The 113,650-nt window shown below is 41.6% G+C and carries 121 protein-coding genes, 7 tRNA genes, 6 pseudogenes and 1 riboswitch (2 of these 135 running past the window's edge); of the genes and pseudogenes, 38 read left to right on the top strand and 96 right to left on the bottom strand.

The window, feature by feature from the left end; genetic code table 11:
• Both NST79_RS03115 and NST79_RS03110 read right to left on the bottom strand, forming a co-directional pair.
• On the bottom strand, positions 1-513 hold the 5' portion of the coding sequence (locus NST79_RS03115; RefSeq protein WP_033883506.1) for a ring-cleaving dioxygenase. 426 nt of this gene lie to the left of the window's left edge; only the first 513 of its 939 coding nucleotides appear in the window; its start codon is at positions 511-513; its stop codon lies beyond the left edge, outside the window.
• Between the two features lie 15 nt (positions 514-528).
• Positions 529-1,149, bottom strand: coding sequence for a nitroreductase family protein (locus NST79_RS03110; protein ID WP_122895065.1), 621 nt, complete (start codon positions 1,147-1,149; stop codon positions 529-531).
• A 476-nt stretch (positions 1,150-1,625) separates the two neighbouring features.
• On the opposite strand from NST79_RS03110, the gene mneP reads away from it, so the two are divergent.
• The 4 genes from mneP (at position 1,626) to NST79_RS03090 (ending at position 5,327) form a co-directional block, all read left to right on the top strand.
• Complete coding sequence (gene mneP, locus NST79_RS03105; RefSeq protein WP_015252717.1) at positions 1,626-2,519, top strand: manganese transporter MneP; 894 nt, start codon at positions 1,626-1,628, stop codon at positions 2,517-2,519.
• Between the two features lie 111 nt (positions 2,520-2,630).
• A complete protein-coding gene (locus NST79_RS03100) occupies positions 2,631-3,443 on the top strand; it encodes a MerR family transcriptional regulator (RefSeq protein ID WP_003234177.1) in 813 nt (270 codons plus the stop codon).
• Between the two features lie 89 nt (positions 3,444-3,532).
• Positions 3,533-4,222 (top strand): DUF554 domain-containing protein, encoded by a 690-nt coding sequence (locus NST79_RS03095; protein WP_015252719.1) that lies wholly within the window; start codon positions 3,533-3,535, stop codon positions 4,220-4,222.
• Between the two features lie 202 nt (positions 4,223-4,424).
• Positions 4,425-5,327, top strand: a complete 903-nt coding sequence (locus NST79_RS03090) for a carboxylesterase (protein ID WP_015715308.1) — start codon at positions 4,425-4,427, stop codon at positions 5,325-5,327.
• A 412-nt stretch (positions 5,328-5,739) separates the two neighbouring features.
• Here NST79_RS03090 and NST79_RS03085 read toward each other — a convergent pair whose 3' ends face one another.
• The 3 genes from NST79_RS03085 to ydfH all read right to left on the bottom strand — a co-directional run bounded on the left by NST79_RS03085 (position 5,740) and on the right by ydfH (position 9,887).
• The gene (locus NST79_RS03085) at positions 5,740-7,914 is read right to left on the bottom strand and encodes an MMPL family transporter (protein WP_212059785.1); all 2,175 of its coding nucleotides are present in this window, start codon (positions 7,912-7,914) and stop codon (positions 5,740-5,742) included.
• 115 nt (positions 7,915-8,029) lie between these two features.
• Entirely contained in the window at positions 8,030-8,671 is a 642-nt protein-coding gene (gene ydfI / locus NST79_RS03080; protein ID WP_212059783.1) for a response regulator transcription factor, read from the bottom strand.
• A complete protein-coding gene (gene ydfH, locus NST79_RS03075; RefSeq protein WP_080481242.1) occupies positions 8,664-9,887 on the bottom strand; it encodes a two-component system sensor histidine kinase YdfH in 1,224 nt (407 codons plus the stop codon). Before ydfH ends, ydfI begins: the two co-directional genes overlap by 8 nt.
• A gap of 267 nt (positions 9,888-10,154) precedes the next feature.
• Between ydfH and NST79_RS03070 the strand changes: the two genes are divergently transcribed.
• The 3 genes from NST79_RS03070 (at position 10,155) to NST79_RS03060 (ending at position 11,003) form a co-directional block, all read left to right on the top strand.
• A complete protein-coding gene (locus NST79_RS03070) occupies positions 10,155-10,298 on the top strand; it encodes a hypothetical protein (protein WP_212059781.1) in 144 nt (47 codons plus the stop codon).
• Positions 10,295-10,474: a hypothetical protein gene (locus NST79_RS03065; protein WP_212059779.1), complete on the top strand. Its 180-nt coding sequence runs from the start codon at positions 10,295-10,297 to the stop codon at positions 10,472-10,474. Before NST79_RS03070 ends, NST79_RS03065 begins: the two co-directional genes overlap by 4 nt.
• 85 nt (positions 10,475-10,559) lie before the next feature.
• The gene (locus NST79_RS03060) at positions 10,560-11,003 is read left to right on the top strand and encodes a carboxymuconolactone decarboxylase family protein (protein WP_014475936.1); all 444 of its coding nucleotides are present in this window, start codon (positions 10,560-10,562) and stop codon (positions 11,001-11,003) included.
• Between the two features lie 79 nt (positions 11,004-11,082).
• On the opposite strand, the gene NST79_RS03055 is transcribed toward NST79_RS03060, so the two are convergent.
• Positions 11,083-11,763, bottom strand: a complete 681-nt coding sequence (locus NST79_RS03055) for a winged helix-turn-helix domain-containing protein (RefSeq protein WP_003244115.1) — start codon at positions 11,761-11,763, stop codon at positions 11,083-11,085.
• A gap of 88 nt (positions 11,764-11,851) precedes the next feature.
• Here NST79_RS03055 and NST79_RS03050 point away from each other — a divergent pair, with 88 nt between their 5' ends.
• A complete protein-coding gene (locus tag NST79_RS03050; RefSeq protein WP_015252724.1) occupies positions 11,852-12,475 on the top strand; it encodes a flavin reductase family protein in 624 nt (207 codons plus the stop codon).
• Between the two features lie 117 nt (positions 12,476-12,592).
• On the opposite strand, the gene NST79_RS03045 is transcribed toward NST79_RS03050, so the two are convergent.
• Positions 12,593-14,041 carry a PLP-dependent aminotransferase family protein gene (locus NST79_RS03045; protein ID WP_128422547.1) on the bottom strand — a complete coding sequence of 483 codons (1,449 nt, stop codon included), beginning with the start codon at positions 14,039-14,041 and terminating at the stop codon, positions 12,593-12,595.
• Between the two features lie 132 nt (positions 14,042-14,173).
• Here NST79_RS03045 and NST79_RS03040 point away from each other — a divergent pair, with 132 nt between their 5' ends.
• Positions 14,174-15,094, top strand: a complete 921-nt coding sequence (locus NST79_RS03040; RefSeq protein ID WP_029317356.1) for an EamA family transporter — start codon at positions 14,174-14,176, stop codon at positions 15,092-15,094.
• Between the two features lie 56 nt (positions 15,095-15,150).
• On the opposite strand, the gene NST79_RS03035 is transcribed toward NST79_RS03040, so the two are convergent.
• From NST79_RS03035 to NST79_RS03015, 5 genes and pseudogenes are all read right to left on the bottom strand, one after another.
• Entirely contained in the window at positions 15,151-15,936 is a 786-nt protein-coding gene (locus NST79_RS03035) for a GNAT family N-acetyltransferase (protein ID WP_015252727.1), read from the bottom strand.
• A gap of 193 nt (positions 15,937-16,129) precedes the next feature.
• A pseudogene (locus NST79_RS03030) lies at positions 16,130-16,376 on the bottom strand (hypothetical protein).
• A 58-nt stretch (positions 16,377-16,434) separates the two neighbouring features.
• Complete coding sequence (locus NST79_RS03025) at positions 16,435-17,742, bottom strand: arsenical efflux pump membrane protein ArsB (RefSeq protein WP_014478962.1); 1,308 nt, start codon at positions 17,740-17,742, stop codon at positions 16,435-16,437.
• Positions 17,743-17,754: 12 nt separating this feature from the next.
• A complete protein-coding gene (gene aseR / locus NST79_RS03020; RefSeq protein ID WP_015482851.1) occupies positions 17,755-18,090 on the bottom strand; it encodes a metal-responsive transcriptional regulator AseR in 336 nt (111 codons plus the stop codon).
• A gap of 631 nt (positions 18,091-18,721) precedes the next feature.
• Entirely contained in the window at positions 18,722-19,318 is a 597-nt protein-coding gene (locus NST79_RS03015; protein ID WP_080348090.1) for a TetR/AcrR family transcriptional regulator, read from the bottom strand.
• Positions 19,319-19,523: 205 nt separating this feature from the next.
• On the opposite strand from NST79_RS03015, the gene NST79_RS03010 reads away from it, so the two are divergent.
• Positions 19,524-20,711: an MFS transporter gene (locus tag NST79_RS03010; protein WP_212059777.1), complete on the top strand. Its 1,188-nt coding sequence runs from the start codon at positions 19,524-19,526 to the stop codon at positions 20,709-20,711.
• Positions 20,712-20,854: 143 nt separating this feature from the next.
• Here the strand turns inward: NST79_RS03010 and NST79_RS03005 are convergent, their stop codons facing one another.
• A complete protein-coding gene (locus NST79_RS03005; RefSeq protein ID WP_015252732.1) occupies positions 20,855-21,448 on the bottom strand; it encodes an NAD(P)H-dependent oxidoreductase in 594 nt (197 codons plus the stop codon).
• 110 nt (positions 21,449-21,558) lie between these two features.
• Between NST79_RS03005 and NST79_RS03000 the strand changes: the two genes are divergently transcribed.
• Positions 21,559-21,945, top strand: a complete 387-nt coding sequence (locus tag NST79_RS03000; protein ID WP_003242640.1) for a winged helix-turn-helix transcriptional regulator — start codon at positions 21,559-21,561, stop codon at positions 21,943-21,945.
• A gap of 148 nt (positions 21,946-22,093) precedes the next feature.
• Here NST79_RS03000 and NST79_RS02995 read toward each other — a convergent pair whose 3' ends face one another.
• On the bottom strand, positions 22,094-22,966 hold the full coding sequence (locus tag NST79_RS02995) for a YitT family protein (RefSeq protein WP_021481667.1): 873 nt from the start codon (positions 22,964-22,966) through the stop codon (positions 22,094-22,096).
• 252 nt (positions 22,967-23,218) lie between these two features.
• Between NST79_RS02995 and NST79_RS02990 the strand changes: the two genes are divergently transcribed.
• Together NST79_RS02990 and NST79_RS02985 are read left to right on the top strand one after the other, a co-directional pair.
• On the top strand, positions 23,219-23,548 hold the full coding sequence (locus NST79_RS02990; RefSeq protein ID WP_024572356.1) for a winged helix-turn-helix transcriptional regulator: 330 nt from the start codon (positions 23,219-23,221) through the stop codon (positions 23,546-23,548).
• Positions 23,549-23,630: 82 nt separating this feature from the next.
• Entirely contained in the window at positions 23,631-24,203 is a 573-nt protein-coding gene (locus NST79_RS02985) for an alpha/beta hydrolase (protein ID WP_116316441.1), read from the top strand.
• 52 nt (positions 24,204-24,255) lie between these two features.
• Here NST79_RS02985 and NST79_RS02980 read toward each other — a convergent pair whose 3' ends face one another.
• Both NST79_RS02980 and NST79_RS02975 read right to left on the bottom strand, forming a co-directional pair.
• Entirely contained in the window at positions 24,256-24,681 is a 426-nt protein-coding gene (locus tag NST79_RS02980; RefSeq protein ID WP_024572354.1) for a MaoC family dehydratase, read from the bottom strand.
• A 193-nt stretch (positions 24,682-24,874) separates the two neighbouring features.
• The gene (locus NST79_RS02975; RefSeq protein WP_212059813.1) at positions 24,875-26,266 is read right to left on the bottom strand and encodes a PLP-dependent aminotransferase family protein; all 1,392 of its coding nucleotides are present in this window, start codon (positions 26,264-26,266) and stop codon (positions 24,875-24,877) included.
• Positions 26,267-26,420: 154 nt separating this feature from the next.
• Between NST79_RS02975 and NST79_RS02970 the strand changes: the two genes are divergently transcribed.
• Positions 26,421-27,284, top strand: a complete 864-nt coding sequence (locus tag NST79_RS02970) for a DMT family transporter (protein WP_003234225.1) — start codon at positions 26,421-26,423, stop codon at positions 27,282-27,284.
• 129 nt (positions 27,285-27,413) lie between these two features.
• On the opposite strand, the gene NST79_RS02965 is transcribed toward NST79_RS02970, so the two are convergent.
• Positions 27,414-27,959: a TetR/AcrR family transcriptional regulator gene (locus tag NST79_RS02965; protein ID WP_015252737.1), complete on the bottom strand. Its 546-nt coding sequence runs from the start codon at positions 27,957-27,959 to the stop codon at positions 27,414-27,416.
• A 332-nt stretch (positions 27,960-28,291) separates the two neighbouring features.
• On the opposite strand from NST79_RS02965, the gene NST79_RS02960 reads away from it, so the two are divergent.
• On the top strand, positions 28,292-28,567 hold the full coding sequence (locus tag NST79_RS02960; RefSeq protein ID WP_014478952.1) for an HPr family phosphocarrier protein: 276 nt from the start codon (positions 28,292-28,294) through the stop codon (positions 28,565-28,567).
• A 277-nt stretch (positions 28,568-28,844) separates the two neighbouring features.
• Here NST79_RS02960 and NST79_RS02955 read toward each other — a convergent pair whose 3' ends face one another.
• On the bottom strand, positions 28,845-29,168 hold the full coding sequence (locus NST79_RS02955) for a hypothetical protein (protein WP_019712429.1): 324 nt from the start codon (positions 29,166-29,168) through the stop codon (positions 28,845-28,847).
• 190 nt (positions 29,169-29,358) lie between these two features.
• Here NST79_RS02955 and NST79_RS02950 point away from each other — a divergent pair, with 190 nt between their 5' ends.
• Positions 29,359-30,018: a hypothetical protein gene (locus NST79_RS02950; protein ID WP_106074094.1), complete on the top strand. Its 660-nt coding sequence runs from the start codon at positions 29,359-29,361 to the stop codon at positions 30,016-30,018.
• Positions 30,019-30,371: 353 nt separating this feature from the next.
• On the opposite strand, the gene NST79_RS02945 is transcribed toward NST79_RS02950, so the two are convergent.
• The 4 genes from NST79_RS02945 to NST79_RS02930 form a co-directional block, all read right to left on the bottom strand.
• Entirely contained in the window at positions 30,372-30,965 is a 594-nt protein-coding gene (locus NST79_RS02945) for a YdeI family protein (protein ID WP_019712427.1), read from the bottom strand.
• Positions 30,966-31,203: 238 nt separating this feature from the next.
• Positions 31,204-31,578 (bottom strand): hypothetical protein, encoded by a 375-nt coding sequence (locus tag NST79_RS02940; protein ID WP_032722936.1) that lies wholly within the window; start codon positions 31,576-31,578, stop codon positions 31,204-31,206.
• Between the two features lie 230 nt (positions 31,579-31,808).
• Positions 31,809-33,101 (bottom strand): MFS transporter, encoded by a 1,293-nt coding sequence (locus NST79_RS02935; protein WP_029317372.1) that lies wholly within the window; start codon positions 33,099-33,101, stop codon positions 31,809-31,811.
• A gap of 109 nt (positions 33,102-33,210) precedes the next feature.
• A complete protein-coding gene (locus NST79_RS02930) occupies positions 33,211-34,599 on the bottom strand; it encodes a PLP-dependent aminotransferase family protein (RefSeq protein WP_029317373.1) in 1,389 nt (462 codons plus the stop codon).
• A gap of 226 nt (positions 34,600-34,825) precedes the next feature.
• On the opposite strand from NST79_RS02930, the gene NST79_RS02925 reads away from it, so the two are divergent.
• Positions 34,826-35,704: an AraC family transcriptional regulator gene (locus NST79_RS02925; RefSeq protein WP_069322392.1), complete on the top strand. Its 879-nt coding sequence runs from the start codon at positions 34,826-34,828 to the stop codon at positions 35,702-35,704.
• Positions 35,705-35,826: 122 nt separating this feature from the next.
• On the opposite strand, the gene NST79_RS02920 is transcribed toward NST79_RS02925, so the two are convergent.
• Complete coding sequence (locus NST79_RS02920; RefSeq protein ID WP_015252746.1) at positions 35,827-36,786, bottom strand: DMT family transporter; 960 nt, start codon at positions 36,784-36,786, stop codon at positions 35,827-35,829.
• Positions 36,787-36,898: 112 nt separating this feature from the next.
• On the opposite strand from NST79_RS02920, the gene NST79_RS02915 reads away from it, so the two are divergent.
• The 3 genes from NST79_RS02915 to NST79_RS02905 all read left to right on the top strand — a co-directional run bounded on the left by NST79_RS02915 (position 36,899) and on the right by NST79_RS02905 (position 39,914).
• Entirely contained in the window at positions 36,899-37,774 is an 876-nt protein-coding gene (locus NST79_RS02915) for an AraC family transcriptional regulator (protein WP_029317375.1), read from the top strand.
• 230 nt (positions 37,775-38,004) lie between these two features.
• A complete protein-coding gene (locus NST79_RS02910; protein ID WP_029317376.1) occupies positions 38,005-38,889 on the top strand; it encodes a DMT family transporter in 885 nt (294 codons plus the stop codon).
• 563 nt (positions 38,890-39,452) lie between these two features.
• The gene (locus NST79_RS02905; RefSeq protein WP_212059776.1) at positions 39,453-39,914 is read left to right on the top strand and encodes a CarD family transcriptional regulator; all 462 of its coding nucleotides are present in this window, start codon (positions 39,453-39,455) and stop codon (positions 39,912-39,914) included.
• 685 nt (positions 39,915-40,599) lie between these two features.
• On the opposite strand, the gene cspC is transcribed toward NST79_RS02905, so the two are convergent.
• Positions 40,600-40,800 carry a cold shock protein CspC gene (gene cspC / locus NST79_RS02900; protein ID WP_003234247.1) on the bottom strand — a complete coding sequence of 67 codons (201 nt, stop codon included), beginning with the start codon at positions 40,798-40,800 and terminating at the stop codon, positions 40,600-40,602.
• Between the two features lie 698 nt (positions 40,801-41,498).
• Between cspC and NST79_RS02895 the strand changes: the two genes are divergently transcribed.
• The gene (locus NST79_RS02895) at positions 41,499-42,527 is read left to right on the top strand and encodes a fatty acid desaturase (RefSeq protein WP_212059814.1); all 1,029 of its coding nucleotides are present in this window, start codon (positions 41,499-41,501) and stop codon (positions 42,525-42,527) included.
• Between the two features lie 423 nt (positions 42,528-42,950).
• Here NST79_RS02895 and NST79_RS02890 read toward each other — a convergent pair whose 3' ends face one another.
• Positions 42,951-43,304 (bottom strand): hypothetical protein, encoded by a 354-nt coding sequence (locus NST79_RS02890; RefSeq protein WP_029317379.1) that lies wholly within the window; start codon positions 43,302-43,304, stop codon positions 42,951-42,953.
• Positions 43,301-43,534 carry a helix-turn-helix transcriptional regulator gene (locus NST79_RS02885; RefSeq protein ID WP_003240464.1) on the bottom strand — a complete coding sequence of 78 codons (234 nt, stop codon included), beginning with the start codon at positions 43,532-43,534 and terminating at the stop codon, positions 43,301-43,303. Before NST79_RS02885 ends, NST79_RS02890 begins: the two co-directional genes overlap by 4 nt.
• 245 nt (positions 43,535-43,779) lie before the next feature.
• Here NST79_RS02885 and NST79_RS02880 point away from each other — a divergent pair.
• A pseudogene (locus tag NST79_RS02880) lies at positions 43,780-43,943 on the top strand (VOC family protein); the annotation flags it as partial.
• A gap of 190 nt (positions 43,944-44,133) precedes the next feature.
• On the opposite strand, the pseudogene NST79_RS02875 reads toward NST79_RS02880, so the two are convergent.
• From NST79_RS02875 to NST79_RS02830, 10 genes and pseudogenes are all read right to left on the bottom strand, one after another.
• Positions 44,134-44,451: pseudogene (locus tag NST79_RS02875) on the bottom strand (sortase); the annotation flags it as partial.
• A gap of 247 nt (positions 44,452-44,698) precedes the next feature.
• The gene (locus tag NST79_RS02870) at positions 44,699-45,073 is read right to left on the bottom strand and encodes a hypothetical protein (protein ID WP_029317380.1); all 375 of its coding nucleotides are present in this window, start codon (positions 45,071-45,073) and stop codon (positions 44,699-44,701) included.
• 322 nt (positions 45,074-45,395) lie between these two features.
• A complete protein-coding gene (locus tag NST79_RS02865) occupies positions 45,396-47,129 on the bottom strand; it encodes an ABC transporter ATP-binding protein (protein WP_029317381.1) in 1,734 nt (577 codons plus the stop codon).
• Positions 47,130-47,218: 89 nt separating this feature from the next.
• Positions 47,219-49,777, bottom strand: coding sequence for a class III lanthionine synthetase LanKC (gene lanKC / locus NST79_RS02860; protein ID WP_029317382.1), 2,559 nt, complete (start codon positions 49,775-49,777; stop codon positions 47,219-47,221).
• Positions 49,778-49,798: 21 nt separating this feature from the next.
• A complete protein-coding gene (locus tag NST79_RS02855; RefSeq protein ID WP_029317383.1) occupies positions 49,799-49,981 on the bottom strand; it encodes a hypothetical protein in 183 nt (60 codons plus the stop codon).
• A gap of 116 nt (positions 49,982-50,097) precedes the next feature.
• Positions 50,098-50,226 (bottom strand): class III lanthipeptide, encoded by a 129-nt coding sequence (locus NST79_RS02850; protein WP_187290712.1) that lies wholly within the window; start codon positions 50,224-50,226, stop codon positions 50,098-50,100.
• 37 nt (positions 50,227-50,263) lie between these two features.
• Positions 50,264-50,392, bottom strand: a complete 129-nt coding sequence (locus tag NST79_RS02845) for a class III lanthipeptide (protein WP_187290710.1) — start codon at positions 50,390-50,392, stop codon at positions 50,264-50,266.
• A gap of 36 nt (positions 50,393-50,428) precedes the next feature.
• A complete protein-coding gene (locus NST79_RS02840; protein ID WP_187290712.1) occupies positions 50,429-50,557 on the bottom strand; it encodes a class III lanthipeptide in 129 nt (42 codons plus the stop codon).
• A complete protein-coding gene (lanKC, locus tag NST79_RS02835) occupies positions 50,520-53,207 on the bottom strand; it encodes a class III lanthionine synthetase LanKC (RefSeq protein ID WP_212059880.1) in 2,688 nt (895 codons plus the stop codon). Before lanKC (NST79_RS02835) ends, NST79_RS02840 begins: the two co-directional genes overlap by 38 nt.
• Positions 53,208-53,221: 14 nt before the next feature.
• A complete protein-coding gene (locus NST79_RS02830; protein ID WP_236822440.1) occupies positions 53,222-53,836 on the bottom strand; it encodes a trypsin-like serine protease in 615 nt (204 codons plus the stop codon).
• 191 nt (positions 53,837-54,027) lie between these two features.
• Between NST79_RS02830 and NST79_RS02825 the strand changes: the two genes are divergently transcribed.
• Both NST79_RS02825 and NST79_RS02820 read left to right on the top strand, forming a co-directional pair.
• On the top strand, positions 54,028-54,177 hold the full coding sequence (locus NST79_RS02825) for a hypothetical protein (RefSeq protein ID WP_153801663.1): 150 nt from the start codon (positions 54,028-54,030) through the stop codon (positions 54,175-54,177).
• Between the two features lie 998 nt (positions 54,178-55,175).
• Positions 55,176-55,336 (top strand): annotated as a pseudogene (locus NST79_RS02820) (site-specific integrase); the annotation flags it as partial.
• An 83-nt stretch (positions 55,337-55,419) separates the two neighbouring features.
• Here NST79_RS02820 and NST79_RS02815 read toward each other — a convergent pair.
• From NST79_RS02815 to NST79_RS02780, 8 genes are all read right to left on the bottom strand, one after another.
• Positions 55,420-55,503, bottom strand: a tRNA-Leu gene (locus tag NST79_RS02815).
• Positions 55,504-55,583: 80 nt separating this feature from the next.
• Positions 55,584-55,665 (bottom strand) — tRNA-Leu (locus NST79_RS02810).
• Positions 55,666-55,676: 11 nt separating this feature from the next.
• A tRNA-Lys gene (locus NST79_RS02805) sits at positions 55,677-55,752 on the bottom strand.
• 27 nt (positions 55,753-55,779) lie between these two features.
• Positions 55,780-55,854, bottom strand: a tRNA-Gln gene (locus NST79_RS02800).
• Positions 55,855-55,865: 11 nt separating this feature from the next.
• Positions 55,866-55,937 (bottom strand) — tRNA-Glu (locus NST79_RS02795).
• A 29-nt stretch (positions 55,938-55,966) separates the two neighbouring features.
• Positions 55,967-56,057: transfer RNA gene (locus NST79_RS02790), tRNA-Ser, on the bottom strand.
• A 4-nt stretch (positions 56,058-56,061) separates the two neighbouring features.
• Positions 56,062-56,136 (bottom strand) — tRNA-Asn (locus NST79_RS02785).
• Between the two features lie 122 nt (positions 56,137-56,258).
• Positions 56,259-56,711: a SprT family protein gene (locus NST79_RS02780; protein ID WP_003234309.1), complete on the bottom strand. Its 453-nt coding sequence runs from the start codon at positions 56,709-56,711 to the stop codon at positions 56,259-56,261.
• Between the two features lie 103 nt (positions 56,712-56,814).
• Here NST79_RS02780 and cmpA point away from each other — a divergent pair, with 103 nt between their 5' ends.
• Entirely contained in the window at positions 56,815-56,928 is a 114-nt protein-coding gene (gene cmpA / locus NST79_RS02775) for a cortex morphogenetic protein CmpA (protein WP_003225207.1), read from the top strand.
• 9 nt (positions 56,929-56,937) lie between these two features.
• On the opposite strand, the gene NST79_RS02770 is transcribed toward cmpA, so the two are convergent.
• The 19 genes from NST79_RS02770 to acpS all read right to left on the bottom strand — a co-directional run bounded on the left by NST79_RS02770 (position 56,938) and on the right by acpS (position 69,133).
• Positions 56,938-59,097 (bottom strand): Tex family protein, encoded by a 2,160-nt coding sequence (locus NST79_RS02770; protein ID WP_212060428.1) that lies wholly within the window; start codon positions 59,095-59,097, stop codon positions 56,938-56,940.
• A 93-nt stretch (positions 59,098-59,190) separates the two neighbouring features.
• On the bottom strand, positions 59,191-59,634 hold the full coding sequence (locus tag NST79_RS02765; RefSeq protein ID WP_212060426.1) for a MarR family transcriptional regulator: 444 nt from the start codon (positions 59,632-59,634) through the stop codon (positions 59,191-59,193).
• Entirely contained in the window at positions 59,618-60,058 is a 441-nt protein-coding gene (locus NST79_RS02760; RefSeq protein WP_003246529.1) for an EVE domain-containing protein, read from the bottom strand. The genes NST79_RS02765 and NST79_RS02760 overlap by 17 nt, the downstream gene beginning before the upstream one ends.
• Positions 60,055-60,291, bottom strand: a complete 237-nt coding sequence (locus NST79_RS02755) for a hypothetical protein (RefSeq protein ID WP_147797771.1) — start codon at positions 60,289-60,291, stop codon at positions 60,055-60,057. Before NST79_RS02755 ends, NST79_RS02760 begins: the two co-directional genes overlap by 4 nt.
• A complete protein-coding gene (locus NST79_RS02750) occupies positions 60,242-60,403 on the bottom strand; it encodes a hypothetical protein (protein ID WP_003246653.1) in 162 nt (53 codons plus the stop codon). Before NST79_RS02750 ends, NST79_RS02755 begins: the two co-directional genes overlap by 50 nt.
• Positions 60,364-60,480 (bottom strand): hypothetical protein, encoded by a 117-nt coding sequence (locus NST79_RS02745; RefSeq protein ID WP_003246539.1) that lies wholly within the window; start codon positions 60,478-60,480, stop codon positions 60,364-60,366. Before NST79_RS02745 ends, NST79_RS02750 begins: the two co-directional genes overlap by 40 nt.
• Before the next feature lie 113 nt (positions 60,481-60,593).
• Positions 60,594-61,193: a phosphoserine phosphatase RsbX gene (rsbX, locus tag NST79_RS02740; protein ID WP_003246608.1), complete on the bottom strand. Its 600-nt coding sequence runs from the start codon at positions 61,191-61,193 to the stop codon at positions 60,594-60,596.
• Complete coding sequence (sigB, locus tag NST79_RS02735; protein WP_044052630.1) at positions 61,193-61,981, bottom strand: RNA polymerase sigma factor SigB; 789 nt, start codon at positions 61,979-61,981, stop codon at positions 61,193-61,195. Before sigB ends, rsbX begins: the two co-directional genes overlap by 1 nt.
• A complete protein-coding gene (gene rsbW / locus NST79_RS02730; protein WP_003234299.1) occupies positions 61,947-62,429 on the bottom strand; it encodes an anti-sigma B factor RsbW in 483 nt (160 codons plus the stop codon). The genes sigB and rsbW overlap by 35 nt, the downstream gene beginning before the upstream one ends.
• Positions 62,426-62,755, bottom strand: coding sequence for an anti-sigma factor antagonist RsbV (gene rsbV, locus NST79_RS02725; protein ID WP_003234298.1), 330 nt, complete (start codon positions 62,753-62,755; stop codon positions 62,426-62,428). Before rsbV ends, rsbW begins: the two co-directional genes overlap by 4 nt.
• A 61-nt stretch (positions 62,756-62,816) precedes the next feature.
• The gene (rsbU, locus tag NST79_RS02720) at positions 62,817-63,824 is read right to left on the bottom strand and encodes a phosphoserine phosphatase RsbU (protein ID WP_003234295.1); all 1,008 of its coding nucleotides are present in this window, start codon (positions 63,822-63,824) and stop codon (positions 62,817-62,819) included.
• An 11-nt stretch (positions 63,825-63,835) separates the two neighbouring features.
• Complete coding sequence (rsbT, locus tag NST79_RS02715; protein WP_003246640.1) at positions 63,836-64,237, bottom strand: serine/threonine-protein kinase RsbT; 402 nt, start codon at positions 64,235-64,237, stop codon at positions 63,836-63,838.
• A 3-nt stretch (positions 64,238-64,240) separates the two neighbouring features.
• Positions 64,241-64,606 (bottom strand): RsbT antagonist protein RsbS, encoded by a 366-nt coding sequence (gene rsbS / locus NST79_RS02710; protein WP_003225190.1) that lies wholly within the window; start codon positions 64,604-64,606, stop codon positions 64,241-64,243.
• Between the two features lie 4 nt (positions 64,607-64,610).
• The gene (gene rsbRA / locus NST79_RS02705) at positions 64,611-65,435 is read right to left on the bottom strand and encodes an RsbT co-antagonist protein RsbRA (RefSeq protein ID WP_009966610.1); all 825 of its coding nucleotides are present in this window, start codon (positions 65,433-65,435) and stop codon (positions 64,611-64,613) included.
• Positions 65,436-65,549: 114 nt separating this feature from the next.
• On the bottom strand, positions 65,550-65,900 hold the full coding sequence (gene ndoA / locus NST79_RS02700; protein ID WP_003156187.1) for a type II toxin-antitoxin system endoribonuclease NdoA: 351 nt from the start codon (positions 65,898-65,900) through the stop codon (positions 65,550-65,552).
• 4 nt (positions 65,901-65,904) lie between these two features.
• A complete protein-coding gene (gene endB, locus NST79_RS02695; RefSeq protein WP_003225183.1) occupies positions 65,905-66,186 on the bottom strand; it encodes a type II toxin-antitoxin system antitoxin EndoAI in 282 nt (93 codons plus the stop codon).
• 115 nt (positions 66,187-66,301) lie between these two features.
• Positions 66,302-67,471, bottom strand: coding sequence for an alanine racemase (gene alr, locus NST79_RS02690; protein ID WP_212060424.1), 1,170 nt, complete (start codon positions 67,469-67,471; stop codon positions 66,302-66,304).
• Positions 67,472-67,585: 114 nt separating this feature from the next.
• Entirely contained in the window at positions 67,586-68,602 is a 1,017-nt protein-coding gene (locus NST79_RS02685; protein WP_003234282.1) for an outer membrane lipoprotein carrier protein LolA, read from the bottom strand.
• A gap of 165 nt (positions 68,603-68,767) precedes the next feature.
• Positions 68,768-69,133, bottom strand: a complete 366-nt coding sequence (gene acpS / locus NST79_RS02680; protein WP_015252768.1) for a holo-ACP synthase — start codon at positions 69,131-69,133, stop codon at positions 68,768-68,770.
• A gap of 94 nt (positions 69,134-69,227) precedes the next feature.
• Here acpS and NST79_RS02675 point away from each other — a divergent pair, with 94 nt between their 5' ends.
• Positions 69,228-69,827: a rhomboid family intramembrane serine protease gene (locus NST79_RS02675; protein ID WP_212060422.1), complete on the top strand. Its 600-nt coding sequence runs from the start codon at positions 69,228-69,230 to the stop codon at positions 69,825-69,827.
• Positions 69,828-70,023: 196 nt separating this feature from the next.
• Here NST79_RS02675 and NST79_RS02670 read toward each other — a convergent pair whose 3' ends face one another.
• The 5 genes from NST79_RS02670 to NST79_RS02650 all read right to left on the bottom strand — a co-directional run bounded on the left by NST79_RS02670 (position 70,024) and on the right by NST79_RS02650 (position 76,561).
• Positions 70,024-71,505: a PH domain-containing protein gene (locus NST79_RS02670; RefSeq protein ID WP_212060420.1), complete on the bottom strand. Its 1,482-nt coding sequence runs from the start codon at positions 71,503-71,505 to the stop codon at positions 70,024-70,026.
• A complete protein-coding gene (locus NST79_RS02665) occupies positions 71,495-71,974 on the bottom strand; it encodes a PH domain-containing protein (RefSeq protein ID WP_087614318.1) in 480 nt (159 codons plus the stop codon). The genes NST79_RS02670 and NST79_RS02665 overlap by 11 nt, the downstream gene beginning before the upstream one ends.
• A 172-nt stretch (positions 71,975-72,146) precedes the next feature.
• Positions 72,147-73,631: an ATP-dependent RNA helicase CshA gene (gene cshA, locus NST79_RS02660; protein ID WP_003246685.1), complete on the bottom strand. Its 1,485-nt coding sequence runs from the start codon at positions 73,629-73,631 to the stop codon at positions 72,147-72,149.
• A 399-nt stretch (positions 73,632-74,030) separates the two neighbouring features.
• The gene (murF, locus tag NST79_RS02655) at positions 74,031-75,404 is read right to left on the bottom strand and encodes a UDP-N-acetylmuramoyl-tripeptide--D-alanyl-D-alanine ligase (protein ID WP_212060418.1); all 1,374 of its coding nucleotides are present in this window, start codon (positions 75,402-75,404) and stop codon (positions 74,031-74,033) included.
• 71 nt (positions 75,405-75,475) lie between these two features.
• Positions 75,476-76,561 carry a D-alanine--D-alanine ligase gene (locus NST79_RS02650; protein ID WP_014475870.1) on the bottom strand — a complete coding sequence of 362 codons (1,086 nt, stop codon included), beginning with the start codon at positions 76,559-76,561 and terminating at the stop codon, positions 75,476-75,478.
• A gap of 153 nt (positions 76,562-76,714) precedes the next feature.
• Between NST79_RS02650 and NST79_RS02645 the strand changes: the two genes are divergently transcribed.
• Complete coding sequence (locus NST79_RS02645) at positions 76,715-77,035, top strand: thioredoxin family protein (protein WP_003234326.1); 321 nt, start codon at positions 76,715-76,717, stop codon at positions 77,033-77,035.
• A gap of 14 nt (positions 77,036-77,049) precedes the next feature.
• Here NST79_RS02645 and NST79_RS02640 read toward each other — a convergent pair whose 3' ends face one another.
• Entirely contained in the window at positions 77,050-77,922 is an 873-nt protein-coding gene (locus NST79_RS02640) for a cation diffusion facilitator family transporter (RefSeq protein WP_014475869.1), read from the bottom strand.
• 247 nt (positions 77,923-78,169) lie between these two features.
• Here NST79_RS02640 and NST79_RS02635 point away from each other — a divergent pair, with 247 nt between their 5' ends.
• Positions 78,170-78,334: a Fur-regulated basic protein FbpA gene (locus tag NST79_RS02635; protein ID WP_003225157.1), complete on the top strand. Its 165-nt coding sequence runs from the start codon at positions 78,170-78,172 to the stop codon at positions 78,332-78,334.
• On the top strand, positions 78,288-78,467 hold the full coding sequence (gene fbpB / locus NST79_RS02630; RefSeq protein WP_010886410.1) for a Fur-regulated basic protein FbpB: 180 nt from the start codon (positions 78,288-78,290) through the stop codon (positions 78,465-78,467). Before NST79_RS02635 ends, fbpB begins: the two co-directional genes overlap by 47 nt.
• A gap of 23 nt (positions 78,468-78,490) precedes the next feature.
• On the opposite strand, the gene NST79_RS02625 is transcribed toward fbpB, so the two are convergent.
• From NST79_RS02625 to dctS, 8 genes are all read right to left on the bottom strand, one after another.
• The gene (locus tag NST79_RS02625) at positions 78,491-79,636 is read right to left on the bottom strand and encodes an acyl-CoA dehydrogenase family protein (protein ID WP_003234334.1); all 1,146 of its coding nucleotides are present in this window, start codon (positions 79,634-79,636) and stop codon (positions 78,491-78,493) included.
• A gap of 129 nt (positions 79,637-79,765) precedes the next feature.
• Entirely contained in the window at positions 79,766-80,101 is a 336-nt protein-coding gene (locus NST79_RS02620; RefSeq protein ID WP_003225151.1) for a hypothetical protein, read from the bottom strand.
• 94 nt (positions 80,102-80,195) lie between these two features.
• Entirely contained in the window at positions 80,196-80,963 is a 768-nt protein-coding gene (locus NST79_RS02615; protein ID WP_015715273.1) for an ABC transporter permease, read from the bottom strand.
• A complete protein-coding gene (locus NST79_RS02610) occupies positions 80,956-81,882 on the bottom strand; it encodes an ABC transporter ATP-binding protein (protein ID WP_212060416.1) in 927 nt (308 codons plus the stop codon). The genes NST79_RS02615 and NST79_RS02610 overlap by 8 nt, the downstream gene beginning before the upstream one ends.
• Positions 81,883-82,158: 276 nt before the next feature.
• Positions 82,159-83,211 carry an AI-2E family transporter gene (locus NST79_RS02605; protein WP_015252777.1) on the bottom strand — a complete coding sequence of 351 codons (1,053 nt, stop codon included), beginning with the start codon at positions 83,209-83,211 and terminating at the stop codon, positions 82,159-82,161.
• 148 nt (positions 83,212-83,359) lie between these two features.
• Positions 83,360-84,625, bottom strand: a complete 1,266-nt coding sequence (dctP, locus tag NST79_RS02600; RefSeq protein ID WP_014475862.1) for a C4-dicarboxylate transporter DctP — start codon at positions 84,623-84,625, stop codon at positions 83,360-83,362.
• Between the two features lie 120 nt (positions 84,626-84,745).
• On the bottom strand, positions 84,746-85,426 hold the full coding sequence (gene dctR / locus NST79_RS02595) for a two-component system response regulator DctR (protein WP_003234347.1): 681 nt from the start codon (positions 85,424-85,426) through the stop codon (positions 84,746-84,748).
• Positions 85,416-87,023, bottom strand: a complete 1,608-nt coding sequence (dctS, locus tag NST79_RS02590) for a sensor histidine kinase (RefSeq protein ID WP_212060414.1) — start codon at positions 87,021-87,023, stop codon at positions 85,416-85,418. The genes dctR and dctS overlap by 11 nt, the downstream gene beginning before the upstream one ends.
• A 69-nt stretch (positions 87,024-87,092) precedes the next feature.
• Here dctS and dctB point away from each other — a divergent pair, with 69 nt between their 5' ends.
• Positions 87,093-88,145, top strand: a complete 1,053-nt coding sequence (gene dctB, locus NST79_RS02585; protein WP_003234350.1) for a C4-dicarboxylate TRAP transporter substrate-binding protein DctB — start codon at positions 87,093-87,095, stop codon at positions 88,143-88,145.
• 84 nt (positions 88,146-88,229) lie between these two features.
• Positions 88,230-89,051, top strand: coding sequence for a manganese catalase family protein (locus NST79_RS02580; protein WP_015715268.1), 822 nt, complete (start codon positions 88,230-88,232; stop codon positions 89,049-89,051).
• Positions 89,052-89,087: 36 nt separating this feature from the next.
• Here the strand turns inward: NST79_RS02580 and NST79_RS02575 are convergent, their stop codons facing one another.
• The 4 genes from NST79_RS02575 to NST79_RS02560 form a co-directional block, all read right to left on the bottom strand.
• Complete coding sequence (locus NST79_RS02575; protein WP_212060413.1) at positions 89,088-89,444, bottom strand: YdbC family protein; 357 nt, start codon at positions 89,442-89,444, stop codon at positions 89,088-89,090.
• A complete protein-coding gene (locus tag NST79_RS02570) occupies positions 89,438-89,779 on the bottom strand; it encodes a cupin domain-containing protein (protein ID WP_003246564.1) in 342 nt (113 codons plus the stop codon). The genes NST79_RS02575 and NST79_RS02570 overlap by 7 nt, the downstream gene beginning before the upstream one ends.
• 131 nt (positions 89,780-89,910) lie before the next feature.
• Entirely contained in the window at positions 89,911-90,282 is a 372-nt protein-coding gene (gene gsiB / locus NST79_RS02565) for a glucose starvation-inducible protein GsiB (protein WP_003246542.1), read from the bottom strand.
• Between the two features lie 128 nt (positions 90,283-90,410).
• Entirely contained in the window at positions 90,411-91,229 is an 819-nt protein-coding gene (locus NST79_RS02560) for an EcsC family protein (RefSeq protein ID WP_003234359.1), read from the bottom strand.
• 117 nt (positions 91,230-91,346) lie between these two features.
• Between NST79_RS02560 and NST79_RS02555 the strand changes: the two genes are divergently transcribed.
• From NST79_RS02555 to NST79_RS02535, 5 genes are all read left to right on the top strand, one after another.
• A complete protein-coding gene (locus tag NST79_RS02555; RefSeq protein WP_003246574.1) occupies positions 91,347-91,799 on the top strand; it encodes a DUF2188 domain-containing protein in 453 nt (150 codons plus the stop codon).
• A 77-nt stretch (positions 91,800-91,876) separates the two neighbouring features.
• The gene (locus NST79_RS02550; RefSeq protein ID WP_003246519.1) at positions 91,877-92,134 is read left to right on the top strand and encodes a GlsB/YeaQ/YmgE family stress response membrane protein; all 258 of its coding nucleotides are present in this window, start codon (positions 91,877-91,879) and stop codon (positions 92,132-92,134) included.
• Positions 92,135-92,363: 229 nt separating this feature from the next.
• The gene (locus tag NST79_RS02545) at positions 92,364-93,641 is read left to right on the top strand and encodes an Nramp family divalent metal transporter (protein ID WP_212060404.1); all 1,278 of its coding nucleotides are present in this window, start codon (positions 92,364-92,366) and stop codon (positions 93,639-93,641) included.
• Between the two features lie 103 nt (positions 93,642-93,744).
• The gene (locus NST79_RS02540; RefSeq protein WP_021481716.1) at positions 93,745-94,011 is read left to right on the top strand and encodes a hypothetical protein; all 267 of its coding nucleotides are present in this window, start codon (positions 93,745-93,747) and stop codon (positions 94,009-94,011) included.
• 28 nt (positions 94,012-94,039) lie between these two features.
• Positions 94,040-94,177: a hypothetical protein gene (locus NST79_RS02535; RefSeq protein ID WP_134155746.1), complete on the top strand. Its 138-nt coding sequence runs from the start codon at positions 94,040-94,042 to the stop codon at positions 94,175-94,177.
• A 16-nt stretch (positions 94,178-94,193) separates the two neighbouring features.
• On the opposite strand, the gene NST79_RS02530 is transcribed toward NST79_RS02535, so the two are convergent.
• The 10 genes and pseudogenes from NST79_RS02530 to lrpC all read right to left on the bottom strand — a co-directional run bounded on the left by NST79_RS02530 (position 94,194) and on the right by lrpC (position 108,680).
• Positions 94,194-95,918 (bottom strand): pyruvate oxidase, encoded by a 1,725-nt coding sequence (locus tag NST79_RS02530; protein ID WP_015252787.1) that lies wholly within the window; start codon positions 95,916-95,918, stop codon positions 94,194-94,196.
• A gap of 66 nt (positions 95,919-95,984) precedes the next feature.
• Positions 95,985-96,432 (bottom strand): annotated as a pseudogene (mutT, locus tag NST79_RS02525) (8-oxo-dGTP diphosphatase MutT).
• 58 nt (positions 96,433-96,490) lie between these two features.
• Complete coding sequence (kimA, locus tag NST79_RS02520) at positions 96,491-98,314, bottom strand: APC family permease (RefSeq protein ID WP_212060402.1); 1,824 nt, start codon at positions 98,312-98,314, stop codon at positions 96,491-96,493.
• A 192-nt stretch (positions 98,315-98,506) separates the two neighbouring features.
• Positions 98,507-98,650: riboswitch (cyclic di-AMP (ydaO/yuaA leader) on the bottom strand.
• Between the two features lie 134 nt (positions 98,651-98,784).
• Positions 98,785-100,895: pseudogene (locus tag NST79_RS02515) on the bottom strand (cellulose biosynthesis cyclic di-GMP-binding regulatory protein BcsB).
• Positions 100,896-100,900: 5 nt separating this feature from the next.
• Positions 100,901-102,163 (bottom strand): glycosyltransferase family 2 protein, encoded by a 1,263-nt coding sequence (locus NST79_RS02510; RefSeq protein WP_014475851.1) that lies wholly within the window; start codon positions 102,161-102,163, stop codon positions 100,901-100,903.
• Entirely contained in the window at positions 102,156-103,865 is a 1,710-nt protein-coding gene (locus NST79_RS02505) for a DUF2334 domain-containing protein (protein WP_212060430.1), read from the bottom strand. The genes NST79_RS02510 and NST79_RS02505 overlap by 8 nt, the downstream gene beginning before the upstream one ends.
• Before the next feature lie 10 nt (positions 103,866-103,875).
• The gene (gene epsK, locus NST79_RS02500; protein ID WP_033883717.1) at positions 103,876-104,727 is read right to left on the bottom strand and encodes a cyclic-di-GMP receptor EpsK; all 852 of its coding nucleotides are present in this window, start codon (positions 104,725-104,727) and stop codon (positions 103,876-103,878) included.
• Positions 104,708-105,796, bottom strand: a complete 1,089-nt coding sequence (locus NST79_RS02495; RefSeq protein WP_015252792.1) for a hypothetical protein — start codon at positions 105,794-105,796, stop codon at positions 104,708-104,710. Before NST79_RS02495 ends, epsK begins: the two co-directional genes overlap by 20 nt.
• A gap of 201 nt (positions 105,797-105,997) precedes the next feature.
• On the bottom strand, positions 105,998-108,181 hold the full coding sequence (locus tag NST79_RS02490; protein WP_029317313.1) for a DNA topoisomerase III: 2,184 nt from the start codon (positions 108,179-108,181) through the stop codon (positions 105,998-106,000).
• A 64-nt stretch (positions 108,182-108,245) separates the two neighbouring features.
• Entirely contained in the window at positions 108,246-108,680 is a 435-nt protein-coding gene (gene lrpC / locus NST79_RS02485; protein WP_003246585.1) for a transcriptional regulator LrpC, read from the bottom strand.
• A gap of 184 nt (positions 108,681-108,864) precedes the next feature.
• Between lrpC and NST79_RS02480 the strand changes: the two genes are divergently transcribed.
• On the top strand, positions 108,865-109,155 hold the full coding sequence (locus NST79_RS02480; RefSeq protein WP_015252794.1) for a DUF3817 domain-containing protein: 291 nt from the start codon (positions 108,865-108,867) through the stop codon (positions 109,153-109,155).
• Between the two features lie 44 nt (positions 109,156-109,199).
• On the opposite strand, the gene amj is transcribed toward NST79_RS02480, so the two are convergent.
• The 5 genes from amj to NST79_RS02455 all read right to left on the bottom strand — a co-directional run bounded on the left by amj (position 109,200) and on the right by NST79_RS02455 (position 113,031).
• On the bottom strand, positions 109,200-110,009 hold the full coding sequence (gene amj / locus NST79_RS02475) for a lipid II flippase Amj (protein ID WP_032722918.1): 810 nt from the start codon (positions 110,007-110,009) through the stop codon (positions 109,200-109,202).
• 505 nt (positions 110,010-110,514) lie between these two features.
• Entirely contained in the window at positions 110,515-110,937 is a 423-nt protein-coding gene (locus tag NST79_RS02470) for a pyridoxamine 5'-phosphate oxidase family protein (RefSeq protein ID WP_003234396.1), read from the bottom strand.
• 77 nt (positions 110,938-111,014) lie between these two features.
• Positions 111,015-111,566, bottom strand: coding sequence for a GNAT family protein (locus NST79_RS02465; protein WP_003246691.1), 552 nt, complete (start codon positions 111,564-111,566; stop codon positions 111,015-111,017).
• Positions 111,567-111,651: 85 nt separating this feature from the next.
• Entirely contained in the window at positions 111,652-112,155 is a 504-nt protein-coding gene (lyxE, locus tag NST79_RS02460; RefSeq protein ID WP_212060400.1) for a D-lyxose ketol-isomerase, read from the bottom strand.
• Between the two features lie 15 nt (positions 112,156-112,170).
• Positions 112,171-113,031 carry an SDR family oxidoreductase gene (locus tag NST79_RS02455; RefSeq protein ID WP_003246648.1) on the bottom strand — a complete coding sequence of 287 codons (861 nt, stop codon included), beginning with the start codon at positions 113,029-113,031 and terminating at the stop codon, positions 112,171-112,173.
• Between the two features lie 154 nt (positions 113,032-113,185).
• On the opposite strand from NST79_RS02455, the gene NST79_RS02450 reads away from it, so the two are divergent.
• Positions 113,186-113,650, top strand: the 5' portion of a protein-coding gene (locus NST79_RS02450) for a class I SAM-dependent methyltransferase (RefSeq protein ID WP_212060398.1). 132 nt of this gene lie beyond the right edge of the window; only the first 465 of its 597 coding nucleotides appear in the window; the start codon lies at positions 113,186-113,188; its stop codon lies beyond the right edge, outside the window.

Here is a 113,650-nt window from a genome sequence, read left to right as displayed (position 1 = left end):
TTCTAAAAGGTCAGCGGTTTTGTCAGGCTGCGCTGATAATAGGGTTGCACCCCCAAAACCTTTAATGGCAACATCGGGCGTTACATCTCCGAAAGTCCACGTATTAGCCTCTCCTTCTTCTCTTTCCACGATTTCTAAGTGCAGTCCATGAGGATCATCAAATTCTACATATTGTTCCCCAAAGCGCTCGATTTTGGTGTATGGAACGTTGAACTTTTCTAGTCTCTTTTCCCAAAATGCCATAGCCCCTTTCGGCACAACATACGAAGTCACGCCAACTTGACCGTCACCAATGACGCCTTGGCGGGCTCCGGCCCACGGAAAGAAGGTAATGATTGTTCCCGGCTTCCCGCCTTCATTCCCAAAATAAAGATGATACGTACCTGGGTCATCAAAATTGACAGTTTGCTTGACCAAACGAAGCCCAAGCACTCCTGCGTAGAAATCTGTGTTCTCTTGAGGGTGACCGACAATCGCTGTAATATGATGAATTCCCATCGTTTTTTTAGCCATTTTTATCCGCTCCTTTTACATATACTCAACAAACTCATTCACAGGCTTCCGGTAGCCGCGCGGTCTTCTGCTCTCTGTTTTTTCTTTTCCAATCGTAATCATCATGACAACCTCAAATTGGTCGTCTATGTTCAAAATCCGTTTTACGGCTTCCGCATCAAAGCCGATCATCGGGCAGGTATCCCAGCCTTTTTCCTTAGCACTCAGCATAAACATCATCGCAGAAAGTGAAGCATTCCTTATCGCCTCATCTCTCTTAAATTGTTCTCCCCTGTTTTCATAAAACGAAACGGTGTCGTGCACCATGTGGTCATACTCTTGCTTATTTAATATCCCCAATACCTTTAAACCTTCATAGATATCAGCCGCTTGTTGATATGCCTGCTTATCCCCTAATACCAAGAGAACCGCAGAAGAGCTAACCACTTTAAATTGTCCGTTTGCGGCCTGCTTCAGTTTTTCTTTTACGTCCTGGTCAAGAACCGTCACATATTTTGTATGCTGCAAATTAAAAGCCGATGGCGCCAATGCAACCAATTCAAACATTTCATTGAGGTCTTCTTTTGTGATTGGATGACCTGAAAGAAAATTGCTTGCAGATCGTCTTTCATTGACTAACTGTATAAATTCAGCCATTATGATACACTCCCTTTTATCTCGAATTCGAGATATTATATTATAAAAAATCCATATTGAATATTGTGTAAAAGAAATGACAACGAGTGAACACTTAGAGTTGCGCTTGATCACTGATCTTTTCAATCAAATATCTCGAATTAAAATATCTTGAATATGAGATAATAATAAAATACAGATCTTCTCATGTCAATAGGTTTTTAACAATCAGGTGGAAATTTTTCACTGACGGCAGTATTTAATGGCGAATCATCACTGTTGTTACATAAGAACTCATTTGTTTGCTGTATGACCTTTTTAGCACAGCTCCAACTTTTTTTCTGTCACCTTATTTATTAGTAAACAGGAAACAACGTTGCTATAGACCCACTCGAAATTGAATTGGTATGATAAGCAAAGTGATTACACAGGAAAGGATACGGAGAGCGTATATAGAGCACTCCTATTTTTTTTGTGCAGTTTTATAGGAGGAAAAAATGGCAAGTGAAAGAGAACAAATAAGCAGAAAAGTTGCTTTGATTGCATTGATCGCCAATCTGATCTTAATGGCAGGAAAGGTCTTTTTTGGGCTGGTAGGCGATAGTGAAGCCGTGTTTGCAGACGGAATACATTCCGCGGCAGATGTCGTTGCTTCGATTGCAGTCTTGGCAGTGATCGGAATTTCCAATAAACCGCCCGATCAAGACCATCCTTTTGGTCACGGAAAAGCTGAAGTCATTAGTGAGGCGATTGTAGGAATTATCTTAGTGATCGTATCCGTTTATATCCTCATAGAAGCGATTCTGTCCTTTGTTAAAGGGCCAAGCGTTCCCCAATACAGCGCATTGTTTGCGGCTCTGATTTCGTACGTGGCTAAGGAAATCTTATATCGTTATTCTATAAAGCAAGGGGAAAAATGGAACAGCAAAGCGATTATAGCGATTGCGTACGATCATAAAGGCGATATCGTTGCCTCTCTTGCCGCTTTTATCGGCGTTCTGTTGGCTATCATCGGAAACACCCGCGGATGGTCCTATCTGTTGTACGCCGATGCCATTGCCAGTGCAATCGTTGCTTACCTCATTTTTAAGATTTCAATGGAATTAATCAGGCCGTCTGTTGATGTGCTCATGGAAAAGAGTGTTGATCCCGAGCTGATAGAGGAATATAAAGCTGTTATTTTTCAATGTGATCAAGTAAAACGAATTGATAGAATCCGCGCGCGAGAACATGGCCACTATAAATTGCTTGATGTCCGTTTATCTTTGGATCATGATTTGACAATTAAGCAGGGACACGATATTGCCCGCGAAATTCGAAATGAAATCAAAAGACAGTTTTCAGATGTAGAAGAAGTGCTCATCCATGTAAATCCTTATTTCGAAGAGTGAAAAGCTCCTTTTTAGAAGGAGCTTTTTCTTTATGATGCAAACTTTACCTTTAGAACTCGCCGTACTATATAATGTGTGTATATCAATCATAGGCACAGAAAGGTTGTTAGAATGAAGGAATTTTTTTCGATTGGAGAAGTGTCAAAGTTATTCAATGTGAAAATCTCTGCTCTTCGGTATTATGATGAAATCGGCCTTTTGAAACCGGAATATAAAGATGAGCAAACGAACTATAGATATTATTCTACCCAACAGTTTGAGCGGCTTGATACCATCAAGTATTTGAGGGCCCTAGGCCTGCCAATCAATAAGCTTCTTGATTTTTATAACTCTCAAAATACAAACACTCTTCTTCATTTACTAAAAAGCCAGCAGGCTGAAATTGATCGCAAAAAGAAAGAATTGGAACGCATCGAACGAAAGATCTCCCGACGCATCACACATATAGAAGATGCCGTTAACATGCCGTTACATCAAATTTCAAAAATCAAACTTCCCGCAATGCGTGTGGCTTACTTGCAGCATGAATATGTTCTCGGCCATGATATCGAACATTCGTTAGCTGAATTGAGAACCCACCTGAATGTAAACGAAGATATATTCATAGGCAAGATCGGTTTATCCATTTCTGCAGCAAATGTGAAAGCAAAACAGTTTGACAAATATTCCAGTATATTTATGATTCTTGAAGATGAAAATGAAAAAACTTCTTCAGAAATCATCTTTCCTTCAAGAGAATATCTGCAAATTAGGTTTAAAGGGTCACATCCAGAAGCCGAACCATACTACAAAAAATTACTGGCATATATGAAAGAACATCATTATGAAGTAGCAGGGGACTCAATCGAAATCACACTCATTGATTATGGCATTACGAATAACCTAGATAATTACGTGACTGAAATCCTGCTGCCCATCAAATAATCTCATGAATATGTTTTGATCTCCCTTGACTCTCTACTAACTAGAGGGTTTATTTTTTATGCAGGAATGATTTTTGGAGGAGAAAGCTTATGTTTGGAACGATTTTTAACACAGTGATGATCATTGCAGGAAGCATAATCGGGGGGATATTCAAAAAAGGCATTAAAGATGAATACCAGGATATTTTGATGCAGGCAATGGGATTCGCTGCAGTCGCGCTGGGGATCAACGCCATTACACAGCATTTGCCTGATAGTAAATATCCCATTCTATTCATCGTGAGTTTAGCCATTGGAGGTTTGCTAGGCCAGATCATCAATTTAGAATTACGATTCAACAAGCTGGTGAACAAATTTTCTAAAAGTAATTTAGCAGAGGGCTTATCTACTGCGGTCTTATTATTTTGTATAGGTTCGCTGTCAATATTGGGCCCTGTTGAAGCCGCTTTGCATGGAGATTATACATACCTCCTGACAAACGGGATGTTAGATGGGATCACCTCCATTGTGCTCGCTTCAACTTTTGGTTTTGGAATAGCGGCTGCAGCCATTGTATTATTTGCCTGGCAAGGCTCCATCTATTTATTTGCTAAAGTAATGGAGAGCGCAATCAATACAGACCTTATTAATGAAATCACAATTGTGGGAGGCATACTCATCCTCAGTTCAGGTCTAAGCATTCTTGGAATCAAGAAGTTCAAAACATTGAATTTGCTGCCTTCCCTCTTGATCCCTCCTGTTGTGATTTTTGTGATTCATGCATTTGGATTGCGGTTTTAATGAAGCGGCTCCACAAAGGAGGTAAATATTCTGTTATATTGATTTTCAATAATCTGTTCCAATCGTTTTATTTCCTTTTCATCTTGGATTTGACGTCTAACAACAACTGTATTATATTGTAAATAAAGTCTGTTATATCAAAATCAGATTCCCCATCACGAAACGGCACATTCATTTAAACAATGTTGGGAGGGGCATTTGTATGTCAAACCATTCATCTAGTATTCCCGAATTAAGTGACAACGGTATCCGCTATTATCAAACTTATAATGAAAGCCTTAGTCTTTGGCCGGTCCGTTGCAAATCATTCTATATATCTACTCGTTTTGGTCAAACACATGTGATTGCAAGCGGCCCAGAGGATGCCCCGCCGCTTGTATTACTCCACGGAGCATTATTCAGCTCGACGATGTGGTATCCCAACATCGCCGATTGGAGCAGCAAATACAGAACTTATGCAGTTGATATCATAGGTGATAAAAACAAGAGTATTCCTGAGAATTTAAGCGGTACAAGAACGGATTACGCCAATTGGCTTCTTGATGTGTTTGACAATCTGGGGATCGAAAAGTCCCACATGATCGGACTTTCGCTTGGCGGTCTCCATACGATGAATTTCCTTTTACGTATGCCTGAGAGAGTAAAAAGCGCAGCTATACTGAGTCCGGCAGAAACGTTTTTGCCATTTCATCACGATTTCTACAAATACGCTCTTGGCCTTACAGCGTCAAATGGAGTTGAAACATTCTTAAATTGGATGATGAATGATCAGAATGTGCTGCACCCGATTTTTGTGAAGCAGTTTCAGGCAGGGGTAATGTGGCAGGATGGATCAAGAAATCCAAATCCTAAAGCAGACGGATTTCCGTATGTTTTTACCGATGAGGAATTACGTTCAGCAAGAGTTCCTATCCTATTATTACTTGGTGAACATGAAGTCATCTATGATCCCCACTCAGCCCTGCACCGAGCCTCTTCATTCGTTCCTGATATTGAGGCGGAAGTCATTAAAAATGCCGGACATGTTTTATCGATGGAACAACCCGCTTACGTAAATGAACGTGTAATGCGTTTTTTCAATGCAGAAACAGGCATTTCACGGTAAGGGCTTATAAGATAGTGTTTTGCATTCATAAAGACCTGCAATATACTTCTAGCCGGGCATTTCAAAAAATAGAGTCTCTCTCATGGACTCTATTTTTCTTGGACAAAACCCGCAGCTGGTTTTGTGTGCTTGTTTCTTTAGGTTTCTTATATGATCAGTTGTAAAATCCTTTATTTTCAAGAAGGATTCTCAAGATCCTTGGCATCAAGTAGTGAATGCAAAGTCAAAAAATCATGTCACTTCTCCTGGGATGCCTGCTAGTATGATGCAGCTTCTGCCAATATGAAACAAAGTTCCATCCATATCGAAAATGAGTGATGGCGCCATAAGTGTCTCCTTTTAACTGCCGACTTCATCTTCTAAATACTACCATATGCAAAAAAAGCAGATCATTAAAGATCTGCTTTTTCTATTACACACTGATTTGTTTCTTTTGTTCATGATCTATTTCTGGCTGTATTTCCTTTGTCAGTTGATGCCCTTCTATATCCACATTCGGAATCATCTTGTCTAACCATTTCGGCAAATACCAGGCTGCATTCCCCATCAGCTTCATGACACTTGGAATCAGTGTCATTCTTACAATAAAGGCATCAAAGAGCACACCAAAGGAAAGAGCTAATCCGTTGGCTTTAATAGAAGCTTCGCCTGCAAAGATAAATCCTGCAAAAACGAAGATCATGATCAAGCCGGCTGCTGTAACAACAGGACCACTGTGTTTTAATCCAGCCTGAATGGCTTGTACTGGATTCTTTGTTTTTACATATTCCTCACGCATTCTGCTGACAAGAAATACTTGATAATCCATAGCTAAACCGAACAGAATCCCAATCGATAAAATCGGCAGGAAGGCGAGTATCGGTCCTTTTTCAGGTATTTTGAAAAAATCGATGAGATTGCCGTCTTGTAAGACAAATACACAGATCCCAAGAGTGGCTGTCATCGTTAAAATGAAACCTGCAACAGCAACAAGCGGCACAAGCAGCGAACGGAAAACGATGGTCAGCAATACAAACGCAAAGCCCACAATAAGTACAGCAAACACCGGTATCGCATCATTCAATCGATCTGAAATGTCAATATTCACTGCAGTCGATCCAGTAACAAGCAAATCTACTCCGTTTTTATCTGACAAACTGCGTACATCGTGTACCAAATCTTTCGTTGTGACATCATTTGGACCTGTTTCAGGAACGACCGTAATGATGGCAAAGTTCCCTTCTTTATTAGGCATTGCAGGGGTGACACTTGCTACATGGTCTAAATCCTTTATTTCTTTCGCTGCATCTGCGAAAGCCTCCGCCTTATTTTCTGTAGCATTTGTGGCATCCGCTACGATTGTTAATTGGCCATTAAATCCTTCTCCAAAGCCTTCGGCAAGCAAGTCATATGCCCGGCGATCCGGATTATCCTTAGCTTTCATCCCAGCATCAGGCAAGCCCAGTTCCAAATGCATAGATGGGATACTAATGACGATCAAAATCAGAATGCTGCATACACTTAGCATGATAGGATTTTTGGTGACAAAGCGTCCCCAGACATTTGTTTCAGTGCTTTGTTTTTCTATTTTCTTGTTTGATTTCGGAATCATCCGCTTCCCTGCAATCGATAAGACCGCAGGCACAAGTGTAATGGAAGCCAAAACAGCCATCAGTACACTAAGCCCTGCTGTCAGCCCCATCGCAGACATAAAAGGAATGTTAACAACAGTCAATCCGCAAAGTGCAACGATAACAGTAAGTCCGGCAAAAACGACTGCGCTTCCCGCTGTTCCCACGGCTCTCGCAATTGATTCATTCTTTTGTATGCCCTCGCCTAAAAACTGGCGGTGTTTCATAAAAATAAATAAAGCATAATCAATACCAACAGCAAGGCCAATCATTCCGGCTAATGAAAGACTGACGGAAGCAATATCAAATACTTGTGTCCCAATCAAAACCAGTCCAATACTTACACCTAAACCAATCAGTGCAGTTAAAATCGGCAAACCTGCTATTAATAAAGAACCGAATGTAATAGCTAAAACGACAAAAGCCAAGATAATGCCGACAATTTCAGAGACACCGCCTATCTCCATCTCGGCTCCCGGTACATCTCCGCTTAGCTCAGTTTGCAATCCTTCATCATCAGCCATTTTCAAACTGTCTTTTAAGTGTTTGATAGAGTAATCCTTTATATCATCTGCTGATGATTTATACTTGATATCAGCATAGGCAACTGTGCCATCTTTCGCGATTGTCCCTGTCACAAAAGGACTTGCAATCGAGTCAACAGAATCATCTTTACTGATTTCTTTGAGCGTATCTTCTATTGCTTTTTTTGCTGGCTTCCCAGTAAGTTTCTCCCCATCACCAGCACCGAAAATAACCCGTATGCTCCCTTTATCAGGACCGTGAGGAAATTCTTTTTGAATCACATCCATCGCTTTTTCCGAAGGTGTGTCAGGTATGGACATATCCTCAGAAAAACTTGGTTTCAAGGTGACTGCAAGGCCTATCGAAGCAACTAACACAACGATCCACGCACATATTGCTTTTATGCGATTGCGAGCAATCCATCCTCCTAATGTATATAACATTTTTGACATGATAATCTCCTTTCAACACATTGCTTGATCACATTCTTTCTCATTGTAGTTGACAATGAAATGAAAAAAACGTACATTCGGGCATGTACGTTTGGGCAATTTTCAAATATGCAGTTTAGTTGTCTATTGTCAGAATACCTTTTTGCATGGCAATCGTTACTGCCTCAGTTCTTGAATTCGCGCCTAATTTATTGTAAATGGACGTTAATCTGGACTTTACTGTTCGCTCAGAGACGCCCAAATCAAAGGCAATCGCTTTGCTTTTAAGACCTTTAGCAATTGCTTTTAGAACAATGACTTCCTTTTCTGTAAGCTGCGTCTCATTGCGCTGCTTTTTCATCCGCTCAAATTGGATTTCTTGCAGACGTTTGAGGATATCAGGCTGCAACAGCACATTTCCTCTGATCGCTGCATCCATTGTGTGAAAAAGGGTTTCTGAACTCGTATCCTTTAACAGATATCCTTTCGCTCCTAATTCAATCCCCTCGATCATTAAGTGATCTTCATTATATGTAGTCAAAATAATGATGGGGGTATCGTGTTTTTCTTTTATTTGTTTAATGGCCTCTAACCCGCTCATCTCCGGCATATACAAATCCATCAGAATGATATCCGGTTCTAATTCATCTGCAAGACGGACTGCGACTTTTCCATTTTCCGCCTCTCCTATAATGATGTATTGATCATTCGTTTCAATTAAAAGCTTCAGACCTTCCCTCACGACAAGATGGTCATCAACGATTAAAACCTTATTCATCTTGCATCTCTCCCTGAATTGGTACAGTGATCTCAATTTGTGTTCCTTTCAATTTTGTACTCTTGATATTGAATTGGCCATTTATTGCCCTGACGCGTTCTTGTATGCCAAGAAGCCCATAATGTCCTCTCTTTTTCTTTCCTTTTTCAACATCAAATCCCTTGCCGTTATCCTTAACTGTTAAATGGAGCCTTCCCTTTTCATCATCCCAAATGGATATCCAGATTGTTTTCGCCTCAGCATGCTTTGCCGCATTCGTCATGCATTCTCCAATGATGTAATAACAGTTTTCAGCTGTACGCACATCCAGCACCTGGTGCAATCTGTAATCTAATAAACAAGCCATGCCTGTCGACTCTATAAAATGATCCATTAGCGAGGTAATTCTTTCTTTTAAAACACCGATTTCTTCTGATTTGCTGCGGAGATCGTCAATAGCTGAACGTGCATCAGCTAATGTGCTTTTCACTCTTTTCATCGATTGTTGTATGATTTCCTTCGCTCTCTCTGTGTTGCCTTTGGCGAGATGAACATGAATCGCATCCAGCTGCATATTTAAACTGACAAGACCTTGAGCAAGCGTATCGTGTAAGTCTCGGGCCATCCGCTGTCTTTCGTTCTGCAGCGTCAGCTGTTCTACCTGCTGATGAGCCAGCTCCAGCCTTTCAAGAGTCAATTGAGCTTTTATTTTTTCATCGACTTGGGCAAAAAATGTTGCAGCATAAGTGATGATGACAATCATGATTGGACCAGCAATAACAATAAAATGCAAAACTTCACCTTTATGAAGGTGAAACGCCGAATTTATGACCAGCAGCAGCAATAGATAAAGAATGAGAAAAGTCCTTCTTCTGTCTGCCATTCCTATGATTTGTCCAATTAAAAATGCATAAAGGCCGATAATCACAAGTATAAAGAAGCCAGTCATGAGATTAGCAAGTGTAAAGGTGATCAAACCTTGTATCACAAAATACAGAACCACCCTTTTCTTAACCCAGCGATATGAGTGCCAATGAAGCAAAGCAAAAATGGCGATTAATATGGTAAACGCATAAAGCAATAAAATGGACCAGCCCTCAGAAACAAATTGCAGCACGATAGAGGCTATATAGATCATGAGAATAAAAGCCAAGCCCGGCACTCTGAGTGCAAGCATGTTTAATGCCCGCCTATCATGTGAGTAATATTTATCTTTGAAAGGATTCCTTATAAGCAAACCTTATCCACTTCCTTTACCTGTTTCACCGAATAGAGATTCATGACAATCGAACCCATATTTCAACGTGCAAACATACATGTATCCAATCATTTTATAGGAAGAGAAGGAACACAACAATATCAGGTGCAGGGAAACATTAGAGTTTCCAATAAGTGATCATTGCCCAAACGTACATGAACGTTCTGCCTCTATGTACGTTTTATCTTTTCAAATTTACCTTTAAAATCATAAGGAACTTACTATTCATTGAAGGAATGATCATCATTGAAATCGATTGATCTCACAATTTTATCATTAAAGAGAAAAGGAATCCGGACTGAGAAGGTATTAAAAAATAAGAACCCTGATCGATTAAGCCATATGACAGACAAAAATGCGCAACCAAAAAGCAAGGAAAAAGAGGATTGAACATGTATTGGTTTCTAGGTGCTTTATTATATTTTCTGATCGGTACTTATATATTCATTAGAGTCACTAGAGACAGCCAATCAGGCCCATGGATACTGCTTGCATTAGCAGCTCCACTCATCATTGCTGGCTACCCTTATTTTTATTCAAAGAAACTTCTTTCCAAAAGACGGTGAAACAGCTGTCATTCAAACCGCACATTGGTAAAATGATCAATACCGGGATACAATCTAGGTATTCTATGTAAAGGAGTCTTGCCTTATGAGTCAAAGAGTGTCCTACTATGAGATTGCACCTGAAGGTATGAAAATCATGATGGATATGGAGAAATACACGAAACAATCCTCAATTAACCGAACGACGAGAGAACTAATCAAAATCAGAGTCTCTCAAATGAACGGCTGTGCCTTCTGCATAGATATGCATACGTCCGATGCCCGCAAAATGGGAGAAACTGAACAGCGAATTTACTGTTTACATGCTTGGAATGAATGTGATTTTTACTCACCTGAAGAGAAAGCGGCTCTCGAACTATCTGAACACATCACGCTCATTCCATCTAAAAGGGTTCCTGATGAGCTATATCATCGGGTGCGGGAACATTATGATGAAAAACAATATGTTGACCTTGTTCTGATCATTAATCAAATAAACAGTTGGAACCGCATCTCGATTGCAATGGGGAATCGAGCTGCTTCAAAATAAGAAGAAGGAGTAAGATTAGAACAAATCTTACTCCTCCTAGATATCGTGCCTCATCATCTGATGTTTCCGCTTCAAAATCCTAAATCTTCACGTTTAGGTGCTTTTCAAACGCGATTTTCCCGCTTTGTGTAATCCTAATCGCTCTCGTTTTAGGCATACGAACGATCCATTCTTCTTCTAACATGCGCACCAATAGGGCGTTTCCTAATGCTCCTGCAATATGATGCTGCCGTTCACTCCAATCCAAACAGCAGCGGGCAAAGGCTCTCCTCTTATTCCGTTGTTGCTCTTCATTGATGCCTAACTTCGAAAAGAATAAAGCACCCTCTGAAGTCACCTCAAAGTTTAAATCAACTTTTTTTAACATCCCCTGCTCAACTAGTGAATGTGCCATTTGCACGCCCACATAACCTGCCAAATGATCATAACAGGTCCGGGCGAAATGCAAGTCCTTTTTCTCTTTTGACTCTTTTAAAGATTTGACTTTTGCTTTAGGCGCAATATGAAGCAATTGTTCGATCACATTTGCAGCATCTGAGTCAGCCAATCTGTAATACCGATGTCTCCCATGCTTCTCTACGCTAATCAGCTTTGCTTCAAGCAATTTATTCAGGTGAAAACTGGCGGTTTGAGGTTTAATGTTAGCGAGATATGCAAGCTCTCCCGCAGGGTGTATCCTGCCATCCATCAGACTGAGAAGAATGGAAGAACGCGAGGGATCTGATAGCAACGAAGAGATTTTTGCAATATTAGGATTCATGATTTTCCTCCTTACACTCATATTTCGATGATAGTTGAAATGTTAATCCTTTACAATATAAATGTAAGCGTGAAAGGAGGAAAAAACGTTGGACATCAAAAAACAAGACACTCGTCGATTTAAGGAAATCAAACCCAAGATCATGTATTATGGTACCTCGACATTTCTTCTAACCACATTGAATGAGGATGGAACCACTAATATTAGTCCTATGTCTTCTTCTTGGGCTCTTGGACATTATATAATCCTTGGAGTAGGACTGGGAGGAAAAGCCATCGACAATTTGGAAAGACACAAAGAGTGTGTCATAAACTTGCCTGGCCCGGAATTATGGGAAAACGTTGAAAGAATTTCATCTTATAGCGGAAAAAAAAGCATACCGCCTTTAAAGAAGCAGCTCGGATTTACATATAAAAAAGAAAAATACGAGGCAGCAGGGTTAACGCCTTTACAATCAAAAACAGTATCACCAACACGAATCAAAGAATGTCCTATTCAAATAGAAGCCGAAGTGAAACACATTCGGCTTCCAGAATATGAATCGTCATTCGCAATTGTAGAGACGCAGGCACTACATTTTCATGCCGAGGAAAGTATCATTCTGGACGAAAACCATATCAACCCTTCCAAATGGAGCCCGCTTATCTATAATTTCAGACACTACTTTGGTTTAGGAAGAGAAGTCGGAAAGACTTTTCGTTCAGAGACATGATCATTTTAAGACCGAACCATGATTTGGTCTATTCTATTAACCCTTGTTATTATCAGATCAAGCGATCATTAGGCTTGATCTCTTTTTTAGTGAAACATCCATTTAAGGATATAAAAGTTACTTACTTGCCAGTTCTTTTATCATTAAACCCAACTCATAAATCCCCTTTTGAAGGTCTTCAAGAGATGCATAAGCATATGATAAGCGAATATAATTCCCTTTTTCCTGAGCATAGATACTGCCGAGATTGATCAGAATCCCTTTTGATAAGGCTTTAGTATAAAGTAATTTCATTGATATGGAAGGCAATATTTTTATCCAGACAAAAAACCCTCCTTTTGGGATATTCCATGTCGCCACATCTTTCAAATGAGTTTCTAAAGCACTCAAGGCCAATTCTCTTCTCACCTTTAATTGCTGCCTAACCTTTTCTACATGCTGCTGGTAGTGGCCGGAAGTAAACCACTCTGCCGCTACTCTCTGGGATAGCGAACTGGATCCGTAATCTGTTTGCATTTTAATGTCAGATAAACGTTCAATCACCGGTTCCGGTCCGACGATCCATCCAATCCTCAAACCTGGGCTTAATGTTTTCGATAAACTTCCTATGTACAGTACGTGTCCATTTTTATCAATTGTTTTAATAGGATATGGCGGAATTTCATCGATCCATAACTCACGATAAATGTCATCTTCAATAATAGGAAGCTGTGTATTCTCACTTACTGCTAGGATTTCTTCCCGTCGCTTTTTAGACATAAGAATACCAGTCGGATTGTGAAAACATGGATTTGTATATAAGATAGCCCTTCCCCGCTCTCCTCTTGTTAAATGAACATTTTCAGGCAAAAGTCCTTCATTATCCATAGGAAGTCCAGTCAGCTTCATACCAGCTGATTGAAATACGTGTAATGAATAAAGGTAGGAGGGCTGATCAAGATAAACGGTTGATCCTCTTTGTAACAGCCCCATTGATATCAGCTGCAAGGCTTGCAACGCTCCTGAGACAATCAGAATGGAAGAAGATGAGACGTTGATTCCAATGGTTTTTAAATAGTTGCTTAATGCCTCCCTCAAAGGTAAGTAACCTTTTGGTTCTTCATATCCGAATGCCTCCATGTGTTGAGATACCTTCCCCATCATCTCTTTCATAACAGCCAAAGGAAAAATCTCAGCTGAAAGTTCACCTTTACTGAGCTGTATAAGGTCTGTATTTGATTCTGATTGATTTATCTCTTGAACGATTTTTCGGCTTGGCATCTGAATGCCAGAGGTGACATATTGATCCCAATCGGGAGCAGAATTCTTAGCCATCAGTGTCCATGTGTTGTTGATAACAACTGTGCCTTTCCCCATTGTGCCTTCTATTAGCCCATCGGCCATCAATTCCTCTAACGCTGTAATCACTGTGCTCCGATTTACCTGAAAATCTTTTGCAAGCGTGCGCTGGCTTGGAATCTTGCTTCCAATCGGCCACTCTCCATTTCCTATTTTCTCTTTAATAAAATGAACGATTTGTCTGTACTTAGGGAGCTTTTTCATCTTTTTTTCTTCTGGAAAGCTCATAGAATCGGTCTCCTTAAAATAAATTGGTTGGGTCAAAATCCGTTTAACTGGTTGAAGCCATATCACCAAATCTTTATTAATATAAAAACACATTAAATAACTGGTTGGTTTTTGTAAAGAGGAGTGGGAAATATGCAAAAGAAAACAGTTCAATTGATAACCTCAAACAGTCTGATGATCTGTTTATGGGCATCTGCTTTTCCGGGAATTCGCGCAGGACTAGAAGGGTACACACCAGAACACCTTGCTTTATGTCGTTTGTTAATCGGCTCTATGGCATTATTGCTTTTTGCTGTTTTGACTCAGATGCGCCTACCCGACTTGAAAGACATTCCTGCCATTTTTCTTTTAGGGTTTTTAGGATTTGCGCTCTATCACATTTTGCTGAACATCGGTGAAAAAACAGTTAGTGCCGGAGTTGCAAGCTTACTCGTTACTACGGCACCGATCTTCTCAGCCATGCTATCCCGCCTGTTTTATAAAGAGCATTTTGGATTTACGAAATGGCTTGGCTCTATGATCAGTTTATTGGGTGTATTATTGATTGCATTTGGGGCGGGAGACTTTACATATTCAATGAGCGGTATCTTGGTCATCCTGCTGGCAGCATTTTCGGAGAGTATTTATTTCGTTTTTCAAGCCCGCTATATAAAAAAATATGGTTTTATTCCATTTGTTACATTTACAATTTGGGGCGGAACAGTACCTATGCTTATTTTTTTGCCTGGCTTAGGCTCGGAGGTGATAGACGCACCTTTGAACGCTACATTGTCGATTGTTTATTTAGGTTTATTGCCAACAGTTGTACCATACTTTGCCCTTGCATATGTCACTTCACTCGTCGGTGCTTCAGAAGCAACCCTTTCACTTTATGTTACACCGGCTTTAGCCTTGATCATATCTTGGATCTGGATCGGCGAAATACCCACACTGCTCTCTCTGCTAGGCGGAGTGGTTACAGTTGGCGGGGTATGTTTTACCTACCTAAAAGTAAATAAAATGAATAAGATTTTCATCACCCATTTTTCTGCTAAAAGGGTAAAAAAACTCTAAAACAAAAAAGATACCAACATCGGTTGGTATCTCCTTTTAAGGTTCTTTCATTAAGGTTAGCCAGTGTAGTAAATAGTGTATTCCGTTACCGTCTTAAACCCTAGTTTAGCTGCTAATGCAATGGACGAATTGTTGCAGATATCACAATCCCAGCTAGGAACAATCCCATTTTCAATACAAAACGCTATAAACCTATTTGCTACGCAATAAGCTAACCCCAGTCCTCTATATTCCTCAAGTGTATAGATATCCACTTCCGCTCGATTATGCCCTAAAAATATAGAAGTACACTCACTTACTACATGATTGCCATGTAATACGGCAAATCCAAAACCTTTTGAAGCAAACTGTGAGACAGAATCCCAATACTCCTCATAATACGCGCTGTTAAACGCTGTGCTGTGTGAAATGATGTCTTCGTCTATTCTTTTCAATACAAGACCCTTTGGCAGTTGCAAAGTCTTTTTGAAAGATTTTGGTTGATAAGAAAATGCAGCTCTTCTCATTTGGTTCAAGTCATCTTTCAGTATGGGTTTCATTACGCTATCCCATGTATCACTGGAAGAAAACAAGGTAAATCGTTTTGATGATTTCACTTGTTCTTCATAATATCCTGCAATGAAATCATGAAAATCCCGATTCCCTTGGTCTCCCGCAATAAAATAAATGCCTGATTCAGTTCCTATAAAAAACGATTTAGGAAAGGTTTGATCATCTGCATAAACAGCTCCCGGAATGGTTTGGTCTAATATTGAATAGACAAATGTGGGACAATATTTGTCATCAAACATTGTTTTTAAGCTACTGTATTTTTCTTTTGTTAATTCCTGCAAAACAGACAACTCCTTTAAAACACCGTCTCCTTCATGATTCTGTTCACAAATCAATTTTCCTCTGTCACCAGCTAAATAACTTCCCTGTTACGAATCTCAGACAAATAAAAACAAAAACAGGTGTCTGCACTCAGCTCGCAGACACCTGTTGAACAACACATTGCATTATATAACCCAAGGAAACGCTGAATATATCGATTCTTTATTCCCCAGTTACAGCAAACTGTTTTAAACGGTCACCAATTTCATCACGGACCCTTTGGAAACACTTCTTCTGTTCCGTGTGCTTTTGCCGGATCATCAAATTTATCCGATGTTTGATTTGAAATATCAATCCCTGCTTCTTTCATAGCTTTGACAGCTTTCAGATGTCATCCATGACATTCGATTTCAGCGCTATACTCATTCCACTTGTCCCCAAGATATTTTCTCCCCCACCCTTCAGCCATTTGGCTGCGGCAAGAGTTACCAGTGCATTGTTTTCCTTGATATAGTGACCTTGTCCTTTTAGAAACAAGAATGGATTATCAGCAGCCAAATATACAGGCCGACAAGTGTGATCAATAAAGTGGGTATCGTGAGGATAATTCCTGTTTTAAAATACGTGCCCCAGGAAATCTTCATACCTTTGTGCGAAAGAACATGAAGCCATAATAATGTCGCCAAGGAACCAATCGGTGTTATTTTAGGCCCTAAATCTGAACCGATCACATTTGCATAAATAAGCGCTTCTCTCATCATCCCATGTGTATCTGTACCGGCAATCGCCAATGCGTCAATCATAACAGTCGGCAAGTTATTCATAATGGAAGAAAGAATCGCCGCAATAAAGCCCATTCCAATTGTCCCAGCAAACAATCCTTGATCAGCTGCGGCTTGAATCACATCTGAAAGGACATCCGTTAATCCGGCATTTCGGACACCATACACAACAACGTACATGCCAATTGAAAAGAATACGATAGCCCATGGCGCCTCTTTCACCACTTTCTTTGTATGGACGGCCGGACTCTTTTGCGCAGCGATTAAGAAAATGATCGCAATGCTACCCGCTACCACTGATACAGGGATAGAAAAAAATTCACTTGCAAAATATCCAATTAACAGCAGCCCTAAGATATACCATGACAGTCTGAACATGTTTTGATCTTTAATTGCTTCAACAGGTTTTTTAACCTCAGTCAGATCATAGCGTTTTGGTATGCTTTTTCTAAAGAAAAGGTAAAGTACAATGATGCTCGCCAGCAGCGAAAACAAGTACGGGACAACCATTCTGGATGCATAATCAATAAACGTAATATGAAAATAGTCCGCTGAAACAATGTTGACCAAATTGCTCACTACTAAAGGAAGCGAAGTGGTATCCGCAATAAATCCGCTGGCAATAATAAAAGGAAAAACTAATTTTTCATTAAAATGTAACGCTCTGACCATCGCTAATACGATTGGTGTCAATATAAGAGCTGCACCGTCATTTGCAAATAACGCGGCGACGATAGCCCCTAATAGAGATACATAAACGAACATCCGCACACCGTTTCCTTTTGCAGCCTTAGCCATATGAAGCGCTGCCCATTCAAAGAAACCGATATTATCAAGAATTAACGATATCAGTATGATGGCCACAAAAGCCAAGGTCGCATTCCAAACAATCCCTGTCACAGTTAACACATCATGAAAATTGACAACACCTGCTATTAGAGCTAAAACTGCGCCTCCACAGGCTGACCACCCTATAGATAAATTTTTCGGCTGCCATATGACCAATACTAGAGTTAATAAAAAGATGAATACTGCCAAAATCATTGATGTCAATCTAATGCCTCCTTACTGGCAACACGCTTGAGTTTTCTTTTGTTTGATATGGTTTAACAATTCATCCTCCTGATCAATTTGATGTAAGATCAATTGCAATGTATCAAACTCAGGACAGGAACCATTTATTGAATAATAACGCCATTGGCCTCTTCTGTCCTCATTCACAAAACCTGCGTTTTTTAATTTCCGCAAATGCTGGCTTATGGCGGGCTGGCTCATTTCGAACATATCAACCAATTGACAGACACAATATTCTTTTTCAAGAAATAATCTCATCATTATAAGCCTAGTTTGATCACTAAGTGTTTTCAAACAACGAGTCATCGCCGCAACATCAATCGTCATATGAGCTCCTCCTTCCCAAATCAATATATAAGCAAATCGTTATATACACGCCAAATGATTATACATTCCCCTTTACGTTTCCATATGTAGCGCTCCGTATATCTTAAGGATCAAAACTTCGAAAACGAAAACCTGAGTCGCTCCCCGCGTTTCCTTAGCGCCCACGTCATTATATAAACTTTTATTTATATAAACAATCCCTTATATTTGGAACATCAAATATTCCGGTATAAATATTAGACTATTTCAGTTATGGGAGTAGTCATAGAGCCCAAGCTGAAACTAGACAATCATCTGGATATTAAAAAACAGGTCTCTTTAGAGGCCTGTTTACATTGCAAGTATTTTTTCCATTGCCATGACACCTACATAATGGCCATCGATTTTCCCCTGTTCTTTAAATACTCCAACTTTGCGATATTCCATTGAAGTATAGAACCCTTGTTCCAATCGATGAAAAGGAATGTAATAATATGATGTTATGTATTCACGATTGAATGACTTCTTTTTCGACATCCGATAAGAGAACTTTTCCCTCGATTCCGCTCAGCAACAAAAATCTTATCTTTCACTGTGCGATTAGAGAGAACCAATTTGTCATATAAACCGTAGCTTTTGCAGTTCTTATCAGCTACATACTCTCTGTAGCAGAGGTAGCTTGAACTCCCTTAAACGCGTTCATCACCAAATCATGCACATAGGAATCATTCACCTCATCCCCTGTTATAAGCAGACGATAGAAAATTGGTCCGTAAATGAGATCTATGCTTACTTCAATATCAAGATTCTCTCTCAATTCACCTTTCTGAATTCCCTTTTCTAGAAGGCCTTTCGCTTGGAGGCGGCGAGGCTGGAAAAATCGCATGCGATATTCTTCTGCCAATTTTTCATCCAACTGCCCTGCACCTATTAATTCCTTAATAACGGTTCCTTCCCGGCTTGTCAAAAACCTAGCTAAATTCGTGGCGTGGGTTACTATATCTTGTACTGACGACCCTGTATCAGGCACAGGCAGCCTGTCCGTCGCTGTCGAAAGAAAGCTGTCCATGATAACGGCAGCTTTGTTAGACCACCATTTATAAATCGTTGCTTTACTCACTTTCGCACGCTCTGCAATTTTATCGACTGTCACCGCATCGAAGCCTTTTTCCAGCAATAGGCCATAGGCTGCAGATAGAATCGCCTTATGCGTTCCTTCATCACGCGGCCGCCCTCGTTTACTCTGCACATGAATCATTCCTTCCCGAAATATAAACTATACGTTCAGTATACTTAACCTAAATAAAAAAGAAAACAGAAATCCATTTACAAAACTGAACGTTTAGTATATTATTTTCATTAATCAACAAAACTGAACGTTCAGTTTATAAAATCACTTGTGTTGAGAAGTCATGATTATACTCAAAAAACCACTTAAAAAGGAGTTCATTCTTATGGCTAATGGAAACAAACAAGCAAGTCAGAGGATTTCCCCCAGTTTAACCCTTCTTCTCGCAACTGCATGCGGTATCATTGTTGCTAATCTTTACTATGCACAACCCTTGGTCGGATTAATTAGTAAGGCAATTGGACTTTCTCCAGGCAGTGCTGGATTGATCGTCACACTCACCCAAATCGGATACGTTGCCGGCTTACTATTCCTTGTCCCTTTAGGAGATATTATCGAAAACAAAAAACTTGTCGTTGCATCGCTCCTTCTAAGCGCAGCAGCTTTGACACTAACAGCATTTGTGAAGCATGGAACACTGTTTTTAGCAGCTGCGTTTTTCGTCGGATTGGGATCAATCGCAGCCCAAGTGCTTGTTCCATTTGCATCATACCTTGCATCAGACGCTGCACGCGGCCGGGTTGTTGGCAATGTCATGAGCGGCTTATTACTCGGTATTATGCTTTCCCGTCCGATATCTAGTCTAGTCGCTGATATCTGGGGTTGGAATGCAATATTCGCTTTGTCCGCCGTGGTAAGTGTTGTCCTGGCCATCGTATTATCAAAAGTGCTTCCTGCCAGAAAACCAACAGCAAATACAAACTATACTGCCTTACTCGGTTCAATGTGGAAGCTGCTGCGCACGACTCCAGTCTTACGCCGCCGTGCCATCTATCATGCGTTTGTATTTGGAGCTTTCAGCTTGTTCTGGACTACCGTTCCTTTATTATTGTCGGGTCCTGATTTTCATTTTTCTCAGAAGGCAATAGCACTCTACGCATTGGTGGGCATTGCGGGTGCAGTCGCTGCACCAATAGGCGGCCGCCTGGCTGATCGAGGCTTGACCCGGCTTGCCACTGGAATCGCTCTCGGTGTTGTCGTTGTCTCTTTATTACTGCCGCTCATGATTCAGAGCAGATCCCCCGTCGGTATAACAGTTCTAGTGGCCGCAGCTATTCTGTTAGATATGGGTGTATCTGCAAACCTCGTGCTCAGTCAACGTGCTATTTTTTCGTTGGCGCCTGAAATTCGCAGTCGATTAAACGGATTATTCATGGCGATCTTCTTTCTAGGCGGTGCGATAGGGTCATCAATTGGAGGATGGGCATATGCCTCAGGGGGATGGAGTACAGCATTATGGATTGGAATCGCTTTTCCGGTCATCGCTTTGCTTTATTTCATCACAGAGAAATAAGTCTTTCACCAAAAATAAGCAGTCAGGACCAAGCAAATAGCTTATTTTTGGTGGCTTCTTCTTTTTTCGCTATATGTTAAAATCCCTCTGCTGAACAAGAAAAAATCCTGCTTGGTGAGTACAGGATTTTCCAAAATCAATCTTTATGTTAAATCGACACCCTCCAGCTGTTTCAAATATCTTTGCAGGCGAACCTTCGGGTTTAATTCTATATTTGTAATATGCTTTACATACCGATTCGCACTTTCGGCAATTTCTTGGTCACTGATTGTATTGGCGCGATATTCGGCAAAGGAAGGCAGATAGGTCATGCCTACTAAATGGGCAGATGCTTGGAACGGTTTTGTCAGCTCGCTTATTGAAAACAAGTTATATCCGCCGGCTTGATAAGAGTGTTCAGGTGAACCGATGGACATGGCAGTTACCCACTCTTTCCCCTTCAATTTATTTCCGCCGGGACCATGAGCCCAGCCAAACGTAAACACTTCATCAAACCACTGTTTTAAAAGCGGTGGACTGCTGTACCAGTATAATGGAAACTGAAAAACGATACGGTCATGGGCCAGGAGCTGCTGTTGTTCAAATTCCACATCAATTGGTTGATCGCGATATTTTTCATAAAGATCATGGACAGTTACATCCGGTTCACTTAAAACGGCTTCTTTCCACTTTTTATTGATACGAGAGGATTCTATATTCGGATGTACAACGAGTACGAGTGTTTTCATATGATCCATTCCTTTCATTCCTTAGATGTGACATCATTATATGATGTATATTAAAATATAAAAAGTACGCACATTGAATGTATATAGTATCAAAAAGTATACTATTAGGAGTGAACAGCTTGAGAAATCGTAAACTCGGCATTGATTATTCTTCTGATGACTTTGAAGGATGTCCGGTGGAGACAACATTAGATATCATCGGAGGTAAGTGGAAAGGCATTCTTCTTTATCATCTCATTGACGGTAAAAAGAGGTTTAATGAGTTTCGAAAACTATACCCAAAAATTACCCAGCGTATGCTCACGCTACAATTAAGAGAATTGGAACGGGATGGCGTGATTCACCGCGAGGTTTATAAACAGGTCCCTCCAAAAGTCGAATACTCTTTAACTGAGTTTGGAAGAACATTAGAACCTGTTATCCTGCACATGAAGGACTGGGGAGAAAAATATAAAGACAGGATTGATAAGCTCGAAGCAGCACGTAAAGCTGAAGATAAAATCTAATAACCAGAAAAAATACCAAGGGTTTTGATTCCCTTGGTATTTTTATGATTCAGACCTTCACTGGTGACACCCACAAGCCCTCAAAAAAGTGTTTTTGATTAAATTACCCGCGGCATGTCAGTTACGGTTAAAAAGGTCATTCTATTTTTTAGTGATGATTAAGATTTCTAAAATTGCTGCCCTTCACTTCAGCTACGTCATATACGGTGACAAAGGCGGATTTATCAATATCATTAATAATTTCCTTTAGTTTGGTTTCTTCTAAACGGTTGATGACACATGTGATTTCTTTAAATTTCTCGTGGGAAAAACCCCCGTAAGCTTCTTTATATGTGGCGCTTCGGCCTAATTGATCACGTATTGTCTCTACCATTAATTCAGGTTGGGTTGTAATAATTTGAAAGGTTTTAGAGCCGCTTAAGCCTTCCTCCACAACATGAATCACTTTGGATGCAATGTAGTAAGCAATGACTGAAAGCAATGCCCCTTGTAAGCCAAATACTGTGGAAACAAAAATAAACACGAAAAGGTTTAAGAATAGAATGAGATCGCTCGTTCCGAATGGCAGTTTTCGGGATAGCAGCACAGCAAGCATGTCAATTCCATCTAATGCGCCGCCATTACGCAGCGCCAGCCCCATTCCGAATCCAAGGATAATCCCGCCGACAACGGTAATTAACAGGGTATCTCCTTCTATGATGGCGGGTGTGTGGTGGAAAAAGCTTGTCCCCGCGGCAAGCGATACGATTCCGATAATTGATAATAATGCAAAGCTTTTCCCTATTTGCTTATATCCTAACCAGACAAATGGAATGTTGATCACTGCAATCAAAATCCCCAGCGGCAAGTTGAATAGCTGTGAACCAACGATGCTAAGACCCGTCACCCCTCCATCAGATACACTGTTTGGAATGAGCACTGTTTCTAGTCCATACGCAGCTATGATTCCTCCAATGATAACCATGATGATTTGGAAAATCATTTTCGCTTTAAATTTCTTATGTTTTTTGGTTGTATTCATACCATTCCTCATTTCTCAAATATTTCGTTATATTTAAATATACCATAATAGATATTTTCAGCTAAAAACATGCGTTTTTTTAAATAAAGTAATTAACAGTAAGGTAACCCTCTTTGACTTAGAACATTCATGTACCGTGCCGCCTGTTGAGCAAGCGTTCCTTTCAGTTCAGATCGCGAATCGCCCTCAAACTTCAACACCGAAAATACTGAATTATTCTGATATGATACCTTAAAAAGGAGGTTCGATTACATGGATAGCCTGTGCCGCAGTAAACAAGCCCCATTTGAATACACCTTGTCTCTTATAGGGGGCAAATGGAAAATGAGAATACTCTATGAGTTAGGGTGTGAAAAAACGATGAGATACGGCGAGCTGAAAAGGGCTATGCCCTTCATCACCCATAAAATGTTAAGCGCACAGCTTAAGGAATTGCAAACTGACGGCCTTATTCATCGGTCTGAGGTTTCTCAAACCCCACTGAAAGTAGAGTATTCGTTATCTGACAGAGGGCGATCTTTGTACCCCCTCATAGATGAAATGTGTAAGTGGGGAATGGCACAAGGAATGCCTCATATGTAAAGCTACTTACAAAAAAGTGCGTACTTGTTTCCCAATGAGAGGAATTTTATACTGAATGAAAATACTTCGTTTGGAGAAAAAAATGAAAAAACAGGTCTATATCATTCATGGCTACAGAGCTTCCTCAACAAATCATTGGTTCCCTTGGCTGAAAAAACGTCTGCTCGCAGATGGGGTCCAAGCAGACATTTTAAACATGCCTAATCCGCTCCAGCCAAGACTTGAGGATTGGCTGGAGACACTCTCTTTTTATCAACATACTTTACATGAAAATACGTATTTGGTTGCTCACAGCTTAGGGTGCCCCGCCATTTTGAGATTTTTGGAACATATTCAATTGCGAAAACAGCTTGGCGGAATCATTCTTGTTTCCGGCTTTGCCAAATCATTGCCCACTTTACAGATGTTAGATGAATTTACACAGGGATCGTTTGATCATCAAACAATCATTGAGTCCGCGAAGCACCGTGCTGTCATTGCTTCTAAGAACGACCAAATTGTTCCATTTTCATGGAGCAAGGAGCTGGCACAACAAATTGACGCTGCGTTATACGAAGTCCAGCACGGGGGTCATTTTCTAGAAAATGAGGGGTTTACTTCTTTGCCTATTGTTTATGATATTTTAACCTCTTATTTTTCAAAAGAAACCCGCTAACATCTTTCACCCATCTGCTTCAATCGAGCCCGCGAAAAGCGGGCTTTCTGAGTTATCGTTTCATCAATACGGATAACTCACCTTCAAACACTTTTACTTCTTTTTGATTATAAGTAGATAGCAATACTGTGAGTATTCCCAATTCATTTCTCTTTGGCTGCTTATCAAGAACCTCAACAATTGTAAACAATTCATCATCCGGATATACGGGTTTTATGAATGTCATATGATTCATCTCTGTTCCGGCTATAATATCGTCTCCATAGAGACCTTCTTCAATCCAAAGTTTAAAAGATATGGCCAGTGTTTGTATGCCGGAAGCGATAATTCCATTAAATCTGCCTTTACTCGCTTTTTCTTCATCTACATGCATATACTGAGGGTCAAATTCACCCGCAAACCGCATAATATCATCTTTTGATACTTTTAATGATTTCGTTTTGAAGACCTGGCCAATTGTAAACTCATCTAACTTCATTCTTACACCTCTATTTTTTCAATTGTCTATTTTGTTTATTTTAGCACTGTGAGGAGCAAATAAAAAATTCTGTTTTTCGCTAAACAGACATATCGTGGACTGGACTGCCGGCACTCATCATATACTTAAAAAATATTGAACAGCTCTCAACACTTAGTCGTCACTTGGCCTTTTTGCTAAACTGAAAGCTCCCTCATATCTTCCAGGCAGCCTTCAGTTTTTTTATGCCTTCTCTTATGTTGGATTCAGAAACCCCTGCAAACCCGAGCGAAACCGTTTTTGCAGGAGGATGATGTTGATAAGAAAGAGAAACAGGATAAATTTTTACTCCATGTTTTTTCGCCTTCTCAATTAACTCTTTTTCACCAAATGGCAAATAAACGTCAAGTAAGATACGAAGCCCAGAGTTTTCTCCGCGGATTCTGACATGCTCTCCTAATTCCCTTTGCACTGCCTCTAATACAATGGCTCTTTTTTTGCGGTAAAGTTTTCTCATTCTGTTGATGTGTTTTTGCCACTCTCCATTTTTTATAAATTCAGCTAGGGTTAGCTGACTGTGGCAGGACACTGTCTGCTTATATAAGGACGTGATTTCATGCCCCTTTTTTAAAAGAGGCGAAGGAAGAATCATATAGCTGATACGCAGCGAGGGCAAAAGAGACTTAGAAAAAGTGCCCATATAAATGACACGGTTATGCTGATCAAGCCCTTGCAGAGAAGGAACCGGCTGTCCTGTGTACCTAAATTCCCCGTCATAATCATCCTCTATGATAAAGGATTGATTTTCGGCCGCCCATTTGAGCAGCTGAATTCTTCTGTTGATCGTCATGATTGTTCCCAGCGTAAATTGATGGGAAGGTGTGACATATACAAGGTTTGGCTGCTGTTCTTTGATCTTCTGTATACAGATTCCTTCCTCATCGACTGGTATCGGAACAATATTCATGCGATTGGCTTCAAAAATTTTGCGTGCTCTTGGATAACCAGGATCCTCATACCCTATAGAAATATTCGGCTCAAAAACTTGGCACAAGATTTGCAGCAGAATAGGGTTCCCGGCACCTATAATCACTTGTTCAGGGCCGCAATGAACACCCCGAGATTGATACAGGTACTCTGCAATGAGTGTTCTCAGCTCAAACTCTCCTAAAACATGTCCCGGCCGATAAAGCTCGTGTCCATATTGGTCTAAGCTATTGACCATGCTTTTTCGCCATGCGGAAAAAGGGAAGTAAGAAGAATCTACATTTCCATAATGAAAATCAATCCATTGTTTATTTTCTTCTGCTTCTTGTTGAATGGGTGTTGTGCTTGGCATTCTATCATAAGCAAAATCAGAATCATGATAATCAGCAAACCACCCGCTTCTTGGCTTGCTCACAATATAACCTTCAGCAGCGAGCTGTTCATAGGCACGTTCTACAGTCGTTTGGCTGATGGAAAGCTGATTCGCCAAAAGTCTTTTTGAAGGAAGCTTCATTCCTTTTTGAATACGGCCCCGATGCATATTTTCTTTAAAATACCGATAAAGCTGCTGATAAAGCGGAATATCCAGAGTTCTATTCAAAAAAGGCGTGATATCCATTTGCACGTTGTTCTCCTAACTGGTATGCATTTTTTTATGAAAACTGGCCGTTTAAAAAAGGCCAATTCCAGTTTATAGTCATTGTAATCCTTAGCTGCTGGTTTTGTTAAGAAAATACAGACAATGAACAAGAAAGATATGTGGAGTGATTATAATGAACAAAACAACAAATGGCTGGATAAATGGTTTTATAGGCGTACTCATTTTCAGCGGCTCGCTGCCTGCGACCCGTTTGGCTGTGTCAGACTTCGATCCGTTATTTCTCACCGTTTGCCGTGCTGCGATAGCTGGTGTACTGGCGGGAGGTCTCCTTCTCATCTTCCGGCAGCAGCATCCTGCCAAAAGAGACCTCATTTCATTATTAGTGGTAGCGTTTGGCGTAGTGATTGGTTTCCCGTTGCTGACAGCTTTAGCGCTTCAGCATGTCACATCCGCACACGCCATTGTCTTCATTGGACTTCTTCCACTCGCAACGGCAGTCTTCGGCGTACTGCGCGGGGGTGAACGCCCTCGGCCCGTCTTCTGGATTTTCTCAGCTGCCGGCAGCTTGTTAGTAGCAGGTTTCGCCCTCATTCAGGGGGGAGGTTCATCCCCGCTTGGCGACGCGTACATGCTGGCTTCTATTGTCGTATGCGGTCTTGGTTATGCAGAAGGGGCCAAACTTTCACGGCGTCTGGGGAATTGGCAGGTGATCTCATGGGCACTCGTTCTGTCGCTTCCTCTTATGCTGCCATTGTCGTTCTTTTTTACGCCGGACTCATGGTCGGCGATCGGCGTTCCCGCGCTGCTCAGTCTTGCATATGTATCCTTATTCAGCATGCTGATTGGCTTCGTGTTCTGGTATCGAGGTCTTGCCCAAGGGGGAATTGCAGCGGTTGGGCAGCTCCAGCTTCTCCAGCCTTTTTTTGGACTGCTGCTTGCCTCAGTGATACTGCACGAGAAAGTAGGCTGGGCACTCGTAGCAGTGAATATCGCCGTTATCATGTGCGTTGCCGCAGCTCGGCGATTTGCAAAGTAAGGCAGACCTTTAAGCATAAACTTCAAAAATGCATGAAGGTATAAAAATACCAAGGGTTGCTGGCCCTTGGTATTTTGTATGCGATCGAAGTGCCTAGACAAATAAGTCAACACCCATTTCCTGCCTCCATTATAAAATCCTCTCTAATAAATCCCCCACTTTTTCTGCCATGACACGAGGCGGATAAGGCATTTCGTTTTTTAACCACCATTCCACTACCCCTACGTAAGCATTTGCTATAAATTCAACAATGACATCTTCACTTTGGCCGTAATTCTTGCCTTTCGTTACATCTACATCTTTCCTGAACTCTTCGATATTAAACTTAAGGAACTGACTGCGAAAATATCGAGCGCCTTCACTGGCTAACATCGTCGAAAAGAATAAATAATTACTCTCAAGGTATTCCATGCAGTGTACAGTCGATTCAATCCAGTCCATTTCAGCTGCCGACTCACAAAAATCCCCCATATTGTTTATATGCTCTTCCATAATTTTTTCTAATAGATCAAATTTATCTAAGTAATGAAGATAGATTGTTCCCCGGTTTACATTTGCCCTTTCAGAAATTTCCTTAATCGTAATATGATCAAAACTTTTTTCAGTCATCAGCTCAATCAGAGCTATTTTAATAGCCTCTTGGCTTTTGGTTATTCTTCTATCCACTTTGGACATAGCTTTTCACCAAACTTTCTTAAGATAATCAACAATTTAGAGTGGAATGTTGAATAATCAACAAATCGCCTGAATGTAACCATTGTACACACCATGTTTGTATTTACAATAATAAATAAAAGCTGATAGTGAATCATGCTTTTTCCCGAATGAAGTCATTGTCCATTTTAGTTAGTTGAGAATTATTTTGTAAACACAAAGAAAGGGTGTTATTTCAAAATGCAGAGAAAATGATGAAATTAGATCACTTATCCTAAAGGTACTCTAAATTCAAATTTGATCTGCAACCCAACTATAAATCCGTCAAGAGGCAGACTTTAATGAGGTGAAGAATGATTAAAAGACAATTTACGATCATTAAGGAAACAGGGTTTGCGCGACCAGCTACCCTGTTAGTCAGTATAGCTCATCGGTTTACATCAGACATTTTTCTTGAATACCAAGGGAAAACTGTTAACCTCAAACAAGCGCCAAAAGCCATCATGGACATTATGGATTTAGGAATTAAACCAGGAACCGAAATACATATATACGCTCATGGAGCCGACGAAGCGAAGGCAATTCAAAAAATGAAAGAGCATTTACTAAAAAACGATTATATACAGTAATCAAAATCTATCGTAGTAGCGAGATTGTTATCGTTGGTTGATTTATTTATTTTGCGACAAAACAGCTTTTCAGATCATGCGTTCATTTTTCTTCTGGTGATCATTCAACCTAAAATACAAAAATTAAAAAGGATCTACAAACGAAAATGGAGGGTTTATATATGTGCAGCAGAACATAATACCAAGGGCAGTTATACCCTTGGTATTATTGGATACCGAAAGAACTTAAATCTCTACAGGTGCTTATAAGCTATAAATGGTTAGTCTCGTGGCATTTCTATGTGCTCCGTTTATGCTTAAGGGTGTTCCACATTTTAATGGATACAATAGAAACCAAAACAAATGATGCGACAACCAATACAGTTCCCATTAATGACTCACTAAAATTGATCACAATGAAACTCGAAAATATCAATAAAGGGATATTCGTAACGATAACCGTTAAAATGTAAGTGGTATACTTGATTCCTACAGCTGCCGATAAAAAACAAACGACATCTGTTGGAGCTATTGGACAAATCATCCCCAGCGCCAAAAACTTATAATTATAAGTCTCCAATAATTTTTTCAACTCTGGATATTTACGTTCTAAATCCTTCATCATGTTCCCGCTTGAAAACACAGAAAAAGGGGCAAAACTTCTTAAGAATTCTTAAGTTTTCGCGATGCTATTCAAGATCGTTTCCTCTTCTTAAACAGTTTTCAACATCATCCTATCTATTCCATGGTAATATTTAGATACATAAACTTATATATGAAGCTGACCTGAGTTAATGGAGAGGAATGAAAAAATGAAGAAACACAGAAAGATATATTATTGCAATACTGCCCTGCTGCTCATGACTTTGCTTGCTGGATGTACGGGCAGTAAGGATGAAGAAGCACAACAACCTTCAAATCAAGCGTCTGCTGTGCAAACTGATGAAAAACACGCTGAGCCTGAAGACAGCACCAAAATACGCAAGGATGAAGCGGAGCCAATAACTGAATCAGAAGAATCCGCAACAAAAGCTGCAAATGAGACCTCTTCAGCAGAAGAGAAAAGCAAAGAAGACAATGTATTGGCAGCATACTCTTCGGAAAAAATTGAATATGCCAGAGTTTGGCTTCAACTTGGATCTAATCAAGAGATAGATGAATTAAATGTTCGACATATTTCGGCTGGCGAGCCAATTAATCCTAATGATGATACAAGTGCCAGCTATCCAGAAGATGTAACCCAGTTAGCAGGTTCTCGTTTAGTGGATGGATCAGTCACTTATCATGGCAATGGGGATGGCACGATTCATGTATATAATGTGCCTTTACGCTGGGATTCCGCTGATGATGTAGAAAAAGGCGTCATGCGGGAAGTGACTGAGAGTATCATAAAAAACAGAAAAACAGTGTACGTTGATACAGGCGACGATGAAAAAATCAAGCGGCTCATTGATATCATGATGATTCATTAATCAGTATTCGTTTGTCTGTACCTGACTAAATACAATGGTTAATAAGGAAATAAGATATATTAATATAAAAACAAAGTTTGAAGTGCAGTAACTTGCTGAAAAATCTTCCGGTTCTATTAGTTCTCCTAGGCATTCTAAATGTGATGAGCCGTACCATTGAGCTATTTCTAGGTGTTGCATTAATATTTTATAACGCTGTCTAGTGGCATACAATGTTAATCAAAAGAAGCATTTCAGCAGTAAGTGAATGTTGTCCTAAGAAAAAACAAGCATCTTACTATGCTTGTTTTTCTTCTATAGAAATGATCTTATTACGCTATGATGCTATTCCTTTAGCCTGAACCTTGGCGTGCCTAATCCTTTAATCCCTTTCCATCGAGAATTTTTTGCACATATTTTTCGACTCTCGATTCTCGGGTTTTGGATTGTTTGGCTTGAGAAAAATAAAGAGTGTATGCTCTTTGCCGTCCCGGGGTCAATGCTTCAAAAGCAGTTTTCAAGGCAGGGATTTCATCGAATTTATTTTGAAGTTCTTCAGGAATGTTCAATTCAATATTTTTGTTAACATCCACTTTCAAACCGGCTTTTTCAACTTCAATGGCTTCGTGAATATAGGCTTTCAAAATGTTTTCTAGCTCATTTATTTCCTGAACATTTGTAAACCGAATCTGGCGCGCCGCCTGTACATTCTCCGTTTGTTGAATGAGAATTCCATCGGTATCCTGTAATAAGGCGCCTTTGTGAAACAGAAGCGCACAATATTCTTTAAACCCATGTATTAAAACGACATTTTTATTATTGTATGTGTAACAAGGATGCATCCACTTAAAATCTTCAGTCAGCTCACAGTCAAGAATGATGGTTCTCAACTTCTCAAATTCTTCCTTCCACTTTTTCGCTTTACTTAAAAATTCATCAACCTTCGGATTCGTTCTGCTATTTGTCATGAAAGAATTCCCCTCTTTCCAAGCTTTTTACATTTACGTGAATTGATAATAATGAAGTCCAGTTTTATTTTTGACATCTCGTTATTTATTTTATTCTTCTATAGGTTCCTTCTCTTATTATTCAATAGATTAAGCTTAAAGTGGGGATGATGCAACAACAAAAAAAAGAAGGCCCACAAAGCCTTCTCATCTTGTTTTATTATTTCACTGACAATCTGAAAAAATAACAATTCAATTATTATATATCTTTTTTATTCTTGCCAATGCATAAGGTTACGGCAACACTAGCTATACTGACTAAAGTTCCTGCAATAGAAACTAGAATTGTCAAAAAGCCATTGGGAATAAGAAATCCAATTGGAATGAGCCCCAGAAAAGTGAAAACGATAAAACATTGGTATACACCAGATATTATTCTTACAACCAAATTGCCAAAAAAGGACATGACTAATGGAGGGATAAATAAAAATACAACGATCCCAATTGAGATCATCAAGATAAGAGGTTCATCAAATGAGATGACATAATCTCCAGGCGACTCTTTAGCAGCCGCTAAAACAACAACGATAGACATCATTAGTGTAACAAAAACAAGAGAAAACCTTTTTAACAACGTGATGACTCCTTTACCTAAAGCGAGTAATCCTGCCTTTTTCAAATCCGATAACCATTTTATGTGATTCAATTAAAGAATATGCAGTGAGTGACACAGCTATAAGGAATCCTAGTCAAATCTTTATAATAGATTTAATTGAGCAACTATAGTTAGTTAGAATATTAGACGACGCAATAGACTTTATCTAACAATATAACAAATTAATGTAAATTAAACAATCCTATCCTTTAGCGGCCCCTAAACCATACCACCACTGGAATGAGTAATAAGGACAACATCCCTCCAGTAAATGATAATGCTAGGTAACTTGACCCTGCCACAATCATTCCAGATAATGCTCCGCCAGCAGCTCCTGACAACGCAATCAGAACATCCACTGTCCCCTGCGTTTTAGCTCGTGTGGCACTATCAGTTGAATCTACAATAAGGGCAGTCCCGCTTATCAAACCAAAATTCCACCCTAATCCGAGTAAAGAAAGAGCAATGACGAGAAAAACCATAGAATCTCCCGGAGCAAATGCTGCTATTACACCTGCCAAAAGCAACGTTGTTCCAGAGGAAATAGCCATTGCGGTACGTCCCAACCTATCTACAAGAACACCTGTAACCAGTGAAGGGAGATACATAGCACCTATATGAAAACCAATAACAAGCCCTACTGCCCCCAAGTCATGCCCATGATGTCTCATATGAACCGGTGTCATTGTCATAATAGCTACCATTACTATTTGGGTAAGAACCATAACTGTTGCCCCAACGATTATCCCTTTTTTGTTTTCTGTATGCTCAGTTGCCGCCAAATGTCCTTTATCACCAGGCTCTTCATTTGCCGCTTCTATTGTTCTTGCTATAACTAATGGATCTGGACGAAGCATAATGAAAAGGACCACACCTGCTAACATATATGCTGCTGCGGCTAAAATGAAAGGGCCAGCAAGTGATGGAACACCAATAGAAAGAGCGAAATCCCCCATCACATTCACTAAGCTTGGACCTGCCACTGCGCCAAATGTAGTAAAAACCATCGTAATACTAACAGCAGTCGCTCGCTGCTTATGATTTGCTAAGTCTGTACCAGCATAACGGGCCTGTAAATTAGTGGCTGTACCTGCACCGTAAATAAGCAACGAAATAAATAACAAGAAAATACTATTTATGATTGCTGCCATAATAACGCCTATTGCTCCAAGTCCGCCAATCATAAAGCCAGCCGAAAGACCTGTTCGACGGCCATAACGTTGAGAAAGTCTTCCAACAATTAATGCAGATCCTGCTGACCCTAAAGTAAATAACGCAGAAGGCAGACCAGCAAACGCATCAGTGCCAAGCATTTGCTGTGCAATAAGCGCACCGACAGTCACTCCTGCCGCCAGCCCCGCACCGCCAAAAATTTGTGAGATACTCACAACGAATAGTGTACGCTTGTATAACGATTTTTGTTTTTCTGGTGAACCGATGTAGCTTTGTAATGAAGCAGTTTGAACATCTATTGCTTTTACGCTGTCCTTGTCTAACATCATCTGACCTTCCTTTCTAAAAGCCAATTTTGTATAAACCTCCCTCTAGATGTGGATCATCATAACACGCACAAAAAAGCCATACAATGTCTTAATTGTATGGCAAACAATATTAGGTAAGATCGTCTAGCAAACGTCTCAGGATCATTAATCCTTGTTCAAGCTCTTCAAGTGTTTTTGGTGCACAGACAGAAACCCTTACAGCCCTTTCAGGACAACTATTTCCCACTACAAAGCGTTCAGCCGCATACACTTGCACGCCATGTCGAGCAGCCAATTCTTCAAATTCGGCACCAGACATTTTACCCGGTAACAACAACCAGCGAAAAATGCCTGTTTCAACACCTAAACATGTATATCCCGCAACATATCGGTTTACGAGTTGATTTCTGCGAATGGTTTGTTCACGATGACTCTCAATTAAGACTTCAAATTGATTTGATACAATCGTGCGAGCAGTAAGTTCAGCTAATAGCGGGGAAACAGTTATATTTAAATTATAAAGCGCCTTTGATATTGGCTCCTTATATTGTCTCGGCACTGCTACATAAGCCAAACGCAGGCCTGGCGCTAACGATTTTGATAAACTTGCAATATGGATAACCTGTTGCGGTGCGAATGAGGCGAGTGCCGGAAGCGGCTTTTTGCTAAGAAGATGGTACGATGCATCCTCAATAACAAACAGATTATATTTCTTTGCAATGTCTGCAACCATTCTTCGATTCTCAACAGACATAAAGGAAGTCGTCGGATTATGATAATCCGGGATTAAATACAAACCTTTAATATTTTCATTTTTACACGCATATTCAAGTGACTCCGGACTCATTTCATCGTTCTCTGATTTTATCGGTACGATTTGCACACTAAGCAATGATGCAACAGTTTTTAAACCAGGGTACGTATGATGGTCAACTCCGATGCGGTCTCCAGGCTTACAAAGACTCGCCAATGTCGCTGCAATCGCATTTTGGCCTCCATTTGCAAATAAAATGTGTTCAACAGTTGTTTCAAACCCGCCTCTTTGGATGAGCTTTACAGCTGCATCTTTTTGCCAAAGGCTTTCGCCTGCCCGGCCGTAGCTAAACCATTTTTCATAATCCTCCTCCTGAATCATGTTTTTCAGTTGGTGTAACAAGGGCTCATATGAAGCGTGATCTGGAAGTATTGCTCCCATTTCAATTAAATGTGTCGGCTTTGTATCCTCAAGTAAATACGCATTCGACAACGCATCATACGATACAAATGTGCCGCTCCCTACAGTCGCACTCAGCAGCCCCTTTAACTCACACACTTTAAATGCTTTGGAAATCGTACTCACATTTAAATCTAAATAATCAGCCAATTCTCGCTGCGGAGGAAGTTTTGTTCCAGGTAATAAAACTCCGTTTAAAATATCCTGTTCCAATTGCCCTGCAAGTGCTTTATAAATAGGCTTTTCAGCTTTATCAATCGATGGCTTCCAGCTCATCGGATAATTTTCAAAAGAATTGATAGGCATGATACGCATCCTTTTTCACTCAATTATATGAATGTGCCGTTTATAAGACAATTATAACTTTCTTTTATTGATGCCTTTTTATGAACAGCATGCTTCAATAAAACCTGTACAAATACAAGTGAATCACTTACTTTATTTCATATAAGTCATCCTGCAAAACTGTGCACAGAATGTCGGATAAATACATTTCACTCCTGTTATTCTTTGGTTAAAGGAGGCCAAATAAATGGATTTGCTTAAAAGTATGAATAGGGCGTTAAAGTATATTGAAGAAAACCTCACTAATGATATTGATTTTCAAGAGGCAGCAAAGCTTGCTTTCTGCTCTGAATATCATTTTAAAAGGATGTTTTCCTTCCTTGCAGGTATTTCATTATCGGAATATATTCGTCGCAGACGTCTTACTCTTGCAGCTTTTGAACTGAAAGACAGCAATGTAAAAGTGATTGATATTGCAATAAAGTACGGTTATAACTCACCAGATTCTTTTGCACGGGCATTCCAAAATTTACATGGCATAAACCCATCAAAAGCCAGACTTAATGGCCATTCCCTTAAAGCTTATCCACGAATGACCTTCCAGCTAACAATTAAAGGAGGAAATGAAATGAACTACCGTATTGAAGAAAAAGAGGCATTTCGCATCGTTGGCATTAAAAAAAGAGTTCCTATTATTTTCAAAGGAATTAATCCGGAAATTGCATCTATGTGGGAAAGTTTAGATGAAAAAGCAATAAATAAACTAAAAGAGCTTTCTAATGTAGCACCATCAGGCCTCATTAGTGCATCCACGAATTTTTCTGAAGGTCGGACAGAGGAAAAAGGAGAGCTCGATCACTATATTGGCGCAGCCACAACGAAACAGTGTCCAGATAATTTCTCACGGCTTGAAGTTCCTGCCTCAACATGGGCTGTATTCGAATCAATCGGGCCATTTCCGGATACACTGCAAGAAGTATGGGGACGCATTTATTCCGAATGGTTTCCATCGTCAAATTACGAACAAATAGAAGGTCCAGAAATATTGTGGAACGAGCATAAGGATGTAACATCACCATCTTTTAAAAGTGAAATTTGGATACCAATTACAAAAAAGAAAAATTGAAGGTTCTTGAAGAAAAAATACCAAGGGCGTCAAAACCCTTGGTCTTTTTGATATTGCCGAGAGGGCTCAAACTCCACCAGTGTTTTTCATTGTCGGACCGGTCATGTAAGCAAAAAAAGCCCCTATATATCCCGATTTGCATGATTCCTAATCTTTAATATCGATTTTTCACTCTCCATAGAAGGCTCTTTATGTAAAGCCAATATTAAAGTTATCCCTATAATACAAATAGCACCAATCCATTGAAAAGAACCAAATGGCGCTTTTAACCAAACGACAGTTGTTACAACAGCTGATAGAGGCTCTAGACTGCCTAGTAGGCTTGTTTCTTTTGGAGAGAGGCTTTCCAAGCTTTTTATGAAGAACCAGAACGCAATCATTGTTCCAAATAATATCACAAATAAAATATATGCATAAGCCTCAGCAGTTAATCGTTGAAAATCCAGTTGCCATGGCGGATGGATAAAACCCAATGCAAAACCGCCAATAATCATAGCCCAACCTACAACGACAAGAGAATCAAATTTATTTAATAAACCAACGGCATACAAAGTATAAAAAGCTGCCGCGAATCCTGATAAAACTCCCCATACTACTGCAGCTGCCGGCACTGAAAGTTGAGACATTGAACCATTTGTTAACAAAAAAAAGCAACCCACTAAAGCAAGTACAACAGTAATGATATCTTGTTTGGTAAGAACCGTTTGTTTTCGCAAAAGCGTGTAGATAATGACGATTACTGGGGATAAATATTGCAATAATGTAGCAACGGCAGCATTCCCATGTTGAATGGATGCCATATATGTGTACTGCACAGCTAGCATTCCCAATAGGCCAAAAATAAGAAGCTGGCCAGCCGACGCTTTGTTTCTCCAAACCTCAATAACCTGAGACCGATCCTTTCTGAACAGTTGCAGCATTAAAAGTAACATTCCAGCCGTAAGCAAGCGTGTCGTTACAAGCCAATTGACATCAATTTGATATTCTTGAAAAAGTTTTTTGGCTACTGTGCCTCCAATCCCCCAACATGTCGCCCCTGTGATAACATAGAACAATCCCATTCTTCTATTGGAAGTATTCATACATGACTCCTCACTAATAAATATAATAATAGTGTTGTAATAAATGCAAAACATGATAAAAAATACTCAAATTGAATGAAAAAATATAAATATATTGAGGTGTGAAGTCAGAATGAAGAATTTTGTGATCGATCAAAATTTAAAAGAATTAACAGAGCACCGAACGGTAGAATTGCCAGTTGCCTGCTACAAGACAACGATCAATCAAAATATAAATGGCTATATTCCGCTTCATTGGCATGATGAAATCCAATTTGTTTTGATACTAAAAGGGATAGCTCTCTTTCAAATAAATGAAGAAAAAATAGAGGTTCACGAAGGGGATGGATTATTTATCAATAGCGGCTACCTGCACATGGCCGAAGAAAAGGAAGGCTCGGATTGTACGTATATTTGCTTGAATGTGTCACCCCATTTCGTTTTATCTCAGGAACTGTATTCAAGCTATGTTCAGCCCTATATGTTTTCAACCAATTTGCCCTATTTATTTTTGGCTGGAAATCAACAGTGGGCAAAAAATATTCTAGATGCTGTAAAAAAAATAAATCAATTGATTCAACAAAAGACATCGCTCTATGAGATTGACATTACGATGCAATTAACGTTAATGTGGAAAAACCTGGTCGTTAATGGTTTTCAATTAGAGTACGATCAATCTGAAATGATAAAAAGTCATCGAATGAAACAAATGTTAAACTGGATCCATCTCCATTATGCTGAAAAAATCACATTAGAGGACATTGCAAAAGCTGGCCAACTGAGCCGTTCTGAATGCTGCCGTTATTTTAAACGAATGCTGAATAAGACGCCATTACGTTATGTAATGGATTATAGAATTCAAAAAAGCTTATTATTACTGCAACACCCTGAATCCAATGTGACAGAAGTGTCTTATCAAGTTGGATTTAACAGTACCAGTTATTTCATAAGTAAATTTCAACAAGCGATGAATATGACGCCATTATCATACAAAAAAATGAATTCATAAAGTTTATTCTATTAATAAACGGAGTCCTCTTAAGATGTTTACGGCTTTAAAACCAACATTGTATAATGATAGTCATTCTTGAAAATCGAGGTGATCATAACATGTTTTTAGCTCCACTATTTGAAAATGATGTTCCAGTAGCACTTCTCCGCCCTTAATGGAGTAAAGTGACTACTTCTCTCCGTTAGGGCATTTATTGACCTAATTTTAAATACGGAGGGAACAAAAAAATGAAAAATACCCTGTTAGGTTCTATATATTTAGCTTTAGCCGCTAGTATCTGGGGTGGCATGTATGTTGTGGTTAAGGTTGTTGTCGCAGTAATTCCGCCTTTTGAATTGGTTTGGATCAGGTACGTCATCGCCATCCTTGCGCTTCTTATTGTTGGTTTGATAAGGAAACAATCTTGGAAAATTCATAAGCGCGACCTTTTATTAATTGTTGCCATTGGAATTGTTGGCAACACCATTTCAATTGTTACACAAGAATATGGAACGATGTTGTCTTCAGCACAAATGGGAGCAATTATTACGTCCTCCACACCAGCGTTCATGGTTATTTTTGCTCGTCTATTACTTAAAGAACCATTGAATATAAAAAAAGGAACTTCAATAATTTTAGCGACCACAGGCGTATTATTTATTGTTGGAAACGGACATATTGATACCTCTAATCAGCTTGGCGGTATTTCTCTGCTTGTTGCAGCCCTTACATGGGCACTGATGTCAGTGCTTATCAAACGCGTGCCAAACAGCTATTCGCCTATACTTGTTACCACGTATTCAACTTTTGTGGCCATTGTGGCACTAACTCCTTTTGTAAAACCTAGCACGATTTTTACGCCACTACTGCTTGACCCTAAAATTCTAGGTGGCCTTTTGTATTTGGGAATTGTTTCAACAGCTTGTGCATTTTTATTGTGGAACCACGGCTTACAATTATTAAATGCCTCAAGTGGAGGCCTCTTTTTCTTTTTTCAGCCTCTGGTTGGAACCTTACTCGGATGGATTCTGCTTGGAGAACAAATAGGCGGGACATTTTGGATAGGTTCGTTTTTAATTCTGAGCGGTGTTTTATTAGTCATTAAAGAGAAAGAAAAAGAAGTGAAGTCATAACAAAAAAAAGCAAACTATTTTATATAGTTTGCTTTTCAATTAACCTTGTTCTTTCCCCTTCACTTCTTTATGTTCTGGTCTTCATTTATAATCTCTCCTTTCTTTATTTTTCTTCTCACCTCAATACCCATTTGAAGGTTGTCAATTTCCCTGATAATAATATTTGATGGCTAAATGTTTATCAACAAACCTTTTTCTGTTCGCAAGATAAGTGATAATGCATCATTAAGTAAGTGGGCCGTTATCCATATCAAATCGGTAAAGAAATTAGAACTTAATCATGTGCTTTAAATATTTTTAGCTGACATTTCACGAATATCGTTCTTTCTTATCTACTCAAATCATTTCTGTAATGTCATTGAGCCAATGAAAAACTGCTCACACGGATCAATTGACCTTTTCCTGATTGGAAATCCGACACGTTCCCTATTGTTTTTGCTTGATCTGTTTTTTCAAAAAAGTTATTGACATCAAAAATTCGATCATGTTATTATTAAAATTTTGATATTACACCTCCATATATGGTAATCTTAAGAAGGATACCATATAAGGAGGTGGATGATATGTTTCAAATTGGCGATAACATTGTTTATCCAATGCACGGAGCAGGTATAATTGAAGCCATAGAAGAAAAAGAATTCTTAGAGGAAAAACAACAGTATTATGTCATAAGAATGTCAATCAGTAATATGACAGTTATGATTCCAACGAGTAAAATATTGAGTTCGAATATACGACCAGTTACCGATATACTTGCATTAAAACACATTATGGACATTTTTCAGCATGGAGAATCAGATAGGTTACTGCCATGGAAGCAAAGGTACAAAATAAACACGGACAAAATAAAAACAGGTGAAATACAAGAAGGCGCTGAAGTTGTACGTGATTTAATGCGTATGAAGAAAGAAAAAGCACTTAATGCAAGCGAAAAAAAAATGCTGGATAATGCATATGAATTTTTGATTAGTGAACTGGAAGTAATTAAAGGAATCACTGAAAAGCAAATAAAAAGTTTCGGTTAGATAGTGTATTGATCCCAAAAAATATTTCGGAATATTATGATGAAAAGCAAATCTTCTCTAACTTATGTTTAGAACATTAACGACCTCTTTTGTTATTCCTACATTCTAATCCATTTTTATTATTTACATTTCTTCTGCGAAGATTGAAGTTTTACCAAAAAACTCAATAAAATAGTCACTTGTTATTAGTATCCTGATTCACACTGGCACGGACAAGGAGCCGTAAGGATGGAAGAGAGGTAGGGCTTTCATTGTTTTAGGTATCTCTAAGTGATTATTTCCAGAAGAAAAAAACAATCGATCTCCTCATTATTTTTAAGAATTTCTTATATCCACTGCCACATTGAATAATAATTGTTTATCTTCTTTTCATAAAAGAGATATGCGAGTTGATAACATCCAGATGAAACCATTTTTATAATTCATTAATCTTACTTAAATTAACGAACAGGTTAGTGAAAAAAAGAGCTATATTTGAACAAAACATTAAATAATTTATATACATTCCGCATATTGTCAATCCAGTATGTTATACTGTAAACAAACCTTTGAAGTTTTAAATCTTTTTCTATTACCTTGTAGCATCTCCCTACTCGAACGTTGAGTAGGGTTTTTTATTGAGTATGATATAGACATAAAAAAACAGGCCCTATATAAAGAGCCTGTTTGTATAAACGATTGAAGATTAAGCTTTTTGAACGTTAGCAGCTTGAGCTCCACGAGCACCTTGCTCAACGTCAAACGATACTTTTTGACCTTCGTCTAAAGATTTGAATCCGTCACTTTGGATTGCAGAAAAGTGTACGAATACATCGTCTCCATTTTCGCGTTCGATAAAGCCAAAACCTTTTTCTGCATTAAACCATTTAACTGTACCTTGTTCCATTTTTGTTGCCTCCTAGTGTGTAACCACACAGTATATACTATCCTTGCCCAAAGTATCATCAAGACGAAAAGTCAATCTTCATACTATCCTTTACACCGAACAAAAATAATTCTTCTTTATTATATCAGGAATCGGAAATAACTGCAAATTATATTTACGATTTATTCATGGCATTATTTGTTAAACATGTGTATACCAGCGCAAAATAAGAGGCCTATTAAAAACTATGGTTTGAAAACACCGTGAAAAATGAATCACGAGTTGTCTTCAAACCTTTTTCTTTGCTTAATAGTACTTAGCTCAGCTGTTTCTTGTTCAAGAGCAAGATAATCTTTTAAAAGCAGGGCTGTTCACTTGTAAAACTTTGTTTCTGCAGATGTTTCCAAACAGTCACTCATGGATATACCCATTCTTTTTTCCTCAAACAATCAATGTTCACGGTCAAATAAATCGATCCCCATGGGGGAGCATTGAGAGAGTTTGACCCGATAATGTGCTGGGTATAATCTTCATACGCCTTTTGTATCCCGGCTGACTCTGCTAATAATAAACTGGAAATCAGTTTATTATTTCCAATAATTTTATAGATGAATGGGAAGAATACTTATCATATATGAGGTGTATAACGTTGGGCCTTCTAAGGCTATAAAACGTTTTCTACACTTAGAAGATCACCAGGGAAGGGGAAACTTTTTAATATGAAAGAACAAAACCTAAGGACTTTGAGAAAACTGGTTACACCTTATGAAAAGTCCGATTTACACAAAAGCATTTGTCAAATCATTAACACATTGGTGCCATTTTTCCTATTATGGTGTTTGGCATATAAGAGCTTGTCGATTTCTTATTTCCTTACATTAGCGATTTCTGTTGTTGCGGCAGGTTTTTTAGTGAGAACCTTCATCATCTTTCATGATTGCTGCCACTATTCCTTTTTTAAGAACAGAAAGGCGAATCGAATCCTTGGTACATTAACAGGAATTCTAACTCTGCATCCTTTTGATCATTGGGCACACGACCATTCTGTCCATCATGCGACAAGCAGCAACCTGGATAAACGCGGTACAGGCGATATTTGGGTACTGACAGTTGAGGAATATAAGAAAGCCTCAACTAAGACAAAAATAATGTACCGATTGTACAGAAATCCGTTTGTTATGTTTATTATTGGGCCGATTTACGTTTTTGGGATTGCCAATCGTTTTAATCGAAAAGGGGCAAAACGCAAAGAACGGATGAATACGTATGTAACGAACCTGGGGATCGTCACTTTGGCAGCACTTTTATGTTGGGCTGTTGGCTGGCAAAACTTCCTGCTAGTTCAGGTGCCGATTTTTATGATATCGGGCTCTCTCGGAATTTGGATGTTTTATATTCAGCATACGTTTGAGGATTCTTATTTTGAAGAAGATGAGCATTGGGAATATGTAAAAGCAGCAGTTGAAGGAAGCTCTTTTTATAAACTTCCAAAAGTCATGCAGTGGCTAACAGGCAATATCGGTTTTCATCATGTTCATCATTTAAGCCCGAGAGTCCCAAACTATAAGCTTGAAAAAGTGCATAACAACACTGAACCATTGCAAAACGTTCCGACCATTACACTGGTAACAAGCCTTAAGTCGTTAAAGTTCCGCCTATGGGATGAAGAAGGCAAAAAATTTGTTAGTTTTAGCCACTTAAAAAAAGCTTCTAAAAGCCAAGTATCGGCGCGGCTAACAACGGATTAAAATAAACTCCCCATAATCGCAGAATAAAAGTGCAGACTCGCGCAACGATGTTGTGCAGAGGTCAGCACTTTTTTAGTGGACTCCACAATGCGGTACAGCCGTATTTTCCGCAAAAAAATAACACCAAAGATGGTTAAACCCTTGGTATTATTGGGGTGCGGCCGAGAGAACTTGAACCTTTACGGGTTATTCACCCCACTGAGCCCTCAACATGGTAAATTCATATCACTGATTATGAAAGCTTATTTTCATTACATTTTACATCATCTCTAACGGTTTGTATGAATTGTGGTTAATAATTGGCGGCAAAAAACCCCCATACTTTCCCACATCTCCAAATCTCATTATAAAATGATTTCATATTCGTTCCCTCTCCTAAAACAATTAAAACTACAGAGACACTATCTTTCTCGGTAATTGAATTCACAAAAAATCTTTTTTATATCGAACTGCTAGATAGATTGCTGAAGCGAAGAATGCAATAGAATACTTAAATAAGAAGAAAACTTGCCACATATATTCTTTTGGGAAAAGCAAGTCGCAAAAAATTAGTGCACATAACGTACAGAGACTACCTTTTAAAGCGATTTGGTTTGTTCTTTCGTCAGTCTTACCCATTTTTTTAGTAAATACGAATGTCAGAATCAATCCGACTACAAGCAATACAAACCCACTGCCAATAAGAATATTCCAATTTCCCGGAGAATGTTCAGCCCAGGACTTTAAAGGGGAAAAAATTGCGTTGGTGATCGTATCTGTGATCGAATTCATTTTCATTTTTGATCATTTCCTTTCTCATAAGTAAAAATCTCGTTTACATCCACATTAAAAAATTCGGCAATTCGAAAAGCTAACAGCAGAGTCGGAACATAATTTCCTTTCTCCATTACAAAGATGGTTTGTTTGGAAACCCCGACTTTCTTTGCTAATTCTTGCTGAGACAATCTGGCAAGTACACGATATTCATAAACCTTATTTGAGATCGAATCACCAAAATCTTTCTTCATGACCATCACCTCTTGAACCAAATTATAAACTCACCTTATAAAAAAGTAAAGTAAACTTATACAAATATACAAAATACTTTTATATTAACCTAGATTACTATGATTTAACATGAACCAGAATGCAGAAAGAACATGATTAAAAAAGCTGACGAAAATTCGTCAGCCTAATCTTTGATATTCTAGTTTTTCTCATATTCCATTTTGATTTAATTTAATTACAATTAACTTAGGAGGTTACATTGCTAATGAAATCACGGATTACAGTAATCACTTTAGGCGTAGATAACTTAGAAAATTCATTGCGCTTTTATCGAGATGGTCTGGGTCTGCCTACACAAGGAATAGTGGTACAGAATTTGAACATGGTGTAGTAGCCTTTTTTGACTTACAAACAGGACTAAAACTTGCCAAAGTTACCTTCAACCTCGCTACTCACTTCCGGAAGACTTTAATCCATCTTCCCATTCAAAAGCCCATCCAATTAAAAAAAACTGACGAGAAAGTCTCGCCAGCTAATTCTTCAGAATACCAATGTCCTTTTAAATCCGCTTTCCATAAATGATATACCGCTTTGGTGCATTACCAATATATGAAAACGGTTAACAAGTTGTCAGAATGAGCTCTTCTTTGTTATGCTGCTGGGTAATAATAGACGTATCTTTTTGGTCTACAATTTTTGTTTTGTCTATTTCATATGAAAAGCTTCCATATGGCAGCTTAACCTTTAATTGATCACCTTTTTTCAGTTCTCCCGTTCGGCGGAAGACGGTATCCCGATGCCCCGATAGAACAATTTGTCCGTTTTCATCTGGATAATAACTGCCTTTTTAGTGGCCGACTCCTTTTTCCAAATCATCCGCATCCGTTCCCTCTACAGTCCGAAGCTCTGCGTCTATTTTTGGAATCTCGAGGACACCAAGAAATTATGGACAAGAAATTGCAGCCCTTTGAGAGGATTTATTTTATTGTAAATGAACAATTTGGGAGCTGTAGATTTAGGAACTGTTAAGATACGCCCTGTAACTTTCTTTCCGAGTATCTACACTAAAAGCAACCATCAGTCATCAAGGGCGTTAGTCATTCAACATATAAACCTATAAAAAAAGAAAGCTCCTTTCCTTGAAATTAAGGATAAAGCCTTCTAACCTTATTTTATTATTTCAGCTAAGATTTAACTTCTTTATTCCTATCAATAAAGGTTACTACAACGCTAACTATGCTGATTAAAGTTCCTGCAATAGAAACAACAATGGTCAAAAAGCCATCGGGAATAAGAAATCCTATTGGAATGAGCCCCAGAAAGGTTAGAACGATAAAACATTGGTATACACCAGATACGATTCTTACAACCCAGTTACCAAAAAAGGACATGACTAACGGGGGAATGAATAAAAATACCACTATCCCAATTGATATCATTAATATTCGAGGCTGTTCAAATGAAATGACATTATCTCCAGGAGAATTTTTAGCAGCCACTAGCATAACAACTATAGACATAATTAGTGTGAGTAAAACCAGAAAAAATCTTTTTACCATCGTTATAACTCCTTTTTATAATTACTTTAAAACCGGGTTATCCGTCTTTTTCTATAACCATTTTATGTTCTCAATCAAAGTATATGCAGTCAAATTACAGCTAAAGTAATATTTATTACTACTTATCAAAACATAACATCCACAGACTATGCCGAATAATTAGCTGCTTTTCAGTTTAACTAATGCAAAAAGTATTCCTCATCTTACATTGTTAAGATTACACTAAATTTGTAAGGTATCTTAATTCATTTGACATAAATGATTTAGATGATGATATTAAATTTACTAATAAATAGATTAAAGGGGCGAGCTCGTAATTTAGTTAGTTAGCCAATTTTTGGGCTGACACAAATCGCCTGTACTTTTCATGGGTAAGCATTAATTGGTCATGAGTTCCTTTACCAGTAATCACTCCTTGGTCTAAGAAAATGATTTGATCTGCTTTTTTAATTGTTGCTAATCTGTGAGCTATTATTACTGTAGTTCTATTTTTCATTAATTCTTCTAGTGAATTCTGTATTTTTCTCTCACTCTCACTGTCCAAACTTGCTGTTGCCTCATCCAATAATAGAATATCAGGATCTTTAATAAAGTTTCTTGCAATATCAATTCGTTGACGCTGACCTCCTGACAACTTCACTCCTTTTTCGCCAATTATTGTGCTATAACCTTTATCTAACAACATAACAAATTCATGGCAATTAGACAATTTAGAATACTTAATAATTTCATCTTCACTAATTTCTCTTTTGATTCCATAAGTAATATTATCTTTTACGGTGCCATTTATCATTGCGTTGGTTTGCATTACATATCCAATTTTATTCCGCCAATCTGATAAGTTAAATTCGTTAATCGGTATTCCTTCGAGTGATATGCTCCCATTACTTGGGGGTAATTCATACAAACGTGCAATTAAATTGAAAATAGTACTTTTACCAGAACCAGACGGTCCTACAAAAGCAGTAACCTTTCTACTTGGGATATCAAAAGTTATTTCATTCAAAATCGGTTTATCATCATATTTGAAACTTACTTCTGAAAATTTCAAATTTTGATTGCTGAAATCAATATCTAAAGCATTCTTATTGGACTCTAGCTCTTCTTTGTGCTCAAGTAGAATTTCACTTAATCTTTGGCTAGCTCCTATCGCACGCTGATAGTCTGTAAGTAACGTTGAAAAATTAGTCAAAGGGCCTGATAATTGTATGACATAGAAAATCATAGCTACTAGGGTGCCAGCAGATATTACACCCGTTGAGACTCTTATACCGCCAAATCCCAGAATAATTCCTATAGTCAGTAAAAGGATGAGGCTAGTTAAAGGTTGTATAATTGAAATGATCTTAGACTCTTTTAACCCTAATTTATATATTTCAAAAAGGTTGTTATAAGCATTTTTCAATTCTTGATTTTCTGTATTAGATATCTTTACAAGACGTATTTCTGTTAAGACACGCCCTAATAAACCACTAAAGCTTGCGACTTCGGATTGTGCTTTTTTTGAGATTTTCCTTACCATTCCGCCTAAAGGGATAATTATTGCTAAAAATATAGGCACTATAATAAGAGTTATAAGAGTCATTTGCCAATCCATTCTTAATAAAATGATAACAGAGCCTAAAATAGTGATTATAGAAGGTATTATATTGGGTAATTTTTGAGATACAAAAGTGTTGATAACATTGGTGTCGTCTGTGATACGACTCATTATTGAACCACTCTCATTATTATCAAAGAAAGAGGTTTTTAATTTGATTATATGTTCCCAGAGCATAAAACGAATTGCCATAATCATTTTTTCACCAATTTTACTGAGCAAATATAACCCAATACCACTCAAGATCGCGTTAATTAAAAACATGCATAAAAAAATTACTATAAATCTCCAATCAAAGGTGTTCTCAGAAAATTTATCAACAACCTTACCTGTAAATAGAGGTATAAACAAACCACTAATGCTGCCTATAGATGAAATAGAAATAGCAAACAAAATTAATAATAATGGAAGTTTTATTTTACATAATAAAAAGAATAAGGGGTTTTTAGGTCTCATAATAATCTCCTTTTTTACTTCGGATATCCATATTCAAAAAAATATTAGAAAAGTTTCTACCTACACTCTTAATTGAGGGAGATAAATAATTAAGAGTTAGACTCAAATACTTTTTTGATGTTCATCACAGGGAGCCACATATAATTAGTATTGTTTATAATACCTTGTATTACGAGCAACAATCCTAATGAACCGGAAAATATATCATTTGATAAACGATACCCAAAGTCTCCAGGAGTATATATTTCGACCTTTCCTTTAAAGAGGTGTAGATCTAAAGTTTTCAAATTATCAGCATTTATACCCCGGTTATAATATTTATCAATTGCATTACTAACAGCCATTATCCCGGCAGTACCTCTAAATAATCCACAATTATAAAAACACTTCGATTTCGCTATTTTGTAAATGCCTTCCAATTCTTTCTCCCATAAATCCTCCTTTAAAAGTAAACTTAATTCAATTAATGCCAATCCCACTCCAGCGCTTCCACCATCTAAATAAGGGACTACTCTAGTGATATCTTCTAATTGATAAACGCCGTAATCATCGAATTTACCAGTGATCAAATCTTTTTCAATAGCTTTTTTCGATAAAATAAGCCATTTATGATTTTTAGTTCTTTTATATAAAGAAGAATAAAAAAGTGAAACACCTGACCAACCATTAATAAGACCACGAGGTATTATATCCATATCATAAGGAACGATTGAAACGTCTTTTTCTAATAATTCCTCTAGCCGGTTTGCAATTTCTATAGATTTGTTAAGATATTTGATAGAGTCTTTTTCATATGAAAGGCCTAAAAAAGCTAAACCGATTCCAGATAGTCCGGATGATAACGTTATATCACTGTTATTTTTAAAATGATTAATGCTATCAAAAAGATGTTTTGCTTTGTCATAATAACCTGATTCCCATAAACTAGTGGCTATTCCAGCCTTGCCAGTTAATAGTCCATTTTCCATCTTCAATAAATCGTTTAAAGATTGATTACCTACCCATTCGTTTAGTTTTTTATTTTGTATATTTGTTCTATTAAAGGCTAATACAGCTCCAAAACCGCCAGTTAAGATATTAAATAATCCATTTTCTAATTCATACTGTCTAATATCTCCTGGGATTACCCTTTCATCAACAAACAAATTATTTATTATATTATTTTGAAGTAACATCTTTACTTCATTTAGTGACATTTCTTTAATATGGTTATGTTCAACATTCAATAAATCTTTAGCTGGATTTGCCTGAACTTGAGAACAAATTTTTTGTATTTTATTAATTATTTTTATAGCTTCGATGCCAAAATAATTTTCAATATATTTATCATGTGCCTCTAAAATTTTTGAAGAAATATCTTGAACTGGTCCGATAGGTAAAAATAAATATCTCGATATTCTTAGTAACGCAAACCAATCCGCTTGTTTTCTCGTCATATTAGGCCCGCCAGTAAAACCAAATGTTTTTAAACCCGATGGTACACTATCATCAATAAAACTTGCAGTCTCAAAGTCGATCAATCGTATATTTTCGTCTGATGTGATAATAATATTTGAGGGCTGTAAGTCTCCTATCCCTATTCCTTGATTATGTATTTCAGTTAGAGCATCTATTAATTGATTCAAAATTTTTAATACTGTTTTTAAGTATTCTTTATTTGTTTCATTCGTATAAAAAGGATATTTTGTTGCAAGCCAAGTTCTCAGTGATGTGCCTTCAATATATTCCTCTAAAATAAAATTATGTTCCCACGCCTTAAAAAAATCATATATTTTTACAGGGTAACGCGTTCCTTCAAGTTTTTTTAAAATCATCGCTTCATTTTTTATTCTTGTAAAGGCATCAATTCCCAGACTATCTAATCCAATGTTTGGCCTTCCTTCCTTAAGGATAACTTTTTTGTCTAGTTTATCTAGGGCTAAGTAGACTCCCCCTCCATTACTATAATGAATTGCATGGATAACCTCTATATCATCTAATGGAGTAGGTTCAGCTATTTCGTTTTCTAATTTATTATCCATCTCTCTTATTGGAGCAGGTTCAGTGATAAATTTGGGTATAGAATAATGAGGACTTCTTGAGTCTTCAACTAAGTCACCAGAAGGACTTTGAATAGCAAATACCTTTTTATTATTTTCATAATAATACATACTTAAAAATGCACCATATCTAAAATATACATTACTTTCGTACCATCTTTTATCAGTTAAAATATAAGGGCCTCTAGGAAGAGTATCTAGCAGACTGCTTAATATTTCTAACAAATTTAAAAATACTTGTTCATTTGGCGGGAAAATTGTAATAAACTTACCCGCAGCAGACCTATTGCTGTATTTTGAATTTTTAATACTTAATTCCCATAAGCTTTTAACGTATTTAAAAGAGATTTTGTAATCGAATAGGACATTTGATACAATTTCTAATGTTTTTTCTGCAGAATCTATTGTAGTACTTATATGTATCTTCCAACCTTGCATTGGAAGTTTATGCTCTTTGTTTATAACATGAATCCAATGATTTTCTCTTATGGTTTTATAATTATTAGGTATATTAGAAATATACAAAGCCGATTCCCTGTTAGGGGTATCGGGCTTTGTATAAAAAGAATTGTTTGTCGAGATAAAGTATTTGAAGTATCGTAAGTCCATATTTACAACCCTCTCAAGAGATTAGTTATTGCAAAAAGCTGCACTCATGGTACTGACAGGAAGAGGAGTTAAACAAAAAGCTATACTAGCAGGTGAAATAAGTGATTGACCTTCAACAGTTCCTGTCGCTCCTGCAGTATATACTGGACCACTTTCTAAGCTCTGCAATTTCAGGATATTACTGATTTGCTTTCCTCTTGACATTTCATCCAACTCCTTTTATATTTTTTAAATAGTTTATTGTATTTACTTTTTGGGTAATACAAAGAAAAGAGAGGATGATCCCCTCTCTTTTCTTTAAGTAGGGTTGTCCATAATCATTAGTTACCACAGAAATACAAACTAACTGTACTGATCTTATCGCAGCCTAAGCTTACTGATGATTTGCCTTTTAATAGAGTAACCTCTTTATCAAGCGCTTTATGCTGAAGTGATAATAACTTTTTCATTTGTTTTACCTCCTTTAGTCTAAACAGTGAGTAATCTTTAGTTACCGCAGAAATACAAACTTACTGTACTGATCTTATCGCAGCCTAAGCTTACTGATGATCTACCTTTTAATAGAGTAACCTCTTTATCAAGTGCTTTGTGCTGAAGAGATAATAGCTTTTTCATTTGTTTCACCTCCTTTAGTCTAAACAGTGAGTAATCTTAGTTACCGCAGAAATACAAACTAACTGTACTGATCTTATCGCAGCCTAAGCTTACTGATGACTTGCCTTTTAATAGAGTAACCTCTTTATCAAGTGCTTTGTGCTGAAGAGATAATAGCTTTTTCATTTGTTTCACCTCCTTTAATGAACTTGTCTATTTCAAAGAGATTCAGATTATTGTTTTTAGGTAACGGTAACCAACTATTCCATTTATCACTATCTATATCAGAAAGAGCAAGTAGTAATCCGCTGTTTCCTGTTTGTAAGTCTAAAGATAGTCGGTAACCATACTCTCCTGGACTTAAAATTCCTTCTTGTTTCTTATACAGGAGATAATTCCCGAGTGCTTTAATGGTATATTCTAATGAGCCTGTATTTACCCCTTCACATTTCATTGCATTCGCAAGAATAATCATTCCTCCCACACCTCGAAAGATGCCACTTGCAAATGTGCTATATAAGTCTGTAACATTAGTTAGTTTTTTGAATAGTTCAGTATTACTTTCTGTCATAAAATCAGGAAGATTTTTATTGAATTCAAGCATAATTAATGCAATCCCAGCTGCACCTTCACCAAGATATGGTATCAACCTTTTATAGCCCAATGAATATTCTTTTATTTGTGCTAATTCTAATTTAGAATCAATTTCAATGTTTTTGCTTATTTCTTTATTTAAAATTTCGCTAGCCAGCTTTATTAAGTCATTGTCATTTGTCGCCTTGCCTAACATTAGAATATACAAGCTGATTCCAGACCAGCCATTTAACAAGCCATACGGCATTGCATAAGGATCCCTTACAGTGATGGAGCAGTCTTCTTTATAGGCATCTATTATTCTATTTCCTATTTTTATAGAGCGATCTAGAAAGCCTTTTTTCTGAGTAATGCTATAAAAGGCAAGGTAGTTTAATCCAATTCCCGATAATCCGGAAAACAGTGTTAAATCTGAATCTTCAGTATCTGGCAAAGGCATTGTCTCTAACAGTTTAATTGCTTCTTCTTTATATCCAATATCGTATAAAACGGACAATATGCCTGAGATACCATTAAATAAACCGAGCGGGAAATTTTTATATGTTTCCGTGTCTAAATTCAATATTGTCTCCAATACATGATCAACCCATTGATAAACTGAATCGGATAGAGTCCCTGTTCTATCCAAGGCCATTATTCCACCAAATCCTCCATTAGCGATTGATAGACTGCCCATTTTTTCAATGAATTGCCTGATATCTCCGGATATTAAACTTTCTGACTTAGGTTTTAAATGACTCATAATTCCAGCTCGCAAACCTTCAGTTATCTCATTAACATTCTTGTAGTTTATTTTCATTGGTGGAATTGTTAAAGTAGCAGCTTCACTTAATTTCTTGATGGTTGGTAATGTCTTCTCTTGAATTTCTTGAATTTTATTTAAAACTGCATCCCCAAAATTCTCTCCAATCCATTTATCTTGATTTATTTCAATATCAATTGACAGATCAGATAAATTTTCTATCGGTAAAAATAAAAACCTGCAAATTCTAAGTAATGCATACCAATCTGCTTGCTCAAAAGTTTCTGCTTGATCCGTAACGTAACCAGGAGTCATTAAGGCGGGGGTGTATTTGCTTTCGGGAGTTACAGCAGTTTCTAGGTCTATTAATTTGATTGAGTAATCCTCTAATACCAATACATTATTTGGCTGTAAATCTCCGAGTGCAATCTTACTTCTATGAAGATCTTTTAAAGCATCAATCAACTGATCTATCACATGCATCATGCGTTCCATATAAATATCTTTATCTTCTTTATATGAAAACGGAAAGTTTTGAGATACATATTCCATAAGAGAAATTCCTGATACATGTTCTTCAATCAAATAGTTATTTTCCCAAATCTCAAAGTAATCGTAAAAATCAACTATGTAAGGCTTCTCACTTAATTGCTTTATTGTTTCAGCCTCTTTATAAATTCGTTTAAAACCATCTAGTTTCAACCGATCCAAACCTGAACCAAGTCTTCCTTCTTTCATAACAAACGTTTTCCCGTTTTTTTCAACTTTATATACTCCACCACCATTGCTAAAATGCAGTGCAGAAATAACATTGTATGAATCAAACTTCGATGTGTCTTCTTTATCAAGTTCTGCATCAACTTTTTTAGTCATGATTTGTATTTCAACAGGTTCTTCAACAAAGTCAGGAACTTCATAATATGGAGCACGGACATCTGGAATTAATGTGCCATCAGGTCGCTGAATTGCTGGAACATTTTGTCCATCTTTATTCACATACATAGATACAAATGCTCCATAACGAAAGAAGACATTTGAATACTTCCAGCGTTTATCATTCAATATATAAGGACCTTTTTTTAAAGCTTTAGTCAGATTATCTAAATCTGAAAGTAATGTTAGAAAAGTCTTGTTATCATAAGGATAGATTGTAATGAATTTACCCGAAGATGCTCTGTCTCCGTTTTTAGAGTTTTTGAATAATAATTGCCTTTCATTAGGAACAAATTTAAAGGATATTTCATTTTCTATGAGATATGGAAGGACAATATCTAATGTCTTTTGTGCCTCATCAATATCTGTAGTGATATGTATTTTCCATCCTTGTTTGGGCATCTTTTTCTTTGTGTTGATACAATAACTCCAATTAATATCCGTGTTTTGTTGCCACTCTTCAGAATTTAAGCTAGGGATACGATAATTGTTTACTATTTTATTCGGTGTTACCAATTCATAAAATAAATTGCCTGGGCTCAAAAACTCAACATATCTTAAATCCATCAAAATCCCTCACTTTAGGCTAGAATAATTTTTTCTTGCATCTCACTTGTCAATAACTTGTTTAGTATTCTTTCTGTATCTTTAGTCCAAATAGACGCCCAAACCATATTTTTGAAACTTTTAATCCTAGCAGATGTAACACCAATCTGGAATTTTTCATTATTACTTTCAAAAAACCAAGGACCGCCAGATATCCCATGTTTAAGTTTGGATCTCATTCCAATAAGCTGCTCTTCTTTAAAAAGAGTTAAATCTAAATCTCCTTTAGAGTATTTCTTCTGAGATTTAAAAAATGAAATTGGGTAGCCTGCTAATGTAACCGCTTTATTATGCTCTTCTATCATCCCACTTAAATCAAAGTTAGGAATAAAAGCAACATTCCTCATGCTTTCAGGCAATTTAATCCATCCAAAAGCATAGTCATAAGTTAACCTATGAGTACTAATCCATTTTTCAGGTATTACTATATTTAGTACATCATATGATTCTTTCATTCCACAGTTCTCTACTTCTATTGATATGTTTTTAGCTATTTCATTACTGCCTACATCGTATAGGCAATGAGCTGCAGTAGCAACAAAGAATTCATCTTTGTATATGATAATAGATGCGCTACCTAATGAATTCACTTTTGATTTTCCTAATTGAAAACTAAGTTTACATATATTATCCATGACTCATTACCTTTCTATTTCTTTTTTTTCTTTTTTAGGCAATTTAAGTTATTTATATTGTAATACCCTATGGGAAATATTACAATGGAGAAAAGTGAAAATTTTCACTTTTTTTACAAAATCATAATCAAAAAGGAGGTGTTATAATGTCTGATAAAATTTTGTCACTTCAAAAATTATCAACGAAAAAAAGTGACAGCCCTGATAAAAAGTCAGTTCTCAGTATTTTTATTTGTGAGGGTGGTCAAGGCAGCTCAGTAAGTCTATACGCTTGTACTTCCATAGGTGGTTTTTAATGAAGATTTCCATTAGGTTTTTACTATTTCACAATCTAATGAATAAACTGGAGGTATAGCATTATGAAAAAAGTTCTTTCACTTCAGAAACTTTATGACACCGATATACCTAAGAGTAATAAAATTCAATCCAATGTGAGTATTGGCTGTTTAGGCAGAAGTAACATAAGTTTGTTTATTTGTTAATTTATAGTGAAGTTTATATCATCTTGCTGTCCTTAAAATTTTAAAGGGCAGCTTCTTTATAGCCCTTTTTATTTAGGTTATATCGTGCAAATTAGATCAGAGGTTTGGAGGCGTACCAAAGTAACCGTAGTTAGACCAAGGTGTATGAATATGGAGCAGAAAAGTGAATTGCTACCATATGCAGGGGTTAATGGTATAGGTTTTACTCTGTGCAATCTATTCAAAAGAAAAAAAGAGAGCAAAGTACAGCTTCATTAATTCATCAGTTGAAATAAAATAACCTGCTCATCTAACCAGGTTATTGGGAACGCGACTGATAGAAGGTAGAGTTACGAGAATGGTGTCCGTTTAAGGAAGTTATAGAGGAAGATCGCCCATTCTTTTTATCAATATTGGACTAAGAATATCTAGTTTAGGGGGGATAGAAAGCTAAATAAACAAGTACGGGTGGAAAACGCAAAAGATCTCCCCACAAAAAGATTTTAAACTTTACACAATCGCCTTTGAACCCTTTTTAAAGTTTGTATAGACTTTCTCTAATTTTAGTGACCTTATATGGACGACAATCGCATCGTAACTTGGAACCATTCCATATAGCTCATTGACATATATTTACATCATATATTTTCCTATTACTCAGTAATTAAGATAATCTCTTTTTTCATAATTACCTATCAAATGAATAGATGTTTTCCTATTCGTTCCCTTAACATTCTCTCTTTAATAAACAAGTCCCTCTTTGCTATTCACATGATTTTATAGTAGCGGTTCTTAAATTGAGAAGGAGTTTAACCAACCTGACTTCACAGCTAAAGTATTCCCATGTCAAATTGTTAATTGATCAAAGAGAAGATTATATCACAATAAAAGAACGACTTGGACATGCTCCCATCAGAACAACAACTGATTTTTCTTGCATCTCTTTTCCAATAAACAAAAAGAAACTGCTGATAAGCTGGATGCATTATTATAACAAGTGGGTAAAAAGGAGTAAACCTTAAAATTAAAAGAGAGCATAAAAAAATACCAAAGGTCTACAACCCTTGGTATCATTGATGCGGCCGAGAGGACTTGAACCTCCACGGGTTATTCACCCACTAGGCCCTCAACCTAGCGCGTCTGCCATTCCGCCACGACCGCGTGATCATTAAATTGTGTTGTGCTGGTTTAGTAGGCTCTTAACCTAGTAAAACAGATTTGCGTGCACTTTGTAAATAAAGTGCGGGTGAAGGGACTCGAACCCCCACGTCGTAAGACACTAGATCCTAAGTCTAGCGCGTCTGCCAATTCCGCCACACCCGCAAAAAGACAAATGGTGAGCCATGAAGGACTCGAACCTTCGACCCTCTGATTAAAAGTCAGATGCTCTACCAACTGAGCTAATGGCTCTTACTATTAGATTTCAAAAAATAAAAATGGCTGGGCTAGCTGGATTCGAACCAACGCATGACGGAGTCAAAGTCCGTTGCCTTACCGCTTGGCTATAGCCCAACGAAATGGAATGACCCGTACGGGATTCGAACCCGTGTTACCGCCGTGAAAGGGCGGTGTCTTAACCGCTTGACCAACGGGCCGATGGTTGAGAACTTATATCGAAATCTTATGGCGGAGAAGGAGGGATTTGAACCCTCGCGCCGCTTACGCGACCTACACCCTTAGCAGGGGCGCCTCTTCAGCCACTTGAGTACTTCTCCAATATGGCTCCACAGGCAGGATTCGAACCTGCGACCGATCGGTTAACAGCCGATAGCTCTACCACTGAGCTACTGTGGAATAATGAGACAAGACTTATTATATCAGCCTTGATTTACAGTGTCAAGAGGTAAATGTTTTTATTTATCTCTCGTAACGACTTTTATAATGTAACATAGGCTTGCCATATTCGTCAACCTTTTTTACGAAAAAATTCTTTTTATTTTTCCGCGGCATTTTCCGCACCTGTATCTGTCAGGGTTCATGGCGCGCTTCTTTATATACTGTTGGCCGCAGGCCGTACAGATATACATATAAGTTTTTTTGTTTTCCGCTTTTTTCTTAAGGGGTGTACAGAACCTCGGCGCGTTGACTTGCTGCAAAAGCATTCTAAAATCTCTGTCTCTGTGCTTGTACCCTTTTCCTTCAAGGTGAAGATGATAATGGCAGAGCTCGTGCTTGATGATGCCGATCAGTTCCTCCCTGCCGTGTTCAATCAGATATTTTCTGTTCAATTCAATGTTATGAGAGGTTAACAGGTACCTTCCGCCCGTGGTTTTAAGCCTGTCATTAAAAAGCGCCTGATGGCGGAACGGCTTTTTAAAATATGTTTTAGAAATATCCTCTGTCAGCTTTTGAAGCTCTATATTATCCATAGTGCACCTCACTTAAAAAACATTGAACGGGACAATTCACCGTTCGCATACAATATGGTAATCACCGTCCCTCTTATGATAAAAGCTGAGGAGGAATGAGCCTATGCCAAATTGGCTTAAAAAGCAGATGCAAAAAGCGTTCCTTGAAAAAGATAATTACCAAATTAAACTGCTGAATCAATGCTGGTATTTCTATAGGAAAAAACACTGCTCGTAAGCAGTGCTTTTATTTTACCATAGACAGCGATACTCTGCCTTTTTGTACATCTACGCCGTCAACCCAAACTGTCACGATATCGCCCACAGATACGACATCAAGAGGATGCTTGACGAATTGATTGCTCAGTTTTGAGATATGCACAAGCCCGTCTTGTTTGACTCCAATATCAACAAACGCTCCGAAGTCCACTACATTGCGCACGGTGCCCTGCAGTTCCATTCCCTCTTTCAAATCTTCCAGCTGAAGGACGTCTGTTTTCAGCAAAGGCTTAGGCACCTCATCGCGCGGATCGCGTTCCGGCCTTGTCAGCTGTTCACAAATGTCTTTCAGAGTGATTTCGCCGATTCCCAGCTCTTTTGCCGTTTCAGAAAGCGCCAGCTGATTGATTTTGTCCTTCAATTCCGCCGTGCCGATATGTTCTGTTGAAAGTCCGAGTTTTTTCAAAAGCGCTTTTGTTTCTTTATAGCTTTCCGGGTGAATGCCTGTTCTATCCAAAGGCTCTGTCCCTTCCTGCACTCTTAAGAAACCGATACATTGTTCATAGGTTTTCGCACCGAGCCTTGGGATGTCCTTCAGTTCTTTTCGATTTGAAAACTTTCCGATTTCCTCGCGTTTTTTGACAACGTTGCCTGCTACAGACTTCGATAATCCAGCTACATATTGAAGCAGCGCGGCGGAGGCTGTGTTGACGTTTACTCCAACCTGGTTTACGACCGTTTCGACGACAAACCGCAGAGATTCATTTAAGCGTTTTTGGCTGACGTCATGCTGATACTGTCCGACACCAACAGACTTCGGATCGATCTTAACGAGCTCCGCGAGCGGGTCTTGAAGTCTCCGAGCAATAGATACGGCACTGCGCTCTTCAACCTTAAGGTTAGGGAATTCTTCTCTGGCAAGCTCTGAAGCCGAATAGACGCTTGCTCCCGCTTCATTGACGATCACATAATAAATTTTGCGCGGCATGTCTCTGAGTACATTGACGATGAATTGCTCTGTTTCTCTGGATGCTGTGCCGTTTCCGATCGCCACCATCTCGACTTGATACTGCTCAAGAATCTTTTTCACTTTTTCATGGGCTTCTTTTGTTTTGTTGACTGGCGCATGCGGATAGATCACATCAATTTTCAAGACTTTTCCAGTCTCATCTGACACAGCGAGCTTACAGCCGGTTCGAAAGGCTGGGTCAACACCGAGAACGGTTTTGCCTTTCATCGGCGGCTGCAAAAGAAGTTTTCTCAAGTTCTCTGAGAAAATATGAATCGCCTGTTCATCAGCTTTTTCTGAGAGCTCTTTCCTGATTTCACGCTCGATTGCCGGCTGGATCAGCCTTTTATAGCTGTCTTCAATTGTCTCCTGCAAAATCTCTTTTACGGATGTTGAGCGATTTTTGATGATTTGTTTTTCTAAATACGCCTTAATGTGATCCGCAGGCGGTTCGATCGACACCTTTAAAATGTCTTCTTTTTCGCCGCGGTTCATTGCCAGCACCCTATGCGGAACGACTTTTGCAATTGGCTCTTCATACTCGTAATACATTTCATACACATTTTTCTCATCGGTGTCTGCCGACTTTCCGGCTGCAGACTTAATGGTTCCTCTTTTGAAGGTTTCCTGGCGAATCCACTTTCTGAAGGTCGGCTCGTCTGAGATTTGTTCCGCAATAATGTGCTTGGCGCCTTCAATCGCTTCTTCTCGTGTGAACACTTCTTTTTCTTCGCTGATGTATTGGTCTGCAGTTGCTGCCAGATGATCATCTTGGGGAAGTGTCAGGATATAGTCGGCAAGCGGCTCAAGGCCTTTGCTTTTGGCGACTGTCGCCTTTGTTTTACGTTTTTGTTTATAAGGGCGGTAAAGGTCTTCCACTTCCTGAAGCTTCACCGATTGCTCGATTTTACGTTTTAGATTATCTGTCAGTTTATCCTGCTCTGCAATCAGCCTGATGACTTCTTCTTTTCGCTGATTCAGGTTTTGTATGTATTGCCAGCGTTCAGAAATCGTCTGAATCTGAACCTCATCCATTGAACCCGTCTGCTCTTTTCGATACCGGGCAATAAACGGGACTGTATTGCCGTCCTCAAGCAGGCGGATGACACTTTCAACATGTTTTTGTGATAAACCTATTTCTTTCGCAATTTGCTGTTTTAAAAGGGCTGACGTTTCCATGTAACCAAAGCCTCCAATTTTGTCGTTCTTTCTCTAGTGTATCAAAAACCGAAAAAAACACATAAAAAAAGACAGCTGGCGCTGCCCGTATCTTTACTCATGTTTCAATAGTTCCTGTAAGCCGCTCAGAAAATTCTCTTTTTTCATCGCAGCTACAAAGAAGGCTTGATCAATCTTCTCAACAATTGGCAAAGCCGCTGTTACTTTTTCTCCTCCTATTTCTGTAAGAGACAGGAGGACCTCTCTTTTATCCTGGGGATTTTTGCTTCTTTCGATAAATCCTTTTTTCTCAAGCGTCCGCACAACCTCCGAAACCATCATGATATTGGTCTGGCTGAAGCTTGCAAGTTTTTTTTGCGTGACGGTTTCTCCGTGAGCAATCATATACTTGCACGAGGTCAGCAGAACAAATTGAACGTGGGTCAGGTCAAACTCAGCCAATGCTTTTCCTACTTTCCGCTGCCAGCTTTGCGTGGCCTGCCATAATAAAAAGCCCGGGCTTTTGTTCGGACCGCTAAATTTAGAGTGCCATTCCACTTATGTTAACTCCCATCGCTTGTGCTATTGTCAAAAAATCTTTTTTGCTTATTTCAAAGTGTCCTCTGCGAAATAAAAAGCCAAGATGCTTGGTTTCCTGAACAAATTCAAGCTTTGATTTAATGTCGTAAAAACCGATTTTATGGCATGGATAATAGTCTATATCTAATCGGTATGGAATAAAATTCGGAGCCATTTGATACGGATAGATGTTTCCGCTTTTTACTTTGCCGATCGCAGTAAAGCTTCGCAGCAGTTTGCCGTCTGGATATGCGTCTCTCGGAGAATAATAAATCAGCCAATCTCCCTCTTTCATTTTGGCGAGCGGGGCTTTTTTTCCATGGCACAGCTGTGCAAAACCGCCGGCAGCGCCTTTTAATACATGCTGCTCTGACACAACGCCGATCCAGTAATTTGTGTTCATTTTATCACTCCTCCGTAAAGATGGACAAGCCTGCTGACAGCCGTCGGCATGTCTTTAGACAGTTCAGTCCCAATGATTTCTCCCCACTTTTTTGCTTCAGCGCCTTCTAATACAATTCCATATGTGATACACAAATCTTCTTTTTGCTTTTGAAGCACGTGAAAAAACTCCATTATTACATTGCTATGCGGGCATGTTGACCATGACAGAAAACGCCCGATGTTTCTCCACATGCTCAAGCCATAAGAGAATTGTTTTTCCTTGCAGAAGCAATGTTCCTTCCGTTCCATTTTGAAATTGTCCTTTCAAAGAATCTGATGCAATACCCGTCTCCCATTGATCCATTGTTTCTGTTTCCTGATAACAGTTCCAGGTTTTCCCACATCCACATCAGCTATCGCTGTGTATTCATAATTCCACATCCCATAAGCTCCCAGAATGATAAGTTCACTTATTAATTATAATAAGCGCACTTATTAATAGTCAACCGCAAAAAAAAGAAGCCGGCATTCCGGCTTCTTCTTGTTCTTATTCTCTAGGACAGCTGTCCGAGAATATAGGTCAGGTCATCTTTTCTCGATGTCGTATACATTTTCAGCGAATTCGATATTTCTTCTACCGATTGGCCTTTTTTCAAATGGGAGCGGATATCAGGTACGTTGAGTCCATCTGTATGTATAATGAACTTTGAACCCTTTTCATAGGTGGCGGTGTGCGTTTTGTATTTTTGCGGCTTGCCTGATAAATAGCCCGAAATCGGCAGAGGATAAAAGCTTTCACCAGACGGGGAATGCAGAATAAACCGTACATTTCCGACAGAGCAGTACGTAAACTGCCTTTGCTCAAAATTGATTTTCAGGATAGATGCTGTAGCGCCTCTTTTGTTTTTCATCGCCTGATTACAGCGTTCGATAATGCTTTCTACGTCTTCACTCGCATAGTTTTCCACTAAGTCTTTGATGGCTGCAGAGGATTCATTAGCAAGTGATCCACTTCCCAGTCCGTCAGCAACCGCGCAAATTAACTCCTTATCATCAGCTTTCATAAAAAAACTGTCACCGCAAATCGATTTCCCTTCTTTATTCAGTTGATATACTAGAGTTTGAATATGCTCGTTTTCTTCAACCTGGATCATTACATTAACTCCATCGAGGGATCTTCAATCAAGGCCTCTCTGAGCTTCTTCACAGCTTTGCGTTGCAAGCGCGAGACGTGCATTTGAGATATACCGAGAATGTCCCCAGTTTCTTTTTGGCTTTTGTTTTGAATATACGTAAGGTCTATGATTTGTTTCTCACGGTCTGAAAGGACATGAAGCACGCTTTGCAGCATCAATTGCTGGTTGACCCGCTCATATCCGTCCTCCTGTGATCCGACGATATCAAGAATCGTGACAGTGCTTCCGTCCGAATCCGCTTCAATGCTGTGGTCAACGGATAAGGCTTGATAGCTTTTGCCCATTTCCATCGTTTCAAGAACCTCTTCTTCAGAAACATCGAGGAATTCGGCAATCTCTTCGACTTTCGGCGATCTTTGTGTTTCAGTGGTCAGCTGATCAACCGCCATTTTGATTCTTGGACCCAGTTCTTTAATTCGTCTCGGCACATGAACGCTCCATGTTTTATCTCTGAGGAAACGTTTAATTTCACCGATGATTGTCGGGATTGCAAAAGCTTCAAACGATTTGCCGACAACAGGATCGTATCGCTTAATCGCGCCTAGCAGCCCGATCATGCCGACCTGGCGGAGATCCTCGTGGAAGCTTTTGCCTTTTGAGTATTTTTTCGCAAGCATATCAACCAGATTTGTATACACCAGCACAAGCGTTTCCTGCGCTTGTTCATCTTGCTTTGTTTGGTAATCGCTTATGAGCCGATCGACTTCATCTTTAGTTAGTTTCGTAGTTTTTGATGGTTGTGTCATGATCAACTCGCTCCCCATTTAAATACTTTGTCATCGCTACGGTGACGCCGGAGTGGTTTTGCACTCTGACTTCATCCATGAGCGTTTCCATTAAATATAGACCGAGCCCTCCTTCTGATAATTGATCAACTGTGTGCGAAGGTGTGTACGGCCCTAGATCCTGCTGCTTTTGATCAAAGTCAAAGCTGTCTCCTTCATCCGCCACAATAACCTCTAAACGGTCTTCAAACACACCGAATCGTATTGACACTTCCCCATTTTTATCTTCTTTGTAAGCGTGCTGAACCGCATTTGTGCACGCCTCACTGACTGCGATTTTCAAGTCTTCAATTTCATCGTACGTATAGCCCATTCTGCTTGCGACCCCTGACAGCGTCAGTCTTATAATTCCCACATATTCAGGTTGGGCCGGCACTTTCATTTCGATGTAATCAGCATTATTCTTCATTGCACTCCACCTTCTGACTTTGCAGAAATATCAATGATGTCCTTCAAGCCTGTAATGTCAAACAGTCGGATCAGCCGTTCAGATAGATTTTCAAGTTTCAGCGAACCGCCTTGTTTTTTCACCATTTTAAAGGTCCCTACAAAAACGCCCAATCCGGTACTGTCCATGTAGCTGACATCTTTCAGGCAAATTCTTAAGTCAGCTCCTTGTTCTGCCAGAGGAACGAGCTTCTCTCTAAGCACCGGGGCTGAGTATACATCAATTTCTCCTGCAATGTTTACTTGTATATCATTCTCGTTTTGCTTCACATCAACATTTATATTCATTCGTATCACCTCAAATTTTCCTTCAAATCACTAGTTGCTTTATACCCTCGTCTGACAGACGTTAAACCTTTCTCCGCAAAACAATTAACGTAAAATCATCGTGAAGCTGAAAATCCTGCAATTTGAGGAGGCTGTCATAAATGTTTTTGACCATTTCCTGCGCGGAGGAACACATATGTTCCTCAATGAGCTTCTGCAGATCAGGACGCTCCAAGAAACCGTTTTCCGTTCTGCATTCTGTGACGCCGTCAGAAAATAAAACAATCATATCGCCCTTTTCCAGATGCTGATCGAATTGTTTGTAGTCATAGTCCTGCGAGATGCCGAGAACGAGTCCTTTGGCCTCTAAATCGTAAAACGTGTTGTCTTTTTGAGAATAATAGAATCCCGGTTCATGTCCCGCTGAAGCATATGTAAATTGATGCTTGTCCATATTGTAATTCGCATAAAACATCGTAATAAACATACTGGCATCAACGTTTTGTTCAACAACACGATTCAAATTTTTCAGCACTTGAGAAGGGTGTATGCCCGTTTCCGGCAAAGAGTCCATTGCGTATTTAATCATGGACATGCATAAAGCCGCTGGAATGCCTTTTCCGATCACGTCCGCGATTGCGATATTGATGGATTCCTTGTCTTTGACAAAGTGGTAGTAATCACCGCTCATCTGTTTAGCGGGAACACTGATGGCGCCGATATCCAGCGCTTCCTCCTGAGGAACTTTAGTTCCGAGAAGCGTCTGCTGGACATTTGCCGCGATTTCAATTTCTGATTTGATTTCCTGCTGTATCCCTCTAAGGGTTTGATGCTCCTGATAAGCCATTCCATAGCCAATCATGACTTCTATTAAAAAATCCAGCGAATGAAACACATCTTCCGGGAGACTTGGATACAGCTCCTTCAGCACTTTTCTGTGAATGCTGATGATTTCTTCCGGAGGAATTTGGTGCTCGATTGTTTTTCGGCTGAATTTTTGGGCTTGATATAAAGATGTTTCTGTTAATTCGGCTATATATCGACTAAGCAGCTGATGATACCGCTGCTCAATAACCTCCCTAAAATCCACGTTCTTACCTCCTACCGAAGCCATTTGATGGCTTGTATCTCTGTTCCTTCCCCCGCTACGGAATTTAAGCTGAATTCATCCATCAGCCTTTTGACCCCGGGAAGTCCCGCACCAAGTCCTCCAGACGTTGAAAACCCGTCTTCCATGACTTTTCGGATATCAGGAATTCCCGGCCCTTGGTCTTCCGCTATAATTTTCAGGCCTTTTTTTCCTCTGTCTGCGACCTGTTCAATTCCAATCTGCCCTTTGCCGGCATATAAATAAATATTCCTGGCTAATTCTGAAATAGCCGTTGTAATTCTAGCCTGGTCTACCGTGCCGAAACCCAGTTCTTTCGCAACGTTTCGTCCCAACTGTCTGGCGGCCACAATATCCCATTCTGTCATGATTCTTACACAGGATTGGTCGTTCATTCGCTATTCCCCCAATTCCCGCTTCAATGTCTCAAGCCCCTGCTCTAAGTCGAGCGCAGTTTCGATTTCCTCAAGCGCGATTCCAAGTTCAATCAGCGTCACTGCCACAGCGGGCTGAATGCCGGTCAAGACGACTTTAGCCCCCATTAACTTAGACATTGTAATGACGTCCCCCAGCACTTTCGCGATAAATGAATCAATCATATCCACAGATGTCAGGTCAATGACGACTCCGTTAGCACCTGTTTCGTATATTTTATTTAATAAGTCTTCTTGAAAAGTTAATGCTGTCTGGTCATCAAGTTCCCACTGAATGGACACTAATAAGCAATTATACAGTTTCAAGATCGGGATTTTCGGATGTCTCAAAATGTTATTCCCCCAATGAAACGATTTTTCGATCCGTCATTTCCAATGCTGTTTGAATTCCTTTTTGCAGGGTATTCTTAGTTATAACTTGGGATAAATCAATCCCCAGGTTGACGATTGTTTGAGCAATTTCCGGACGGATTCCGGCCAGCAGGCATTTTGCTCCGACAAGCCTTACAGCTTCTGATGCCTGAATAATATGATGGGCAACCATCGTATCGACGACAGGGACACCTGTAATGTCAATCAGCACGACTTGGGAACGGTGTTTGACGACGCCATTAAGAAGGTTTTCCATAATTCGTTTCGCGCGTTCGGTATCAATTGTTCCGACAAGAGGCATCACAGTGATATTTTCAAACACCGGGATAAGCGGCGCAGACAGCTCTTGCAGCGCGATTTTTTGCAGGGATACTGTTTTTTCCCATGAGATTGAGTATTGATTAAAAATTTCTGTGTTAATCGGGCTGAAAAAGCGATCAATCTGCCAGATTAATTCCGTGCTCTCTTGATCTGGCAATCTCTTATCATTCATTTTCGTGTAGAGACGCTTCCAGAATTCAGCAAGTGCAGTAGCCAAAAACTTCATAGACAGTCCGATTTGGACCGCTCGAAGCGCCAGTTCGCTGATTTGGCTTTCAGCAGCGTTTTCGTCCTTAACAGACAGCAGCAGAATGTCGATATATTCTTTAGATATATTTTCATACACTTGGTCAGTCAGCTGATAGGATTCTTGCTCGCTTAATTCTTTTAGTGTGTCAGTCCACAGTTGGAGCAGTTCATTTTGATTTTCGGCAATGAACTGGTATACAGTCTGATTCGACATCAAATTCGCTTACCTCCCAATAAAAAACAACATATTTTTTCGTTATTTCACTATTATATCGTTTATGTTTTTTGAAAACAAAAAAAGTTGCTCTATTTGAGCAACCTGCAAATATGTCTAAAAATCAATGAGTGCCAAACTGATTTGTAAGGCTTCATCAACCTTATCCATCATTTCATCATCCAGATGAGTAATCTTATCCGTTAACCTTTGCTTGTCAATCGTCCGAATTTGCTCCAGCAAAATAACGGAATCTCTTTCAAAACCGTAGCGTTTTGCATCGATTTCGACGTGGGTTGGTAATTTCGCTTTCTGTATTTGTGCTGTTATGGCTGCAACAATAGCAGTTGGGCTGAAGCGATTTCCGATGTCATTTTGGATCACTAAAACCGGGCGCACCCCGCCTTGCTCTGAGCCAACAACAGGAGATAAATCAGCAAAATAAACATCGCCGCGTTTCACAATCAAATGATTATCCTCCGCTGACTAAGCGCTCAACTGTCGTTTCAGCCTCGCACTCCGCAAAGTGAGCCTCAGAAGAAATATTCAGGTTGATTTTCGCCATTTCCATATAGCCGCGTCTCATCAAATCACGGTTGTGACGAGTTGTTCGTTCGCTGACATACGCTCTCACTGCTTGTGATATCAGTTCGTTTCTGCTTCGTTTCTCCCGCATCGCTACACCATCCAATTCAGCTACTAGGTTTTCGGGCAAGCTGATTTTCATTTCGGTTCTTGCGCTGGATTCAGACAAAAAACATACACCTCCACCAAACTTACGGATACGACTCTTTTATCCATCCAGTGATAATGATACCATTATTCACTCTTCAAGCAAAGCTGTTTTATGAATTCTCCATTTAGGTAAGTTAATTGCTTGTATTTACCTGCAATAAAGGATTTCTTACTTCCATTATACTCCCATTTTCCAAAAACATACGGGGAACACGGGAACTTATTGTACAGGCCACCTCATAGTTAATGGTTTCAAGCCTTCCTGCAATCTCATCCATGGAAATACATTCATCCCCCTGCCGGCCTATTAATGTGACTTTTGTGCCCGGCGGATATTCCTGATCCAGCTCCACCATAAATTGGTCCATGCAAATTCGGCCGGCAATTTTCAGGCGTTTTCCCTTCACAAGGATGTCGGTCCCTTTCAATTTTCGGAGCCAGCCGTCCGCATAGCCTACAGGCACCGTCCCGATCCATGTATCTTTTTCTGCTGTGTACTCGGCTCCGTAGCTGACGCTCTCGCCTTTTCTGATCAGTTTGACATGTGACAGCGTCGAATGCAGGGTAAATGCCGGACGCAGCTGAAACGGTATCTCGTCCGAAATGTCAGCAGACGGGCGAAGGCCATACATGCCGATGCCGAATCTGACTGCATTAAAAAAGCCTTTTTTCAGCCGGAGACCGGCGGCGCTGTTCGCGCAGTGGACCATCAGATTCTTTAACGGCAGCGGAGCAATCAGCTCTTTAAAGCGCTCAAACTGCATTAAGAAATAGCCTCTTTCTTTTTCATCCGCTGTCGCAAAATGGGTAAATACCCCTTTGCACTTTAAACGAGGGTTGCGGTCAAGAATGGCCATCACGTTCTGAACTTCTTCCTCTGTTTTTACACCAAGCCTGTTCATCCCCGTATCGACCTTCAGATGAAAATGAAGAGAACCTTTTTTCGTGTGGCGGGCTGCCTCCTGAAGCCATTCAACAGAATAACCCGTTAAGGTCACGTCATACTCAGCAGCGATTGCCACATACTCCGGGGGAACCGCGCCAAGCACCAATATAGGTGCCTTCAAGCCCTTTTTGCGCAGTGAAATCGCTTCATCCAAAATGGCCACCGCCAAGCATGAAGCACCTGCGTCAAGAGCAGCCTTTGCTGTTTCTGTATCACCATGCCCGTAGGCGTTTGCTTTCACAACTGCCATCAGGTGGACATGTTCACCGATATGTTTTTTCATATTGCTGACATTTTCCTTTATCGCGGACAAGTCAATTTCCGCCCACGTATCTCTGTAAAAAGGTTTTGTGCTCATTACGACACTTCCTAGCTTTTATTCAATATCATTTACATATCATACTAAAATTAAAGGCTAAAGGGAAACGATGTCTAACGAAAAAAAGGCCAAATCATGTTTGGCCTTTGGCGGTTATTTCGATGATTGTCCCTGCATGCTTTTCGCTACTGTCACCATTTCCTCTTTAGAAAGATCTTTAGAAGAGAGAAGGTAATCTACGCCGTCATATGTCCATGATAATGATGCATCCGACAGGGCGCCGATGGTGTAGCCGAGATTTACCGGTTCGCCGTTCAGCGTAACGGAGGAGGAAGCCTTGGCAATCTGGGCTTTTTCCTGAATTAACGTAAATGATTTTTCTCCTCCGTACGTCATGATGATGCGCTTCCCGTCTTCAGTAGATATATCTTTTTCTTCAAGCAGCTTGACGCCAAGCGGCAGTTCCAGCGGCGTTTTGACCGCAAATGTATCGGAAGGCTTCGCGCTTGTGGCAACATCCATTTGAGAAAGGGTCATATTTTTCTTTTCATCAAATGATTCTTTATCAAATTGTTTATTAAATTCAAAGCTGCTGAATTCTACTTTGACCATCACTTTCCGGTCAGTATCCATCACTTTGACAGATGACGGGCTCATATCTTTTTTGTTAAATGTGATTTCTTGCGTGGGCAGCATTTTGTTATGCTGATAGTTTGTTTTTGTTTCGAATACGTATTTCTTTTCTTTCGCTGTGAAAACTGCATCCGAATCGTTTTGAACATCCTTTACGAGCGATTCAAACAGATAAACCTGGCTGCTGTTGTTCGGCCAATCGCTTTGAAATCTGAAGCTCTTATTTAAAGACGGCGTGAGAACGAATACTCCGTTTTCATTTCGTAAAATGACTTGGTTTTGGTCCTTTTTCGGATTTTCTAAATAAACCCTGTACAGAGACGGCTTTTTGTGCCAGATTTCCACATTGTATACTTGAGGCTCACTCCCTGTCTCGATGGTCATTTTCGCTTTTGCTTTGTACGAGGTGTATTCTTTCGCCTTTTCATCTAACCCGGCCACAATATCTTGCTGTGTTTTTTGCCCGCAGGCAGAAAGAATAAGAACAGCAAGCAGTCCCGTTAAAAGCAAAACAAAGCTTTTTCTCACCTTTTTCAACCCCTTTTTCTCAATTGATGTAAAAGGAAGAAATCGCTTGTTTGACTTTAACGGTACGCTCGGTACACGTTTAGGCAGAACAGATGCGTACCATAAAAGCCTCAAACAACTTGTCTCCCTTAATGCACTATCAAATATATGAGTGGGGTTTCCCTAATATGCAGACTAGCTTGACAACCTTTCAATCACAACCTGCGCGGCAGCGTATTCTTTTGTATGAGTGATCGATACGTGAACGGCGGCTTGGCTCAGTTTCGTGCAAATGATATAGGGCTTGCCATTTTGGTCTTTCCTAATTTCAATGTCCTGAAAGCTGAGCTGCCTCCCAATGCCGGTGCCAAATGCTTTAGAGAAAGCTTCTTTTGCCGCGAATCTGCCCGCGAGAAATTCGATTTTTCTTTTCTCTGAAAGCTCATAGTATTGGTCAAGCTCGCTTCGCGTCAAAATCCGCTCGGCAAACCTTTTCTGGCGCCCAGCCATAGAGGCGATGCGTTTAAGCTCGGTAATGTCCAGCCCAATGCCGTAAATCATGTATGATAACCTCCTTTGCCTACGTACTATTTAAATGGTTTGTCTCATAAACGTGTTACTATAGATATACCAAAATGAAGAAAAGGGGCTCGGAATGTTTATACGGACTGAAAATTTTCAAACGTTTATCAGGCTTTACCCCGTTGTCACCTTTATATTGGCTTTGCAAGCTGTTCTCTGGCTGTTTTTTTCACTTCCTGCCCATTCAGTCGTGTTATGGAGGGATACCGTCACAGGCTATAATCTAGGTGTCGCAAACGGTGAATGGTGGCGGCTGATCACACCGATTTTGCTGCACGCCGGTTTCACACATCTGCTGTTTAATTCCATGTCCATCTTTTTATTTGCCCCGGCTTTGGAACGCATGCTGGGAAAAGCGCGTTTTCTTCTTGTATACGCCGGCTCCGGCATCATCGGCAATATCGGCACTTATGTTACAGAGCCGCTTGATTACGTGCATGTCGGTGCTTCAGGCGCCATTTTCGGGCTATTCGGCGTGTACCTGTTTATGGTTCTTTTTCGCAATGAACTAATAGGGCAGGAGCATTCCAAAATGATCATCACACTGCTCGCATTTGCCGTTCTCATGTCGTTTATCAACTCCAATATTAACATGATGGCCCATCTGTTTGGACTATGCGGCGGGCTTCTTCTTTCGTTTTTATTCGCGCAAAAAAAAGAGCGGCGGTATTAACCGTCGCTTCAGATTGTTGACAAAATCCTAAAATGGTTTTCATTTTAGGATTTTGTCATCTTTTCAGCGTGATTGAAAACCCTTGAAGTCTAGGAAGGACGAGCATAGGAGCGGAGCGAATGTTCTAATTCGTGAGCACCGAAGCGCAGTCCTGACAACGAATGCGAGGGTTTGTCGACACGCTGGAGCGGCGGTATTAACCGTCCGCTTTTTCATATGAGTACCACTTTAAAATGAAGGCTGCATCCTCTTCACCTACATCCCTCACCGTTAATTCTTCCATATGGCTCGATGATTTCACCGAAGTAGAAATGGTATACAAGCGGCCTTTCTTTTGGAAATAGGATTGGCTGAACTTGCAGACCTGCATTCGTTTTTTCAGTACAATGGCGGTTGTTCTGCCTATAAATCTAGACGTCAGCTGAAGACGGTCCCCGTTGATCGTCCATGCAGCCTCTTTATACGCGAGATAGCCGAAGAACAATTCTATCGGCAGCAGGATCACTGACAGATAGCCCCATGGCTGAAAGAAGATACATAACGGGATGATCAAAAAGAGTGAAAAAATGACAGAACGGAACAAATAACGTTTCAACGCGCGCCGCGGCAGGCGGCGGCAGTTTTCTTCCAGCGTATATTCCGGTGTAAATGTTCGGAGCATGTGCGGAAGCTTTTTTTTATGAATCATTGGAAAGAGAATGGTCAAAGCGCCTTCTTCTTTTTCCCGGTCGCCGCCTCCTGCGCTGACGATGGACACCGTTACAAAGCCGAAAAGCTGGCGAATGATATTTTCTTTGATTTTAATGGCTTGTATTTTTCGCAATGGAATCGTGACTTGATGTTTTTCAATAATTCCCCTTGAAATTACCAGTTCCTGCTCTTTTTTTATGATTTGAAAGTTCGCGTATCTAAACATCATGCCCGTGATGCTGAAAATCCAGGCGATAAATAAACCGATAAAAATCAGTACCGCGTAAATACCGATGCTGGCGTGCTGAAGGAAGGAAAACTTATCGAATAACCAATCCATTGGCAGCACTTCATCAAGCTGGGAAATAAGTGCAAATACAGCGGAGATAATGACTCCGATTCCGCCGGAGGTAGAAGCGGCCATGAGCAATTCTTTCGCGTTCATGCGATAGTGCTCTTGCACCTCAACGGCCGGAACCAACTCCTCTTCAGCTTCAAGCCGTTCTTCATCAAGTTCATTTTCTCGTCTTTGCGCTTTTTTCTTAAAGACAGCTTCTTTGATGCGTTCCGCTTCTTCAACAGAAATAGCAGAAAGAACGGCTTCTGCCTCCTTGCCTCCGCCTGCTGTTTCAATTTGCAGCTTCACAAGCTTAAAGATTTGCTGGACAAGGCCTGCGCTCGTATTCATCGTTTGAATCCGATCAATCGATATGTATCGCTTTTTCGTAACAAATAAGCCTTCTTCGATTCTAAATTCATCATCTTCAATTCGATAGGTAAACCTTCTCCATTTGATAATGCTTGCCGCTACAAGCCAGATGAATAGCAAACCGAGCGCAATGGCTCCGTAAAAACGGACAGTATGGTTTGAATTGACAATATACACAAAAAAGAATGGCAGAATGATATTTTTTATCGTTTGAATAATGGTATGGCATAAATTCAAAATGACTGCTGCGGGGTGCAGGCGTTTCGGTTCAGACATCATCATCAGTCACCCTCGCCAGACGGGAAATGGAGTCTCTCAGCCGATCCGCTTCCTCCATCTCTAAAGCGGGGATCGAATGAACGGTCGCGGCCGTGGAAATTTTCACCGTTGCCAGGTTGTATTTTTTTAATAATGGCCCTTGTGACGTATCGACGTGCTGAACTCTGACCATCGGAACAATCACACGTGTTACCACAAAAATACCTGACTGAATATCTATTTCATGTTCATGGACTTCATATCGCCACACCTTATGACGGACCTTCGGAATGATAAAGACCGTCACAATCGATCCCAGCAGCCAAACCGCGCCGAGCACGCCGCTGATCCAGTACGGCCAATCAAAATAATAGCTTAACACTGCAACTGCAATGACAATAAGTAAGCAAACAGCGGATATGATGATCTCTTGAAGTCGCCAAACCTTTAATCCGTCTGGACTGATTTGGTTTTTTGGCTGCTCTCTCAAAAATACCTACCTCCCTTTTTTTCGTCGTTATTTATACGTCTCTTTTACAGAAAGGTTTCATTCTTAAGCATACAGAGAAAAATGGCTTCCGTCAGCTGAAAATTTGCTGAATAACAAATCGCGAACATAAAAAAGCCCAAAACATCATGTTTTGGGCTCTGAATCGATCAAATTAGTAAGATTTTTTCTGGCGTCTGTCACCTGAAGAACGGCGATCGTTTGAACGCTTTTTATCGTAGGAAGAACGGTTGTTGCTTTTCCCTTTTCCGCCGCGGTAGCCGCCGCCTTGACCGTCTCTGCGTTTAGAAGAGCGCTGGTTCTTGTAGCGTTTGCTGACCATCGGCGCTTCGTCTGTTAAGCGAACCGGTGTGTCGTCTGGCTCTTTTGTAGCCATTTTGATAGCCGCCGCAACCACTGTTACTGCATCATGATCTTCAAGCAGCTCAGCTGCCGCTGTCATGTAGAAGTTCAGGTTGTTTTCACTGATTGTTGTGCGAAGACGTTCAACAGTAACCTGCTGCTGGCCTTCTAACGCTTCATCAAGTGTAGGCTCCTTCATGCGGTCCATTTTGCGTTTTGTTGTTTGTTCAATTGCGCGAAGCATGCTTTTCTCACGCGGTGTAATGAACGTCATCGCCATACCTGTTTTTCCTGCACGGCCCGTTCTTCCGATACGGTGAACGTAGCTTTCAGGATCTTGAGGCACGTCGAAGTTGTATACGTGTGTAACACCTGAGATATCAAGTCCGCGAGCGGCAACATCAGTTGCGACTAGAACTTCGATTGCGCCTTCTTTAAATTTACGAAGCGCAACCATACGTTTCGCCTGCGTTAAGTCACCGTGAATACCTTCAGCTGCATATCCGCGAAGGTTCAGAGCTTCAGCCAGTTCATCGACACGGCGTTTTGTACGTCCGAATACGATCGCAAGCTCAGGAGACTGAATGTCAAGAAGACGAGTCAGTGTATCGAATTTTTTGCGTTCTTGCACTTCCAAATAGAACTGCTGAATGTTAGAAACCGTCATTTCTTTCGCTTTTACTTTTACGTGTTCCGGCTCAGTCATGAAGCGCTCTGCAATGCGTTTGATCGGCGCAGGCATTGTGGCAGAGAACAGAAGTGTCTGATGCTCGCTTGGCACGTTTGAAAGGATAGATTCAATATCGTCAATGAATCCCATGTTCAGCATTTCATCCGCTTCATCCATTACAACGGTATTTACGTTGTTTAAACGAATGGTGCGGCGGTTGATGTGGTCAAGAAGACGGCCAGGTGTTCCGACAATAATATTCGGATTCTTCTTTAACGCCCGGATTTGCCGTCCAATATCCTGTCCGCCGTAAATAGGAAGAACCTTCGCACGTTTATCTTGTCCGATTTTATACAATTCTTCAGATACTTGAATGGCTAATTCACGGGTTGGCGCGATTACGATTGCTTGAATATTAGGAGACTCGGGGTTAATTTTTTCAACAAGGGGTATACCAAACGCAGCTGTTTTACCTGTACCTGTTTGCGCTTGTCCAATGACGTCTTTATTTGAAAGTCCGAGCGGTATCGTTTGTGCCTGAATCGGTGTTGCTTCTTCAAATCCCATACGATTAATTGCTTTCATGAGATCAGAACTTAAATTAAAATCTTGAAACGTTATAGTCAAATTATTCAAACTCCTTCTAATTGCTGTTTCAGTAATGTCGTGATTTACCACTTATAAAACTGCCCTTTAGACAAGAAGGACAGGATCCATCCGTATACAAAGCCCGAATTACTTTAAGTTTTATCTTACCATTACACTATTTGTTTTTCAATAAGATGAGAAGCAGATCGGCATCTCGAATATGCCGGCTGCTGCTCCATCCGCTCCCAAGAATCCAGCGGAGAACTTCGGGTCACGATGAAAAGTCCGGACGAATATGTTCGTATCGCGAAATAACCTATATATATTGTATCATAGCCGCAGCCGGCCAGATATACATAATTTTCGGCCGGCATACATTAGTGTTTGCATATCATGTTATTTTATGATGCAATATACGTTTTTTCGCAAAATATTTTCTTATGAAAGCGGGCTCTCTATTAAATCTTTAACGATTTCTTCAAGCTTCATACCTCTGGACGCTTTGAATAAAATCAAATCGCCTTTTGATGCGTTTTCCTTCACAGCTTGGAGGAGATCTTTTTTCTCAGTGTAATGGCTGACGCGGTCTTTCTCAAAGTGTTTCAGGGCGCCTTCTGCGATAAAAGCTCCCAGTTTTCCGTACGTAAAGACGCGGTCAATTTTATCAGGGCTGATCACAGCGCCGCACTCTTTATGGAACGTTTCTTCAAGATCGCCGAGCTCAAGCATATCACCGAGCACGAGCATTTTTTTGCCGTAGCCTTCGAGGCTTTCTGTCAATTGAATTGCAGCTTTCATGGAAGTCGGGCTCGCATTATAAGCGTCATTGATTATCGAAAGGCCGCTGTCTGTTTTGATGAGTTCAAGTCTCATCCCGGTTACCTTTAGGCCGCTCAGTCCTTTTGCCGCATCCTCAGGCGCGATGCCAAAATAAGCCCCTGCAGCAATCGCTGCCATGGCGTTCATCACATTGTGCTTGCCGAGTATCGGAATAAAAAACGTGTTTTTTATCCCTTTGATTGTAAAATGGGTTCCTTCCTCACTCTGGCTGACATCCTGAAGCTGATAATCATTATGCGCTCCCGTACCGTACGTTTTCGTCTGGCAGCTGTATGCATTTTGAAGAAGCGGTTCGTCCCCGATATAAATCAGCACTCCGTCTTCTTTAAGCCCGTTAATGATTTCAAGCTTCGCCTCCGCGATGCCCTCTCTAGAGCCAAGGTCTTGCATATGCGATTCGCCGATATTCGTAATCACTGCCGCATCCGGGTTTGCCAGTCGGCTCAAGAGGTCAATTTCTCCTTTGGCGCTCATTCCCATCTCCAATACGGCGATCTCCGTATTTTCAGGCATCGCTAAAACCGTCAGCGGCAAACCGATATGATTATTGAAGTTTCCTCCAGTTTTGTGGACACGGTACTGGGTCCCCAATACGGCGTGAATCATATCTTTTGTTGTCGTTTTGCCATTGCTTCCGGTTACTCCGATGACACGCGTGCCAAGCTCCTGCAAATAGGCTTTTGCAAGCTGCTGAAGTGCAGTAAGGGTATCGTCCACTAAAATGACGGCGTGATTCTCGGGCGGATTTGGTTCTGACCGATCCCAAAGAACAGCCGCTACACCAGCTTCAAAAGCCTGCTCCACAAAAGTGTGGCCGTCAAAACGTTCCCCTTTCAGCGGAATGAAGAGCTGATGTTGTTCCAGTTTTCTTGTATCGGTTGCCACTCCATGAATGACTGTTTGTTCATATTGCGGATTTGTTAGTGTGCCATTAACCATTTCGGCAATGTTTTTTACTGTTCGCTTAATCAAGTAAGGTCCCTCTCTTTCTTTTGTATATACGGGAAAAAACACTGCCCTTTTACCGGCAGTGTCCTTCTTCATTAGAATGTATGCTTAATCAATTGTTTTTCAGCGTGGCGTTCTTTTGCAAGCTCCACAAGCTGTTCAATCAGGTCAGCATATTCAACTCCGGCTTCTTTCCAGAGCAGCGGGAACATGCTGAAAGGTGTAAAGCCAGGCATTGTGTTGACTTCATTGATCAGAACTTCGCCGTCAGCTGTCAGGAAAAAGTCCGCTCTGACGAGTCCTGAACCGTCGATCGCTTTAAATGCTTTGATCGCCATATCACTGATTGTTGCGTATTCCTCATCAGTCACAATCGCCGGAATCATCAGATCAGTATCTCCATCCTCATATTTCGCTTTGTAATCGTAGAAATCCGTCTTCGGTGCGATTTCCCCCACAACAGAGCATTTAGGATCGTCATTTCCAAGAACGCCGATTTCGATCTCGCGGCCGTTAATGCCTTCTTCGACGACGACTTTGCGGTCATATTGGAAAGCAAGCTCAAACGCTTTTTGCAGTTCTTCACGGTTTCGGCATTTGCTGATTCCGACACTTGAGCCGAGGTTCGCCGGTTTTACGAAGCAAGGGTAGCCTAATTCCTGTTCAACCTGCTCACAGCTTTCTTTCGGAGAACGAGTCCAGTCTTTCTTAAGGAAAGCTGCGTATTTAGCCTGAGCAAGGCCGGCCTGAGCAAATAAATGTTTCATGACAACTTTATCCATGCCGGCTGAGGAAGCAAGCACTCCGTTGCCGACATAAGGAATGTTCAACAGCTCAAGCATTCCCTGGATCGTACCGTCTTCTCCGTTCGGTCCGTGGAGGAGCGGGAATACGACGTCGATTGCTTCATTTTGCTGTGACGCTTCCTGCGGAAACATCTCCTGGTTCAGGGCAGCTGGAGAAAAAGCACTGCCTCCTTGCTCAAATTGAAGCATTTTCACATTTGAAACAGGCTCAGTTAAACGAGCGCCTCTTACCCATTCGCCTTTTTCTGTTATATAAATCGGATGTATATCAAACTTCTCAGTATTTAGCGCTTTGATTACAGCCAGAGCCGTCTGCAGGGAAACATTATGTTCTGCCGACTTTCCTCCGTACACTAATCCTAGACTTGTTTTCAATGGATACTCCCCCCACTACAATTCATCTTTACTATCTTATCATTTTCACCGGAAAATGATCTAATTATTTTTGGGCATGCTGATGTTGAATGCATTTGTATGTAATTCCTTTTTATTTTATATTAAAATGGCATTGAAAAGGAGATGTGACATATGAAAAAAATCACAACAAACGAACAATTTAATGAACTGATTCAATCCGATAAAGAAATCATTGTAAAGTTTTATGCTGATTGGTGCCCAGACTGCACACGCATGAATATGTTCATCGGCGATATTTTGGAAGAATACAATCAAAACGATTGGTATGAGCTGAATAAGGACGAGCTTCCTGACCTGGCTGAAAAATACCAAGTAATGGGCATTCCCAGCCTGCTTATTTTCAAGAACGGTGAAAAAACAGCTCACCTTCACAGCGCCAATGCCAAAACGCCTGAAGAAGTGACTGAATTTTTATCTGAACATATAAGCTAATTCGTTAAACAGCCTTATTTTATGTCGTCAGGCTCTACATGAACATGAACATGAGTGACATCGTGTTCATGTTTTATTTTGTCTTCTACTTCATCCGCCACTCCATGGCCTTCTTCTACTGTAAGCTTCGGATCAACCGTAATGACCATCTCGATATGAACTGTACTGCCTAAATACCTCGCTTTCACATCCTTTAGGCGATGCACATTTTCGATCCTGCCGACGGTCTGTTTGTAAGGCTCAAGATCTTTTAAATGGAAGCCGTCTGTTAAGGAATGTGAAGCGTCTTTAAAGATATCCCACGCTGTTTTGCAAATGATGATGCCGATGATAAAAGCCGTTACCGGATCAATCCACGGCAGCTTCAGCTGGGACGAAAAAACACCGATAAACGCGCCGGCGCTTACAAAAGCGTCTGACCTGCTGTCCTTTGCCGCTGCCATCAGGGCAGAGCTTTTAATGGATGCTGCCAGCCTTTTGTTATATAAATAGATGCCATACATAAACACAGCACTGCCTAACGCCGTCCATGCCGCGATAAGATTTGGCGTTTCCGTTGTGCCGCCCGCAATCGCTTTTCCTCCGCCGATTAACACTTCAATGCCGACTGCCATCATAATAAAAGACGCAACAAGAGACGAAATTGTTTCAGCCCGATAATGGCCGTATGGATGATCGCTGTCAGCCGGTCTTTGAGAAATCCGCAATCCTATCAGCACTGCTACTGACGCAACAATATCTGTTCCATTATTTAACCCGTCTGCTCTCAGCGCTTCAGAATGATATAGAATCCCGATGACTAGCTTTACAACAGCAAGAATGACATATGCAAAAATATTGAGGAGCGCCCCTTTTTCTCCCTTTTTCAGATTTTCTGTCCGCTCCATTGAATACCAGCCTCCATTCTATTACATAGTATGGTTCAAAACATGAAAAATAGCAGGGTGCGTTCAATGAAGCGGAATATTTCGACAGCAAATTATTGCCCGGGAAACTTTTTGTCGATTTGTTGAATGTTTGTAAATTGGCGAAAGAATAGGACTGTTTTCACCTTTACAGGCGATTGCGGACATTGTATACTGAATTTAATTGATAATGATTATCAATATCGTTTGATTGGAGGTTGGTGACACAATGACACCTCAGTCTGCAGAAATCAGAAAAAAACAGCTCATTCATCTGTTAATACAGAATGGTATATACAAAAAGTCAAAGCGTCATCTGTATGAATTGTCGCTGACGGAGTTAGAAAGTGAATACAAACATGTCAGGAGGGCGCCGGAGCATGCCGAAGCGTAAAGTGAAAACTTACCAACAGCTGATCCAGGAAAACAAAGAGGCGATTATGGGCAATCCAAAGCTGATGAACGTTATTTATGACAGAATTGACCGCAAGCATCAAAAAAATCTGCAAGAGCAAAACAATACATAAAAAGAGCCGGCTAGGCTCTTTTTTTATGACTCAAACGCTTCAGCTGCCAGCTTGTGTATCACGGCGTCATCCATCGGCGGGTTGTGAAGACCGGCGCGCACATCACGGTAATAGCGCTGAAGCGGGTTGGTTCGTTCCAGGCTTTTGGCCCCGACAATTCTCATCGCTTTATCAACAACAGACAGCGCAGCGTTTGTGACGATATGTTTCGCCGCACCGAGCTCGCTGGTCAAGTGTGGACGCCGCACCGGATCGTCATACAATTGAGCGATATGGAAAAGAAAGTGTCTGGCATTGAGCAGTTCAAGCTCCATTTCGCCTGTTCTTTGCTGTACGGCCGGGACATTCTTGATCGGTCCATTCAAGCTGTTTGGAGAATACTCAGATGCAAATTGCACTGCATAGTCACGAGCAGCTTGAGCCACACCAAGATAAATCGCAGGAATGTGAAGCAGCCAGCCATTCGGCTTAGCTCCGCGAGGCCCTTGAAGCAGTTCCACCAGCTTATTCTCATCAAGCATGACTTCGTTCAGTACAAGGTCATGGCTCCCAGTCGCCCGCATCGCCATCATATCCCACGTTTCTTCAATCGACAAGCCGGGATCATCTTTATGAATGAGAAACACGCCTGTTGTTTGTTTGTCCTCAATCCATGCGGTTACTAAAAAATAATCCAGAGCTTGTGACATCGTCGTAAAGGTTTTTCTCCCGTTCACTGCCCATTTGCCATCCTTTTTGACGGCGTGTGTACCGGGACGCCCTCCTCTTGTCGGGCTTCCGGTTTTCGCTTCAGTCGCCGCCCTGTTAATGACAGCTCCGTTTTGGACTTCCTTGGCAACAAATGCAAATACGTCTTCATCCCAGCTGTTGCCTTCTCCAAGCTCCCCGATCACGCTCAAATGCCAGCCGATGCTAAGAGCCGTCGGAGCATCTCCCCGTGCAAGCCGTTCTTGAAACAGGAGCATATCGTAAACAGAAATGCCCCCTCCGCCATGAGATGCCGGCAATGTTAATGCTGTATACCCAGCATCACGCAGTTTTTGTATTTTCTCTGCAGGAAAACGTCCCTGTTCGTCATCTTCAGCAGCTGTTTGCTGAAATTCATCCGCAATCCGTCCGATTTTCTCCATCCATTGCCGCTGTTGATCGTTTTGTATAAATAATGACATCCGGCAGCCCCCCAAGTTTTAATTCCGATAAATTTAATATGTATTATAGATTTCCTGCCATTTTTCCGCAACTGTTAATTTTTTTGTCCAGTATAGAAAAACACGCCGTTCCCCAAGGGAACAGCGTGATTACACAGGATTTGCATCCCGGTCTTGTTTCATGCCGAGATAAATCAGCATATATGTTAGGTAACCCATCGTCATCACCAGGCCGCCAAAGAAAAAGCTTGAGAAAATCGGCTCTTCAAAAGCGGTCACTGCGGCCAGCACAATCCAGCTGGCATACAGATAGATGATAAAATAGCGGATGCCCGTCTTCATTTTATATATCATGTACAGTCCCACGAGAGAAAACAACCCAAGCGCGAGCCTGAAATAAACAAGATGTTCAAACTGAAACATGAATGACACAAATGAGAATCCAAGCAGCAATACGATCGGTAAAGCGGTAATAAAGTTCCTCAATCGAGACACCTCCGTCAGTACCTTTAGTATAAACCAAAATATCAAATGATATTGATTTACGTGAGCTTTTTCACAAAAATGTCATTCCTTGCCTTTAGACCCGAACATCCCGTTTACAGAAGCACCACCAGCCAACAACGATGAAGAATATGGCATGTATGATGAGAATTCCAATTGAAAACAATGGCGTCATGCCTGAAAACAACGCTGTCTCTCCGCTTCTGTATTGCGTAAAGTCAGTGTTCGCAAAAAGCAAAAAGCTGCCCCACTTGTTTTCAAACAACTTCATGAGCTGCACAAGTGTACTCGCTCCGTATAAAACGACAAAAGAAACAACAACTGCTACCGCGCTGTTGCGGAACAGCGAAGAACAAAGCAGCCCGAATAATCCCATCATTACGGCTTCAAGCCAGTTTGACCCGATCAGCGCCAAGGTGTTGACCAGCAATGTCTTTGATTCCGCAGTCACCGATGTGCCAAAAAACACGAGACCGAATAATAATGCCAGAATGTAGTATGCCAGATACAAATAGAAGCTTACCATCACGACTGTGATTAATTTTGACCAAAAGACCTTTTGGCGTTTAACCGGACGAATGAGCAAAAATTTGATCGTCTTTTTATCAAATTCCATCGAAACAATTGTTGCTGCAATTACGATCGTTAAAGCCTGCAGCAAAATGTTCAGGCTCGGTGTATACGATAAATAGCCGATGAAGTTTTCATCTGTTCCGGCACTGATGACAATCCGTTTAATGATCAATGCCATGAAGAATTGAAAGACAGCCATCAGGATAAGAGAAACCAAAGTGACCTTCCGATTAAAAAGTTTCATATGTTCATTCCAAATTAATTTAGACAAGCTCTTCTCCCTCCTCTTGATGAGCTGTTGTCGCTTTTATAAATTCGTCTTCCAGTGACTGCGTGTAAGGCGTAATGGAAAACACATTCAGATCTTGTCCGACAAGTGATCGGTTCAGCTCCGGTATGTTTTCTTTTGCCACCTCAACTACAATTGTCCCGTCTTGGCTCTCAGCTTGATATTGATTGCCTGTCAGCCAATTGAGCGCTTTTTCTTGCGGCTGCACTTCTATAATCGCTTTTTCTGTGGTTTGATCAGTTCCTTGTAAGCTGACTTCCGCTTTGATCTCACCTTTTTGAATGATGATGACACGGTCGCACAAGTCTTCAACCTCGCGCAATAAATGAGTGGCGAACAGGACAGCTGTTCCTTCCATTTCTGCGAGCTCTTTAATATGATCGCGAAAATCCTTCATCCCCGCAGGATCGAGGCCGTTTGTTGGTTCATCTAGAATGAGAAGCTTCGGCCGGTGAAGAATTGCCTGGGCGATTCCCAGACGCTGGCGCATCCCAAGGGAATAGGTTTTCACCTTATCATGAATCGCTGACTTCAGCCCGACACGTTCCACCACTTCATCAAGCCGTTCATCCACTATTTTTTTGTGCATATTCGCAAAGTGCTTGAGGTTTTCCCAGCCTGTCAGGTACGGATAGAACTCAGGGTTCTCAACAATCGCTCCAACCGCTTCCATCGCTTTTTCAAACTCTGTATCATGCTGGAATCCGCTGATTGTCACGCTTCCGCTGTTTTGTTTCAGCAGCCCGACGATGATACGGATGAGTGTTGTTTTTCCGGAACCATTTGGACCGAGAAGGCCGATGATTTCACCCTCCATGACGTCCATGCTGATCTGTTTTAAAATCTGTTTAGACCCAATCTTTTTATCGAGGCCTTCAATATGTAAAATCGGCTCAGCCATAAAGCCTTCCTCCTTTTTCGACAAAAAATAAACAGTGCCCAACATTAGGCACTGTTTGTATTATAGCATTTGTTGCTTCCAAATGTTTGGTTAAACCGATGATGAGCGTTTGCTCCGACTGTTTGTTCTTTTCAGTTTCTGTAATGATGACAGGCATTGTCACCTGTTGTGTTCACCACTGTGCGAAGCAATGCCAAGCTCCGATTCCGAGTCTTAATTCCATGCCTTGAACAGGCAGGCCGGCAGATCGAGGCACACTCATTATTCGATTTTAAACTACATTTTATCGCTATTCTCTCGGGGTCCTTTAGACCTATCTTCCTTGTTAGTGACATCCAGAATATCAAGGAGAAACACAAAGATCGGAATCCCGATAATTAAACCCCAAATGCCGAAGAAGTGTTCAGAGAAAATGAGTACTGTGAAGGTGAAAAAAATTGGCAGCTCTGTTTTCGCCGACATCAGCTTCGGATTTAAGAAATAGGTTTCGATCGCATGAATGGCGAATATGACAAGGACAATGTAGAGCACATACATTCCACCGCCAGTGCTGTAGGCGATAATGCTGAGCGGAATCAGGGAAATGACGACGCCTGCTACAGGGATCAATCCAAGGAAGAACACCATAATCGAAAGCCCAAACAGCTGCGGAAAATGCATAATCCAAAGCGCGATAAACGTCAGAATACAGTTGACGAGCGCAATGATAAATTGAGCCTCGAGCACCTTGCCGAACGTTCTTGCAAATTTGCTTCCGAAAAAAGCAATCTCCTCATAAAAGACCCTCAGTTTGCTCGTTTTAAATTTCGCCATGAATTCAGAAAGCCGTTTTTTCTCAAATAAGAAAAACATGCTGAGAATGAGCGCCATCACGACCTGCAAGCCGAATGTGCTGATATCGGCCAGATACGTATACACTACATTGAAGCCCTCTTTGACATATGAACTGATGTTAATATCTCCGAAGACACTGGTGATCTCATCAAAGAAAGGGATGCTGTCAGGATGATACGCAATATGTTTAATCTGCTTTACCAGCTGCTGGATCTGTGCCGCGACGACCGGATAAAACACAAAGCCCCCGACTGTAAGCAGCACAGCCAGCAACATGTAAAGAAACGTAATGACAACCCGCTGGCTCACGCGGAAGAACTGGCTTACAAACTGCCGCACGACAAGCTCCAAACGATCCATTAGAAATGTGAAAATGAAGGTAAGCAATATTAAGTTGATCATGCTCTTAAATAGATATAACACACCAGTTAACACGACAAAGATGGAGAAACGCCTTACTCCCGGGTGCTGAAAAAATTTAACTAAAGCGGCCATTTATACACTCCTGTTAGGACAAACGTCCTTCATTCAATATAGTATCCATTTGTAAATTATATAACAAAAAAATGCTGAGGTCTCTGTCCTTACCTTAATAATTCTTAAACAATTAAAAAAACGGCCCCATGGATGGGCCGTTTTTTTTTCAGACTGCTGTTTTCATTTTTTTCATGCCTTCAACAGCCTCTACGCTTTTTGCTTCATCAAATTCATTTTCGCTTTTTGCAACAATGATCGTGGCGATTCCGTTTCCGATCAGGTTCACAATGGCTCTTCCTTCACTCATGAAACGGTCGACCCCGAGCAGGAGTGCAAGCCCCTCCAGCGGAATGACCTGCAGCGCTGACAGCGTTGAGGCAAGGACGATAAATCCGCTTCCCGTCACACCTGCCGCTCCCTTCGATGTCAGCATCAGAACGAGGATAATCGTAATTTGCTGGCCTATGCTGAGGTCTACTCCAAACACCTGTGCCAGAAAGACAGTCGCCATTGATAAATAAATGGATGTGCCGTCGAGGTTAAACGAATAGCCCGTCGGAATAACAAGCCCGACAACGGATTTGGAACAGCCGTAGCGCTCCATTTTATCCATCATACGCGGAAGCACCGATTCGGAAGAGCTTGTGCCAAGCACGATCAAAAGCTCATCCTTAATGAAGCGAAGGTAATTCCACAGGCTGAATCCGTAAAGCTTGCAGATGATATTTAAAGCAACAAATACGAACAGGAACATCGTAATATAAACAGACATCATTAAGCTTGCCAGCGGTTTGATGGAATCGAGCCCGAAGTGTCCGATTGTATACGCCATCGCCCCGAATGCGCCGATTGGCGCGGCACGCATAATGTAGCCGATAATTTTGAAAAAAACGTGAGAAACCTTGTCGAAGAAATCAATGACGCTTTTTCCTTTTTCGCCTAATGCCGCAAGACCCACTCCGAAAAGAATAGAAAAGAATAAGACCTGCAAAATGTCCCCTTTTGCGAAGGCATCAACCATGTTGGATGGAACAATGTGTGTAACAAATTCAATCCAGTCGATTCCCTGACCACCATTTTGCGTGTATTGTGATACATCACCCTTTTCAAGCTTGCTGTAATCAAGACCCGCACCCGGCTTCATAATATTGACGACAAATAAACCGATAATGAGTGCGAGGGTGGTGACAACCTCGAAATAGATAAACGCTTTTCCCCCTACTTTTCCAACCTTCTTCATATCGCCCATTTTTGCAATCCCGAGAACGATTGTGAAGAAAATAATTGGTGCAATCACCATTTTAACAGCGTTGATAAATGTATCGCCAAGCGGTTTCATTTCTTTGCCGACATCCGGCCAGACCAGCCCGACAATGACCCCGATGATGACCGCGGTTATGACCTGAACTGTTAAATTTTTAAACAGTTTCATATCCTTCATCCCCCTGTCCTATTCGCCTTTTGTGTCTTTCTTACTATAATGATAGCGTTTTCATAATGTCTGGGGAAGTTTATGATCATAACGGACATTTTGGTCTTTTTGGTCTCAGGTTTATCCTTTTAACACGTAGCGGTTGACCGGCCGGCCGACTCCGCCGTATTGAACGTCCAATTTGATGATCCCGGTTTTTTCTAAGTAATCAAGATATCGTCTGGCTGTCACTCTGGCGATGCCAAGCGCCTTGGCGACCTCTTCAGCAGAAAGGGATGCGGTTTGCTGTTTCAAAAAAGCAGTGACTTCATTCATCGTGAAATGATTCAACCCTTTCGGCAGATCCTGTACAGCCTGCTGCGGAATATTCAGGATCGCATCGAGCTGTTCCTGGGACAGCGTATCATTCGCTTCGATTTTTTGTTTATATTGCTTGTACTTTTCGAGTGCCTGTCTCATTCGCTCAAGCTTAAACGGCTTTAAGATATAGTCAACCGCCCCGTTTTGCAGCATGAGTGAGATCGTTTCCTTGTCTTTTGCAGCGGAGACGACAATGACATCCACTTCAAGCTTTTGCTTTCTGATCTCCTGCAAGGTCTTGATGCCGTCTTTTTTCGGCATGTACACATCGAGAATGACGAGATCCGGCTGTTCTTCTTTAATCAGCTTCATGCCTTCCTCTCCGTTTCCTGCCGTTGCACAGACAGTAACGCCTTTAACAGTTGTAATGAAATCCTTATTGACCTCTTGAACCATCGGATCGTCTTCAATGAGCAGAACCTTCCATTCTTTACGAGCCATGCTGTGCTTCCTCCCCCTTCATTGGAAAAACGATAGAAAAAGATGTCCCCTGCCCCGCATGTGAATCAACTTCTATCGCGCCCGATCCTTTGTCTATGATTTGTTTCACTAAATACAGGCCATAGCCTGTGCCGCCAGTTTTATTGACCGTAAAACCTTTGTCGTAAAGGCGAGGCATATGTGCCGGGTCAATTCCGCAGCCGTTATCTTCTATTAAAATAGCAAGGATATCATCTGTTTGTTCGATACTAATGTCAATTCGTTTGTCTTCAGATTGAACGGTTTCAAATGAGCCGAAGGCATTTTCAATCAGATTCCCCAAAAGCACGACAATATCATGCTGATCAACATGCTCGGGAAATTGCTGAAGACTGCTGTTTTCATCTATATGAACAGCAATGCCGAGCTCTCTTCCCCTTCTGATTTTACTTAATAGAAGGCCTGCCGCAGCGTCATTTTGAATCGAGCGGTGCAGAAATTCAGTCACATTTTCCTGCTCAGTTGACGCCTGGAATGCAAGCTGCAAGGCTTTTTCAGATTTCCCCAGCTGGATGAGACCGGCGATCGTGTGCAGCTTATTCATATGCTCATGGTTTTGGACACGGAGCGCCTCCACAAAGTTTCTGACACCAGTCAATTCCTCTGCCATCTTGGCCGCTTCCGTTCTGTCCTGAAAAATCGCAACGGCGCCGATCACTTTTTTCTTCATGACGATCGGAATTCTGCTGCTCATGATGACTTTTCCGCTGACACGAATTTCTTCATTATAAACCGCTTTGTTCCGCTCCACGATTTCAGGCAGGCGCGAATCCTTGAGAACCTCCCAAATCACCTTGCCGATCAGATCCCCCTGCACTTCAAAGATCTGTTTCGCTTTTTCATTAAAAATCGTAATGACGAGCCGATTGTCAATAGCGATCACCCCTTCATTCATCGAGTGAAACGTCGCTGTCCGTTCTTCATACATTCGGACAATCTCATGGGGTTCAAGCTGAAACATTTGTTTTTTGATATGGCGGGCCAGCAAAAAGGAACCAGCAAGGCCAAAGCCGAGTGTCAGCACAACGATGAAGGCGATATCACGCTTTAAATGAAGCAGGATGTCAGCGATCCCTGGCAGCGTTTTTCCGACAAGCACCACGCCTATTTGGTTCAGGTCTTGATCCTTAACCGGATAAAAAGCGCGAACCGCCGTGCCGAGCTCGCCCTTTGCTTCAGAGAAATAAATGTGCTCCGCAAACGCTGCCTCCTCGTCTGCACCTTCTGATTTCTTGCCGATGCTTGTGCTGACAGGATGCGTATATCGGATGTGATTCATATCCATGACGACAATATAGTCTGCTTCATTAATCATCCTGATTTCTTCAACCGCATGGCGAACAGCTTCTGTTTGTTTTTTTCGCGCCAAGGCTTCTTTCACTTCTGTCATCTCTGACACCGTCCGGGCCGTATTCATCAGCCGCTTTTTCAGCTCCCGCTCCTCTGTATGCTGAATGTTGCCGATGAGCACAATGCCGCCGATCAAAAAGGAGAAAATGACGAGTATATAGGATAAGATCGTGATTTTCCAACGGATTGAGAGCTTCTTTTTGTTCATCAGCTTCTCCTTTCAGGTCTTTACGAATGTCATTGCCCCCATTATCCTTAACATAGGGGAGGGCTTTTCATGAAGAGTTTGCTTGCATGTCTCGCACTGATGATCGCTGGAATTGCAACCGCTTTATTTATCGGATTCCATGATCATACCGGCAATAAAAAGATTGTTTATGATGACGACCAGGAAGGCCTGCAGGATCAAATCGTGTTTAAATTCAGCCACGTGGTTGCTGAAAATACGCCAAAAGGGCTGGCCGCCAATAAATTCGCTGATCTGGTGAACGAAAAATCAGGCGGGAAAATAAAAATAGAAGTATTTCCGAATGGAAGCCTGTACTCGGACATTGAAGAAATTGAAGCATTGCAAAACGGCGATGTTCAATTTATCGCCCCCTCCACATCGAAGCTCGGCATGCTCTCGCCTGAATGGGGAGTGCTGGATCTGCCGTATGCTTTTACAGATTACAACGCCGTCAAAAAAGGGCTGAACGGAAGCATCGGCACACAGCTGTTTGATTCTCTAAAGAAAAACCAATTAAAAGGACTGGCCTATTGGACGAACGGCTTTAAGCAAATCACAACAAATCAAGGGCCGGTCAAAACACCGGATGATTTAAAAGGGCAGGATCTGCGCATTATGCAAAGCGATGTGATTGAGGATCAGTTCAAGCTGCTTGGCGCAACACCTCATCAGGAATCCTTCAATTCTACCTTTCAGCTGTTAGAAAACAATGTAGTCGATGGCGAAGAAAATACAATTTCAAACATCTATTCTAAAAAATTTTATAATGTTCAGGACTATTTGACAATAAGCAGCCACGGTTACCTCGGCTACGCTGTCATGACCGATGAACACTTCTGGAAGGCGCAAACACCAGAAACAAGGCGCATTTTGACTGAAGCGATGAAGGAGACGACGGAGTGGAATGAAACGTATGCCGAACAAATGAACAAGGAGCAGCTGGAAGAAATCAAAAAGAATTCTGCTATACATATTTATGAGCTGTCAGATAAAGAGAAACAAGAATGGATGAAGCGTCTTGATCCTGTTTACCGGCAGTATGAGCCCATCTTTGGCCGGGAGCTGATCCGGGAACTGTTGGAGCTGCGAAAAGATTCATAGTTCCCATCTCGATACGCTGTTTTTCGTTTATCTTTCTATCGATCGGAAATATAAAAAGAGATAAACGAAAAAGGAGATGGGTACATGTTTAAGCACACAAAAATGCTGCAGCATCCTGCTAAACCAGATCGTCCAGATCCATTATTCGCTAAAAAAATGCAAGAAATTTTAGGCGGGCAATTCGGAGAAATTTCAGTTGCCATGCAGTACTTATTTCAAGGCTGGAACACAAGAGGAAATGAAAAATACAAGGACTTGCTGATGGATACGGCAACTGAGGAGCTCGGGCATGTTGAAATGATCGCAACGATGATTGCCAGACTTCTTGAGGATGCCCCTCTTGATCAGCAGGAAAAAGCTGCTGAAGATCCGGTCATCGGCTCCATCCTAGGCGGCATGAACCCTCACCATGCGATTGTATCAGGACTTGGCGCCATGCCGGAAAGCAGTACAGGCGTACCTTGGAGCGGCGGTTATATCGTAGCAAGCGGAAACCTGCTGGCAGACTTCCGCGCCAACCTGAATGCGGAATCTCAGGGCCGTCTGCAGGTCGCACGCCTGTTTGAAATGACGGATGACAAAGGCGTCAAAGATATGCTTAGCTTCCTGCTGGCGCGTGACACAATGCACCAAAATCAATGGCTCGCCGCCATTAAAGAATTAGAAGCACAGGAAGGTCCGGTTGTGCCGGGTACATTCCCGAAAGCGCTCGAAAAACAAGAGTTCTCACATCAGCTTATCAATTTCTCTGAAGGCGAAGAAAGCGCCGAGCAAAACTGGCTGAATGAAAAAGCGCCGGACGGAGAAGCCTTTGAATATGTGAAAGAAGCAAAAACGTTTGGAGAAAAACCGGAGTTAAAACCAGCACCGCCTTTTGTTCATAATACACTTCCGGGACGCGAGTAAAGAGACAAGCCCAAAACATGATGTTTTGGGCTTTGATTATGCCTTCAGAACCGTCCAGTCTGGTTCGTACCGGATATCAGGGTTATGTAACAGATCGTGAACGAACGGTTTATCCTCTTCGTACACCGTCACCTCTATCGAAAGAATTACAGCCTTCTGATCGTTTTCCTCGTATATGCTGTCATGTTCGTTCTCCATAAAATGATCATAGGCTGCTCTGTTTTCCCATACACTGATGATTTCTGCGGTGAGCGGCTCGTCTATCGTTTTTCGCCAGCCGCCGGCCTGTTTGATAAAGCCGCTTATATGCGATAATGCTTCCCACTGTGACTGCGCTTTTGCAAATGCTTCAGCGTTTGCAGCGTCTACTTCACATATCATCTTTTTTAGCATGGCTGCTCCTCTATGATGACGGTTTCGGCTTGTTTATGCTCCACACAGAGATTAACCGTTCTGACATAAGAGCGTGTGCGGTGAACCGTGCCTTTCGGGATCAGCAGGCTGTCATTTGCTTTGAGCACCGCGGTTTCTTTGTCCTTAAAATCGATCAGCAGCTCCCCTTCAAGAACAATAAACAATTCGTCTGAGTCAGGGTGATGGTGCCAGTCATATTCTCCCGTAAACACCGCAAGGCGCACGCAGTGGTCGTTGACCTCTGAGATTGAAAAATTGGCGTGCTTTTCTTTGACTTCATTTGCGATGGCGAGCAAGTTTTGCATCTTGGACATTAGCGAAAACCCCTTTTTCACTTATTGTATCGCAATAGTGGCATAAATTGAGAAGATTCCAAAAAAAAGCGATCCAGCTGATGTGCCGGATCGCTTTTTTATTTACAGGTTGTCTGCCTTTATGCTTTTGATTAGTCGTTGTTGCGGGCGTTTCCGCCTTTTGAGCCAATTTCTTGGTAGAATTCTTTATCATGATTTTTGCTTGTTGCCTCTCCGCCTTTTCGGCCGATTTCTTGATAGAATTCTTTGTCATGATTTTCGCTAGTGGCTTCTCCGCCTTTTTCACCGATTTCTTGATAGAACTCTTTGTCATGGTTCTTGCTAGTGGCTTCTCCGCCTTTTTCGCCGATTTCCTGATAGAATTCTTTGTCATGGTTTTTGCTAGTGGCTTCTCCGCCTTTTTGACCAATCTCTTGATAGAATTCTTTGTCATGGTTCTTGCTTGTTGTTTCTCCGCCTTTTCTACCTGCTTCTTCTCTGCTCATTTTGTTATTGTCTGCCATTTTGAATTCCTCCTTTAATTGGTGTTGGTTGTTGTATTCCCGCTCACAATTCTTTTAAACAAACAAAACACATTGGGTATGTTTCCACTAAAAAAAGCAGGCGGATCGCGGTGTCCGTCTGCTTTCTGCTATTCCATCTCTCGTTCTGTTTCTTTCAGTCGTTCAAGAATGCGCCTCTTTTTGTACAGCATCATGCCTGTCTCGGTAATGTCGTTTAATGTTGAGCGATTGGCAGCGGCGCCAAAAACCATTCCGGCAACCGGCACCATCTGGAAAAGTTTTTTCCAGCCAAACGTGTCTCGATAGCCTAAAACGACTTCTCGCCAGCCTTGGATTTGAGAAGCGACATTCTTATATGTACGGTCTTGATCGTAGTGTTTTAATTCCTGCAAAATCGATCTTTTGCCGACAACATCAGCCGACGTCAGCTGCAGGCATTTCACAATGAAGACTCGTTCTTTTTTCTCCTTTGGGTCATAGCCGTATGCGACTGCGATATCCTGTAATGTTTTTAGTGATAAGCCAAGCACTGCCGGAATGTCTGCCGCCAGCGTAAACACGCCGCCCACACCGGTTGTCGCGCCTTGAACGGTTGCTGCGTTGGTTCTGTTTTTGCCCATTCCTTCCGCAATTTCATCCATGACAGGAAGAGGCGCTTTCCGGATGTCCTCCAGCGATTCAAAGATCTCCTCCGGCAGTTTCTTTTGAAATATCCTGATAATCTGTTTTTCAGATGTCAGGTACTGTCCGCCTGTTTGAACAAAGCTGCCGACCTCATCCAAGAGCTTGCCGATCTTTTTCTGGATGAATTCCGGTGTCAGCTTGTCCAGGAGCTGAAACGGGAGACGGCTGAGCTTTTCCCAAAACCAGACTTTTTGCTGATCTTTTTCCCATTTCTCTATCTCTTTTAATTGCTGATGTAAGTCTTCTTTTCGTTCTGTTGGCACCCAATCCGCACTTCCCTTCCGTTTTTTCTACTATATAGTATACCTTCATTTTTTCGGATGCGTTTTTATTTTTCACCTGCGGGTACCATTTTTATAAAAGGAAAAGGAGTGATGGACATGCCTTGGTCGATGAAGGATTATCCTGCTTCATTAAAAAATCTTGAGAAGCCGGTGAGAAAAAAGGCGATAGACATTGCGAATGCGATGATTGATGAAGGCTATGAGGAAGGGCGCGCGATTCCAATTGCGACAAGCAAAGCGAAGGAATGGGCGGAAAACGCCTCTACAGATGAAATTGATGATTTCCTGACGCATGATGATGAGACAGAACGCGATGCTGATCCAAGCAGCGGCAGCGGCCCCGAGCTCATGAATAAAGCAGAGCATGTTATTAAGCATAAAAAAGGCTGGGCAGTCAAAGCCGAGGGCGCCAAACGTGTGTCTGAAATCAAGGATACAAAGAAAGAAGCGATTGAACGGGCAAAGGAAATCGCGGCGCATAAAGGCACTGAGGTCATTGTTCATTTAGCTGACGGCAGTGTGCAGAGAAAGATTAAAACAGGATCATAAAGGAATATGCTTTTAGGTGTTTCGAAATGATCAGGAGCGGTTATTGATTGGTAAATCATTTATGAGAGGTGATCATGATGCTTAGCTTTTTGGTTTCATTAGTTGTTGCTATTGTTATCGGATTAATTGGGAGCGCCATTGTAGGAAACCGGCTGCCGGGAGGAATTTTCGGCTCTATGATTGCCGGGCTGATCGGCGCTTGGATTGGGCACGGACTTCTTGGCACATGGGGACCGAGCCTCGCCGGCTTTGCTATTTTCCCGGCCATCATCGGGGCAGCCATCTTCGTGTTCTTGCTGGGCCTTATATTCCGCGGGCTGCGGAAGGAAGCCTAGACTCATTAGATACAGGAGGCATCGTTTCGAAATGAAACGATGTCTTTTTATATGGGACCTTATCCCGAATCCCTACATATCATGTTACATAACAGGGAAAAATTCAGAAGTGTATTTTGAACATTTTCGGTTGACAAGAAACCGGGATGGTCATATGATGTAGATAAAATAATTTGCCTTAAGGAAACTCTTTGTTGTACGGCAAAAACAAACAGAATTCAGGTGAGACATGATGAACAAGGACATCACAGCACAATCTCCCCGTTCCAAAGCCGTCCAAGATGCGCTTGACGGGAAAATCAGAGGATTCAGAGGGCTGCTCCCTTTTCTCGGCCCTGCATTTATAGCAGCCATTGCCTATATTGATCCCGGCAACTTCGCAACGAATATTTCGGCGGGTTCTAAATACGGATATATGCTCTTATGGGTGATCTTATTTTCTAATATCATGGCCCTTTTAATTCAATCCCTATCCGCCAAACTCGGTATTGCGACAGGCAAAAATCTGCCTGAGGTTGCCCGTGAAGAATTCCCGAAGCCTGTCTCGATCGGATTATGGATTCAGGGCGAGTTTGTCATTATCGCAACTGACCTGGCGGAATTTATCGGAGCGGCTCTGGGACTGTATTTGCTGTTCGGCATTCCGATGCTTGAAGCGTCTATTATTGCGGCGATCGGTTCTTTCGCGATATTGGAGCTTCAGCGCCGCGGTTATCGCTCACTTGAAGCCGGTATTGCCGGTATGCTGTTTGTGGTCGTGATCGCCTTTGCGCTGCAGACCTTTTTCGCAAAGCCTGATGCCGTGTCAGTGATGAAGGGCCTTTTTGTCCCGGCGTTTCATGGCACCGACAGTGTGCTTCTTGCAGCGGGTATTCTTGGCGCAACTGTTATGCCGCACGCCATTTATTTACACTCTGCCCTTACACAGCGGCGGGTGGTTGGCAAAACTGATGCAGAACGGAAAAAAATCTTTAGGTTTGAATTTATTGATATTTTAATAGCGATGCTGATTGCAGGGGCTATTAATGCAAGTATGCTGATTGTGGCTGCCGCATTATTCTTCAAAAACGGCCTGTTTGTTGAGGATCTCGACGTCGCATTTCAGCAATTCGGACATCTTGTCAGCCCTATGTCTGCGGCTTTATTCGGGATCGGGCTGCTCGTTGCCGGTCTATCCAGTTCGTCTGTCGGCACACTTTCAGGCGACGTGATTATGCAAGGATTTATCAACTACCGCATTCCGCTGTATGTACGGCGTTTTATCACGATCATTCCGCCGATCTTGATCATCGCGTCAGGTGTTAATCCGACGACCGCTCTCGTACTGAGCCAGGTCGTGCTGTCATTCGGGATCGCCTTTGCCCTCATTCCGCTTATTATGTTTACAAGCAATAAACGGATCATGGGATCTCTGATCAACGCCAAATGGGTCACAGTGGTGTCTTGGCTGATTGCTGTATTGATCGTTGCTTTGAATGTGTTTTTAATTGTAGATACGTTTCGATAAAAAAACCGGCTTCTAAAGCCGGTTTTTATTTTTCCGCAAAAGCTCATTGATACCCTTTTTGACAGAAATTTGTTATGATAGAAGAAAAATCGGAGTTTTGATGATGTCAGTATTTATTCTGTTTTATTTGTGGATTGTTCCTATTGTTATCGGCATTTTATGTTCTGTTGCTGCCCATAGATCCAAGGGAAAAATGAGAGTCGCGCCCGGCATTGCCATGATCGTGCTCAGTATTATTTCCCTAATCACGGCGTTTACGGCCGGACACACAAATTTCCACGTGTTTATCGGCGGCATGTTTTTATTCGGCACCTTCTTGGTCGGTTCTGCTTTTCCTTTCTTCTTCGGGCTGAAGAAAAAAGAGAAATAAGCTTGTAATGAGAAGAGTTCTGTAAGATTTGATAAGAATAAACATACAAGGACAAATGCATCTTGCTTTGAAACAAGATGCATTTGTCCTTTTGTCTGTTTCGAGTATGGCGAAATCAGTTCCTAATACATACACCGATCATTTTATGAATTCAAACATGTTATAGCTGAAAATACGTTTTTTTAGAATAACCGTTTCAAACTTTTCTTCAGTGACGGCATTTCAAATTTTTGGTTTTCGAAGAAGTTTTTCAGCATGTACTTGCTAAAACCTTTCGCCTGCCCGTAGGTGATTTTGCCAGGAAGCGGCGGTTCGTTTCCAATCATGACATCCACTACGACCGGTTGGTCAGATTGCAGCGCCTCATGGAAAGCCGGCGCAAGCTCTTCCGCTTTGGTCACTTTGATGCCCTTTGCTCCGCAGCTTTCTGCAAATGCGGCATAGTCGACATTTTGAAGTTTTGTGACATAGTCGATATTGCCTTTGACCTGCTGCTCGTATTCAATCATGCCGAGATTTTCGTTGTTTAAAATGACGACTGTGATCGGGAGCTTATATTTGACGGCGGTCGGGAGGTCCTGCATGACCATGGAAAATCCCCCGTCACCGCAAACGGCGATCGCCTGGCGTTCCGGTTCGGACAAGCTTGCTGCAATCGCTCCCGGCAGGCCGCAGCCCATTGTCGCAAGCCAGCTGGAAACGATGAAATCCTGATTCGCGTTCATTTTGAAATGACGCGCCATCCAGACTGTCACAGTGCCGACATCGACAGAGAGCACCGCATCATCGGCTGCCGCTTCCTGAAGACGGGCCACGACCTGCTGAGGTTTAAGCGGTGTTGTGGCCTCTGTCTCATCTTTTTCAATTTCGTTCCACCAATGCTGCATATGTTCTGTGCAGGCATTTAGGAATCTTCTGTCTTCCTTGCGTTCAATATACTCTGTCAATTCGCGCAGACCGAGAGCCGAATCGCAGACAAGGCCCGCTGTCACCGGATACCGTTTTCCGATTTTCGCCGGGTCTGAATCGAGCTGTATCGCCGGCGTGTCATCTGGTAAATAATCACGGTACGGGAATGACGTTCCGAGCATGATTAATAAATCACATTCCTCCATTGCCTCGTAAGCCGGCTTTGTTCCGATCTGCCCGAGGTTGCCGAGAAAATGCGGGTGCTTATCGGGAACGACACCCTTTGCCGGGAGTGTAACGACGATCGGAGCGGCGGCTTTGTCCGCAAATTCTAAGAGCTCCCGTTTCGCCTTTTTCATTCCCTGCCCTGCCAGGATAATCGGCTTCTTAGCGTTATTAATATATTGGGCGCAGGTGACGAGCTGTTCTTTTTTCGGTTCAAGGTTCCCTTCAATATACACTGGTGAAGTATACACGGGCTCCCGTTTGATTTTCTCCGCAAACAAATCATCTGACACGCTCAATACCGCAACGCCTTTTTTGCTGTAGGCGGTCCTGATCGCCTGATTTAAGAGATCCGGAAGTGATTCTGCGCTATGTACCTCTCTGTTGAACACAGCCACGTCCTCAAACATTTGCTCCAGCTTAATCTCCTGGAAATAGTCCCGTCCGACTTCGCCAGAAGAAACCTGTCCTGCAATCGCCAGCACAGGGGCGCCGTCCGCTTTTGCATCATATAAACCATTTAATAAGTGCACCGCTCCCGGCCCTGCGATTGACAGACAGACTCCGATCTTGCCGGTGAGTTTTGCTTCAGCTGCGGCTGCCAGTGCCGCTACCTCTTCGTGGCGGGTTTGAATGAACTTCAGTTGATTTCTTTCGTGTCTTAATTCTTCAATAAACTCATTTATACTGTCTCCGGGGATGCCGTATACATGATCAACTCCCCATTGCTCAAGCAGCTCTGTCATTACTTGTCCTGCAGTTTTATGTGCCATAACGTATCCTCCTTTTTCCTTTTTTCAATACCACAGGAGAAAGGCTTTAAAACCCGGAGACCTTAATCACTTGCCAAGTCTTCTTTTCAACAGGTCGATCGCCTGCGAGCAACCCTCTATCCTTGACGGTGACATTTACATCTTGAGCGCCGTTCTTGAAATCATTGATCTGCCTTTTTCGATTCGGCACCATAAAAAGCGGCAAACGCCCCGGGGAAACCCACTTTAATCCCGCTGTCTCTGTGCCGTCAGCCACTGCTTGTCCGCCTGTTATGCTTCCGAAAAACAGATGCTGTTCATCTTGAAACTTTGGCCTTTGGTAAACACCTATTTTCGCAGAAAGCGCTGCATTGTATCCCGTTTCTTCCAATACCTCCCGCACTGCCGCTTCCTCAGCCGATTCCCCGGGATCAACCCTGCCGCCCGGCAAATCCCATAGAGGGACATCTTTTCGTTTCAGCAGAATTTGCTGACTTTCGTTCAATACGATCACAAAAGCACCTTGTGTATACACCGCCATACCTCCTTTTCCCGCAAAAAAGGACCAAGGTGATTCCCTTGGTCCTAGAGCTTTACTTTTTAAAATGATACGGCAGTGTGGCAACCATTATGTCCTTTTTCCAGAACAGCCGGACTCTGAGGAGGAAGGCCGATTGGTTGTGAAGGATGGTGTGCCAGCGTTTTTTCGTTATAAATTGCGGAAACAGCACCATAACGGAAAACTGCTCCTTCTTCGCTTTTGCCTCAACTGTTTCCAAAAACTTATCAAACGGATGGACAAGGCTTCTGTACGAGGAGTGAAGCGTAACGAGACGCACTCCGTTATTAAGCTCTTCCCAGCGTTTTTCGAATTTCTTTTCCTGTTCTCTGTCAAATGACACGTGAACGGCGATCACTTGATCGGACAGTGATTTCGCATAGTGAATCGATTTTTGCACGACGGTGGTGACACCGGCCACAGGCACAATCACAACGGTGCCTTTGATTTCTTCCGGCTCTTTGTCTACGATGCGAAGCTGTTCGCCAACTGCTGTATAGTGATTTTTAATCGCAAAAAACAGCAAAACAACGATAGGCATAAAGATTAACACAGGCCATACGACATTAAACTTCGTCACAAACAGAATGGATAGAACCATAAACGAAATCAGAGCGCCGCAGGAGTTGATCAGCATTTTTCCGATCCAGCCTTTTGGTTTTTGCTTGATCCATTTCATGCACATGCCGGTTTGTGAAAGCGTAAATGGAATAAATACGCCCACAGCATATAACGGGATTAAGTGCTCCGTCTGCCCTCCGAATAAGATAATGAGAACAATGGAGGCAAAGCCTAAAAAGATAATCCCATTTGAGAAGCCTAAGCGGTCGCCCCTGACTGTAAACATTCGCGGCATATACTGGTCTCTCGCCAGGTTGAAGGCAAGCTGCGGGAAGGCTGAAAATCCTGTATTTGCCGCAAGGACCAAAATAAGCGATGTGACACCTTGGATGACATAGTAGAACACATTCCGCCCAAAGGTTTCGGACGCAATTTGTGAAACCACTGTTTCATCAGGTTTCGGCGCCGTACCATACCCGTACGCGAGAACCGTGATGCCGGAAAACAGAATCGCCAGCAAAATCCCCATCATCGCAAGCGTTCTCGCCGCGTTTCGCGCAGGCGGGTTTTTGAATGCAGGAATCGCATTAGAAATGGCCTCAACCCCGGTCAACGCTGAGCATCCGGAGGAAAAAGCCTTAAGCAGCAAAAACAGCGTAATGCCGGCTATAGGTGTGCCGAGCGGTGTATGATGGGCTGGCTGGTCAATTTGCCCCGTCATGAGTTTAAACAACCCGACTGCAATGAGAACCAAAAGCGCCACCACAAACAGATAAACCGGGTAGGCAAGTATGGATGCTGATTCCGAAAGCCCGCGCAGGTTCAAAATCATAATCACTAACACGAGAAAAATAGCGATCGGCACATGATAATCATGCAATGCAGGAAAGGCTGACGTGATGGCGTCCGTGCCTGCGGAAATACTTACCGCTACTGTTAAAATATAATCAACAAGCAATGAACCGCCCGCAATCAATCCCGGTTTTTCACCGAGATTTTCTTTAGAAACGATATACGCCCCGCCGCCCTGCGGATAAGCGTAAATAATTTGCCTGTATGAAAGAATCAGTGCGAGCAGCAAGATGAGAACGCCAACCGCAATCGGAATGGAGTACCAAAATGCGGCAGCACTGATTGTTGCCAAAATGATTAGAATTTGTTCTGTCCCATATGCGACAGATGACAGCGCATCTGAGGAAAGCATAGCCAAGGCTTTTAATTTCGTCAGTTTTTGCTCTCCAGCTGCTTGGGATTTTAGTGGTTTCCCAATCAAAAAACGTTTGATTGAATGATACATCGATGTCTTCCCCTTTTAATTTCTCATTTTTCAATTAAAACAATAAAACATCAGTGTCTTGCTCTCACATGTTGATGATAGTCCTTTCTGCTATGATGTCTCTGTATGCGATTTGCATTCAAAAATGAACAACAAAAAACACAGAGGCAAACGGATGCCCCTGTGCCATAACATCGAACACAGGTTTCATTCATCTCCTCTCACGAACGCTTACGAGGTTAGCTGACGGATTCGGGCATATGAGAGTTAGCCCTACCTAAAAAGGATTCACCCCAACGGCAAAAAGCCGTTCTATTGGGTCCCCCGCTCTGATTTCAGATTAAGCGATTTGTTTTCTAAAAGAGATCATACTCCCGTTCCCGCACGTTGTAAAGAGGCTTATTGGCTGAGAGAAAAAAATAAAATGACAGGTTCCACAAATGGAATTTACTTACCAAAAATAAAAAACAGAGGCTAAAATCGCCTCTGTTTTATTCTGTATCTGTCTTTCTTTTTCTGCGTCTTACGGCAATCCAAATGAACACTGCCGCAATCACCATAATGAGTGCCAGCACACCAATATACATCCATTTCTGGCTATGATCCTGTGTTGGTTGTTCTGCATCGGAACTGTTTGTTTCCGATTTGAGCTGCTGGTGGTTTGTAAACACCTGCTGGCTATTTGTTTCATTAAGGACGGTTGCCGACTCATCGTTGCTGTTCAGATAACTAATGATCTCTTTTGTGACAGCCGTGCCATCTCCTTTTGACGGTGCAAAGACAGCCATTGTATAGCGTGAATCCCAAACCGATGCTTGGGTAAATACCACTTGTTTTGTCGTCTCATTTAGCATCTCGAAACTAGATACATCAAACGAGCCGTTCTTTTCCTGCGGCACAAGCAGATCTGATGATTTCTCCTTCAGAAGAGAAAATTGATTGATCCCCCTATGAAAATGAGGTTTCGTCCTTTCGCATCCTTTGCTGTAACGTCAGATGATTTCTTTACCGTATATGAATGCTGTGCTTCGCTGCCAAAGGATTCTGTTACGAGAGAAAGCTCCTCTAGCTTCGATTGGCTTACGGTGTCAGGAAGCACGATTAACGTTGTTTGATCCTGGTTTCCGGCGTAAGGCAGCGGCCACTCTTGAAAATCCGCTGACGGAGACATGCCTTTGATGGCGTATGATAATGTACTGTTTTTATCGATAAAAACCCACTTTTCTTCATCAGTGGTGTTACAAGGGTTGTTTTCCTTTAAACCGGTCGTGACGAACTGAATATCAATGTAGCGGTTTTTTTGCAGCAGCTTAGGGTCCACTTTCACTGTGACATGATAGAATCCGTTTTTATCTTCTTTTCCTAATTCATCAAGCCGGACCGAGTGCGGCTGGCCGTTGATCATCACTTTCAGTTCTGCAGCCTGAGAGGCTGACTCGTTTTCAGCCGTTGAGGCCTGAATCGTTTCAGACTTTTTCAGTTTAAGCGACAGCTTCGCCGATTGGTTTTCATCTAAAACAGCCGAAGCCGGATAAAAATAATGTGCTGAAGATGTTTTGTCGGCTCCAATTGTGATATCACCCGCTCCAAAATTCTCAAGGGTCAGCTTATTGCTTTCTTTTTTTTCAGTCTGCTGAAGCTTGCTGATTGAAAGTGTATCGCCGCTGAGCTGGCCTGTATATGTCTGATCTGTCATCACGCTGATTTTTTTAGTGAGCGCGTCCTCGGACGCCGCTTGCGCAAACAGAACCGGCTGCTGTTTGCCCTCTGCTTTCAGCACCCGCTCCGCAAGCAGAAGGTTTTCTCCTTTTGCATGTAGCCCGGCTTGTTTCAACAGTTTTTTCACTTTGCCGTTCCAATGCTTGTCCACGCCGATAACAATCGTCGGCTTATCGATTTTTTTCAGTTCAGATTCCGTGACATACGCAATACTGACACTGCTGTCCACCGTTTTCAAATAGCCTTCTGTTTTAACAGCAGCTTCTATTTCTGCTGAACTTGGGTTATCCGGAATGACGATGGCTGTTTCTTCCGCTGTATTTCCAGATTGGGCGAAAGGATACGGATAATGGTCCAGCGACGTTCCCTTCGCTTCACTGCTGTCAGCAAGTGTCAGCCGGCTGTCCGGATAAATTTTGATCCAGTTGCCTGATGTATCCTGTCTGACGCACACGCCCTCTTTCATTACGCCGTAGAATTTCAGCGATACGTTGTGATAGCCTTGCGCAGACTGGCTTTTATTCAGATTCAGCTTCACTGTTTTCCGTTTGGAATCACCATCAAGCTTTAACGTCTTGACCGGTTCATCATCAATGACAGCCGTTAACGATGATGGAGAAATTAAAAGATTTGATGCCTCGTATTCGATTACCAATTGCTGATTGCCTGAAGAAGCGCCTGCCGGGATCTGATACGTCAGCTCTGCGCTGTCTTTTGATCCATACAGTGTAATCAGCTCGCTGGTCAGCACCTGCTGTTTGGCTTGTTCTTGGCTGCTTTTCCCGAGGAGCGAACCGCTGACCTGTACGTCTTTGGCAAGAGCCGTTTGTCCAGTCATCGCCAGCAGCATGAAGCTTGTGAGAAAAATCATTATTTGTTTCAAAAAGGTCACCCGCTTTTATGTTGATTGTATCGTTCTGTCTTGTACCATTTGACCTCTTGCTTGAATAAACGGTGCTTGATTTCTACGAATAAAGAGTAGATAACAAGCACAATCCATGCCTGCGAGTATGTGAAGTACATGAGAAATACGATAAAAAAGTTTTGCTTGTTCATTTCTGTTTTTTCAATGCTCAACGTAATCATGACCTCTGTCATAAATAAGAAAAATGCCAAAATCCAGAGAATCATTGCCAAAAATCCAACCGATAAATGCAAATCATAAAACAAATTCACAACAAAAATCGTATTCGACATGATCACGCCAAAGAAAAACAGGAAGTACGTAAAGAAAAAATAAAACAAATCAAAGATAATCCGTTTTCGTTTCAGCTTAAAAAACTGCGCCAAAAATTTGAGCACGACATATTGATTGCCGCGCGCCCATCGGGTGCGCTGGCGCCACCATACCTTCCATGTTTCCGGTTCCTGCTCCCATGTGATGGCGGCAGGGAAAAAGCGGATGTGATAGCCGAGATTATATACCCGGATGGTCAGCTCAGTATCCTCAGCGAGCGCTTTGTCATCCCAGCCTCCGAGCTTTTCGATAATGCTTCTGCGGATCGCGAAGTTGGTGCCTGGGATCGTGGCGATTTTGAACCACTTCCATCTGCCTCCCTGGGCCATCCACTGAAAACAGATCGTTTCGATATTAATAAACCTCGTCAGCAGCGTCTTTGCCGCATTGATGACGCGGAATTTCCCTACCACGGCGCCTGCCTTTTCGTCATTCATCAGTCCGAGCACGAGGTAATACACGGCCATTTTCTCAGGCGTGTTGTCGGCGTCATACACACAGATCACATCGCCGTTCGATTCGGCAAAACCCGAGTTAAGTGCAGAGGATTTTCCTTTTCCTGCATTTGGCGGCTTCGTAATCACCATTTTGATGAAATCGTATTTCTCGGAAAATTCATTGACGATATCACCCGTCCGGTCTGATGAATTATCATTAACGACGATAATCTCCAGCCGGTCCTTCGGATAATAAAGGTTGACCATCGCCTTCAGCGTCTGCCGAATCACAACCTCTTCGTTATGCGCCGGGATGAGGACGCTGACCTTCGGCAATTCCTTCATATTTTCTCTCCACTTCGGGATATTCCGTTCGAAGGTCATATAGTGGCGAAACCCGCCCTGCATGAGGAACATGTGATAGAGAAGCATAACCCATATTAAACTTAGCGAGATAAAGAACAGCGTATTACCCAAGGCTTCTTCTCTCCTTAAAAATTCGTTTTTTCAATGTGGCTCTCAAGTAAAACGTATAACTGACAAACATGATGACAAATAAGAGCACAACAGCGGAGAGAATCCATAACGCCTTTTCCAGAGGGGTTTGGCGATGATGATCGAAAAACTCGTCAATGGCGCTTACGCCGTTTTTCACCTGAATCGTTCCGTCACCGCTTGTATGAATTTCCACTTTGTCTGTTTTGACGGTTTGTTTTGTTTTCTTTAAATCAAGCCATTCACTGTCTGGAATGCGTTCCATCTGATCAACCAGCTCCGGCAGATATTTCATCCCAAGGTACGGGTGATAAAATCCTCCAGCTACTCCGCCTTCAAAATCAATCATCTGGGAGATATGCTCCTCCATCTCACCGAGCGGGTTTTGCTTCGATGTGTCGACAAAGCCGATCGTTTCCGGATAAAGCGTCATTCCGTGCAACATCGAAGGAGCAGTCACAAACGGAGGTGCACCGGATGTTTTCCATGTTGTGCTGCTGAGCTGGACCTGGCCGAAAATGCTTGTAAAATACTGCGAGGCGATTTGATAGCCATAATCGGACATCGTGTAATGCGGCGCTTCAAACGCCAGCGGGTAAAGACCCGATGATGTCAAATCCTCAATGGCACGCTTCAGTTTTTGTTTTGTATACGTTTCTTCCTTTTCCCGAAATGGTTCGAGATAGCTGTGATAGGCTTGTTCGTTCGGGAAGTCCTGTTCTTTCTCCAAAATGGACGGGGGATCTTCGGCATTTCCGGATGTAATCGGCTGATCCGCCTTTGCATCCCAAAATTCAAAGCCCTCTCCTGTTTCACTGTAGCGATAAGCGTGAGTATAACCGTGAACAATGATACTGCCGCCCATGCTTTGCAGCTTCTTCAGCACCTTGACCATCTTCGGTTGATCAGACAAATACACTTTGTCGCCTGTTTCCGGATTCAAATAAACCGGAATGACCGCCAGGATAAAAGGAATATGCCGCTTATGCAGGTATGTACCGGCTTGGAGCAGCAATTTTTCATCAGACATCGGGCTGATATCCTCGAGACGCAAATACAATAACGTCGTCCCCGCCTTCTCTCCGAAAGCTTCTCTGAGCTGTTTCGCCACGATCAAATTGTCATTTAACAAATTTGTTAATCCAATGTACACATTCCCTTTTTTTGTTTTCCATATAAAAGAATGCGTTGTGCCGTCATCGGCTTTGAAGGTGTAAAGCGCCGTTCCTTTCAGGCCTGATACACTCAGCACGTTAAGCCCGCTTTCCAGAGACACATCGGCCTTTTCCGACCTGCTGTGAACCTGAAACACATTTTCTTTGCGGGCTAATGAAAGCCCGGAAAATTGGCTGATTTGACCTGCGTTATAGCCAATGGCGACAACCGGTTTTTTTACGCCGCTGATAAGAGACAGCAGTTTTTGGCTGAGCTTTCTTTTCGTTTGGCCGTAATAAATCACATGGTCTTTCCCTTTGAAATCCGACGCTTCAACGTCTGAATCTTTTTTGACTGTCACATGGGATGTAAAGTGGCCCGCAAGCAAATCGAGCATTTTGACTTGTGACGACTCTTTGCCATCCAAGGTTGAATAGATGATGAGAATGCCGGCATCCTGATCTTTCGCTTGCGCAGAAACGGGAAAAGACGCAATAGCTGAAACTAGAAGCATCATGACGCATAGCAATGTGATTCCTTTATAGTTCATTCATCATCATCTCGTTTTCCAGTTCTTCTAAAAATTGATCAGCTGTTTTGATATCGTTGCGGTAGGGCAAATAGCAAACGTGGAACGTAAGCGACACATACTTTCCATTTTCCAGCTGATATGTATCCAATTGTTTCTTCAGCTTGGTCAGAACGGCCGGCATATGTTCAGCAGGCGTGTGCGTCAGCACGATCCCGATACGCTCATCAGAGGGACGGAATTTCTTATCCGTTTCCCGAACACTTGTCCTGATTTGCTGACTGACATATTGGAAGAGGCGGTCCGTTTCTTTTTCACCGTACAAAGACTTAAACTCTTTGAAATAATGCATATGCAGCAGCAAAAAAACAAAAGAATTGCCGTAGCGCTCCGCCCGCTTGATTTCTTCTGAAAGTTCCAGCTTCATCCTTTGCTTGTTATCAAAACCAGTCACTCTGTCAACAGCAACATAGCTTTTAATTTCGGATTGAAGCCGTGTAATCGAGCGCCGAAGCTCTGCTGTAATATCGTGGATTCTTCCAGAAATAAAAGAAAACAGCAAAAGCGCGATTCCCCACACGACAAGCATTCGCAGCCCTTCCTCAGCCGGAAATAACGCAGCCTGTCCAGTCTGGAAAAACATCATTAAGGTGCCGAGAACAAAGAGTACGATTAAGGTCACTGCCAGCGCGTAAATCGGGCCGAACCAGATGCCTGCGGCGATGACGCCAAATGTGATGCAAAGGATCAGAGCACCTTCTGATTGCTGGGCTGACACATAATAAATAAACAAAGACAGGGCCGCGATGAGCCCTGAAAAATAAGCAAATAATTTTTGTGATTCACTGAATGATATTTTCATTAAAAAGCTTCCTTTCGGCTAACAGCGGCAGCAGATTGTCAAATGAATGCGTCTGAGTGCCGCTCATATAGCCTCCATAATACGATTTCACCGGATCATGAATTTCAAAGTCATTCATTCTGTCATATATGGCTTTGATGACAGAACTGTTTTCATGCTGTTTTGTCAAAAACAATACGGCTAATGCATATACGGATGGAGACTCATATTGGACGGCAGGCTCCTTCGTATCTGCCGAATACCGCCCGTACAGCTTTCCGTTTTTCTGAAATTCCTGCTTGATCCAATCCGCTAAAACAGATGCTTTTTCATCCCCTTCCGGCAAATGCCAAGCAGCGTAAAGCTGATCAATCAGGTTGATTTCACTATCATATGTGTATTCCTTCGTCTCCGAGCTGTATGTCTTCGGCAGAAAGCCATTTTTTAAAGGAGCTGAATAGAGAACATTGGCATTCCGCTGTTCTGTTTCTTCGTCTATGATTCCATTCTTCTTTAAGACAGCTAAGGCATCAGGCATGACGTATGAAAGCGTCACATCCTTTGAAGCGGCCTGTGAGTCGTAAAAGTCTGTAAAAAACCCGTTGTTCATATTGTATGTCTTCAAAGACGTGCCGATATCCCTAGCCGTTTGCGCGTAGTCGCTGCGGCCCCATTTTGCGGCGGCTTGGTCAAGAGACAGCATAATTCTCATATCATCTATCAGCGCATTCGTCCCGCTCGCTTGGCCATTTTGAATCTTCCACGTCACCAAGTGATTGCTCATCAGAAATGAATCAGTCAGATGCTGATATTGATCCTGGAAATGCGGTGCGTCATTTTTGCTGAGCAGAAACTCCATCCACAGGCCGAGAGATTCCGACAAGTAAGAAGGCTGGTCTGAAAAATCGGTTTTGATCAGCCCTTGGTCATTCATTAAATTGTGATAGATGAAATATTCCGCCGGCTGGAGCGGGCTGGCATTCACTTCTATCGCCGACTGATTTTGGGTCTTGTTTCCAGCTTCAGCACACCCTGCGGAAAGTCCGATAGATAAGAAGAATAAGATGACAGCAATTAGTACATGCCTCACAGGCAAATCCCCCTTTGTCGCCTGAAGCAAATCAGACGCTCACAAATAGTTATAGACGAAAATATGACTGCCATGTTACAAAGTACATTTACTATAAAAGAAAAAAATGCAGATTGCTAGCTTTTTTTCCCCTTTTTGAACATTAAGAAAACAGGACCTAAGTCCAATAAAAAACCTGTGCGATAGGCACAGGTTTTTTTATTATTTATCCAAACCGAGTTTTTTCAGCTGTTCTGCCAGCGCGTTGTTAATCGGCTCATCTTTATTTTGTTTTTTCATATAAGAGGATACGTCCCGTTTGGTAGCACGCGCTTTGTCTTTGTTTTTTCGTTTTTCAAATACAGAGAGCTTTTCACGGTGACCGCACACACACGCAAAGGTTTGGCCCTCGCCTTGGCCGCGAAGCTCCATTCTTTTATGGCAGTTCGGGCAGCGTGCGTTTGTTTTTCGGGCAATCGTTTTTCTGCTTCCGCATTCACGATCTTGGCACACGAGCATCGTCCCGCGTTTGCCGTTTACTTTCAGCATCATTTTGCCGCATTCCGGACATGCCGTTCCCGTAATGTTGTCATGTCGGAAGGTTTGGCTGCTGTTTTTGATTTCTTTTACCGTTTGGTGAGCGTAAGCCTTCATATCTTTAATAAAAACAGCCGATTTCAATTTGCCGGCCGCGATCGCAGACAGCTTTTGCTCCCATTCTGCTGTTAAGGCCGGTGATTTCAGATCCTCCGGAACAAGCTGCAGGAGCTGTTTTCCTTTAGATGTGATAAAAATATCTTGGCCTTTTTTCTCGATTAAAAAGCTGTTGAACAGTTTTTCAATAATGTCGGCACGCGTTGCCACCGTGCCGAGGCCGCCTGTTTCTCCAAGCGTTTTGACGAGGCCTTTTTCTTCTCCCTGCATAAACGCGCTTGGGTTTTCCATCGCTGACAGCAAGGTTCCTTCATTAAAGCGGGCAGGCGGCTTCGTTTGGCCGCTTGTTTCCGTTAACGTGCGGACGGCAAGTGTGTCGCCTTTTTGAAGCGCAGGAAGTGTCTGATCTCTGTCATCCTCCTGCTCATCATCCTCATCCGCCATATCATAAACGGCTTTCCACCCTTGCGACTGCACGGTTTTGCCTTTCGCCGTAAAGGTTTCTCCGCCGATTTCTGCGATGACCTTTGTTTCCTCATATTCGAATGCAGGCATTAATACAGCCAGGAAACGTTTCGCAATCAGGTCATACAGCTTTCGTTCTTTATCACTCAGACTGCTGAGAACGAGCGGCTCTTCGGTCGGGATAATCGCGTGGTGGTCTGACACCTTCGCGTCATTGACATATCCTTTATGAGATTTAATGCCGCGTTTTTTAATTTGGCTGACATATTGGGCATACGGTTTTACTTCCATGCCTTCCAGACGGTCTTTTAACGTCGGGACGATGTCACTGGATAAAAATCTAGAGTCCGTCCGCGGATATGTGACGAGCTTATGCTGCTCATATAGCTTCTGCAGTACAGAAAGCGTTTCTTTAGCAGAAAAACCGAAGCGCTTGTGGGCGTCACGCTGCAGCTCCGTTAAATCATAAAGCGCAGGCGCAAAGCTTTTTTTCGCTGTTTTTTTCAGCTCAGCTACGACCGCTTGCTTTCCTTGGAGATTTTTTAGCAAACGGCTTGTTACATCTTGATTGAACGTTCTCGTCTGCTTTGATTTCTTATCCTGCCACGTCAGCGTCATGCCGTCGACTGCAGCACGGATGCCGTAATACGGAACGGGCGTAAACGCCTGAATGTCTGCCTCACGCTTTGCAATCATGGCAAGCGTCGGAGTCTGCACACGCCCGCATGAGAGCTGGGCATTGAATTTTGTGGTAAGTGCACGGGTGGCGTTGATCCCCACAATCCAATCCGCTTCCGCTCTGGCGACGGCAGAATGGTACAGGTTTTCATATTCTTTGCCGCTGCGCAGCTTTTGAAAACCTTCCTTGATCGCTTTATCCGTCACAGATGAAATCCACAGCCGCTTGATTGGTTTTCGGACATTCGCTTTCTCAATGATCCAGCGCGCAACAAGCTCACCTTCCCGGCCTGCGTCAGTCGCGATGACAATCTGATTGACGTCTTTACGGGTAAGCTGGGATTTGACTGCATTGAACTGCTTTCCGGTTTTTTTTATCACCACAAGCTTCAAGGGTTCTGGAATAATCGGCAGATCCTCTAGGCGCCATGATTGAAATTCTTTTCCGTAGCCTTCCGGATCAGCAAGCGTCACCAAATGGCCTAAAGCCCAGGTCACAATATATTGATCGCCTTCGAGATAACCGTTTCCTTTTTTATGGCACTTCAGCACCCGGGCTAAATCCCGGCCGACTGAAGGTTTTTCAGCTAATACAACTGTTTTTGACATGCTTGATCACTTCTCTTTCTTTCGCGCTCATCCTGTTATTATAACAGACTTCACGCGGCACTCTCTAACCGCGCCCGTTTTTCGTGTCAATTTCTGAGAAAATGACGTGAGTGACGGTTTGCGCGTAGGGCGATGTTTTGTTAATGAAATCTTCTACCGCTTCGAGGCTTTCGGCATTGATTTTCAGCATATAGCAGGCTGCACCTGCAATCCGGTAGCAAAATTCAATATTCGGCAATGTTTGAATATAGCTTTTGAACCGCTCGTAATCCGCGTTTTTAACGGTTGCTTCCACAATACAGGAAACGGGAAGCCCAAGTTTTTTCTGGTCGACCTCCAGCGTGTATTGCTTGATGATGCCAAACGATTCAAGCTGCCTTACCCGTTCTGTCACAGATGGAGGCGACAGCTTAATTTTTCTGCCTAATTCCCTCATCGACAAACGGCTGTCCTTCTTCAGCTCCTCAATGATATTCAGATCAATCTGGTCAAGTTTCATTTCAACATCCTTCTTTTTTGATTTTGTACACATTATCTCGGGTATTTTTGTAAATGACAAGTACAGTTCCCTAGAAAAGGCATGTAAAAATGAATGTTTTCCGAACATTTTTTGAAAGCTGTCATATGCCCCTCCGGATTGTTTATAGTATAAAATGAAAACGTGTCCACAAGGAGGGCGATTTATGCTGCACACGCCGATCGGAAGACTTCGCACGATGGGTTTTATTGAAGGAATGTCACTCTTAATCCTGTTGTTCATCGCTATGCCGCTTAAATATTGGGCAGGCCTTCCGCTTGCGGTGACAATTGTCGGTTCGGTTCACGGCGGGTTGTTCATTTTGTATTTGCTTGTCTTGGCTTATGCAACCTTCTCTGTCAAATGGCCGCTGAAATGGTCAGCTGCCGGCTTCGTCGCTGCTTTCGTCCCATTCGGAAATTTTTTGTACGACCGCGGATTAAGGAAATATAAATAAGGGAATGCAAAAAAGGCTGGATCTTTATGATCCAGCCTTTCTTATTAAAACCACTTTGTCAGCCACGCGATATAGTAGGCCCCCGGAATAAACATGAGCTGGGCGAGGAGTGTGCCCGCCACCCTTGATGTGACCATTGTGATAGAGGTCCATTTTAAATAGAGATAGCTTCGTTTTCCTTTTGCCACATCATCAGCTAGAACGGATACTTTAGGATCAACAAAAATGGCCAGCAGCATCGTCGCAATTCCGTTGATCAAACCCGAAGCCATGACGGCTGTCGTGCTGCGCTCCGGCGCCAGAAGGCCTGCGTATAAAGCCGAAAGCACGCCAATCGTATAAATCGATGTGATCAGCATGTTGATGACAAACAAACGCTTCGGAATCAAGCGCATATGAAATCCTTTTACATATGAAATGGACGGCAGACGCAAATAGGAAAGGGCATTTTTGAATCCTTGTTTCGAGAATCCCTTTCGGAATACTTGAAAAACGGAGCCGCCGCCGCCCGCCAAGTGAATAATCGCCCGTGAAAAAAGAGCGACAAAAGACGGGAGCAGGATAATGCCCAAAATGGTGCCGACTGTCGATCCGAAAATTAAAAAGCGGAACTGCTCCCCTACAATCGCCAGTGCGTTTTTTCCAGCAGCATCAATTAAATGCCCAGTAAAGGGCTGCTGCACCATGTTCGACATTCTGGATACGATGACCATGACATTAAACAGAGAAAGCGCGGACGCAATAAATCCAACGCGGGCCCCGGAAAGCCTTGTAGCATAGGCTAAGGTTTCTATCGAGTGAATCAGCAATAAAAAACAAAAAATAAAAAGTACTTGTGTTGTAATGACATGCACGTTATTCTTCCTCCAATTTCATCCTAGAGATAAGACTGGAAAGAAGACAAGGAGGTTTCAGTACGATGTGTTTTTTGCAATAAAAAAACCGTCCGGCGTACGCCGGGCGGTTTGTCTTATTCTTTTCTATACGCAAATAAAGATTATATCATCCACCAAGTCAGGCGGGTTAGATTCATAAAGCATTGTTCCGAAGAATCATTCTGGAAAGTAAACACCATGGAAATTTCTTGAACACAAGACAACGAAAGCCCTACCTCTCAATCGTCACTGCGGCTCCGAAGCCGCGCCGGTGTGAATTGTAAAACAAAAAAGTCTTTTTTCCATCTCATCGTTAGGGGCGATTTGTTATGAAGGAAAAGAATAAGGGCAGCTGGTTATGCTGCTTGGGAAGCGGTAAGCTTCTCTCTCAAAACAGAAAAAAGAAGTTTACTTTCTTTTTTATTTGCTTATTTTTCTTACTAGCTATTCATAATAACATATCGCCCCTGAAAACACAAATTTTTTATAGTTCGAGTGAGACCGGTGTTTTCTCCCCGGCATTCATTAATCTGATATCCTCCGGTTCAATTTCAAGAATCACCAGATTCGGATCATCCTTGCCGTCAAACCAGCGCTCTAATTTGGAACTCCATATTTTGTCCTTGAGTTCTGCCGAATTGTTGATTTTGGCTTTTCCGGCAACTTCGACATATGCGTCGCCAAAACCTTCACAATCATAGCCTAATAAAATGTGGACATTGGGGTTGTTCTCAATTTCTTCTGCTTTATGAGTTTCCTTGCTTGTCGGTGTGTAAATCGTCAGCCCGTCATGGAAAAAAGTCATGTAGCGGGAATGCGGTTTGCCCTTTTGAACTGTTGCGAGCGAACCTACTTTATGGTGATCTAGAACATCAAGCACTTTTTGTTTAATGTCTTGCTGATTCATCTCGAATCACTCCTTTTTAACGTCTCCGCTGTTACTTTTCCACATCCGGGGAAGATTTAAACAAGAAAGTGTGCTCTTTATTTTTCGCCTTCCCATTCACGCTTTAACAGACTGTAGTAGACGAGGTCGTGATGCATGCCGTTTACGTATAAGCCGTCCCGTGCCTTTCCTTCCTCTAGAAACCCGATCCGCTCCGGAACCGCTCTGCTTTTTTCGTTTCCGACAGCCGCACAGATCGCCACACGATTCAGCTCAAGCTCTTCAAAAGCATACGTAATGAGTTTTCGGCAGGCAGCTGTAATAATGCCTTTCCCTTCAAATTCTTTGGCAATCCAATATCCGATTTCCGCCTTACGATTCACTTGATCAAGGTTATGCAGGCTGATCATGCCGCATAGGCTGCCGTCATAAAGGAGACCCGCCTCAATGCCGTTCAGGTCGGCATACTGGCGCCGCCAATCTGGAATGATTGTTTCTCGGTACGTGTCAGCGCTGCTTGGATTTTCCGCAAAAAACAGCCACTTGCCAAGCCGCTGCTGATTTTGGATAATGAGTTCGGCCAGCCGCTCCGCATCCTTCGGCTCCAATAATCGGATGGTGATGTGCTCATTTACCTTGCAAGTGAACATTGCCTCGCCCTCTTTCCTTTTTTACCCATTATAGCGATGATTCTGTTTTTTTCAATACAAAAAGGATGGGCTGTTAAGCCCATCCTTATATTCTTGGATCGGTAAAGATATCATGTTTATCCGTACTCGTCGATGACATTTCCGTCACGACGGCACCTTCTTCCCCGGCCTGGAACCAATGCTTTGTGTTTGGTGGAATCGTGTATTGCCCGCCCGGTTCTAGCTCAATTTCGTGCCAGACCGTATAGTGTTCTCTGTCTTCCTGAGGAGGGAGAACTTTTGGAAGCGGCGTTTTTTCTCCTTCTACGTAAAGATACACTTTTCCGTAGCGGCAACGGAAGGTCTCCTGCTTGCCTTCCTGGCCGTCGACCGGCGGATGGCGGTGTTCCGGGCAAGTCTGTCCCGGAAACAGCACCAATTCCTTTGAACAATAACGGTCTGTATTGACGTAGACGAAGAGCTGGAGCCCGACTTTTCTTTCTTTTCCTAAGTCGTAATCCATCAGCTGGATTTGGTCTACTTCCTCGTCCGTTAATACAATCCCTGCTTTTTGATAGTAGCTGTTCACTTCTTCTTTCGTGATGCCCATATGTCTCACTCCCTCTTATGTCGTCACAAAGTTTCCGCCGTTGACATGCAGGGTCTGACCTGTCATGTAAGAGGACTCATCTGATGCCAGAAGCACATAACAGCCGACGTGCTCAACAGGCTGTCCAGGACGGCCCATCGGCGTATCTTGCCCAAATTGAGCAACTGTTTCTTCAGGGAACGTAGCTGGGATTAGTGGCGTCCAAATTGGACCCGGCGCGACTGCATTTACACGGATGCCGTCTTTGACAAGCGCCTGCGCCATTGTTCTTGTAAAGGCATTGATCGCCCCTTTTGTCGCTGTATAATCAATCAGTGTCGGGTTCCCTACGTACGGGTTGATGGATGTCGTATTGATGATGGCGCTGCCCGGTTTCAGGTAATCAATTGCTTTTTTAGTCAAATAAAATTGAGAATAAAAATTTGTTTTGAATGTGCGGTGAAGCTGTTCGCTCGTAATATCTTTGATGCTTTCCTTCGGATGCTGTTCACCTGCATTGTTGACAAGGATGTCAAGGCCGCCTAGTTCCTTGACCGTTTTTTCAACCGCTTCATTGCAGAATTCCTCTTCACCTACGTCACCAGCAATCAGCAGGCATTTTACGCCTTCTTGTTCAACACGTTTCTTCGTCTCCTCAGCGTCTTCATGCTCATCCTTATACACAATGGCGATGTCTGCGCCTTCCTTTGCGTAAGCGACGGAAACCGCGCGTCCGATCCCGCTGTCGCCGCCTGTAATAAGAGCTACTTTTCCTTTTAATTTGTCTGCTCCTTTATAATCCTCGTACTCATACACCGGACTTGGATTCATTTCGCTTTCAATTCCCGGCTGGCGACTTTGAGTTTGTGCCGGCAGTTCTTTTGGATAATTTGCCATGATGATTCTCCTCCTTTGTTTTCATGTCTATTTGTTGTGTACCTCACACACTCTTTGGATAAACATGGCTTGGCACCTTCGCATTGCTTTATCAGAAAAATGTTTCACATGGAACGCTTGGAGGAAATAACTCAAAAAGGGGGTTGGTTGCTGAATGATTAACATGCTTTCTAGAAGATTCAGCAGGCCAAAGGGCGTCATCGGCATGATTGCCGGGTACATCATGGCTGCTGAAAATCAAACACTGAATCAGTGGACAATCAATCAGCTGGGTATCACGCGCGGGGACAGCATTTTAGAAGTCGGGTTTGGCCCGGGATACTGCATGCAGCAGATGCTGAAACGCGAGAAGGATGTTCATCTTCATGGGATTGATGTGTCAGAGGCCATGCTGAAGCTGGCCGCCCGCAGAGTGAAACCAAAGGGCGTACGCCTGATACAAGGAAGCATCGAGACATTTCCTCTCCCCGCCTCGTTTTATGATAAAGTGATTTCCGTTAACAACTACACCATTTGGAATGACCAAACAAAAGGCATGAAACAGATTTATCGGGCATTAAAGCCAGTCGGCAAAGCAGCCATTACGATGCAGCCGCGGGAAGCGGATGCCAGTCCTGAG

It is taken from the genome of Bacillus sp. PS196 (assembly GCF_037963555.1).
In the GTDB taxonomy this organism is placed as follows: Bacteria; Bacillota; Bacilli; order Bacillales; family Bacillaceae; genus Bacillus; species Bacillus subtilis.
This window is presented reverse-complemented; position numbering and strand designations above follow the sequence as displayed.

Excerpts from the sequence above, each read along its gene's own strand:
- NST79_RS02935 (WP_029317372.1), bottom strand. The coding sequence starts at position 33,101 with ATGATGTTAGACAAGGACAGCGTAAAAGCAATAGATGTTCAAACTGCT.
- rsbV (WP_003234298.1), bottom strand. The coding sequence starts at position 62,755 with ATGAATATAAATGTTGATGTGAAGCAAAACGAGAATGATATACAAGTA.
- NST79_RS02760 (WP_003246529.1), bottom strand. The coding sequence starts at position 60,058 with ATGAACACAAATTACTGGATCGGCGTTGTGTCAGAGCAGCATGTATTA.
- NST79_RS02480 (WP_015252794.1), top strand. The coding sequence starts at position 108,865 with ATGCTGCACACGCCGATCGGAAGACTTCGCACGATGGGTTTTATTGAA.
- dctR (WP_003234347.1), bottom strand. The coding sequence starts at position 85,426 with ATGGCTCGTAAAGAATGGAAGGTTCTGCTCATTGAAGACGATCCGATG.
- ydfI (WP_212059783.1), bottom strand. The coding sequence starts at position 8,671 with ATGAATAAGGTTTTAATCGTTGATGACCATCTTGTCGTGAGGGAAGGT.
- NST79_RS03095 (WP_015252719.1), top strand. The coding sequence starts at position 3,533 with ATGTTTGGAACGATTTTTAACACAGTGATGATCATTGCAGGAAGCATA.
- NST79_RS02780 (WP_003234309.1), bottom strand. The coding sequence starts at position 56,711 with ATGGATAATATAGAGCTTCAAAAGCTGACAGAGGATATTTCTAAAACA.
- NST79_RS02925 (WP_069322392.1), top strand. The coding sequence starts at position 34,826 with ATGGATTTGCTTAAAAGTATGAATAGGGCGTTAAAGTATATTGAAGAA.
- NST79_RS02670 (WP_212060420.1), bottom strand. The coding sequence starts at position 71,505 with ATGATGTCTGAACCGAAACGCCTGCACCCCGCAGCAGTCATTTTGAAT.
- NST79_RS02605 (WP_015252777.1), bottom strand. The coding sequence starts at position 83,211 with ATGGCCGCTTTAGTTAAATTTTTTCAGCACCCGGGAGTAAGGCGTTTC.
- NST79_RS03060 (WP_014475936.1), top strand. The coding sequence starts at position 10,560 with ATGAGTCAAAGAGTGTCCTACTATGAGATTGCACCTGAAGGTATGAAA.
- lyxE (WP_212060400.1), bottom strand. The coding sequence starts at position 112,155 with ATGGGCATCACGAAAGAAGAAGTGAACAGCTACTATCAAAAAGCAGGG.
- NST79_RS02580 (WP_015715268.1), top strand. The coding sequence starts at position 88,230 with ATGTTTAAGCACACAAAAATGCTGCAGCATCCTGCTAAACCAGATCGT.
- NST79_RS02610 (WP_212060416.1), bottom strand. The coding sequence starts at position 81,882 with ATGGCTGAGCCGATTTTACATATTGAAGGCCTCGATAAAAAGATTGGG.
- NST79_RS02490 (WP_029317313.1), bottom strand. The coding sequence starts at position 108,181 with ATGTCAAAAACAGTTGTATTAGCTGAAAAACCTTCAGTCGGCCGGGAT.
- kimA (WP_212060402.1), bottom strand. The coding sequence starts at position 98,314 with ATGTATCATTCAATCAAACGTTTTTTGATTGGGAAACCACTAAAATCC.
- mneP (WP_015252717.1), top strand. The coding sequence starts at position 1,626 with ATGGCAAGTGAAAGAGAACAAATAAGCAGAAAAGTTGCTTTGATTGCA.
- NST79_RS02545 (WP_212060404.1), top strand. The coding sequence starts at position 92,364 with ATGATGAACAAGGACATCACAGCACAATCTCCCCGTTCCAAAGCCGTC.
- NST79_RS02530 (WP_015252787.1), bottom strand. The coding sequence starts at position 95,918 with ATGGCACATAAAACTGCAGGACAAGTAATGACAGAGCTGCTTGAGCAA.
- NST79_RS02825 (WP_153801663.1), top strand. The coding sequence starts at position 54,028 with ATGTCTGATAAAATTTTGTCACTTCAAAAATTATCAACGAAAAAAAGT.
- NST79_RS02840 (WP_187290712.1), bottom strand. The coding sequence starts at position 50,557 with ATGAAAAAGCTATTATCTCTTCAGCACAAAGCACTTGATAAAGAGGTT.
- NST79_RS02960 (WP_014478952.1), top strand. The coding sequence starts at position 28,292 with ATGATTAAAAGACAATTTACGATCATTAAGGAAACAGGGTTTGCGCGA.
- NST79_RS02870 (WP_029317380.1), bottom strand. The coding sequence starts at position 45,073 with ATGGTAAAAAGATTTTTTCTGGTTTTACTCACACTAATTATGTCTATA.
- NST79_RS02980 (WP_024572354.1), bottom strand. The coding sequence starts at position 24,681 with ATGAAGTTAGATGAGTTTACAATTGGCCAGGTCTTCAAAACGAAATCA.
- NST79_RS02955 (WP_019712429.1), bottom strand. The coding sequence starts at position 29,168 with ATGAAGGATTTAGAACGTAAATATCCAGAGTTGAAAAAATTATTGGAG.
- NST79_RS02675 (WP_212060422.1), top strand. The coding sequence starts at position 69,228 with ATGTTTATACGGACTGAAAATTTTCAAACGTTTATCAGGCTTTACCCC.
- cmpA (WP_003225207.1), top strand. The coding sequence starts at position 56,815 with ATGCCAAATTGGCTTAAAAAGCAGATGCAAAAAGCGTTCCTTGAAAAA.
- dctP (WP_014475862.1), bottom strand. The coding sequence starts at position 84,625 with ATGAAACTGTTTAAAAATTTAACAGTTCAGGTCATAACCGCGGTCATC.
- NST79_RS03085 (WP_212059785.1), bottom strand. The coding sequence starts at position 7,914 with ATGTCAAAAATGTTATATACATTAGGAGGATGGATTGCTCGCAATCGC.
- NST79_RS02845 (WP_187290710.1), bottom strand. The coding sequence starts at position 50,392 with ATGAAAAAGCTATTATCTCTTCAGCACAAAGCACTTGATAAAGAGGTT.
- NST79_RS03010 (WP_212059777.1), top strand. The coding sequence starts at position 19,524 with ATGGCTAATGGAAACAAACAAGCAAGTCAGAGGATTTCCCCCAGTTTA.
- NST79_RS02850 (WP_187290712.1), bottom strand. The coding sequence starts at position 50,226 with ATGAAAAAGTTATTATCACTTCAGCATAAAGCGCTTGATAAAGAGGTT.
- NST79_RS02555 (WP_003246574.1), top strand. The coding sequence starts at position 91,347 with ATGCCTTGGTCGATGAAGGATTATCCTGCTTCATTAAAAAATCTTGAG.
- sigB (WP_044052630.1), bottom strand. The coding sequence starts at position 61,981 with ATGACACAACCATCAAAAACTACGAAACTAACTAAAGATGAAGTCGAT.
- NST79_RS02970 (WP_003234225.1), top strand. The coding sequence starts at position 26,421 with ATGAACAAAACAACAAATGGCTGGATAAATGGTTTTATAGGCGTACTC.
- NST79_RS02945 (WP_019712427.1), bottom strand. The coding sequence starts at position 30,965 with ATGACAAATAGCAGAACGAATCCGAAGGTTGATGAATTTTTAAGTAAA.
- lrpC (WP_003246585.1), bottom strand. The coding sequence starts at position 108,680 with ATGAAACTTGACCAGATTGATCTGAATATCATTGAGGAGCTGAAGAAG.
- rsbW (WP_003234299.1), bottom strand. The coding sequence starts at position 62,429 with ATGAAGAATAATGCTGATTACATCGAAATGAAAGTGCCGGCCCAACCT.
- NST79_RS02890 (WP_029317379.1), bottom strand. The coding sequence starts at position 43,304 with ATGAAAATGAATTCGATCACAGATACGATCACCAACGCAATTTTTTCC.
- epsK (WP_033883717.1), bottom strand. The coding sequence starts at position 104,727 with ATGAAAATATCATTCAGTGAATCACAAAAATTATTTGCTTATTTTTCA.
- rsbT (WP_003246640.1), bottom strand. The coding sequence starts at position 64,237 with ATGAACGACCAATCCTGTGTAAGAATCATGACAGAATGGGATATTGTG.
- NST79_RS02855 (WP_029317383.1), bottom strand. The coding sequence starts at position 49,981 with ATGTCAAGAGGAAAGCAAATCAGTAATATCCTGAAATTGCAGAGCTTA.
- NST79_RS02885 (WP_003240464.1), bottom strand. The coding sequence starts at position 43,534 with ATGAAGAAAGATTTTGGTGATTCGATCTCAAATAAGGTTTATGAATAT.
- NST79_RS02625 (WP_003234334.1), bottom strand. The coding sequence starts at position 79,636 with ATGTCATTATTTATACAAAACGATCAACAGCGGCAATGGATGGAGAAA.
- lanKC (WP_212059880.1), bottom strand. The coding sequence starts at position 53,207 with ATGGATTTAAGATATGTTGAGTTTTTGAGCCCAGGCAATTTATTTTAT.
- dctS (WP_212060414.1), bottom strand. The coding sequence starts at position 87,023 with ATGAACAAAAAGAAGCTCTCAATCCGTTGGAAAATCACGATCTTATCC.
- NST79_RS03045 (WP_128422547.1), bottom strand. The coding sequence starts at position 14,041 with ATGAGCTTTCCAGAAGAAAAAAAGATGAAAAAGCTCCCTAAGTACAGA.
- NST79_RS02915 (WP_029317375.1), top strand. The coding sequence starts at position 36,899 with ATGAAGAATTTTGTGATCGATCAAAATTTAAAAGAATTAACAGAGCAC.
- NST79_RS02745 (WP_003246539.1), bottom strand. The coding sequence starts at position 60,480 with ATGTGGAATTATGAATACACAGCGATAGCTGATGTGGATGTGGGAAAA.
- aseR (WP_015482851.1), bottom strand. The coding sequence starts at position 18,090 with ATGACGATTGATGTTGCGGCGATGACTCGTTGTTTGAAAACACTTAGT.
- NST79_RS02895 (WP_212059814.1), top strand. The coding sequence starts at position 41,499 with ATGAAAGAACAAAACCTAAGGACTTTGAGAAAACTGGTTACACCTTAT.
- rsbX (WP_003246608.1), bottom strand. The coding sequence starts at position 61,193 with ATGATCCAGGTTGAAGAAAACGAGCATATTCAAACTCTAGTATATCAA.
- NST79_RS02920 (WP_015252746.1), bottom strand. The coding sequence starts at position 36,786 with ATGAATACTTCCAATAGAAGAATGGGATTGTTCTATGTTATCACAGGG.
- NST79_RS02575 (WP_212060413.1), bottom strand. The coding sequence starts at position 89,444 with ATGCTAAAAAAGATGATATGTGAAGTAGACGCTGCAAACGCTGAAGCA.
- NST79_RS02985 (WP_116316441.1), top strand. The coding sequence starts at position 23,631 with ATGAAAAAACAGGTCTATATCATTCATGGCTACAGAGCTTCCTCAACA.
- dctB (WP_003234350.1), top strand. The coding sequence starts at position 87,093 with ATGAAGAGTTTGCTTGCATGTCTCGCACTGATGATCGCTGGAATTGCA.
- NST79_RS02755 (WP_147797771.1), bottom strand. The coding sequence starts at position 60,291 with ATGTGGAGAAACATCGGGCGTTTTCTGTCATGGTCAACATGCCCGCAT.
- NST79_RS02455 (WP_003246648.1), bottom strand. The coding sequence starts at position 113,031 with ATGGCAAATTATCCAAAAGAACTGCCGGCACAAACTCAAAGTCGCCAG.
- NST79_RS02550 (WP_003246519.1), top strand. The coding sequence starts at position 91,877 with ATGCTTAGCTTTTTGGTTTCATTAGTTGTTGCTATTGTTATCGGATTA.
- NST79_RS02540 (WP_021481716.1), top strand. The coding sequence starts at position 93,745 with ATGTCAGTATTTATTCTGTTTTATTTGTGGATTGTTCCTATTGTTATC.
- NST79_RS02865 (WP_029317381.1), bottom strand. The coding sequence starts at position 47,129 with ATGAGACCTAAAAACCCCTTATTCTTTTTATTATGTAAAATAAAACTT.
- NST79_RS02645 (WP_003234326.1), top strand. The coding sequence starts at position 76,715 with ATGAAAAAAATCACAACAAACGAACAATTTAATGAACTGATTCAATCC.
- NST79_RS03110 (WP_122895065.1), bottom strand. The coding sequence starts at position 1,149 with ATGGCTGAATTTATACAGTTAGTCAATGAAAGACGATCTGCAAGCAAT.
- NST79_RS02995 (WP_021481667.1), bottom strand. The coding sequence starts at position 22,966 with ATGAATACAACCAAAAAACATAAGAAATTTAAAGCGAAAATGATTTTC.
- NST79_RS02635 (WP_003225157.1), top strand. The coding sequence starts at position 78,170 with ATGACACCTCAGTCTGCAGAAATCAGAAAAAAACAGCTCATTCATCTG.
- NST79_RS02965 (WP_015252737.1), bottom strand. The coding sequence starts at position 27,959 with ATGTCCAAAGTGGATAGAAGAATAACCAAAAGCCAAGAGGCTATTAAA.
- acpS (WP_015252768.1), bottom strand. The coding sequence starts at position 69,133 with ATGATTTACGGCATTGGGCTGGACATTACCGAGCTTAAACGCATCGCC.
- NST79_RS03055 (WP_003244115.1), bottom strand. The coding sequence starts at position 11,763 with ATGAATCCTAATATTGCAAAAATCTCTTCGTTGCTATCAGATCCCTCG.
- NST79_RS02930 (WP_029317373.1), bottom strand. The coding sequence starts at position 34,599 with ATGCCTATCAATTCTTTTGAAAATTATCCGATGAGCTGGAAGCCATCG.
- NST79_RS02950 (WP_106074094.1), top strand. The coding sequence starts at position 29,359 with ATGAAGAAACACAGAAAGATATATTATTGCAATACTGCCCTGCTGCTC.
- NST79_RS02990 (WP_024572356.1), top strand. The coding sequence starts at position 23,219 with ATGGATAGCCTGTGCCGCAGTAAACAAGCCCCATTTGAATACACCTTG.
- NST79_RS03005 (WP_015252732.1), bottom strand. The coding sequence starts at position 21,448 with ATGGATCATATGAAAACACTCGTACTCGTTGTACATCCGAATATAGAA.
- NST79_RS02570 (WP_003246564.1), bottom strand. The coding sequence starts at position 89,779 with ATGTCCAAGATGCAAAACTTGCTCGCCATCGCAAATGAAGTCAAAGAA.
- NST79_RS02750 (WP_003246653.1), bottom strand. The coding sequence starts at position 60,403 with ATGGATCAATGGGAGACGGGTATTGCATCAGATTCTTTGAAAGGACAA.
- NST79_RS02465 (WP_003246691.1), bottom strand. The coding sequence starts at position 111,566 with ATGTTCACTTGCAAGGTAAATGAGCACATCACCATCCGATTATTGGAG.
- NST79_RS02640 (WP_014475869.1), bottom strand. The coding sequence starts at position 77,922 with ATGGAGCGGACAGAAAATCTGAAAAAGGGAGAAAAAGGGGCGCTCCTC.
- NST79_RS02910 (WP_029317376.1), top strand. The coding sequence starts at position 38,005 with ATGAAAAATACCCTGTTAGGTTCTATATATTTAGCTTTAGCCGCTAGT.
- NST79_RS02905 (WP_212059776.1), top strand. The coding sequence starts at position 39,453 with ATGTTTCAAATTGGCGATAACATTGTTTATCCAATGCACGGAGCAGGT.
- lanKC (WP_029317382.1), bottom strand. The coding sequence starts at position 49,777 with ATGGACTTACGATACTTCAAATACTTTATCTCGACAAACAATTCTTTT.
- NST79_RS02770 (WP_212060428.1), bottom strand. The coding sequence starts at position 59,097 with ATGGAAACGTCAGCCCTTTTAAAACAGCAAATTGCGAAAGAAATAGGT.
- alr (WP_212060424.1), bottom strand. The coding sequence starts at position 67,471 with ATGAGCACAAAACCTTTTTACAGAGATACGTGGGCGGAAATTGACTTG.
- NST79_RS03090 (WP_015715308.1), top strand. The coding sequence starts at position 4,425 with ATGTCAAACCATTCATCTAGTATTCCCGAATTAAGTGACAACGGTATC.
- gsiB (WP_003246542.1), bottom strand. The coding sequence starts at position 90,282 with ATGGCAGACAATAACAAAATGAGCAGAGAAGAAGCAGGTAGAAAAGGC.
- cspC (WP_003234247.1), bottom strand. The coding sequence starts at position 40,800 with ATGGAACAAGGTACAGTTAAATGGTTTAATGCAGAAAAAGGTTTTGGC.
- NST79_RS03040 (WP_029317356.1), top strand. The coding sequence starts at position 14,174 with ATGCAAAAGAAAACAGTTCAATTGATAACCTCAAACAGTCTGATGATC.
- NST79_RS03100 (WP_003234177.1), top strand. The coding sequence starts at position 2,631 with ATGAAGGAATTTTTTTCGATTGGAGAAGTGTCAAAGTTATTCAATGTG.
- NST79_RS02975 (WP_212059813.1), bottom strand. The coding sequence starts at position 26,266 with ATGGATATCACGCCTTTTTTGAATAGAACTCTGGATATTCCGCTTTAT.
- NST79_RS02470 (WP_003234396.1), bottom strand. The coding sequence starts at position 110,937 with ATGAATCAGCAAGACATTAAACAAAAAGTGCTTGATGTTCTAGATCAC.